The sequence below is a fragment of the Thermostichus sp. OS-CIW-30 genome (genome assembly GCF_054060215.1).
The window spans coordinates 55,566-136,942 of the sequence record NZ_JBSSCZ010000003.1; the positions used below are offsets into that span (position 1 = coordinate 55,566).

Here is an 81,377-nt window from a genome sequence, read left to right on the forward strand (position 1 = left end):
CAGCCACAAGGATCTTGTTGCCCTTGACAACAGCGATACTGGAACCAGCATTAAGCGTAATTGCTAAAGCTTTACCACCACCAGTGGTAGCAGAAGAAAAGTCAAACTTAGAGTCAAGTACAGTGGTACCAGGATCATAACTATCTATAGCTCGAAGAATGGAACCAGGATTTTGATTGATAACAGAAGACAAGTTAAACGTAGAGTTAAGTACAGTGGTATTAGCAGCATTAGCCTTTATAGCTGCAGTGGTACTACCAAGATTATTTAAACCATCTGACTTGAACTCACTGTCGATGATTTTAACGCCCGCGCCTTTTATGAGTACTGCTGTTGTTTGCACATCGAACGTGATCTTATTACCCGAGAGCTTCACATTGGCTGCGTTAACTTTGATACACGTGTTTGTCGCTCCTGGTTTACACCTAATCGTCGCATTGTTGATGGATGCAGTGGACTTGTCGATGACAATACCCTCATTGCCATTGACCTCGATAGAGAAGCCCTCCAACTTCACATTCTCGTTCAGCGTCAACTGCTTCCCGGCGGCAATAGACAGCTTGTAATTCGTCGGACCCACGATGGTGATAGAACCACCGGGCACAGTAGTATTCAGGCTGGTATTCAGATTTTGCGTAACCGGCACCGCCGTTACCACCTGAATCGTTACGTTCTCGCCCTGCTGCAGGCGCGGCACCAGCTCGCTCTGATACGGGTTAGCCCCCGCCTTCAGCACCCCTTCAAAGGTCTTCCACGGCTTTGCCGCCGTCCCTGGGTTGCTGTCGCTGCCGTTCACCGGATCCAGGAAGAAGGTGTTCGGCACCGGAGTCACCGTCACCGGCACATCCACACTCCCCAGCCCCGTCCCGCTGAAGGTGATGTTTTGCGTCTGACCCACCGCCGTCAGCGGCGCCGTGACCTGCACCGGCTGGTTCACGTTGAAGTTGCTGCTGTCAAAGATCAAGATCGGGGGGGAAATGCTCCAACCTGTTGGCCCCGTCACCGTCACCGTCTTGATCCCGCTCGGATCCTGGGCTAGCTTGACGTTGATAGTTTTGACGGAGCTGGCAGTCGCATTGGGAATCGAGGTAGGCGAAACCACAATCAAAGACGCAGGTGTCGGAGTTGGGGTAGGAGCTGGAGTCGGAGTTGGAGCTGGAGTCGGAGTTGGAGCCGGCGGCGGAGGTGGAGGAGGTGGAGGAGGCACAGGCACCACAGAGCTGGCACTGTCTCCGCCACAGCCTGTCAAGATCAGGGGCAGAAGCACCACGGCAGACGCCAAGGTTAGAGAACCAAGTGACTTCAACAGCCACATATGCGTTTTTCCGTTCATTTTTCTCCTCTTAACCAAAAAAGTAGGGTTCGGCTGAACACTTCCCTTAACTTACCCGATCAACCAACCCGAAGCAACTGAGAAGGCTAAGGGCTTGATACTCGGATGGGAGACGCACACACGCCTGTGTCAGCGGTTGCTCTGGTTACTCCGTAAATTATACAGTCAGATCCGCCCAACTTGGCAAGTCTTGCCATTTTTTTTCCAGGTGCAACCCAGGAGCTACAGGGATCCCTGCCAAGTCCAAGTTGAACAGAGAGGATTGCGGAAGAATGACCGGTGGGATCTGCGGCAGTTCTGCCATCGGAGCCGAGGTTCACCCTTCATGCAGACGCTGCGGGCTAACAGCCCTCTTGAGCAGCCAGAACCCTTACCCGGCAAGCTTTCCCGGATCCACCTGCAAAAAACCGGAAGATTTGCCTATTTCCTCACAAAAGGGTGCTTGATCTGGGGCAGAAGGGTGGCAGGATGAGGAGTGGATGTTTTTTCTGGAGACCCAACCAGGATGGCTACCTATAAGGTCACTCTGATCAACGAGGAGCAAGGCTTGAACGTCACCATCGATGTGCCGGACGATGAGTACATTTTGGACGTGGCGGAAGAGCAAGGGATCGAGCTGCCCTATTCCTGCCGCGCCGGTGCCTGTTCGACCTGTGCCGGCAAGCTGGTGAGCGGCACAGTGGATCAAAGCGATCAGTCCTTCCTGGACGATGATCAGATCGAGCAGGGCTATGTGCTGACCTGTGTGGCTTACCCTACTTCCGACTGCACCATCATCACCCACCAAGAAGAAGCCCTTTACTGATCGAGCTTGAATTTCCGTCCTCAACCCCAGCCCCTCTTCCAAAGAGAGAGGGGTTTTTGTTTTGGGTGGCCCAAGGGGGTGTTCGAGCGCTCCGCGCTGCTGAGGCCCTCACCCAGAGGGAGAGGAGCATGCCTCTAACCCCCAAAACCCTGAACTTTGCTGAATTTACTGAGCTTTAGGCGGTTTGGCAAAAGTCATTGAGAGGGATATAGTAGACCAAGTTTCCCCCTGATCCTTGAGTCCACCGCAACGGTTGCCGGGAAGTGAAGGGGGAAAGCGCTCGGGGGGTATTCCTCAGGGCTTTGCGGGATACCGCCTTCCTGCTTGGACTCCGTCCCGCTAACGCGAACAGAGATAGGCAGGATGCGATCGCTTCTTTCCTGAACCATGTTCAGGAGAGTTCAGCGTGAATGTATCAGAATTGGCAGTGGTAGGATTTCCTTATTCTGTAGTGCTTCAGCAACCATGACCCCTGAGCAAGAGCAGTGGCTGATTCAAGCCATCCAGGAGCTAAAAGCCTCCCAGAGAGAATTGCAAGCCTCCCAAAGAGAATTGCAGGCCGCTCAGCAGGAGCTGCGCCTTGTCCAACAAAACCAGCAGGTTTTGATTCAAGAGCTGCGGGAAGGGCAGGCGATGTTGGCGCAGTTCTTTCGCGAGTCAATGGATCGGTTTGATGAGCGCACCCGGGCTATTGAACGGCGCACGGAAGCTGTGGAACGGCGCACAGAAGCACTGGAACGGCGCACCGACCAGATGGCGGAAGAGATGAGGGAGATCCGGCAGGAGATTCGGGATCTGCGCCGCGATTTTTTGGAACGGCGTTAGCTTCCATCCAACCCTGGCCCAAGCGCTCACAGCCCCTTTCCCAGGGAGAAATGCAGGGTGATAGGATTTTTTTATTCTTCTGTAACCCTCGCCGACCATGACCCCTGAGCAAGAGCAGTGGCTGATTCGCGCCATCCAAGAGTTGCAAGCTGCCCAGCAGGAGCTGCGTCTTGTCCAACAAAACCAGCAGGTTTTGATTCAAGAGCTGCGGGAAGGACAGGCGATGCTGGCCCAGTTTTTTCGCGAGTCAATGGATCGGTTTGATGAGCGCACCCGGGCTATTGAACGGCGCACGGAAGCTGTGGAACGGCGCACAGAAGCACTGGAACGGCGCACCGACCAGATGGCGGAAGAGATGAGGGAGATCCGGCAAGAGATTCGGGATCTGCGCCGCGATTTTTTGGAACGGCGTTGACTGCCAACAGACCGAGCGCTCACAGCCCTGCTCCCAGAGGAAGAGAGGGGTTGTGCGAGATGACAAGGCTAGTATGGCAGCAAAGAGACTTTTGGCCGAGACGGTTTATGGCTTTGGCAATGGGATCCGTTTCTGCACCATCAAGAGCTCGCCTGAGTTTGGCGGAATACCTTGCTTATTCGGATGGCAGTGATACCCGCTATGAGCTGGTGGCAGGGGAGTTGGTGCCCATGGCTCTTCCAACCGGGCGGCATGTGCAGATTCAAAACTTTCTCAGCCGAGTTTTCGAGGCAGAGATTGCACGGCAGAAGTTGCCCTGGACAGCGATACAGGGGAGCCCAGGGATCCAGTCTCCGCGGGGCAATCGGTGGGCTACGGTGCGGATCCCGGATGTGGTGGTGCTGCCTCTGGAGCAGTGGCAGGAGATGGGATCCAGAGAGGCGTTGATTCGCCTGGAGGATCCGCCGCCGCTACTGGTGGTGGAGGTAGTCAGTGAGTCCAGCCGGGCAGCAGACTACCGGGCCAAGCAAGCAGAGTATTGCGTTTTGGGGATCGGCGAGTATTGGGTTGTGGATCCCTTGGAGGAGAAGGTGAGCCTGCTGCTGCTTCATGAAGGCTGGTACGATGTGCTGGAGCTGAAGGGATCCGATCCGGTATCCTCAAAGGTCTTTCCCAAGCTGGAGTTGCAGGCGGGGGAGATCTTGGCTGCGGATTCGGGTTATTCTGGTAAAGCTACGGGGAGTTAGCTCAGTTGGTAGAGCGCTGCGATCGCACCGCAGAGGTCAGGGATTCGAGTTCCCTACTCTCCATTGAGGTTTTGGATTTGGATCCCTTGCCCCCGATCCCTCTCCCAGGAGGAGAGAAGAGTTAGTGGTGGTAGGATTTCCTTATTCTGTAGTGTTTCAGTAACCATGACGCCCGAGCAAGAACAGTGGCTGATTCAAGCCATCCAAGAGTTGCAAGCCTCCCAAAGAGAGTTGCAAGCCTCCCAAAGAGAGTTGCAAGCCTCCCAAAGAGAGTTGCAAGCCTCCCAAAGAGAGCTGCAAGCCTCCCAAAAAGAATTGCAAGCTGCCCAGCAGGAGCTGCGTCTTGTCCAGCAAAACCAGCAGGTTTTGATTCAAGAGCTGCGGGAGGGACAGGCGATGCTGGCGCAGTTCTTTCGCGAGTCAATGGATCGGTTTGACGAGCGTACTCGGGCCATCGAACGCCGCACAGAAGCACTGGAACGGCGCACCGACCAGATGGCGGAGGAGATGAGAGAGATCCGGCAAGAGATTCGGGATCTGCGCCGCGATTTTTTGGAACGGCGGTAGCTTGGGCCCAAGCGCTCTGCGTTGCTAGTGTAACCATCCCCGGATCCTTCTCCCAGGAGGAGATTTAGGGTGGTAGGATTTCCTTGTTCTGTAGCGCCTTGGTAACCATGACACCTGAGCAAGAGCAGTGGCTGATTCGGGCCGTCCAGGAGTTGCAAGCTGCCCAGCAAAACCAGCAGGTTTTGATCCAAGAGCTGCGGGAAGGGCAGGCGATGCTGGCGCAGTTTTTCCGCGAGGCGCTGGATCGCTTTGACGAGCGCACCCGAGCCATTGAACGGCGCACCGAGGCTTTGGAACGGCGCACTGACGAGATGGCCCAAGAGATGCGGGAGATGCGGCAGGAGATTCGGGATCTGCGCCGCGACTTTTTGGAACGGCGGTAACTTGGGCCCAAGCGCTCTGCATTGCCGACGCCCTCACCCCCAGCCCCTCTCTCTCAGGGAGAGGGGAAATTGGCGGGATTTTGGGTAGGAAGGGATCCCACCTAGATTAATCTAGAGGAACTTTGTCTGGCCTCACCGGCATTTGCCCTTCCCCACGAGTTTGCCTATGTCTGTCATCCGTGCCCTCCACAGGCAGTTGGTAACCAAAGAGCGCTCTGCCGAAGAGATCGCCCGCGAGTACCTGGAGCGCCTGGCCCAACTGGAGCCGCAGCTCAAGAGCTTTATTACTGTGACCGAGGAACTGGCTCTGCAACAGGCCAGGGCGGTGGACGCCCGCATTCGGGCCGGGGAGGCGATCGGCCCTTTGGCCGGGATCCCGCTTGCCGTGAAAGACAACCTCTGCACCCAAGGGATCCGCACCACCTGCGCTTCCCGGATGCTGGAGGGGTTCATTCCCCCCTATGAATCAACGGTGACGGCGCGGCTGGCGGCTGCGGGCATGGTGACGGTGGGCAAGACCAACCTAGACGAGTTTGCCATGGGCAGCTCCACGGAAAACTCCGCCTTTCAGCGCACCGCCAATCCCTGGGATCTGACGCGGGTGCCAGGGGGATCCTCTGGGGGATCGGCGGCGGCGGTGGCTGCCGACCAAGCGGTGGTGGCCCTGGGCTCAGATACGGGGGGATCCATCCGCCAACCGGCAGCTTTTTGCGGGGTGGTGGGCCTCAAGCCCACCTACGGGCTGGTGTCTCGCTACGGGCTGGTGGCCTTTGCTTCGTCTTTGGATCAGGTGGGGCCGTTTGGGCGCACGGTGGAGGATGTGGCCTTGCTGCTGCAGGGGATCGCCGGCCATGACCCGATGGACTCCACCAGCTTAAAGGTGCGGATCCCGGACTACAGCCAAGCCCTGATCCCTGAGATCAAGGGGTTCAAAATCGGGGTGATCCGCGACTTGCTGGGGGAAGGATGCGGCGAGGAGACCCGCGCTGCCGTGCAAGCGGCCATTCAACATCTGCAGGAACTGGGGGCGGAGATCCTGGAGATCGACTGCCCCAGTTTTCGCTACGGCCTTGCCACCTACTACATCATCGCCCCTTCGGAAGCCTCTGCCAATTTGGCCCGCTACGACGGGGTGAAATACGGCCTGCGGGAACCTGCCGACTCGCTGCTGTCGATGTATGGCAAGACCCGCGCCCACGGCTTTGGGCCAGAAGTCAAGCGGCGCATCATGATCGGCACCTATGCCCTCTCCTCGGGGTACTACGACGCCTACTACCTCAAGGCTCAGAAGGTGCGCACCCTCATCAAGCAGGACTTCCTCAAGGCTTTCGAGAAGGTGGATGTGCTGGTCAGCCCCACCACCCCCACCCCAGCCTTCAAGCTCGGCGAGCGGGAGGATCCCCTCAGCATGTACCTCTGCGACCTGATGACGATCCCGGTGAACCTGGCGGGCTTGCCGGGGCTGAGCCTGCCCTGCGGGTTTGCCGATGGCCTGCCCATTGGCCTGCAAATTGTGGGCAATGCCCTACAGGAGAGCAAGGTGCTGCGGGTGGCCTATGCCTATGAGCAAAGCACCGACTGGCACAAGCGACGGCCGCCGCTGGGGCAGCCCTCAGTTAAAGAGGGCCAGGGATCCGATCCCGGCCAACCTCAAGCCAAGCGCAGATCCGGCAAAAGGAGCAAAAAATCCAAAAGCTGAGGCGGGAAGGGCGGCAACTAGGCCATGCCCATCTGGTTGGCCGCTGAAAAGCGTTCCATAAAGCGCAGGAAGCGATCCCACTCTGCCTCGGTTTCCATGTCGTAGGTCACTTCCAGGGCTTTGAATTCCCCGTTCAGGAACTTGGCCCTGATGTTGCGGGTGGTCAGCTCCCCTTCCTCATCGATCATCCGCATGCCGAGGATGTTTTGCGTATCGGATTTCAGCTCCTCGAAGCGGAAAATCGCGGATCCCCGGTTGCCGGTCTTGGATTTCAGCACCCGCACCTGGGTGGGCACCTCTTGAATGCCGGGGGAGAACTCGATACTGGCCATGATGTCCTAACCAAACCCAAAGATTTAAGCCATTATAACCGGCCCATCCCCGCGCCCTGCTCCAGAAAATCTCTCAGCTCCTGAGCCGCCATCTGCTCCAGGTGATGGCCGGCCTGCCGTTGGGCTTCTGCCACATCGGGGATCCGGTCGCACAGGGCGCCAACCCGAAGGGGAAGAGGCTGGGCTGCCAACCCAGCGCGCGCTGCCGGAGTCACCTGGCCACAGAGGATGAGCAGGGGTTTTTGGGCTTGGATAGCCTGCTCCAGCACGGCCCCCACCACCTTTCCCATCGTGCTTTGTTCGTCGAGGCAGCCCTCTCCGGTGACGACCAGATGGCAGCGGCGGATGCGCTCCGGCAGGGCCAATTGCCGCGCCAAGAGCTGGATCCCGGACTCCAGAGTGGCCTCCAAAAAAGCCACCAGACCTGCTCCTAAGCCGCCTGCGGCTCCGGCCCCTGGGATCCCGGCCACGGCCTGGCCCAAATCTCGCTCCACCACTTGAGCCCACTGCTGCAGCGCCTGCTCCAACTGCTGCACCTGGGAAGGGGTAGCCCCTTTCTGGGGCGCAAAGACGGCGGCGGCTCCCCACGGGCCGGTGAGGGGATTCTGCACATCGCACAGGCCGCGGACCCGTTTCCCCTGCCAGACAGGCTGTTCAGGGGACTCAATGCGCTGCAAACGGGCCAGCTCTCCCCCGCCCCAGCCGATGGGATCCCCAGCTCCATCCAACAGGCGATAGCCTAAGGCCTGCGCCATGCCCGCCCCTCCATCCACGGTGGCGGATCCCCCCAGACCTATCCAGATCTCAGCGATGGGATCGCGGCAGACGGCCCGCAACAGCTCTCCCAGGCCATAAGTGGTGGTGCGGGTGGGATCCCGCCGCTCCGGTGGCACCAAGGTCAGGCCGGCCACCTGGGCCAGCTCCAACAGGGCCAGCTCTCCTGCCACCCCGTACTCCGCCCAGACGGGATCCCCCAGGGGGCCGGTGACCCATAGGCCCTTCTTCTCTCCCCCCAGCGTCGGCAGCAATACCTCTAGGGTGCCCTCTCCCCCATCGGCCAAGGGGAGCCGCTCCACCTCGACTTCCGGCAGCACCTGTTGGATCCCATGGGCTATGTGCTCTGCCGCCGCCGTGGCTGTTAGGGATCCCTTAAAACTATCCGGGCAAACCAAAATCCGCCGCGGTGGGCTGCTGAACTGGGATCCCTTTGCCTGGAAACCCGCATCCAGCATGGAACCTCCTCGGCGGCGCTAAAAGGTGGATTGCAAGCCTAGCCCTCCTCCTCTGCTGGCGAAGGCTGATCCGCGCTGGCAGGCTGGGAGGCACTGCCCAAAGATTGCTCCAGGGCTAGGCGCTGCTCCATGACCCGCAGGAAATAGCCGCCCATCATCGCGCCGGAGAGCATTTTGGCCAAGCTCTCGCGGTTGGTGATGATCTGAACCCCGAATTGATCGGAGGGCAAGCTCCCCACCAAGCTGCGGATGTTGTGGCCCAAGATCTCCAGCACTTCTGGGGAAGAATTGCGGGCAATATCCTGAAAGACGCTGGGATCCTGAGATTGCAGGTATTGCCAGAGCCGGTTGTCGGGGCTCGGAGTTTGCACTGCCTCAAAACCAGGGATGAAGTTCAACGGGCTCGCCATGGAGTAACCAAGCTCCACAAACACAGCAGATGCAATCCCAACCGGGCCGCTCGGCCTGATCCCACAGACCTTTGCCGTTCCCGGAATTTGGGCTATCCCAAAGGTAACACCCCATCCTCACCCCCTCCGGTACGGGATCCCACCCTTCTGCGGCGGCAAATGCCGTACCTAAGTAACGGCCGGGGATCAAGCGCTGGCTTCTGAGGTCTCCTCCTCGGCAACCAAGGCAGCGGGTACCACTGTAACTCCCACAATGCTGTCTTCCGGATCCAGGCGCTGCACCAGCACCCCGGTCGCCTCGCGGGACTGGGTGGGAATAGCCTTGGCCAACTGGCGCATGACAATGCCCCTGGCGGTTACCAACAGGATCTCGTCTTCGGCATTGACGATGCGCAGGGCCGCCAGCTCGTCCGACGCTTGGCGGAACTTGGTGGCGATCACCCCCTTGCCGCCGCGGTTTTGCTGGCGGAAATTGTCGATGGCCGAGCGCTTGCCCCGCCCTTCTTTGGTGATCACCAGCACCCAAGGGTTAGCCAGCTTCTCCCCCTCTCGCTCGGCAGCCATCACCGATTCGGCAGAGATAATATCCATGCTGACGATGTCATCGCCGGCGTTGAGGGTAATGGCCCGCACGCCCCGGGTGGCCCGTCCCAGAGGGCGCAGTTGCTCGTCATCCGCCGGGAAGCGAATGGACATGCCTTGGCGGGTCGCCATGACCACATCATCGCTGGAGCGGGCGCGGCGCACCCAGCGCAGTTCGTCGTTTTCTTCCAGAGAGATGGCAATCAGGCCGTTGGAGCGTACATTGGCAAAGGCGCTGAGGGCCGTTTTTTTGATGTAGCCGCCGCGGGTGAGCATCACCAGATATTCGTCGTCGCTGAACTGGCTCACCGGCACCATGGACGTAACCCGCTCTTCCCGGGTGATCGGCAGCAACTGAACGATGGCGCTGCCGCGGGCGGCGCGGCTCCCCTGGGGGATCTGGTGGGCGGGCAGGGTATAGACTACGCCCCGATTGGTGAAAAAGAGGATGGTGTCGTGGCTGCGACAGGCAAAAAACTGTTCGATGGCATCGTCTTCTTTGATGCGGGCGCCGGCTTTGCCGCGGGTGGCTCGCCCCTGCACCTGGAACTCCTCAAGGCCCATGCGCTTGATATAGCCCTGCTCGGTTAGAAAGATAACCGTCTCCCGATTTTCGATCAGATCATCCGTTCCCAGCTCCCCATCCTCCAAACAGAGGCGGGAACGGCGCGGGCTGGCAAAGCGGGCTTTGAGCTGCTGCAGCTCTTCGCTGATGATCTGCATCACCCGTTCTCGGCGGGCCAGAATATCCCGCAGGTCGGCAATTTGCCTCACCAAGTCTTCGTGCTCGGCCTGAATTTTTTCCGCTTCCAGAGCAGTCAGGCGGCGCAGCTGCATCTGCAGGATCCCGTCGGCTTGGGCTTCACTCAGGCCCAACACCGCCTGCAATTCCTCTCGGGCTGTGGCGGTATCGGCGGCTCCCCGAATGAGTGCAATCACCCGATCCAACTGCCCCAAAGCCAAGAGATAGCCCTGCAGCAGGTGATCCCGCTCTTCGGCTTTTTGCAGCTCGTAGCGGGTGCGCCGCTCGATCACCTCTTCCCGAAAATCCAGAAAAGCCTGCAGCGCGTCCCGCAGGGTCAGGGTGCGCGGCTCGCCGTTGAGGATGGCCAGCATGTTGACCCCGAAGTTGGCCTGCAGGGGGGTTTGCTTGTAGAGGTTGTTGAGCACCACCTGCGGCTGGGCATCCCGCTTTAGCTCGATCACCACCCGCATGCCGCTGCGGTCGCTCTCGTCGCGGATGTCGGCAATGCCTTCCAGTTTTTTCTCGTTGACCAGCTCGGCGATCTTCTCGATCATGGCTGCCTTGTTGGTCTGGTAGGGCAGCTCGGTGATGATGATGGCATCCCGAACCGGTCGGCCCCGCTGCTCTATGGTTTCGACGGTGGCCACTCCGCGCAGGGTGATGGAGCCGCGCCCGGTGGTGTAGGCTTCGCGGATGCCCTCCTGGCCCATGATCAGCGCCCCGGTGGGGAAGTCGGGGGCCGGGATCCACTGCATCAACTCCAGGCTGGTCAGGTTGGGGTTGTGGATGAGGGCAATCAGGCCGTCCACCAATTCGCTCAAGTTGTGGGGCGGGATGTTGGTGGCCATGCCCACGGCGATGCCGGAAGAGCCGTTCAGGAGCAGCTGCGGGATCCGCGCCGGCAGCACCAGGGGTTCTTGCTGGGATCCGTCGTAGTTGCCGACAAAATCGACAGTGTTGGCGTCAATATCTTGGAGCAGGGCTTCTTGGGCAAAGGCAGTCAGCCGACACTCGGTATAGCGCATGGCTGCCGGCGGATCGTTGTCCACAGAGCCGAAGTTGCCATGCCCATCCACCAGCCGCTCCCGCATGGAGAAATCTTGAGCCATGCGCACCAGCGCATCATAGACGGCCTGATCCCCATGGGGATGGTATTTTCCAATTACATCCCCCACCACGCGGGCACACTTGCGGAAGGGGCGATCCGCCGTCAGGCCCAACTCGTGCATAGCGTAGAGAATGCGGCGGTGCACCGGCTTCAGGCCATCCCGCGCATCTGGCAAAGCCCTCCCGACGATCACGCTCATGGCGTATTCCAGGTAGGACTGCGACATCTCCCGCTGCAGGTCGGTGGAGATGATGCGCGCCGTCGATTCGTTGTCGCTCATGGGGTTGGGTTATCGTTGAGGGATCCCAGTCGGCCTTGGCGCAGTGGGTTCATGGAAGTTTATCGAGAAGCCAACCTTGGCCGTGGCAGAGTAAACTACCTGACCCTGACTGCTTCGCAGTACGGGGCGGGCTTTCGGTAGCCCTGCAGTTAGTAAACTAACCACGAGCCTCTGGGCTGGTTTACGGGCAGCCCCAATCGACCGTTACCAGTGCCCTAAACAGCCGTTTCTGGTGTCCGCAGAATTATTGTAGCATTCCTCCCGACACTGACCCTACGGGTACAGTGCGGGGCTCCTGCGCTAGTAAGCTGAAGGTGATTGAATTGAGCAGAAAGCTTTTGTATTCCCAGTCTACCATTCGCCCTTTGTGAAGGCCGGCTGACTTCCAGTAGGAGAGGCTCGGTGGTTCATCGGCGGCCCTCCCTACAGCCTCATGGATCGAGATTTACAGGTGGGCCAAGCGGAGCTGATCATTACCCTGACCGGCATCGACGACACCTTTTCCCAAACCATCCATGCTCGCCACTCCTACTTGGCCGATGAGATTCTCTGGAACCACCGATTTGCCGATATTCTCCACCTGGACAGCAATGGGCATCGCTATGTGGACTACTCTCACTTTCACACCACTCTGCCAGCTTGAGCCCCATGCCTCACTCTGAGTGGGATCCAGATAGGGATCCCTGAGGAAAATCATAGAAGAAAACCTATCATCTAGCGTGATCCCTATAGTAACGTTCAATGATAGGCTGCCCATAGCGTGGAGGGCTTTGGGGCATGCTGAGCCAAGCGAAAGAACAACAGTCCGGCGGCAAGAGATTTCTGGATTGGCACCGACGTCTGAGCCTAGACAACTGGCGCGGGGATCTCTTCGGCGGGCTGACGACAGCGATTGTTTCCTTGCCGATGGCCTTGGCCTTTGGGGTGGCTTCGGGGGCAGGGCCGGTGGCGGGCTTGTACGGAGCAGTGTGTGTGGGCTTTTTTGCGGCTCTGTTTGGGGGTACGCCCACGCTCATCTCCGAACCCACCGGGCCGATGACTGTGATGATGACGGCAGTGGTTGCTAATGTTACAGCCCGCTATCCGGAGCAGGGGCTGGGGCCGGCCTTCACCGTGGTGATGCTGGGGGGCTTATTTCAGATCCTGTTTGGATCCCTGAAACTGGGCAAGTACATCACCCTCATGCCCTACAGCGTTATCTCCGGCTTTATGTCCGGGATCGGCTGGATCATGATTTTGCTGCAGATCCCGCCGCTGCTGGGCCACGCCAGCCAGGGGGGAGTGATTGGGGCGGTGCAGAACCTGCCGACCTACTTGCTCAACCTCAAGATGCCAGAGCTGGGGCTGGGGCTGCTGACGCTTGCTATCCTTTTTGGCTATCCCAAGCCCTGGCGACGGGTGGTGCCGCCGCAGTTGGTGGCTTTGCTCGTGGGCACGCTGGCGGCCAGCTTGTTTATGGCCGATTGGGATTTGCGGCGCATTGGCCCCATCCCCACCGGTTTGCCGCAGTTGCAGTGGCCGCAGTTGCCCTTTGCTTCTCTAGCTAACCTGGTGCTGGATGGGGTGGTGCTGGGGATGCTGGGCTGCATCGACACCCTCTTGACGGCAGTCATTGCCGATAACCTCACCCGCACCCGCCACGACTCCGACCAAGAGCTGATCGGGCAGGGGATCGCCAATATTGTCTCTGGCTTCCTGGGGGGCTTACCGGGAGCCGGCGCCACCATGGGCACAGTGGTGAACATCCAGTCGGGGGGACGTACCCCTCTGGCGGGCGTCACCCGCGCCCTCATTCTGTTGATGGTGGTGCTGTTTGCCGCTCCCCTCACGCAAGGGATCCCAATGGCGGTGCTGGCAGGGATCGCCTTTAAGGTGGGGGTGGATATCCTCGACTGGAGCTTCCTCAAGCGGGCCCACCGCCTTTCCCTCAAAGGGGCAGCCATCATGTACGGAGTGATGTTCATGACGGTGTTTGTGGATCTCATCGCTGCAGTGGGAGTGGGAGTGTTTGTGGCCAACTTGCTCACCATTCAACGCCTCAGCGAGATCCACTCCGAAGAGGTGAAAGCCATTACCGATGCCGATGATGCGGTGGATCTCACTCCCCGTGAGAGGGAATTGCTGCGCCAGGGATGCGGGCAGGTGTTGCTGTTTTACCTGAGCGGGCCGATGATCTTCGGGGTTTCCCAAGCCATTTCCCGCCAACATCAGGCGGTGGCCTCCTGCCAAGCGCTGGTGGTGGATCTATCAGATGTGCCGATGCTGGGAGTTTCGGCGACGCTATCCTTGGAAAATGCCATCCGCGAGGCCCTGGATCGGGGCAAACAGGTGTGGATTGTTGGGGCCAAGGGCCGGATCCGGCAGCGCCTAGAAAGCCTGCATCTGCCACTGTCCCCAGAGCGGTTTGTGGACAGCCGTGAGGTGGCTTTGGCCGAGGCTGTTGCCCAGTTGGGCTTGCCGCTCGAGGCCAGTCCCCTGGTTTGAGTAACCCCAATTGGCCTGAGCCACAAAGCTGCGGGATCCGTTTGCCAGATCTAGGTTAAGTCTGAGTCTATGCAATGGAAGGGTCGGGTCGCCTACTTGGCAACCATGCATCGCAAAGAGCAGGTCATCGGCCCTCTCTTGGCCGAACATTTGGGGATCCAAGTTCAAGTAGTAGCTTTCGACACCGACCAACTGGGCACCTTCTCGCGGGAGCGGCCCCGACCGGGGGATCCCATCCACACTCTGCGCCTGAAGATTGCAAGGGCTTTGCAGGATCATCCTGAAGCTCTGGGCTTGGCCAGCGAGGGATCCTTTGGCCCCCACCCCCAGATCCCTTGGATCCCTTGGAATCAGGAGTGGGTCATGCTCAGGGTTTTTGAACCCGGCGCGGAGCCCTTGGAGCTGGTCGGCTATGCAGAGAGCACCCAAACCAATTTCAGCCATCGCTGGGTGCAGAGCTGGGCAGAAGCGCTGGACTTTGCCCAAAGGGCGGGTTTTCCCCAGCATGCCCTGATTGCCCTCGACCGGCCAGAAAAGCCTCAGGTCATCCACAAAGGAATCCAAGATGAAGAGACCCTGAAGCAGGTGGTGGGGGAGATGCTGGCTCGGCAGGGTGGCCTGCATCTGGAAACCGACATGCGGGCCATGTGCAACCCAACCCGGCTCCAGGTTATCGCAGCCGCCACCCAAAACCTAATCGCCAAAGCCCAAAGCCTGTGCCCGGCCTGCGGCACTCCTGGCTACTGGCGGATCCGCTCGGTCTCTGGACTGCCCTGCGGCCAATGTGGCGCCCCCACCCCCGTGGCCAAGGCTTGGGTATATGGCTGTGCTCGCTGTTCCCACACCCACACCGAGCCTGTGGCAGAGCCCTGGGCGGATCCCGCTCAGTGTGCTTTCTGTAATCCCTAGCCTTGTCTTGAGCCCGACCTCAGGCTCTCCAGAGCCGGCATTGTCATCCCCGCAGAGGAGTTGTAGTCGTTTCAGGTTAGGGTGAGACACCTGGGCTATAGAGAAAAAGCCCTTCGCTGTATGCACTCAACGTTTCAGACGTGGGTGCAGTGTCCTAGTCTGAATCGAAATGACCATAAAGGAAGGTTTGAACCAAAAAAGGGATCCACTGCAGTGGATCCCCTAACCAGCTATGAACCTGCAAAAGAGGTCAACTCATCAGAAGTTGAACACAGCCCGCAGAGCACCTACACCAATGGTTGGGTCGTTGTCCCCAGGTAGAGCACCATTGGGGTTGCTCACAAAGTAGGCCGCCGGGGTAAGGGTGAGGTACTCGTTCACCGGGAAGCTGTAGTAAACATCCACAATGAACGGGCGGGTATCCCAAACTCCTTCGTTTTTGGTGGTCACAATTGGCTGGCCAAAAACCACACCCCCTTGAGCACCCTCAATGAACAGATCTGGGAAGGCGAAGCCAAACAGGAATCCGTTAAAATCTTCATCACCCGGATCGATGGTGCCAGCCGGTACCACATTGGGCAAGTTGTAATCCACATTGCCAGCAGTAAACCAGCCAGATACGATGACGCGGGGGGTAATCTCCCAGTTGGCAGCCACAGAAAAGGCGTTCACCCGTGCAGAGGTGGACACATTGGTTACTCTCAGAGGGCCACGGAAAAGAGCTGTACCGTTGGCCAAGAACTCAGGGCCATCGTTTGCCGTCTGCAGATAGGTACTGGCAAACTGCAGGTAAATCTCTAGATTTTCATTCGGCAGGAAGCCCAGCTCCACCGCGTGGGCGCTATCGCTACCGGTTATACCGCTGTCGCCGAAGCCCTTGCCCAAAGCTTGAGCGTTCCTGGTGCTGTAGCTGTAGGCCAAGCGCAGTTGATCGGAGAGGCGGTAGCGGAAGCCAAACAGAGCTCCACCTGGCACATCCGCCGTGGAGTTGGGAGCATCAGCAAAGTCGGAGAGAGCTTCGAAGGGTGTGCTGTAGTTGAATACATCGAACACACCTGAGCCAACGATACCCGTGTAGATGGTAGCTGCTCGGTTGAAAGCTGGGAATTGGTAGATCAGCTTGGCCAGGGTGAAAGTGCCGCCGCCACGGCCGCCAAACTCAAGGCCGGGATCCCCATCAAAGAACTCAGTCACAGCATCGCGAGCTTGGAGACGAATGCGCAGGCGATCGCGACCCACAAAAGAAGCATCGAAGTTCAAGCGTACCCGATAGGGAAGAGTCATGTTGGCTTGGTTTTGCTCTGCTACTACCCTCCCATCAACAACTCTGTCTTCCGTGAGAGCGCTGCCTACAACAGCGGCGATGACTTGGGCATTCAACTTGGTAACCGGGTTGAAGACCTTCCCTTTCAAATCAGTAACATCGGCTTCCAGGGCATCCACCCGCCCGCGCAGGGCTGCCAGCTCAGCAGCAAATTCCTCTTGCAAGCGCTGCAGAGTGGCCAAGTCTTCCTTGGAGACTTTGTCGGCCAAACCGGCTGCAATCAACTCATTGATGCGATCCAGGCAGGCGTTCATACCAGCGGCAAACTCAAAGCGAGTCATAGCCCGGTTACCGCGGAAGGTGCGGTCGGGGTAGCCGGCAATACAACCGTAGCGCTCCACCAAGGATTGCAGGGCTTGGAAGGCCCAGTCGGTGGGCTGCACATCCGAAAGCTCAGAGATGGAGGTGACCGGCCCGGTAGCTTGGGCATAAGCCACTCCAGGGGTCAGGATCGCTGCTGCGCCCAGGGTGCCGGCCAGCAGCGTTTTCCAGTAGTTCGCGTGTTTCACGGGCATGTTTCTCTCCTTGTTCTTTTCCTCACACCTTTTTGGCTGTAGGGATGTCTTCTAGAGGTAACCAATTGCCTAACTCAAGAACAAGTCTGGCAACTGCGGACTTCGGTGAAGACATGATGTGGAGATTATGATACTGCCGAAGTCCACATCCTCTTGCTGTCCGGTCTGCCCTACAGTTAATGCGGTGTCCCCACATCTGTGGCCAAGACATGGGTATCTGTTCCCGCCATTCTCACACCTACACCGAGCCTGTGGCAAAGACCTGGGCAGATCTCACGCAGTGCGCTTTTTGTAGCCCATGGCCTCGTCTTAAGCTCAACCTCAAGCTCTTCAATGCCAGCATCCTTATCCCCACAGAGGAGTTGATTATTCTTATTTAATGAAGAGATCCACCGTAGTGGATCCCTGCCTGGCAATTTGGCTGTAAGCGTGAGGAGCTAGGAACTAGAAAGTAAACACAGCTCGCAAAGCCCCCACGCCAATGGTTGGGTCGTTGTCTCCGGGTCTGCCGCCATTGGGGTTGCTCACAAAGTAGGCAGCAGGCGTTAGAGTAATGTACTCGTTGACCGGGAAGCTGTAGTAGACGTCCACAACGAAGGGGCGAGTATCCCACACTCCGTCGTTGTCGGCAGTCACAATTGGCTGGCCAAACACAATCCCGCCTTTGGCACCCTCCACGAAGAGGTCGGGGAAAACAAAGCCAAGGAGGAGACCGTTAAAGTCTTCCTCTCCCGGATCAACAGTACCAGCCGGTACCACATTGGGCAGGTTGTAATCCACATTGCCAGCCGTAAACCAGCCAGACAAGGTAATGCGAGGGCTGATCTCCCAGTTGGCTGCGAACGTAAAAGCATTCACCCGTGCAGAGACATCTACCCGAGTTCCTCTTACCGGTCCACGGAAGAGACTTTTACCCGTGGCCAGGAAGGTGGGGCCGTCGTTCGCCTGCTGCAGGTAGGTGGAAGCAAATTGGAGGTAGAACTCCAGACCCTTTGTCGGCAAGAAGCCCAGCTCAACGACGTGGGCGCTATCATCACCTGTCAAGCCACTGTCGCCAAAGCCTCTCCCCAAGGCTTGCCCTCTTCTGGTGCTGTAGGCGTAGGCTAAACGAAACTGGTCACTCAGGCGATAGCGGAAGCCAAATAGGGTTCCGCTGGGCACATCTGCCGTAGATTTGGGAGGATCGGCAAACTTCGACAGGGCATCAAAGGGCGTGCTGTACTGCAGAACGCTCCCCACTCCCGTACCCGTAATGCCCGTGTAGATAGTAGCAGCGCGGTCGAAAGCAGGGAATTGATAAACCAGCTGGGCCAGGGTGAAAGTGCCACCGCCACCACCGCCAAAGCCAAGGCCGGGATCCCCATCAAAGAACTCAGTCACAGCATCGCGAGCTTGGAGACGAATGCGCAGGCGATCGCGACCCACAAAAGAAGCATCGAAGTTCAAGCGTACCCGATAGGGAAGAGTCATGTTGGCTTGGTTTTGCTCTGCTACTACCCTCCCATCAACAACTCTGTCTTCCGTGAGAGCGCTGCCTACAACAGCGGCGATGACTTGGGCATTCAACTTGGTAACCGGGTTGAAGACCTTCCCTTTCAAATCAGTAACATCGGCTTCCAGGGCATCCACCCGCCCGCGCAGGGCTGCCAGCTCAGCAGCAAATTCCTCTTGCAAGCGCTGCAGAGTGGCCAAGTCTTCCTTGGAGACTTTGTCGGCCAAACCGGCTGCAATCAACTCATTGATGCGATCCAGGCAGGCGTTCATACCAGCGGCAAACTCAAAGCGAGTCATAGCCCGGTTACCGCGGAAGGTGCGGTCGGGGTAGCCGGCAATACAACCGTAGCGCTCCACCAAGGATTGCAGGGCTTGGAAGGCCCAGTCGGTGGGCTGCACATCCGAAAGCTCAGAGATGGAGGTGACCGGCCCGGTAGCTTGGGCATAAGCCACTCCAGGGGTCAGGATCGCTGCTGCACCCAGAGTGCCGGCCAGCAGCGTTTTCCAGTAGTTCGCGTGTTTCGCGGGCATGTTTCTCTCCTTGTTCTTTTCCTCACACCTTTTTGGCTGTAGGGATGTCCTCATAGAAGCGACAAACTGCCTACCTCAACAACGAGCCTGGCAATCGCGGACTCTGGGAAGACATGATACAGCCGAAGTCCACATCGTCTACCACTTTACACACTTTCTGCGCGAGACTCAATGCGAGACCCAACTGCGGTAGATGATCGAGGCTCGATATCCACTACTCTACCTCAGGGATCCGGCTCTGGCTAGCGGGTGTATCTCAAACTGAGACAGAGCTCTCAAGCTGCAAGCTCCGGTGGGGATGGGCGGTACCGGACTCGAACCAGTGACATCCTGCTTGTAAGGCAGGCGCTCTACCGCTGAGCTAACCGCCCCTGAAGGATCCCAGTCCACCGAGTTTAGCATTCCCAAGGGACTATTTCCCCATGCCCAGGCTTTGCGCCTTCTGGTACACCTTCCCCTCTGTGAGCAGGGAAGGGGCAATGCAGATCTCCACCTGCTGCATTTCTCGAAGATTGGCAGCCCCCAAGGTGGCCATGCTGGTGCGCAGGGCGCCCAAGAGGTTGTGGGTACCGTCGTCCAGGCGGGCGGGGCCGCGCAAGATTTCTTCCAAGGTGCCGGTGGATCCCACGCGGATGCGGGTGCCGCGGGGCAAGATGGGGCTGGGGGTAGCCATGCCCCAATGAAAGCCGCGACCGGGGGCCTCATAGGCGCGGGCCAGGGGGGATCCGATCATCACTGCATCGGCTCCACAAGCGATGGCCTTGCAAATGTCGCCACCGGTCACCAATCCCCCATCGGCAATCACAGGGACATAGGCGCCGGTTTCCGCCAAAAACTGCTCCCGTGCAGCGGCACAGTCGGCAATCGCTGTAGCCTGCGGCACTCCCACCCCCAACACGCCTCGGGAAGTACAGGCAGCGCCAGGGCCGATCCCCACCAAGACACCGGCAGCTCCGGCCTGCATCAGCTCCAGAGCGACATCGTAGGTAACGCAGTTGCCCACCACAACAGGAATGGACATCGACCGGCAAAATTGGGCCAGATCCAGCAGTTCCATGCCTTCGGGAACCTTGTGGTGAACGGAAACCACCGTGGCCTGGACGAAAAACAGATCCCCCCCGGCTTCAGCCACCAGGGGGCCGTATTGGGCGGCGTGGGCGGGCACACTGCTGGCTGCTGCAATGGCGCCACCGGCCTTGATTTGGCGGATGCGCTCTTGAATCAGATCCGGCTTTACAGGTTCGCTGTAGAGGCGCTGCATCAGAGGCACAAACTCGTCTTTGCCCACCGACGCGATCTGAGCCAAAACCTCATCGGGATCGGCGTAGCGGGTTTGGATGCCATCCAGGTTCAACACCCCGAAGGCCCCCAGCTCCGAGAGCAAAATGGCCATTCGCACATCCACCACGCCGTCCATAGCGCTGGCGATGATGGGGATTTGCCGTTGGATCCCTCCCAGGGTGAAGTGGGTATCCACCAGGCTGGGATCCAGCGTTCGTCTGCCTGGGGCCAGCGCGATTTCATCCAGCCCGTAAGCGCGTCTTGCCTGCCGATTGCGGCCCAGTTGCACGTCCATTTTTCCCCTGTTCTGCGGATCCTTGTTCTTATCATGCCGCCAAGGGGGGATCCAAGGCCAGCGAGAGTCTTGTTCTCTTGGCTGCGATCCCGGAGCGGGTCTCAATCAGCCTCAGAGGTTCGAGGGGGCAAGGGCGTGAAAATGTGCCCTTCTTGCAGGTTGCCGAAACTGCGGCAGCGCTCGGATCCCCAGCGGAACCCGTAGAGGGCGATGTAAGCACACATCAAGGCATCCACTTGATCTTCGTAGTTTTTGAGCCGACGGCTCTTGAGGGATCCCACCTCCACTTGAAGCAGCTCCTCGTGGCCCTGGAGAGCCGGGTCAGCGGCAGCCAGAGAGCGCAGATGATGCTGGTAAAGTTGCCAAGCTTGTTGCCGTTCCGGCCAGGTGCGTCGAGGGCGGGCCTTGTATTTTAGAGTGCGGCTGAGGCCAAAGAGGCTTACCAAGGCGCTGTGGGGGAAGACCTCGGTCACTTGGCGGGTAAGTTTTCCTCGCTCGATGCTGGCCTGCTCCCGAAAGCCATAACTGGCTAGGGCTTGCACCAAGGCTTCCCCTCTCACCTGGCCGTTTTTTTCTAGAAGCCGGCGGTTGGCCGGGTGGGCCCCGGCTGCATAGGCGCGAAACACCCGGTTCAGTTCGGCCTCGGCCCGCCGTTGTCCTGTGAGGTTGGGAACCCGCAAGGGCGCATCCACCGCCACCAAGCAGGGATCTTCGCCCGCCTGAGCTTGAATATAGTCCAGGATCTCCTCATCCGTTTGGAGAATGCGGCTATCGACCAGATGGCCTGTCAAGTTCTGCCTGCCGGGATCCCCGAGCTGGACTCGCAGCGTGGCCAGACCGGAAGGGTTGCGGGGCGACCAAGCCAGATCCAGGCCAATGCAAATCAACTGAGCCACACCGCCTTCCCCTTCTCTTCAAGTTGGACAGAATCAGAGTCGTTATCAAAAAACCAGTTTGAGGCAGTTCCCGATTGCATGGCTCCGGCGCCCTCACCCCCAGACCCTCTCCCAAAGGTAGAGGGGGATCAACGTCACAGACAGTTGCGCTGCTGTTGCATGGGTATTGGGAATGATCCCGCCAGCTTGCCTGTCTTGATAAAAAATAAAAATCCATAAAAAAGGGATCCCACCAGGGGATCCCGAAAGATTCATCCAAGATGCCTGGCCAGGAAGCGAAGTGCCCATGGGCTCTTCGGTGAGCCTCAGGGATCCACCTCGCTGTGGCGGTCAACGGATTAGTAGTCGTAGTCACTCATGCCGCTGCCGCTGCTTGCCGGCGTGTTGGTTTTGGGCTCGGGCTTGTCCACCACGATCGCTTCAGTGGTCAGCACCATCCCCGCAATGGAAGCGGCGTTTTGCAGGGCAGAACGGGTAACCTTGGCCGGGTCTACAATGCCCGCCTCGAACATATCCACGAAGGCGTCGTTCTGGGCATCGTAGCCGGTGTTGAAGGGCTTATCTTTCACCCGCTCCAGCACAATGGAGCCGTTTTGGCCGGCGTTCTCAGCAATGCGGCGCAGCGGAGCGCCCAGAGCGCGGGCGACCAGGTTGGCCCCCACCAGTTCATCGCCGGACAGGTTGGCTTGCGCCCACTCGGTTACCACTGGGATCAGGTGTGCCAAGGTGGTACCGCCGCCGGGAACGATCCCTTCTTCTACCGCCGCTTTGGTGGCGTTGATGGCATCTTCCAGGCGCAACTTGCGGTCTTTCATCTCGGTTTCAGTGGCCGCGCCCACTTTGATCACTGCCACACCGCCGGAGAGCTTGGCCAGGCGCTCTTGCAGTTTTTCTTTGTCGTAGGTGGAGTCGGTTTCCTCAATTTGGCGACGAATTTGCTCGCAACGGGCTTTCACAGCCGCTTCGTTGCCTTCCGCCACGATGGTGGTGTTGTCCTTGGTCACCGTGACGCGACGGGCAGTGCCGAAGGAATCGAGGCGAGCGTTCTCCAGCTTCAGGCCTCGCTCTTCGCTGATCACCTCACCGCCGGTCAGGATGGCGATGTCTTCCAGCATGGCCTTGCGGCGATCCCCGAAGCCAGGGGCTTTTACCGCTACCACGCTCAGCACACCCCGCAGCTTGTTCACCACCAGGGTAGCCAGCGCTTCTTTCTCGATGTCTTCGGCGATGATCAGCAGAGGACGACCGGCGCGGGCCACCTGCTCCAGAACCGGTACCAGGTCTTGCACCAGGGTGATCTTCTTATCGGTGATGAGGATGTAGGGGTTTTCCAGAACCGCTTCCATCCGCTCGGTATCGGTGACGAAGTAAGGGGAGATGTAGCCCTTGTCGAAGCGCATCCCTTCCGTCACTTCCAGCTCGGTGGTCATGGACTTGCCTTCTTCCAGGGAGATCACCCCTTCGCGGCCCACCTTGTCCATGGCCTCGGCAATCATACGGCCCACTTCTTCATCGTTACCGGCGGAAATGGCCGCCACCTGGGCAATGGCTTTGGAATCTTCGACCGGGCGGGCATGTTCGGCGATTTTGTCTACCAAAAACTTCACCGCCTTGTCGATCCCTCGCTTTAGGGCAATCGGGTTGGCGCCGGCAGCCACGTTTTTCAGACCTTCTTTCACCATGGCGTGAGCCAAGACCGTGGCCGTGGTGGTGCCATCCCCAGCCGTGTCATTGGTCTTGGAAGCCGCCTGCCGGATCAAGGAAACGCCTGTGTTCTCAATATGGTCTTCCAGCTCGATTTCTTTGGCAATGGTTACCCCGTCGTTGATGATTTGGGGGGCGCCAAACTTCTTCTCCAGCACGACGTTGCGCCCTTTGGGACCCAGGGTAACGGCTACGGCTTCTGCCAAAATATCCATGCCGTGCTCTAGAGCGCGGCGGGCTTCTTCACTGAAGATGATTGATTTGGCCATAGTCAACCTCTCCGATGCAAATGCAGGTAAGGGTGAAACAGAGTCTCAAGGATTCAATCGTTCGTTGAACTGCTGCTGAATCACTGACCATTACTGAACAATGGCGAGAATGTCCCGCTCGGCCAACAGCACATATTCATCGCTGCCCAGCTTGACTTCGGTTCCGGCATACTTGGAGTAGAGCACTTTGTCGCCGGCTTTCAGTTCCATCGGGATCAGCTTGCCCTCGTCGTTGCGCTTGCCAGGGCCAACAGCAACCACTTCCCCCACCTGGGGCTTTTCCTTGGCAGTGTCCGGCAAGAAGATCCCACCTGCGGTTTTCTCATCTTGCTGAGCGATTTTGACCAGCACGCGGTCGCCCAGCGGCTTCAGGGTAGAGACGTTAAGAGCTACTGCAGCCATGACGAATGTCCTCCGTGATCCTAAAGCACGAAGCTGAAGTTTTCATTTCCATTAGTTCCACTTCCCCGAAGGGAAGCGACTTAGCACTCTCGACTTACGAGTGCTAGTTTATCAGCCAACTTTCTGGCCTGACAATAGCCTTTGTCAGCGGGATCCCGCTTTTGGCGGGTACGGTCGGGGTGCGGATCCCCCTACTTTTGGTGCCGGTGTGGGATCATGGCCTGAGTTGGGCTGGGTTGAGAAGGTGTGGATCCCGTTGTTTCAGGTGGATGCGTTTACGGCAGTGCCTTTTGCAGGTAACCCCGCGGCGGTGTGTTTGCTGCCTCAGGAGCTGCCGCAGGCGCTGATGCAGGCCATTGCCGCAGAGAACAATTTGTCGGAGACGGCTTTTTTACTGCCTCAGGGATCCCAGGGCGAGGTTCCCCACTATGGGCTGCGCTGGTTTACGCCGACGACGGAGGTGGATCTCTGTGGCCACGCCACCTTGGCTGGTGCCCATGTGCTGTTCACCGAGGTGCATCCTGAGGCGGAGAGGGTAGCCTTTTCCACCCGCAGTGGCCTGTTGCAGGTGCGGCGGCAGGGGGATCGCCTGGCCATGGATTTTCCTGCTCGCAGTCCGGAACCTTGGCCAGAAGCCAAAGAGCAAGTAGCAGCAGCTTTAGGAATCCCACCTGTGGAGCTATACCGGGGGGACATGGGGGTAGCGGTGCTGGCTTCGGCGGAACAAGTGCAGCAGGTGCAACCGGATCTGGCCCAGGTTCAAGCACTCCCCGTTCCGGGGTTGATCGTCACAGCCTCTGGGGCGGCTCTGGGGAATGGGCCGGATTTCGTCTGCCGCGTTTTCGCTCCTCGGCTGGGGATCCCGGAGGATCCGGTGACGGGATCCGCCCAGTGTCTTTTGATGCCCTATTGGGCCAAACGCCTGGGTCGCTCTGAGTTACAGGCCCACCAGCTATCCAGCCGCGGCGGGGAGCTCTGGTGTCGCGATCTCGGCTCTCGCGTGGAGATTGCCGGGCAGGCTGTGCAGGTGATCAGAGGAGAGCTGAGGCTACCTTGGAACCCTACCGAACAAAAAACACCCCGGATATGCTTCCGAGGTGCAGGCTAGGAAAGAGCTTGAGCTAGCCGAGGATTTCGGCGGCTTGAATGAGCTCCACCTGCTTTTTCTTCAGCACCAACAGCACCTGGGTAATGGTAATGGCTGCCAGGAAGGCCACCAGCCATTTCACCCGATCCGGGCTTTGCAGCACCAGATCCCGCTCCACCTGGCCAAAGCCGCCCACATTGGGATTGTTGGTGACGGGATCCCCTTCTTTGACGCTGTCGCCAACGGCAACCACCAGCTCCGGCCCAGGTGGCACCACCAGGTTGTGGATCCCACTTTCGCTCTCGAAGCTGAGAACCCGCGTGCCTGGCAGCTCATATTCCGGGGGCACCAGGCTGGCCAATTCAGCCGGCAGATCGCTGATATCGGAGTCGAGGGTGGCAATGTTGACCAGACGCCCCGTGGCTGGGGCGCGGAAGACGTTGTTGTTGCTGAGGCTGCCGTCGGGGTTGAGCTGACCGCGACCCCGGTTGGCCCCAATGTAAACGCGATACTTCATGAAGGCCACCGAGGGATCCTCTTTCGGGTCAGGGGCCACCACCGGGAAGACGATTTCTTGATGCTGCTCGCCCGGCAAAGGCCCGACCAAGAGGATATTGGGCTTCGCGTCGCTGTAGGGGGTGATGTAGGTCTCGGCAGTTTCTTGCCGTTGTTCCTCGGTCATCTCGGCTTCGGTGGCTAAACGGAAGCCCTCCGGCAAGACCACCACCGCGCCCACATTCAACCCACCCTTGCTGCCGTCTGCCAGCACCTGCTGCTTGCTCAGGTCATAAGGGATCCCAACTTTGATGGTGAACACCTGGCCGGGGGTGACGGCCTGGGGCACCTCGGCGCGAGTGGGCATGGCGTTCAGGTGGCAGTTGGCACAGACAATTTTTCCAGTCGCCTCGCGGGGGTTGTCGTAGGCCATCTGGGCATAGTAGGGGTAGGCTGCCGCCGGACGTGCCCCCATCCCCAGCAGCAGCAGCAGCGCGCAGAAGACCAAGCCAATTCGCTTCATAACTCTCAGCTCAGAATGAATTTCCATCACAGGTTTAGGACACAGTCTTGGAACAGCCATCTCGACAATTTGCCCCAAATCGTTCGGCAAAAGCCGGCACAGCCAGCGGGATCCCTTGCCCTTTAGGTTTCCCGGAAATCGGGGCCTTGCCAAGGGCTGAAGCGGACGTTGTCGCCATCCACAGTGGCGCTCACCAGCTCCAGCGAGCGGGGAGCCGGTCCCCGGATCACCTTGCCATTGGCCGCATACTGGGATCCGTGGCAAGGGCACTTAAACAAGTTTTCCCCCACATTCCAGGGCACCACGCAACCGAGGTGGGTACAAACCGCGTTGAGGCCATAGTTGGCCACCGCCCCGTTGTCGATCACGATGTAGGTGGGATCCCCCTTCAAACCTTGGGCCAGCACCCGATCCGTAGCGGCATGGGTGGCCAACAGTTCACTGACGCTGATGGGCTTGCCGAGGGCGTCCTGAGCGATGAGGCCTTCCCCCCCTCCACCGGCAGAGGGCGGAATAAAGTACTTCACCACCGGGTAGAGGGCGCCCACCACCACGACTCCCACAGAGCCGCTGAGCAGGGCATTGAGAAGAACCCGCCGGCTCATGGGGGGCGCTTCAAAGTTGCTAACCGCTTCCGTCATAATGGCAAATGCAGACCTGAGAAGTTTTAACGTTCGTTGACAAGCGACATCATCCTAACCGACCCCTCTGGCCAATATCGTTAAGAAATGCAACGCTGTAAGAGGCCGTGGCCTTCCTTCCCAAGGTGAGCGGCCCACCCAGCGCGATTGGAGCCAGATCCAAGCCAGCCTCAGACAAGTCTGATGAAGGGATCCGACTTTCAAGCTTTGTTGCGCGAGAAGTGGGGCTATTCCTACGACGTGCAGCTGCGGCGTATCCAGCAGAAGGTGGTGCTGCTGGTGATGTGGCGCTATCTGGAGCAGCCCTCCTTCCCCTTGAGCGAGGCCGAGTATTTGGCCCACTTGGAGAACGTGCTGGCCCATTTGCAGGCTTGGGGGGTGTGGGAAGCGGTGCGTCGGGAAATCGAAGCCACCCGTCAGAGACCCCGTATGGGCAAGGCGGTGGCCATTCCTCTGGATTTGCAGAAGGTGGGGGAGCGGGTCTCGGAGTGGTTGCTGTAAGTTCTCCGGGGGAGAAAAAAGTCCAAGCAAACCCAAGCGCCGGATTCTCCGGCTGGGCAAGAAACTCGAATGGGTCTCAGCTCAAACGGCAGACCGGGAGTTTGCCCAACGGCCATGACCTCTCTAGAGGGGACGCGGCTTGCGCACTTGTTCGGTTTCGGGGCGATCCTGCTGAGCTTCGGATTCCAAAAGTTGGCGGAATGCCGGCTCGTCCAGACGGTAGTCCCGCTGCTCGATCAAATCCCGATCGGTTGAGTAAATGGTGTCCGACTCTGGCACAACTTCTTGACGGCGGAAGCGGCGGGCAAAGTTGAGTTTGCGCAGCAGCGCCTCTGTGGGATGCTGCAGATGCTCTCGCCAAAGCTGCCGGACACGATTGCGACGCTCCACCCCCTGGTTGCGGATTTGCAAGGCTAGCCAGCGAACGGCGGGCACCGCCAAAAACAGCGTGCCGTAGAGGAAGAGGAAGCCGATCAACGGGTAGATGAAGGCTAAAAAAGCATTGCTGCCGGCTGCCGCTGCCACCTCTTCCCGTGCCCCATAGAGAATGGCGGCCAGAAAGAAATTGAGAACTCCCAAACCCCCTGCCAGGGTCAGTTGACCAGGCGTGGCCCGGCTGAACACCCAAGGTTTCTCCTGCAACACTTCGGGGATCCTCTTGGGCTCACGCTCTGAGGCGGCCACCTGCAGTTCCGGAAAGCGGTAGACAATGTCCCCGTCCTCGCTGACCTCCGGCTGACCGTCGAACTTGAGCAAAATGGGCAGCATGTAATCTTCGTATTCCAAGGCCGGGGATCCCGGCTCCACATCCAGGTAGGGCAACACCTGTTCCGCTGCGATCACCCCCCCATTGGCACGAATCAGTTGGCCAATGAGGGCATAGCGCTCCTCCTCCAGGTTGGCATTGGGATCCCCGTCCCCAAAGAGGAAGCTGTACACCGCTTCCAGGAAGTTCAGCTCGGATTTTTGCGGCTGGCGGGGGCGCGTCCGACCGGAGTAGCTGCCATAGTAGGGATAGGGATCCCAGAAGGGGTTGCCGATCCAAAGGTTGGGGAAGTAGTAAAACCCTATCCCCCGCGACCGGCTGCGATTGTCCTGCTCGCGGCTGCTGGCCATTTGCAAGGCAATCAACGCCAGGACGATCAAGACAATCGACACCACCAGCAGGATGCCGAAGGAGATGCGCAGCCCATAGAGGAAGCCCCCCCACAGTTTGCGCCGCAGGGCCGCCAGCTGATCCTGCTGCTCCTTGCGCTTGAGAATGCTGCGAAAATCCGGTGGAAAAACGTAGGTAATCTCCCCCTGCCGGGAAACCTGGAGATGCCCCTCCGCCTTTTGGGCCAAATTCAGCAGCTCTTGTTTGGCCTCGTGTAGAGCCAAGCCCGTGCTGGATGCAATATCTCCCAGCGTGACCCGCAGGCCCAACTGCTCCACTGCCTCCATCACCAATGTTTGTGTAGCCACTCTTAACCTCCGCTTTCCGCCCCCATTGTCGAGGAGCCTTTGGGATCCCTGGACGCAGATCCGCTCCCCTGAGCTAGACCTATCGTTTCCTCTACTCCCAGTATCTCCCCACTAACCCAGCAGCGGCGAGGGTTATACCCCCCTCTAGGGCAGCCAAGCCATCACGGCCAGCAGGGTCGAGAGGATCCCGATCAACACCCAGATGAGGGGCTTAGTGTCCAACGGGGGATCCGCTGCCCGGCGGCTGAGGGGATCCCCAGAAGGAGCGCCAGATCTTGGGGAAGGGCCTTTGCGTTGAGAGCGCCCATAGGCCAAGCGGTATTCCGGGGGATCAGTTTCCTCCAGCCGGCTGAGATCGGGAATTTCGCTCAACCACTCCGCCGAACGTCGCAGACGAGGGGCTTGCCAGATGCCCAAGACATAGCGAGCCTGCTGGGCGACTTCTGGATCTGGGTTGCGCAGCAAGGTTTGGGCCAACAGGATGGCCTCCTGCGTTTCGCCAAGGGCCTCTTGGGCCAGGGCCTGCCAGAGCCGTAGCTTACCCGACTGCGGATAGCGGCTTTGGGCCTGCTTAACCTCCTCTAGCGCCTGCCGGTATTGTCCTCGCTCGAACCTCAACTGGATCAGGGCCAAGTGCTGAGACAATTTCAAGTCTTCGGGAAGCGTCATGCTCAGGATCCGCAGGCTAGGTCAGCTTCTGTTCTACCCCAAACCCCACCAGCAACAGCTCCTGCAAAGGCTGACCCTGAGGGGGACGTTGGTAGGTAAGGATCTGCCGCAGGCGCAGGCGCGGATTCAGTAGAGTGATGGTATCTACAGCAACCACACGAGTGTAGGTGGTGGTCATCACCAGTTGCAGGGATCCGGGATCAAACCGGAAAGCCGCCACCATCGGGCGATCTTCCTCATAGGCCCGATCCCGCAGGTAGTCTCCCTGCAGCCCCAAGGGGGTTTCCTGCCGAGGGACGAACAGCATGTTCAGCTCTTGCCCGGCCTCCTCACCCTTTTCGGAAACCGTCTCAAAAGCCAAGTGAAAGCCCAAAAAACCATCCACGTTGTGGTTGGGGTAGTTGTTGTCGGCGAGCACCTTGTGCTTGAGCTCAGGGGTGAGGGTGCGAATGGTGAACTCGGTGCGGGAGCGCTCCACCTCGCCACGGTCTAGGTAATGGTAGGTGCGCTCTGTGCGCCAAGCCCCAATGCAGCAGTTGAAAAAGTGGTGAAATTGCTGGATGGCGTTCATGCGGGCGGGAGCGGACAGAGTCAGAAACCGGCGCTGGAGCCGAGAAGTGGCCCAGAAAACCCTGCCTCTGATCCTAAAACGAATTGAAAACAAACAGGAATCCAAATCCTAATGCCAACGATTGAGATCTGGGTCTGGAGCGGGATCTCCTCCCTCACCCACTTTTGGCCACCGGGATCCCTTGGGTCTGCCCCAACAACTCCAAGGCTCGCTGGAGCTGGATGTCCTCCGGCCCGGCCAAGGTTTCTGCCGTCAGGGGAATGGATCCCTCCGCCACCACCACATCGGGCTGGATCCCCTGGCGATGGATGTCGTGGCCGCTGGGGGTAAGGTACTTGGCCGTGGTCACCGCCAGCCCCGAGCCATCCGCCAGCTCCAGCAGGGATTGAATCAGACCCTTGCCAAAGGTGCGCGTTCCTACCAGTTGGGCTCGCCCACTATCCTGAAGTGCCCCGGCCAACACTTCACTGGCACTGGCGCTGCCCTGATTTACCAAGACCACCAGCGGCGCCTCTGTGAGCACCTCGCCGGTGGCGGGAATGCTGTCTTGAATGCCGTGGCGATCCGTCACCAGCACAATGTCACCCTTGGGGATCCAGAAGCGGGCGATCTCAATGGCCGCCTGCAAGAGTCCCCCCGGATTGTTGCGCAAATCGAGAATGTAGCCCCGCACCCCTTGAGCTTCTGCGGCCCGAATGGCTTGGCGGACTTGAGCGGCAGCATTGCCGTTGAACTGGCTGAGGCGAATGTAGGCCACCGATCCCTGAGGCAGCTCAAAAAAACGGGTGCGCACGGGGTTGATGGTGATCGATTGGCGTACCAGCTCCACCTCCCAAATGCGATCCTGCCGCTTCAGCTTCAAGGTAACCGGCGTGCCACTGCGCCCCCGCATCCGCTCGGCCACTTCGTCCAGACTCAACCCCGCCACCGGCACCCGATCCACCGCCAAAATCTCATCCTGGGGTTGGATCCCGGCCTGCTCGGCAGGAGTGCCCTCCATGGGGGCAATCACCCGCACAGCGCCTTGCTCGTCGATAGCAATCTGCAAGCCGACACCACTCAGCTCGCCGGCTGTAGAGGTCTGCAGGCTGAGGTAGTGCTCTCTGTCCAGAAAGCGGGTAAAGGGATCCCCCAGAGTGGCCAACATCTCCTCGATGGCCTGATAGGTCTGCTTGCGCTCCTTTAAGGGCCGGGAGAGAAACCGTTGCCGCACCTGCCACCAGTTTTGCCCGTTAAACCCCGGATCCACATAGGCCCGATCCACATAGGCCCAAGCCTGCGCCAGCAGTTGCTGCTCTTCTCCCCAGCGGCTGGCCTGCCCTGGACAGGCGCCAATGCCCAAACTCGCCCAGAGCAAACACCCAAGCAAGACAATGCGGATCCCCCACCCTCTCCAGCGGATCCCTGTGTATCTCGGCTTCTGCACAACCATCGATCCCAAAAAACATTAAGAAACATGAACAAAACGCAATATCAAAAGCTCGTCTGGCCTACTGGGATCAAGATCTTGGTTCCCAAGCTGAGCCCGGCGCCAGGATAGTGTTAAAAGATTGTGTTACATTGCTGAGGAGAGTGGGCTTGCCCCGCCCTCGAGATCCAATTTCAAGAATTGCAGGCATTATGAGCAAAGTTTACGACTGGTTGGACGAGCGGCTGGAGATTACGCCTTTCGTCGACGACGCAACGGGAAAATTCATTCCGCCTCACGTTAACATCTTCTACTGCCTCGGCGGGGTGACGCTGGTGTGCTTCTTAATTCAGTTTGCCACCGGCTTCGCCATGACGTTTTACTATCGTCCGACGGTGGCCGAGGCTTTTGAGTCGGTGAACTACATCATGACCCAGGTGAACTTCGGCTGGCTGCTGCGCTCCATCCACCGTTGGAGTGCCTCCATGATGGTGCTGATGATGATCCTACACACCTTCCGGGTTTACCTGACGGGGGGATTCAAGAAGCCCCGCGAGCTGACCTGGGTAACCGGTGTAATCTTGGCGGTGCTGACCGTCTCCTTCGGCGTTACCGGCTACTCCCTGCCCTGGGATCAGGTGGGCTACTGGGCAGTCAAGATCGTCTCCGGTGTGCCCAGTGCCATTCCGGTGGTGGGCGACTTGTTGGTGCAACTGATCCGGGGCGGCGAAGCAGTGGGTCAAGCTACCCTGACTCGTTTCTACAGCTTGCACACTTTCGTGTTACCTTGGCTGACTGCGGTCTTTATGACCATGCACTTTTTGATGATCCGCCGCCAAGGCATTTCTGGGCCTTTGTGAGCAAGGTTTGACTCCCAGCAGTCTTTGACCGTCCCGGCAAATGGGATCTCTAACTGCCCCTTTTTCAGAACTTTTGCCCCTAGATAAGGAGAACTCTCATGGCTGTCTCAAAACAGGTGATAGCGACCGAGGCCATTACCCGCAAGGTTGACCTAGACAATCCCAAAGTTGTAGCCAAGCTGAAGAAAAACATGGGCCACATGACCTATGGTGAGCCCGCTTGGCCCAACGATTTGCTCTTTATGTTTCCGGTGGTGATCCTGGGCACTATTGGAGTGATCGTTGGCCTGTCAGTCATGGATCCGGCAGGTGTAGGGGAGCCGGCGGATCCCTTTGCTACGCCTCTGGAAATTCTGCCGGAATGGTATCTCTACCCCGCCTTCCACATCCTGCGGATTGCTCCCAACAAGCTGTTGGGAATTGCTCTGATGTCTGCCATTCCTGTGGGTCTCTTGTTTGTGCCCTTCATCGAAAACGTCAACAAGTTCCAAAACCCCTTGCGCCGCCCAGTGGCGACAACGGTGTTCCTGATCGGCACCTTGGTCACCCTCTACCTGGGCATAGGTGCCACCTTGCCCTTGGATAAGTGGGTCACCTTGGGCTTGTTCTAGAGGAACATCTGGGACTGCAGCTTGGTGGGTTGCTCGCTCGAGAGTGCAGCAGGTCGGTGGCCGGGCTGCACTTTCTCTTTTGGAGAGCTTTTTGGAGAAGTTGTCTGCAAACCTGTGTGCCAAGGGATGGGCCAGCCCGCCGAAGTGGTAGTATCTCTACGCCCTCGTTTTCAGCTTGACTGCCCATGAGCGCTCCTTCTCCCACTGCTCGAACCTATCGGATCACAGCCCTTGCCGGAGATGGCATCGGCCCCGAAATCATGCGGGTGGGACGAGCCGTTTTGGATGCAGTTGCCCGGCAGATGGGATTTGCTCTCCAGTGGCAAGAGGGCCTAATCGGCGGGGCTGCCTACGACCAGACTGGGGATCCCTTGCCGGCAGAAACCCTGAAAATGGCTCAAGAGAGCGATGCCGTTTATCTGGCTGCTGTCGGCGACTTCAAGTATGACGCTCTGCCTCCTGAGAAACGCCCGGAGCAGGCCTTGTTGGGTTTGAGGGCGGGGCTGGGGCTGTTTGCCAACTTGCGCCCGGTAAAAGTCTTCCCTCAACTGGTGGGGGCTTCCTCCCTGAAGCCAGAGGTGATCTCAGGGATCGACCTGGTGGTAGTGCGGGAGCTGACGGGGGGCATTTACTTCGGCCAACCTAAGGGAATCTTCACGGATGCCCAAGGATCCCGGCGTGGCGTGAACACCATGGTCTACAGCGAAGCTGAGGTGGATCGGATTGCCCGAGTTGCCTTTGAGCTGGCCCGCAAACGCCGGCGCAAGCTCTGCTCGGTGGACAAAGCCAACGTTCTCGAGGTGTCGCAACTGTGGCGGGAGCGGGTCAATGTCATTGCGGCTGAGTACCCGGAGGTGGAACTTTCCCACCTGTACATCGACAATGCCGCCATGCAGTTGGTGCGCTGGCCCAAGCAGTTCGACGTCATCCTCACGGGCAATCTCTTCGGCGATATCCTCTCCGATGAAGCGGCCATGCTGACCGGCTCTATTGGTATGCTGCCCTCTGCCTCTCTGGGATCCTCTGGCCCCGGCCTATACGAGCCGGTACATGGGTCGGCTCCCGACATTGCCGGACAAGACAAAGCCAACCCCATTGCCCAGGTGCTCTCCGGCGCCCTGATGCTCCGCTACTCCCTGGATCAGCCGCAAGCTGCCGACCGCATCGAACAGGCGGTAGAAGCCGTTTTGGCGCAAGGGTACCGCACCCCAGACCTCTACTCTGAGGGAATGACTTTAGTGGGTTGCCAGGAAATGGGGGAAAAGTTGGTGGCAGCCCTGTCCCAGCAGCAGGCGCAATAGCCTTTTTCGGGGCCACAGGCTACAGCCAAGGCAGACGTGCGGCGATTTCCAAGCAATTTCCAATTGTGGGGATCCTTGGAGCTACGCCCAACCGGCTTCGGGGAGAAGGTCGACCTCCTCGGTGGTTTTAATGGCCTCTTCCGGTCGAGGTGTGGCTTCTTGGCAGCGCTCCATGGCTTGAAGAAGCAGGGCTTCCCCTTCCTGCACCGTCTCAATGCGACAGAGGAGAGCACGGAATTGAGAGGCTCCGGCAAAGTCTTTGATGTACCAAGTCATGTGCTTGCGGGCCTGACGGATGCCACGTTCTCCCTTGTACTCCCAGAGACCGCGCAGATGCTCTAAGGCCATTTGAATCCGCTCCAGGGGAGTGGGGGCCGGTCTTTCTTGACCGGTTTTCAGGAAGTGATCGATTTCCCCCACCAGAAAGGGATAGCCCATGGTGCCGCGGGAGCACATCACCCCATCGGCTCCGGTTTCCTCCAAACACTTCACCGCTGCGGCTGTCGAGAAAATATCCCCATTGGCGATGACGGGAATGCGCAGGTGCTGTTTGACGCGGCGGATCCAGTCCCAGCGGGCTTTGCCGTTGAAGCCTTGGGCGCGTGTCCGGGCATGCAAGGTGAGCAGTTGCGCCCCTGCCTCCTGCAGACGGTGGGCAAAATCCAAAATGTTGATCTCCTGATCCGACCAGCCCAGGCGCGTTTTTACGGTTACGGGCACCTCCACCGCTTTGGCCACCGCCTCCACAATTCGCGCTGCCGTGTCGGGATCGCGAAGCAGAGAAGAGCCGCCGCCGTTTTTGGTAATCTTGTTCACCGGGCAGCCCATGTTGATGTCCACCAAGGTCGCCCCTTCGTCCACCGCCATGCGGGCTGCTTCCGCCAGAAAGTCGGGCCGACAATCAAACAGTTGGATGCCAATAGGCTGCTCCCCCTCGCCAACCTCCATGATGCGGGGCAACTGGCGGGCATAGTGCAAGCCAGTCGCACTGACCATTTCCGTGTAGACCAAGCTGTGGGGGGCAAAACGGCGTACCAGCCCTCGAAAGACCTGGTCGGTTACCCCTGACAGTGGCGCCTGAAAGACGCGACTCAAAACCTTCACCCCACCGATATCGAGGGGTGGGGATAGGCGGGCTTGGAGTTCCGGCGAAAGCTGCAGGCCCATCGGGATCCGGAGAAAGCTATCCCTCTTTGTTGACAAAGTAAAGAAGACCCATGATGCGCGCTCGTTTGATCGCGGCGGTGAGCTCCCGCTGTTGTTTGGCAGTCAGGCCGGTGATGCGGCGGGGCAAGATCTTGCCTCGCTCGGTAACAAATTTCTTGAGCAGCTCCACATCGGTGTACCTAATGGGCTCTCCCGGCTTAATGGGAGACAGGCGGCGGCGAGCGTAAACCATAGGTCAGGAGAACGGCGAAACGGCTTGAACTACTTAATCTCTTTGTGGACGGTGTGGCGGTTGCAGTGGGGGCAGAATTTCTTCAGCTCTAAGCGGGCTGTTGTGTTGCGGCGGTTTTTGGTGGTGGTGTAGCGGTTCACGCCTGGAGAGCGCTTGTTGACGTTGGTGCGGCACTCCGTACACTCCAGAGTAATGATGATGCGGGCACCCTTTGCTTTAGCCATGACGGATCCCAAGACGAAGGTAAACGGCAATGAGGAAACTGCAATCCCAGATCCTGAGGCTGGAGATGGGGGTTTACCTCGATAAGCGCGATCACCAATTATCCAACTTTTCCTTGACGGAATCAACCCAAGTTTTCACTTGCTTGCCCGTTTGTTGCCGTAGGCTACGGGCGTTGCGATCCACATCTTTGCTCAGGCGCTGCAACTGCTTGGACAGATCCCGCACGGTGTCATTGCGCTGGGCTTGGCGCAGCAGGTCGCGAGCAGCCGATTTGACGTCGTCAGCAGCGTCCCCCTCTAGGATGTCCTGCAAAAACCGCAAGACTTTTTCATCCAGGTGGTAGCCCCGCTCCGCTTCCACCACTAGGGTACGTCCGGCGCGGTCGTGAATGGTTTGGCGTTTTTCCTTGTCGAAGACGGCAAACAGCCCATCCGCAGCCAGAGGCACCAGCAGGGCCTCCGTGAGCACAAAGAGGGAGAGCACTCCCTCTCGAGCCAGAGAGCGAACCAGGTGCGGCGAGGCTTCGGTCTCGGGATCCAGGGTTTTGATGTTCAGCAGCCATTTGCCGAGGCTTTGGCCCTCAGGGCGGGATTGGAAATAGCCGCGGTTCACCAGCCAGGTAGCGAAGAAGGCGATATAGCCGACCATGTCCACGGCGCTTGCATTGGCCCCTACCAGAGCAGCCAAGCCTTGGGCTAGGTAGGAGATCCCCAGCCCCAGCCCAAAGTCGAGGGCAAAGGCCCCTATCCGTTTACTCCAGGGAGCCAATTTCGGCAGGGGTTCTCCCTCAGCAGCCGTTTGCGGGACTGGCCGCTCGGCTTGAACCGGGGGCAGAGAGGTGGCAGGAGGCAAAGCGCTGAAGGCTCGCCATTCGTTGGCAGTTTGATCCAGTTGTTCGGTTTTGGGCCGCTCTGGAAATGGGGGACGTTCGGGGTAAGGTCTGGGATCCGTCATTGCCGGTTGAGACAGTCAGTTCTACCATTCTAGCGAGGCAAGCCCACACCCACCGGCAGAGGGGACGGGCTGCGACGGGGGATCTCGTAGGTCAGCCGATCGCGGGCCAGCAGGGTATTGGGAAAAATGGCCTGAGCTTCTGCCAGCAGGTCTTCCAAGGTAATGGGGGCCTCTGGGGTGTAGCGGGGGCTGAAGTGGGTGAGGATCAAAGCTTGGGCCTTGGCTTCGGCGGCCACTTGGGCGGCCATGGCGGCGGTGGAATGCTTAGAGCGGCGGGCCAGCTCCAAGTCAGCCTGAGCGTAGGTAGCCTCGTGGATGACCAGATCCGCAGCCCGGGAGAGATCAACAGCATTGCGGCAGAAAATCGTGTCGGTGCAGTAGGAGAATTTGCGGCCCGGAATGGGATCCCCGACATAATCCCGTCCGTGAAAGCAGCGGCCCTGCCAGATGATGGATTGGCCGGCCTTGAGCTGCCCATACAGAGGGCCAAAGGGGATCCCATCGGCCTGGGCTTTGGCCACATTAAAGCTGCCTGGCCGATCCTGTTCCACCACGCGGTAGCCGAAGGCGGGCACCCGGTGATCCAAGGGCGCGCAGAAGACGGAGTATTCCGGCTCTTGCAGGATGAGACCGGTTTCGACGGTGTGAACGCGGAAGCCGTAGGGGATCCGGGTCTCGCTGTAGCGCAACACGGCCTTCAGGTACTCTTCCAGACCTGGTGGGCCGTAGATATCGATGTGCTCAGGGGTGCTGCCCAAGCCACAGGAGGCCAACAGCCCCGGCAGGCCGTAGATGTGATCCCCGTGCATGTGGGTGATGAAAATGCGGCGCAACTGGCTGGGGCGCAGCTCGTCTAGGCGCAGCAACTGGTGCTGGGTGCCCTCGCCACAATCGAACAGCCACCATTCCGACCGCTGGGGAAACTGCACCGCCACCCCAGAGACATTGCGCTGGCGGGTGGGCATGCCGGAGCTGGTGCCCAAAAAGGTGATCCGAATGGCGTTGGGATCTGTCACAGGGGCAAAACCTCAAGGATTGGGATCCCTAGCTTACCAATTGCTCTCGCTGGCCGAGAAAAAACCCTTGATAGGATGGGGAGTAGAACGTACCCTTGAGCCTTCTCGTCATGATCACCCTGACCGATAGCGCCATCCAAGAGTTGAAGCGCCTGCGCAGCAAGTACGAAAAAGAGGGATCCCAGCCCATCCTGCGTCTAGGGGTCAAGCCAAGCGGCTGCTCTGGCCTCTCTTACGTAATGAACTTCGAGTCTCAGGCCAACCCTGACGATCATACCTTCGACTTTGGGGATATCCAGGTGGCAGTGGATCCCTTGAGTATGACCTTGATCAGCGGCACCACCGTCGACTTTTCCGAGGATCTGCTGGGGGGCGGTTTCCGCTTCAGGAACCCCAATGCAATAGCTAGCTGTGGGTGTGGCACCTCCTTTGCCACTGCTGAGACTGCTGCTGTCGTTGGTCACTAAAGTCTCAATCGCTGCCTCCCACCCGCCTTTGGGCGTCAACGGTTGGAGGGCTCTAGGCTGGGCAGCCAAAGGACAAACCAAGTCCATCCCTTCTGGCTGGTGACCCGGATTTGGCCCTGCAGATACTTCACCCACTGCTTCACCAAGGCCAGTCCAAGGCCGCTGCCCGGTTGCGCCCAGGGATCCTCAGAAGGCACACGGTAAAAGCGTTCGAAAAGGTGGGGCAGGTGTTCAGGCTCGATTTGGGCGGTATTGCCGACTCTTAACTCAACCCCACCGGGAAAGGCTTGCACCTCCAAGCGGAGGGTTCCGCCCGGCTGGGTAAACTTGCAGGCATTTTCCAGCAGTTCCTTCAGGATCAGGGTTAGCCGCTGCGGGTAGCTGTAGAGCACTGCCGGGAATGAGGTCAGCTCTGCCATCTCCAGCTTCAGTTGCCGGGCTTGAGCCCGTTCTCGCACCCCGTCGAGCAGGCTTGTGCAAAGGCTGTGGAGATCGATGGCGGCAGCCGCAGAGCTCAACTCTTTGGCTTCTAGGCTCTGCAGATCCAGCAATCTGTTGATTAGCTCAGTTTCAGCCTGACACTCTTCCAAAGCGATGCGGTGGTATTGGCACTGCTTCTCGTTGAGAGGAGTGCGGCCCAACAGTTCCAGGGCCAACTTGATCTTGGTGAGGGGAGTGCGCAGCTCGTGGGAAACGCTGGCCAGAAAGCTATCCTTAAGGCGGCTGAGCTGCTGCAAGTCCTGTACCTGGCAGGCCAGCTGGGCGGTACGTTCCTGCACTTTGGCTTCTAGGGCTTGGTTAAGTTCCCGCAGGTGGCGTTGGGCTTGGCTGGCCTGGATCAGGTGACGGATACGCCGCTTCAAGACCGACCAGCGAATGGGTTTGGAAATGTAATCGCTGGCCCCGGCAGCAAAGGCTTCATCCACGCAGGACTCATCTTCCAGCGCCGTGACGATGAGAATGGGCAGATCCGAGTTTTGAGCATGGAGGCGGCGACAGCACTCAAACCCATCCACATCCGGCATGACCGCATCCAGCAAGACCATATCCACTGGGTGTTGAGCGGCTAGCTGCAGACAGACTTCGCCGCTGCTGGCTTCTAGAACTTGGTAGCCTTCTCGCTCAAGTGCATAGCAAACCACGAGCCGCTGGCTGCGCTCATCGTCCACCACCAACACCAACGGCTTCTTTTCAGGCGAGGGGGATCCCGCCTGGGCCTCAGGAACCGCCGGCGAGCTGGCCGGAGGGTGGGGATTGGGCCTCAGCATAGGCATTGAGAGGAGAGGGAGAAAGGCTCTGCACTCAGGAGGAGAGACTGAGGGTAACTTGCCGATATGCCACCTCCAGCTGCTGCACGGTTTGCTCTATAGTATCCCATTTTACAGAACTGGCTAGCTCGGCATGGGCCAGCTTTTCCAACTGCTGACACAGCTCAGCCAGACGTTTGGCGCCCAGGGTGCTGCTGCTGCCCTTGAGGCGGTGGGCCAGCCGAGCAATGGCTTGGGGATCCCGCTGCTCCAGGGCCTGCCGCAGGGATCCCAATAGAGCTTCGCTGTCCTGCCGGTAGATTTGGACCATCTCCTGCCAGGCTTCTGGAGAGCTGAAGACTGCCCGCATCTGGGCGAGGATAACGGGGTCGAGGGGCGGATCCTCTTCTTGGCTGGCCGGGATGGGAAGGGGAAGGGATCCCTGAAGAACCCGGACTAGGGCGGCTGGCTCCAAGGGTTTGGTTAGATAGCCATCTACCCCAGCAGCTTGGGCAGCAGCACGGCCTTCCGAAAACACATTGGCCGTGAGGACGACAATGCGAGGCTGGCGCTCAGGAGGCAGTTCAGCGCGGATGCGACGGGTGGCCGAAAGACCATCCAGCTCCGGCATTTGCATATCCATCAACACCAGATCGTAGGGTCGCAGGCGCAGAGCTTGGACGGCTTCCAGACCGTTGCCGACTATGTCGGGCCGGTAGCCCAATCGCTCCAGCATGAGGCGAATCACCTTCTGGTTAACCGGGTTATCCTCTGCCACCAGGATCTGAAGCGGGTAGCGGCTGGCCAGGGTCGCGTCCCAAATGGAGGGAGGAGCGGCGGGAGAGGAAGATAAGGAGGAAGGAGCTTTTTCTCCCACAAGCCCCAGCAGCAGCTTCCGCAGTTGGGAGGCTTTGACCGGCTTGGCCAAAGCGGGGAGAGGGTCTGCTGTGGAGATGAAGTTGCGCCCCGTCAGCACTAGCGGTAACAGGCGGGGTTGCGCTGTCTGCAGGTCAGCCGCCAAGGTTAGGCCATCCCGGTCTGGCAGGGTGGCATCCAGAAGGGCCAGGTCAAAAGAATGGGTTCTAGCTGCAGCCTGGGCTTCTGCCGCCAAGGCACAACAGGTTACCTCCATGCCCCAAGCTCTCAGCAGTCGGGCCAACAGCTGCCGTTGGCTGGCGTTATCTTCCACCAGCAAGATCTGCTTACCGGCCAAGCTGGGATCCGGCGCAGCTGTTGCCGATGGCTCCTGGTCTAACCTCTTCAGGGGAATGCGAAGGGGAATGCGAAAGCGAAAAGTGGATCCCTGGCCCGGCTGACTTTCCACCCCGATTGCTCCCCCCATGAGCTGGCAGAGACGCTGGCTGATGGCCAAGCCCAGGCCGGTGCCCCCAAACTGGCGGCTGATGGAGCTATCCACCTGGCTGAAGGGCTTGAAGAGGCGATCCAATTTTTCGGGGGGAATGCCAATGCCTGTATCCCGCACCTGAACGTTGACCCATTGCTTTTCAGGATCCCTCTCCCCGGCCTCGACGGTCACCACCACCTCTCCCTGGGGGGTGAACTTGATGGCGTTGCTGAGCAGATTGGCCAGGATTTGGCGCAGCCGGTTGGGATCCCCTATCAAGGTTGGCGGCAGGTTGGGATCCACCCAGGCCACCAGTTCCAGATCCTTGCTCTGGGCTTGGGCGGCCATCAAATCCAGCAGCTCCTCCACCAACTGCGGCAAGGAAAAGGGTATTTCCTCCAGTTCCAGCTTCTGGGACTCGATCTTGGAGAAATCGAGGATGTCGTTGATTAGGTTCAGCAGCACCTCGCCTCCATAGCGGATGGTCTGTACCCAATCCTGCTGCTGCGGATCCAAGGAGGTGTCCAGGAGTAGACTGGTCATCCCCAAAATGGCGTTGATGGGGGTGCGGATCTCGTGGCTGATGGTGGCCAGGAACTCGCTCTTGGCCCGGCTGGCGGCTTCGGCAGCTTCCTTGGCTGCTTTCATCTGCTCTTCTGCCAGCTTGGCTACGGTGATATCCCGTCCGGCGGCGTAGAACAGGGATCCGGCCAAAGAGGCTCGCCACTCGATGAAACGATAGCTGCCGTCCTGGGTGCGGTAGCGGTTGACAAAGTGATCCAGCCGTTTCTCTTCGACAAGCTGCTGCATGGCCGCCTGTGTGGCGGGGACATCTTCCGGGTGAACCCACTCCAAAAAGGGTCGGCTCTGCAGCTCCTGCAAAGAATAGCCCAGGGTGGTCTCCCAGGCTCGGTTGAGACGGCGAAAGTACCCTTGGGCATCGGCAATGCAAAGCAAATCCAGAGCCACCGAGAAAAACTGCTCCAGCTCCGCTTCTGCCGACTTGCGGGCAGTGATGTCCACCGCGGTAAACACCCAACACGGGATCCCGCGCAAGACAAGGGGCTGCACAAACACGTCTTCCCAGACAACTCGGCCATCCTGCCGCTGCCAGTGCCACTCAAAGCGGGCGGATCCCTGCTGGCGGGCTTGCTCCAAGTAGGACTGCAGCGAGAACTCCCCGCCCCGAAGAGCCCGGCGATAGGGAGACTGCTCGGAAGCGTCGAAGGCCCGCAGCTCCTCCAGGCTGGAGAAGCCATAGGCCGAAATGGCTTGGGAGTTGGCCTCCAGGATCTCGCCGGTCTCGGCATGGCGGATGAGGATGGCCACAGCGGCATTCTCAAACAGCGCCCGGAACTTCTGCTCGCTTTCCTGGACGGCCTGCTGGGATCGCACCCTGTCGGTTACATCGCGGACGATCACCACCACCTCTTGGGGGTTGAGGGGCACAATGCGCACCTCTTCGTGGCGGGTCTCTCCTTGAATCTCAATGCTTTGGTCGTAGCGCTGCCGCGTCTGGGTAGCTATAGCCTGCTGAACAAAGAAAAGCCGCCGCTCGGCCAACTCCGGTGGCAAAAGCTCCTGCAGGGATCGGCCCACGTAGGTGTCGGGTGAGCTATAGGGAACAACCTCGCCCCCCCAGACAAAGCTCAAGCAAATGCCCTGGCTATCCAGGCGGAAGATCAAGTCGGGAATGGCTTCTAGAATGGCTCGCTGCACTTGTTCAGCGGCTTTCAAGGCCAGCTCCGCCTGCTTGGCTTCTGTAATATCCCGCACGATTGCCAGGACTTCCTGGCTGTTGAGAGGGACAATGCGGGCCTCTTCGTAGCGTACCTCCCCTTGAACTTCAATGCTGTACTCGTAGCGCTGTTGGGTTTGGGTGGCCAGGGCTTGCTGAACATAGAAAAGCCGCTGCTCGGCCAGCGCTGGCGGCAGAATCTCCTGGAGGGATCGACCTAAGTGGCGCTCTGCTGGGCAGTCAAGATGGACATCGCCGCCGGAAATAAAACTCAGGCAGATGCCCTGGCGATTCAGGCGAACAATAAGGTCGGGGATGGCTTGGAGAATGGCCCGCTGGGTGGCTTCCATTTCTCTAAGGGCCAACTCCGCCTGTTTCCGCTCGGTGATATCTCGCACCAGGATGTAAACTTTGTCTCTCCCGTGAGCGACAACGCAGGCTCTCCGATAGCAGCGGATCCCCGGCTCAATCTCAACTTCGTACTCTAGGTACTGCGGCGTCTGGCTGACCAAGGCCCCCTCCGCCAGAGATGGATACTGCTCTTTCAGCGAGCCAGTAAACACGTCTTGGGCGCGGCAACCCACGTAAAACTCAGGCGGATGTCGGGTGGGAACGTAAGGGGAAGGCTTGCAATGAAGAATGACTCCCTCGGCGCTGAGCTCAAAAATCAAGTCGGGAATGGCCTCGTAGAGGGCGCGGTAGCGAGACTCGCTTTCCTGTAGAGCCCGCTCCATCTTGACCCGCTCGCTGATGTCGCGGCTGGTGATGAGGATCCCATCGCCCACCGGCACCACTTGGTGATGGATCCAACTGGCCTTCAAGCCCGGCTGCCCCGAAATGGGGAACTCCTCTTCCAGAGGAATGCCGGTTTCCACCACTCGCTTGTATTTCTCAAAAAAGCCCCCCCAGCGGTTGATGGGCAGCAGCTCGCACAGCCGCTGGCCGATGATCTGCCGGCGCTGGAGGGAAATGAGCTCTTCCCCCTTGGCGTTGACATCCACAAAGACAAAGTCGCGGATCTCGCGGGTAACGGGATCCCGCACCGCCTCCAGCAGGTAAATAGCATCCAAGCTGGCTTCCAAGGCTGCCCGAAAACGAGCCTCTGGGCTGGGGGTGCCTCTAGGAGGTTGGAAGGGAAATCTTCGAGAAAGGGATCCCAGGATCCCTCTGAAGACAGAAAGCGGCTGACTTTCCCCCAGGCTGACGCCAAGCAGCAGGAGAGCCAAGAAGAGGGATCCCAGCAGCCAAAAGGCAAGGCCAGAGGGATCCACCAGGCCCACCGTTTTCCCTACCGCCCATAGCTCTCTGTGCATAGAACCCAGAGATTCCTGCCCCCTTTCCACAGTATCCCAGCAAGTCTTTCCAGCTTATCTTGGAGGTCAAAAGGGGAAGCTCAGCTAACTTGCGGAAATGGCCTCTATGCAATGGGCAGGATTCCTCAAGAGTGGCTTTTTGGGGAAATGAGTCTTGGCTCAAAGCTTTGTTTCTGGGTGCAGTAGGGAGAGAGACTCTTTATTGTGAAGATGCTTTATTGTGAAAAATAATTGTGAAGATTCAGCGGGATCCCTTGCGCCAGCGGCAATAGAGTTTTTCCAACTCCACCCAGACCATAACCACGGTGCTAGAGCCCAAGCAGATCAAAAGTTCAGTGCGGGTTAGCTCCTCTGTGCCAAAGAAGCTGCGCAAGAAAGGCACATAGAGCAGAGCCAATTGCAAGAGCAGAGTGGTCAGGACCGCGCCCAGCAGGTAGGGGTTGGAAAAAGGGTTGGTCTCGATGGTGAGCTTCTCGTTGGAGCGCACGGCCAGCGCATGGCCCATCTGGGCGATACACAGGGTGGTGAGGACCATCGTGCGCCAGTGGGGGATGTAGGCTTCCACAATGGCCATCATGAGGATTGTGGAGATGGCAAAAACCACGCCGATGCGCACCATGTAGGCTCCCAGCCCCTGGGCGAAGATGCTCTCTTTGGGGTTGAAGGGGGGGCGCTGCATCACCCCTGGCTCCGCCGGTTCCAAAGCCAAGGCCAGAGCGGGCAGGCCATCGGTCACCAGGTTCATCCACAGGATCTGTAGGGGCGTCAGCGGCACATCCCCCAAGCCCAGGATGGGGGCAGCAGCCACTGTCAGCACCTCACCGATGTTGCTGCCCAAAATGTACTTCACAAAGCGGCGGATGTTGCTGTAAACCACTCGCCCTTCTTCAATGGCTGCCACGATGGTGGCGAAGTTGTCGTCCAGCAGCACCATATCGCTGGCCTCTTTGCTCACATCGGTGCCCGTGATGCCCATGGCAATGCCGATATCCGCTTGGCGCAGGGCAGGGGCGTCGTTGACCCCATCCCCGGTCATGGCCACGAACTCGTTTTGCTTTTGCAAGGCCTGGACAATGCGCAGCTTGTGCTCGGGGGCGACGCGGGCATAGACCCTGACGGTTTGTACCGTTTGCAGCAGCTCCTCGAAACTCAAGCGGGAGAGGGTACGCCCGTCAATCGCCTGATCCTCCGACTCGAGAATGCCCAGCTGGCGGGCAATGGCAACAGCTGTCAGTTGGTGGTCGCCGGTAATCATCAACGTGCGGATCCCGGCTTCTCGGCAGCGGGCCACGGCCTCTCGCGCCTCTGGTCGCGGAGCATCGTGCATCCCCACCAAGCCCAGCCAAACCAGGTTGTGCTCCACCTCTTCCCCGTTGTCCGGGATCCGCTCTAGCCTCTGGGTGGCTACCCCCAGAACCCGGATACCTTGGGCGGCCAGGCGGTTGTTGGTGCCGAGGATGGCTTGGCGATCGGTTTCCGACAGCTCCTGCCAAGTGCCCCCTTTCTGGATGCGATCACACCGCTCTAGCACCAGCTCTGGGGATCCCTTGGTGTAGACGCAGTAGCCGCCGTTTTCTTGGATCACCACGCTCATGCGTTTTCGTTCCGAGCTGAAGGGGAGCTCCTGCACCCGTGGGTAGCGCTCCTGTAAAGAGCCTTTGTGGAGGTTGGCCTTGGCGGCTGCCACCAGCAGGGCGGCCTCGGTGGGATCCCCCAGGATGGACCAGGTGGGCGTTGAAGGGGGGGAAGAAACTGCAGACCGAGGGTTACGCCCGGCAACAGGTTGGAGACTGGCCTGCAACAGGGCATCGTTGCAGAACACCACGGCCCGCAAGATGGCCTGCAGATCCGGGGCGCTCCCGGGATCTATGGGCTGGCCGCCGCAGTAGAAGGATCCCTTGGGAATGTAACCGCTGCCGCTGACGTGGTAATGGCGGTCGGGGGTAACGATGTCGGTCACCACCATTTTGTTTTCCGTGAGGGTGCCGGTTTTGTCGGAGCAGATGGTGGTCACGGATCCCAGGGTCTCCACTGCCGGCAGGCGGCGGATGAGGGCATGGCGGCGCACCATGCGTTGGGTGCCAATGGCCAGGGTGACAGTGATAACCGCGGGCAGCCCCTCTGGTACCACGGCCACGGCCATGCTCAAGGAGGTTTCCAGAAGCGAGGTGAAAGGGGCCATGCTCCCGGCTTGCAGCAGCCCTATCCCCACCACCAAGGCCACCAAAGCCAGGGATCCCGACACCAGCACATTGCCCAGTTGGCTCATGCGCCGCTGCAGGGGAGTGGGCTCGTTTTCCACCGTTTGTAGCAGCTTCGCCACCTTGCCCAGCTCCGTGTTCATGCCGGTGGCAGTAACCAAGAGGATCCCTCGCCCCTGAATCACTTCGGTGCCCATGAAGGCCATGTTGCGCCGTTCCCCCAGCTCGATGTCCGGCGGGAGTACGCAATCTGCCTGTTTGGTTACAGGGGTGGCTTCTCCGGTCAAAGCTGCTTCCCGCACCTGCAGGTTCACGGCCTCGGCCAAGCGCCCATCGGCTGGGATCTGTACCCCGGCTTCCAGCAGCACGCGATCCCCCGGCACCAGTTGGCTGGCTGGAACTTCTTGCCACAGGCCATCCCGCTCCACCCGCACAGTAGGGGAGGCCAGTTTTTTCAGGGCCGCCAGCGCTTTTTCCGCCCGACTTTCTTGCAAATAGCCCAGGCCACCGTTAAGGCCAACGATCAACAAAATGGCCAGGGCATCTTTGGGAAACTCGCCTTCTTGCAAGTCCAAAGTGGCTGAGATCGCCGCTACGGCGATCAGCATCAGCAGCATGATGTTGCGGAATTGATCCAGCAGGACTTGCCAGGAGCTACGGCCAGAAGTGGTGATCAGCTCATTGGGGCCATATTGCCGCTGCCTCTGGATCACCTGCTGAGTGGTGAGGCCACGATCGGGATCGGTCTGCAACTTCTGGATGGCAGCGGCGAGGGTGAGGCTATGCCAGGCAGGAACAGAAGCAAGGGGGGATCCATCCGGTGGGATCATCGCGACCACTCGAGGGTTCTTGCCGCATTTTGACATACTCCCCGCCTTCGAGGGGGAGGATTCTTGTCATCTCCCCAGTTGTTCGGGCCATAGCTCTTCTGGCGCCAGCGGCTGGGATCATCTTCAGAGCGCCAAGCCCACGACGAGGATCGAACTCGTGACCTCCCCCTTACCAAGGGGGTGCTCTACCACTGAGCCACGTGGGCAAAGCCGATGGTGGGCCGAGTTGGATTCGAACCAACGTAGGCGTAAGCCAGCGGATTTACAGTCCGCCCCCTTTAACCCCTCGGGCATCGACCCGTTGACACCGGTCTTTCATCATAGCAGAAGGTGTTGCGTAAGTCAGACACACTCCCACTGTGCCAATTGTCAGCCATCTCAAAACCGAGGAGTCAGAGTCGAAGCGGAACGAGGCAGCCCCAGAGCTGGGTATAAAGGGATCGGGTTAGGGCTGGGCACTTTTCAAGACAAACTGAATAAGGAACTTGATATCGTTTAAGACAGTTTTCTGACTCCTGACCATGATTTCGACCCTCGGCACTCCCACCCATCCAGAGCAGACCCTTTCCCCCAACCAGTCTTTGCGCCCCTTGACCAGCCGTATCAACAGCCGGGGGCACTTGGAAATTGGGGGGTGCGACGTGGTGGAGCTGGTGCGCCAGTTTGGATCCCCTCTCTACATCCTGGACGAATGGACGCTGCGCCGCGCCTGCCAGCTTTACCGCGACACCTGGGCCCGCTGCTACGCCGGGGGATCCCGGGTTTTGTACGCCACGAAAGCCTGGAACTGCCTGGCCATCTGTGCATTGGCGCTGCAAGAAGGGCTGGGGTTGGATGTGGCTTCCGGCGGGGAGCTGTACACAGCCCTGCAGGCGGGGGCCAAAGGTGAAGATCTCTATCTGCACGGCAACGCCAAGTCTCTCGACGAGCTGAACTTGGCCCTGGAGACGGGCTGTACTTTGGTGGTCGATAGCCTGTACGAACTGCAGCAGGTGTCGGCCCTGACCACGCCCGCACGGCCAGCGCGGCTGCTCCTGCGGGTTAACCCTGGTATTGACGTCCACACCCACGAGTACATCCGCACCGGACAAACCGACAGCAAATTCGGCATTGGCCAATGGCAACTGCCGGAGGTGTTTGACTTTTTGGCAGCCCATCCCCAACTGCAGTGCGTTGGGCTCCATGCCCACATTGGGTCACAGATTTTTGATCTACAGGGCCACCGCGACCTGGCGGGGGTGCTGGCCCAGATCTGGCGGCAAGGGCTGGGCAGAGGGTTGCCCCTACAAGAGCTGAATGTGGGTGGGGGCCTGGGGATCCGCTATATCGAATCCGATGATCCCCCCTCCATCCCGGAGTGGGTGGAAACTGTGGCAACGGCGGTGCAACAAGCCTTTGCCCAGTCCGGGATCCCTTTGCCCAAGGTGCTCTGCGAGCCTGGACGATCTGTGATTGGGCCGGCTGCCGTGACCGCCTACACCCTGGGAGGGCAAAAGCGGATCCCTCCCAGTGATGACCTGCCCCAAGGACGCACCTACATCACCATCGACGGTGGTATGTCCGACAACCCCCGCCCGATCACCTATCAAGCCCGCTATACCGCCCTTCTGGCCAACCGACCAGAGGCAGAGGCCACGCAGCGGGTAACGGTGGCCGGCAAGCACTGCGAGTCGGGGGATGTGCTGTTGAAGGATGTGCTTCTGCCCGCCCCAATGGCAGGAGAAGTGTTGGTGGTTTTGGCGACGGGGGCCTACAACTACAGCATGGCTTCCAATTACAATCGCTTCCCTCGGCCAGCCGCGGTGCTGGTCAACGAGGGAGAGGCCCAGTTGATTGTGCGGCGAGAAACTTATGCCGACTTAATCCGTCAAGATGTCTTGCCAGAGCGGTTGCTGCGTTGAAGGGGAAGTTTGCCCATACCCATCTGGTCAGTAGAGGCACAGCCTTTCCTGGCAGCGCCGACCGCAGCCAACGCACCTCATGCGAGAAAGACTGGAAGACAGCCAGGAGGTGAGTGGTAGGCTGGTCTGGGGGCCGCAGTCCAACAGGGGTTCTGAGGTGCAGAACGGCACCAGGCAGAAGGTCCGCAATGAGGGGAGCGTGAACGGGGTTTTTCGCCATGCTGGCGGCCTTATGGGCTTGGCTACAGCAGTTTAACTTTCTCAGCCTCTTGGACTGGGCTCTGGCTGTCTTTCTGTTGGCTTTGGCTCTCTACTACACCCGCGAAAGTCGTGCTGGGGTGCTGGTGAGGGGATTTATAGTGCTGCTGGTGCTGTACCTGGCCACAGCCTCTCTCCCCTTGGTTCACCTGATCTTGGATCGCCTGCTCCTGGGCGCAGCTGTAGCCATGGGCGTGCTCTTTCAACCGGAGTTTCGCCGGCTGCTGGAGCAGTTGGCAAGAGCCATCCGCATGGAGTGGCCGAGCAACGCAGGCGATGACGAGGAGGATCCTGAGGAAGATTTGGTGGAAGAACTGGTGCAAGCAGTGCGAGAACTTTCCCAAAACCGCACAGGAGCGCTGATTGTGATTGAGCCGGAGCAACCAATTGACTCGCGGGTGTTTACCGACAAAGGAGTACCTCTCCAGGCGCGGGTGTCGCGGGAGATCTTGCAGACCATTTTCCAGACTTCAACTTTGTTGCATGATGGGGCTGTGGTCATCCATCGGAATCGCATTCGCGCAGCGGGGGTCATCCTGCCGGTTTCGGAGCGGGCCGCCTCCCGACAGCTGGGCACACGGCACCGCGCTGCGATGGGGATCACAGAGCAGACCAATTGCTTGTGTATTGTGGTCTCAGAAGAAACGGGATCCATTTCCCTGGCGGAGGGTGGGCGCATCGAGCGGCCTCTGACCAGTGCCAAGTTACACGAACTGCTGGTACAGCGGTTGCGCAATCCCCGCGATGCCAAAAAACGAGATGCTCCGCTAAAGGGATTGTGGGCCCACCCCTGGTTTCGCAATGGGCCGCTGCGCTGGTGGGGATCCCTTGCCGATCTGACTAAACTCTTTCGCAAACCTGAGAAAACCCTCCCGAAAGACTGATCCCCATGACCCTTTCTCCTGCCCATCTTCTGCAGTTGCCTGCCGACCTAGATCCGCAGTTGTTGCCCCGCCATGTGGCGGTGGTGATGGATGGCAACGGGCGTTGGGCGCAAAAACGGGGCTTACCCCGCAGTGTTGGGCATCAGCGAGGGGTAGCGGCCCTGAAGGAGCTGCTGCGCTGTTGTGATGACTGGGGGATCCCAGCCCTTACCGCCTATGCCTTCTCCACCGAGAACTGGGGCCGGGCCCGCGAGGAGGTGGATTTTCTCATGACTTTGTTCGAGCAGGTGCTGTGGCAGGAATTGGGGGAAATGGTGCAGCAGGGGGTGCGCATCCAGTTTGCCGGCCAGTTGTCGGCTCTGCCCCACTCTCTGCAGGAAACCATCGTGCATGCGGTGGCCTGCACCCAGCACAACAAGGGCATTTGCCTGACGGTGGCCCTCAACTACGGGGGACGACAGGAGATCCTACAAGCCTGCCGCTCCATTGCCACCTTGGTGCAGCAGGGGCTGCTGCAGCCGGATCAGATTGACGAGGCCCTCTTTTCCCAATTTCTCTACACCACCGGCTTATCGGATCCTGATCTGCTGATCCGTACCAGCGGCGAGATGCGCATCAGCAACTTCCTGCTCTGGCAGATGGCCTACACCGAGCAGTATTTCACCCCCATCCTCTGGCCGGATTTCGACCGAGCCGCTTTTCACCAAGCCTTGCTTAGCTATCAGTCGCGGCAGCGGCGGTTTGGCAGGTGAGGATGATCCCTGGTTGGATATCCGTTGCCAACCGGCAGCTAGCGCAGAAAGCTGGTCACCAACCACATCACCGTAAACGTGATCCCCACCAACAGCGCACCAGGAGCATCGCCACCGGTGAGAGGAAGGGCAATGCCGTAGGCCAACATCAGCCCCAGGCTCAGGCCCGCCAGGGCCAAGAGAAAAGCGCGAATGAAGCGGCGCTCTTTGCGGTACAGGAAATAGATACAAGCCATCAGCCCCAAGGCCAGTTGCAGCGAGGGGTACTCATCGGGAGCCAGGATAACCCAACCCCCCAGCCCACCCAGCAGCGCCGCAGGCCAGAGGGCATCGGCGGTAGAGGGGGTATCCAACCAGCGGCTGACCCAGGGGGGATTTTGGGCAGCAGGGCGAGGCAAACTCAGCTCCGGCTCAGGATGGGCAGCCCGTTGTTCGGCGTAGCGAATGCGATCGGGAACGGCGATTTTGCCCTCTTTGCGCAGGCGCAGGCGCTGCATCAGGATGGCATCGTAGGCTTGCTCCACCCGCTCTTGCTGCTGTTCATCGGCGCCCAAGCTGGCCAGGAGCCGAGCCCGCGCCGATTGAATCTCTTCAAAAGAGGCTTCTTCGCTAATTCCCAACACCTGATACGGACTCATCTCAGCCATAGCGACCAGCCCTGTAACTCTTTATCACCTTAACCCAGCCTGCCCGACCTTCGATCCGGCTACGTGACGGGGATCGACAACGGGGATTGAGTTGCCGCATTCCCCAAGGCTACGGATTTGGAGATGGAGGCAAGCTCCGTTTGTAGACATCGGGCCACATACTCAACCGCAGCGTAGGTGGTGGCTTTGCCAAGGCTAAGGCGAATGGATCCCAGCGCCTCGGCTTCTGAGTGGCCCATGGCCAAGAGGATGCGGCTGGGGATCAGTTGGCCGCTGCTACAGGCGGAGCCGGCGCTAATGGCGATCCCCTGGCGGCTTAGGGCCCTGACCAGCACATTCCCCGGGATCCCTGCGGCGCAGTAGCTGAGGTGGTGGGGCAAGCGCTGCTCCAAACGGACGGGGCCGGTCAGCCGCAAACCGGGCACCTCCGCTAGCAACTGGGCCAAATGCCGTTGCAATTGCCGCAGGCGGGCCGTTTCTTGAGATAGCTCTTGGGCCGCCAAAGCTGCCGCCACTCCCAAGCCGACAATGCCCGGGATCCCTTGGGTGCCAGCCCGCAGCCGCCGTTCTTGCCCGCCCCCCCGCAGCAGCGGTCGCAGCTCCACCCCTGGGCGCACGTACAGCGCCCCCACCCCCTGGGGCCCGTAGAGTTTATGCCCGGAAAGGGAGAGCAGATCCACCGGCAGTTGCGCCAGATCCAGCGGGATCCGCCCCACCGTCTGCACAGCGTCGGTGTGGAAGAGCACCCCCGCCTGGCGACAGATCTGACCCAGCTCTGCAATGGGCTGCAGGGATCCCACCTCATTTTGGCCGTGGACGATGGAGACCAAAACGGTATTGGGTTGCAGCGCCTGGATCAAAGTCTGGGGATCCACCTGGCCGGCGGCGTTCACCAGCAGACGGGTGACCTGCCAGCCTTGGGACTGCAACTGGCGGGCAGCATTCTCCACCGAGGCGTGCTCGACGCTGGAGATGATGAGATGTTGGGGAGTAGAGTAGCGCTGGGCCACCCCAAACAGGGCCAGGTTGTTGGACTCCGTCCCGCCTGAGGTAAACAGCAGCGCCTCCGGCTCACAGTTAAGCAGCTCGGCCACCTGCTGCCGCGCCCGCTCCATGGCCATGGCGGCCCGTTCTCCCCACCCGTGCAAGCTGGAGGGGTTGCCCCAGCTTTCCTGCATCGCCATCTGCATGGCCTCGATCACCTCAGGCCGAGGCGGAGTGGTGGCGCTGTGGTCAAAGTAGAGGGCAGGATCCAAACGCAACATGCCAGCTCGACCAGCCGGGGCTCCGTGTTCCTATCTTAAGATCCTTGGCCAGTGTTGCCCAACGCTGGCAGCAGCTTCCCCTTGTTGAGGCCAAACCCGCTGGAGGCAAATTGAGCCTGCCTACTTGAAAAGACTAGTACGCTGGCGGTGCATCACCACCGATTCCACCAAGCCAATGGCCAGAAAATTGGTCAGTAGAGCCGAGCGGCCATAACTTAGAAAAGGCAAAGGCAAGCCGGTAATCGGGGCCAGGCCGATGGTCATGCTGATGTTCACCACCGCCTGAAAGAGGATCATCGCCAGCACCCCAATGGCAATCAGGGATCCAAAATTGTCCTTGGCCCCTTGGGCAATCCAGATCAGCCGCGCACACAGGATCCAGAACAGGATCAGCACCGTCAGGGTGCCCACAAAGCCCATCTCTTCCCCAATGGCGGAGAAAATAAAATCCGTGTGCTGTTCGGGGATGAAGTCCAGCTGGGTTTGGGTGCCCTGCTGGATACCGCGGCCCCAGAGGCCGCCGGCTCCGATGGCAATGCGGGATTGAATGAGGTGATAGCCGGCTCCCCAGGGCTCTTGCATGGGATCGATAAAAATCTCCAGCCGCCGCCGCTGATAGGGCTTGAGAAGGTGCCAAGCTAGCTGACCCAACTGCCCCGAGAGCAGGTTGATTACCCCAAAAGTTACGGCCCCCGTCCACTGCCAGGGGAGACGCCAAGCAGCCAACCCCGCCATTCCCAGACACCAGAGCAGCCAAACCCAAAGCATCCAGCTCAGCTCTGGGCGAGTGTGTAAGCCATAGAGAATGGCTCCCACCCCCGGCGACAAAAGCAAGAGGATCCAACTGCCCTTGGCTCCGGCCCAGTAGAGCATGACCAGCACAATCACCACAAACACCAGGGCAGTGCCCAGGTTGGGCTGCAGGAAAATCAAGATCCAGGGAGGAGCAATGACGGCAACGGCCACCCAAATCTGGCTGAAGTACTTGATCGGCCAGTGGTGCAGGAGAGCAGCCAGGGTAACAATTACCCCCAGCTTGGCAAACTCAGAAGGCTGCACCTGAAAGCCAGCGATGGAGAGCCAGCGCTCCGCCCCTCCCCCCGCCGTGCCGAAAAAGAGCACTGCAATTAAACCTGCCAAGGTCAGGAAGTAGGTGAACCAGTGCCAGCGCAAAAGCCGCTCATACGGGATCCGGGCTACCATTCCCAAAAACACCAGGCTGATCCCGGCCATGATCAACTGCTGCAGCCAATAGTGGCTGATGGGCCGCTCCCAGACTGCGCTGCGGATGGCAAGAATGCCGATGCCTGTCAAGGCCAGCACCGTGGCCAGCAACATGCCATCGAACTCGCGCCAAGGAGCCAAGATCTGCCGCAGAAGCTTTTTCCACCTAGGCTGAGAAGACACCTTTGGGTCAACGTTGCCCAGCAATAGACCCCATCCTCCAAAGCAAGGCCAGCACCAGTTTGACATGCCCCTTGCCCCACTGGCTCACTCTCGACCCCTCTCCCACTGGGGGAGCTATTCCCAGCTCTGCAGTTGCCCTAGCCAAGCGGAGAGGCGGGATCCCACCTCTTCTCGACGCCTTTCAAGATTGGCTGCCGTCCAAATCAGAAGCAGGCCCAGCAGGATCCCAGTGGCCCAGAGCAGCAGCGCATCAGTTGTTACCAACAGCCATCCCTGCCGCAGGATCCCCAGCCCAAAGGCCAGCGTGCCCACGAAGAGATAGGCTCTTACCCGCAAGGCCAAGCCCAGCAGACCCAAGGCCAAACCCAACCCTACCGGCCAAAAGCCCGTCCACCGTTGCCCGTGAGTTTCCACCAGCACCACCAGCAGCCATGTGCCCAAGGAAACCAGCCGCAGCCAATGCCGCCCCCGCCGTCCGTTGGTTTCCTGTAATCCCGGATCCACCTGGGCCACATAGAGCAGGGATCCCACCAGGGGCAGGGCATAGAACGTCAGGGAAGCCCAATCCTGATGCCAGCCGTAATTCCACAGGATCCAGTTGCTCAAGAACAGGCTGACATAGCCCAGGCGCACTTGGGATCTCCAGATAGCCAGCAGGGCATAGTAGGTTGCCCCCAGCAGCAGATTAAGGGTGTTATTTCCTCCCGCGGTTACCAGAAAAGCGGCCAGGGGCAGCACCAGGGCTGTATTCTGCCAAGGAGCCGCCGGCCAGCCCCACCGTCGCCAGGGCAAGCCGTGGTAAACCAGCCCCAGCCCACAGAGCAGGGATCCGGCCCATCGCGCTATGGATAGCTGCGGCAGCCCCAGGAACACACCGCCCAGCAGAACCCCAGCTCCTTGCCATGCACTGAGGTAACCCCAGACCGTTGGCACCCAATTTTGCTCTGTTGGAGATTCTAGAGTTGAGGTTCTCGCCTGTCCGGCGGCATAGGCCACCAGGCCGGATCCCGTCAGCACCCAGAGGAGCTGTCCCCAACGGCTGAGGCGAGGATCGAAAAGGGCAGACCAGAGGACAAGGCTGGCCAGAGCCCAGTTGGCCAAGGCCATCCAGCGCAACCCAGCTCTTTTAAGCTGCAGGGTCGCCGCCAGCCAAGGGGGACAAAAGCCGTAGCCCCAGGCCAAGCTCAGCCCTAACAGAGCGATCAACACCAACCCATTTGCCAGGGATCCCCCAGTTCGCTGGCTGAGGAAGTAAACCCAGCTCTCGTAGGCGGCCACAGACACGCCCCAAGCGCCCAGGAGCCCTTTCCAGTTGGCAGGACGGAGGTCTTCCCGGCCTTGCTCTTGCGCCCGTTGGACCGCCTGTCGACGCCCCAGGCCCAGCAACACGATGGAGAGACCTAAGCTGCCCAAGCCCGTTACCTCACTCCACTGGGCATGGGATCCCAGCCAGCCCAAGCCGGCATAGATCAGCGGCGCTGTCCCCCAGCAACTCAGAGCCTTGACCCGCTGCAGGAGTTGTCCCCCTGAGGACTCCGTCCCACCAGCGCGATCGGGCCGCTCAAAGAGGAGTTTCTCCGGCCCAATCCAAAAGAGGATCCCCAGGCTCAGATTGATGACGGCAAGCAGAGGGGCAACAGGACGGGATCCCTGCACCACCCACAAGAGGCTGCTGGCCACCAACAGCTCCAAAGCCCAGATCAGCCCATAGGACAGCCCCTCCATTACAGACCATGAGATGGCCGACGAAGCCTCCTGACCGCTGCCGCCAGTTGAGACATCCTCCGCCCTGGAAGGAGACGGGCTTTCGCTCTCCAAGCCAGCAGGATGGACACCGCCGTCGCGATAAAAAGCGGGAGCCACTTCCACCCAAAGCCGCAAAACAATGGCCACCAGGACAGTCCCAGAGGCCAGGGTCAGAGCCACTGGGGAATCCAGGTACTTTCCACCACCGATGCGACCTGCTTCTGGCTGCAATGTCTGCAACGTTAGGGCAAGTAAAAGTACGATCCCCAGCAGAAAGCCAAAGCCATCCAGCACCGGTCGGTAAGCTGCCCGAAGGCGGGGAGAGAGGTAGTGGAACGGAGTCCCTAGGCTGTAGCGACAGCCGCTAGTGCTCCGCACCGCTGTCGCGAACAACAGCAGCACCCCCAAGGCCGTCAGCCATTCTGACTCCGTTAAAGCGGGGAACAGCCGATGGATTCCCACCAGACCGAACCCCCAGCCAAACGTCACTGTCAACAGCACCTCTGCTGGAACAACTGCGTTGGCGGTGTGGAGCTCATGGTCGGCGGAGGGGAAAGAGGCCCACACCCACACCTGAGTGGCCATCAGCAGCAACCCCAAGCCCAGACCCAGAAACTCAACCCCCGGCCTTCCAAAGGTGAGTAACTGGGCCAGCAAAAGGGAGAGAACTGCCGGGAAACGCAAAGACCCGCGCTCCGGGATCCCCTGCCGCCAGGAAAGGGATCCCAATCCCCCTTGCTCTGGGCTCTGCAGCCAGCGGGGCATGAACTCCAGGGGAGGCAGGGCCAATACCTGAGCTGCCGTCAAAACAAGAGGCACCAGCAGCCACAGCCAGCCAAAGGATTGTTCACCCGTCGCAGACAACTCGGGGAGCCGTTGCAGCAAAAACGCCAAGTAGCTGGATCCCACCAACACCGACCCTATGCCATCTGCACTTCGCTGCCACAGCCCCACGGGCAATCCCCAAAAGCGCCCTGACCCACCCAGAGCCACCCGCCCTGCCCATTCCAATAGGCCCACCAGCAGCAGAACCACTCCCCAACTGGACAGGCTAGTGCTCCGCACCGCTGGCGCGAACAAGTCGGGCAAAAGCCAGCGGATCCCGGCCAGCAGTGCCCCCACTCCGTAGGCGTGGGTCAGGAGTACCCAAAGAAAGTTGGGAGTTTCTCCTGATCTGGACTTTTGTTGTAGCCACCAGGCCAGGATCCCGGCGCTCAAAAGCAAGTGCCAAAAGCGAATGGCCGGATAGGGAAGGCTCAAGAGCAGCAGGGATCCCCCTAGCCCCAAAACCAAGCGCTCTGTTGGTTCTACCAGCCTAGAAAAGCCTGTCTCACCGGCTTCTGGACCGCTCCTCTGCCAGCGGGCCGCCAACCCCAGCCACAGCACCTCGTAGGGCAGCAGCGCCAACCCCAGCAAGCCCCAAGGGGAATCAAGGGGCTGAAACCAGTTGGTTACTGTAGCTACAACCTCTTGCTGCCAGCTTGCTGGCCACACCTGCCAAAAAGCCCAGCAAGTTTCCAGGCCCAGCAAGAACAGCAACGTCAAATGCACCCTAAGGACTTCGTCCCGCTGGGGCGACTGGGTGTGTCGGCGCAAGCGCCCGATTAAGACATGGATCCCCAGCAGGCTAATCCCCAGCAACTGCCAGCCGCTGAAAGGGCTCTCCGCCAAGCCAATGGCAGCCAGCAGCCAGCCCACCACCAACAGCACCCAGCTCCCCTCCCACCAGCGGGAGAGCATCCCCTCCTGAGCGCCTTCTGCTACGATGTGCGGGGATCCCTGGGGCCATTCCGCTGCTAGCCAACCCAACAGGGCCACCGCCAACCCCAACTGCGGCACTTGGACATGCCCAGACAGCAGCCCCCGTAGGATTAACAGGGATCCGGCAGCCCCGATTAGCCAGATCTTGGAGCCCCGTAATTCCCGAGACCGGCGGCTCCAGGTGTAAATCACGGTGCTGAGGATCCCCAGATACAGGATCCCCAGGACAAAAGCAGGGCGAAGCTCCTGCGGCCCCAAGCTCCAGAAAGCGTGCAAGCCAGAGAGGGCCAAAAAGTTCACCAAGGTTCCGTAAAAGGCATTGGAAAAGGCATTGGGCTCCACACCGCTGTCGCGAAAGCCGGCACCTGAACCCAGCGAGCGCACCCGACCCTCAGCCGTCAACGGGATCCCCAGCAGCAAGCCCAGCGCCAGGATGCGGATCCCCCAAAGGATCCCCAGCCCATCCAGGGCCCACACGTTCACCGGCACCAGCAGCAGGGCAATAGCCTCCAAGGTTTGACCGGTTAGACGCAGCCCTTCCTGCCGTTGGATCCATCCAGCACCTACCCCAAAAGCCGCCGTATAGGCCAAGAGCACCCCATACTGAGCAGTTGGAGAAAATTGCTCCCAGTGGCTGGCCGCCAGCACCCCCGAGGACACCACCACCAAAAACAGGCCCAGCAGCAACAGCCAAGTCACGCTTAGCTCGGACAGCAAGTTCCGCAGCAAAACAGCCAGTGCCGGGGGAGAGGGGGACAAGGACTCCGTCCGAGTAGCGCGATAGTGCTCCGCACCGCTGGCGCGAACAGGTTGAGGGGCAGCTTGGGGCTCTTCTCCCCCCTCGACCGCAGGTTCCTCAACCCCAGATCCGGCCAGGCGAGCATTTCTTTCTCGCACCATCCCTGGGATCCAAATCAAATCCAGGAGCTGTCCGATCCCCAGCAGCCCAAAAGTAAGCAGCCAGAGCAGCCCCGTGCCCCAGCGGCCCAGATAAAAACGGTGCAAGCCACAAATGCCAAGTAAACCTAAAAGCCACAGCACGTAGGCCGAGCCAAGACGGGCCGGGATCTCGTCGCCAGGGGAAACTGCCCCTGGCCTTGCTTCTCTCTCCTCCGCCTCCAGCCGATACTGCTCCACCAGCAGGCGAAAGTGCTCTGGGGTCAGTAAGCCCAGCTCCAGCCAAGCTCGCAAACCTCGCAACACCTGCTGCCGGGATCCCCGAACGGTGAGCTCCAAAAGGACTTGCTCCGAGGAGGGCGAGCGGTCAGATTGCAGCTCCTCTGCTCCTGGAGGCAAGAGGTGATCCTGGGATCCCATGGCCAGATTCCTTGAGCAAAAGGCTTGGGGCTACTGCTACTCTAAGCCTTGCTCTAGCCGGTTGCCATGCCGTTCTCAAATCCTTCTCCTGCTGCGGCAGAGTGTCAGTTCCTGCTGATGCGACCAGCCCTCTAAACCTCAGTTGGGATCCCTGGAATCTCGCTGCTGTTGGTGACGGGGAGTGTCATCATCTGCCCCAGGCGTGAAACGGTGAGCTCCGCCGCCGGAATGGGCTCCGAGACCTGTCCGCCGCTGAACACCATCACTCGGTCGCTGTACTGCAGGATCTCGTCCAAATCCGCCGAGGCAAAAAGAATAACCGTACCCGCTTGGGTGCGTTCCAGCAATTGCCCCCAGACCCACAGCGCCGACTCAATGTCCAACCCTCGCGTTGGGTGCTCCATCAGCAAAAGACTCAGGGGTGTGGGCAAGAGAGCCAACTGGCTGCGCTGCTGGTTGCCCCCCGAGAGTTGCTCCACCCGGCTGTAGGGGTGACCGCGAATGCTGAAGTGTTCAATGGCCGCTTGGGCCTGCTGACGGGCCAGAGCCCAGTTGATCCAGGGATCCTGCTGCTGGAGGGCAAAATGCTCCTGCAAGGTTAAGCCGGGGATCAGCCCTTCCCGCAGCCGATCCGCCGGAGAAAACCCCACCCCACAGCGCAGATAGTCGCCGTAAGGACGGCCTGTCATCTCCTGCCCCCCCAACAGAATCCGGCCACGCCTGGGCGGCAACAACCCTGCACAGGTGAGCAGGAAAGAGCGTTGCCCACTGCCTTCCAAACCGGCCAACCCAATCACTTCCCCCGGCTGCACCGCCAGATCTGGCAAAGCCAAGGCAAACGGCTCATGCCGCACCACCAGAGAGCGCAACTCCAACAGGGGATCCGCCCTCCTTTGCGGAGAATGGGGCCGAGCCGGGGGTGCCAACTCCCGCCCGAACATCCAATCGATCAACCGCTGTTCCAGCAGGGCAATGTCCTCACCTCTAACAGGCAGCTCCCCCACCACCTCCCCCTGCCGCATCACCGTCACCCGATCGCAAAGGCACTCCACATCGGCCAGCTTGTGGGAGACGAAGATCACCGATTTGCCCTGCTCCGCCAACCTTCTCAGAGCCGCGAACAGAAGATCTTTTTGCGCTGCAGAAATGCCCGTCGTTGGCTCATCCAAAATCAAGGTGTTGATCCCCAGGGAAAGCAACCGCAGCATTTCCAGTTGTTGCCGTTCCCCCACCGTCAAACTGCCGATGGCTCCATCGGGGTTGAGATTAAAACCAAACTCTTCACAGGCTTTCTCGAGACGTCTTCGGCTTTCCCGCAGCCCCAAGCCCAAGCGCCCTCGTTGCCCGGCAATAAAGTTTTCCAGTACCGTCAGAGAAGGAAAATCCAAGGGATCCTGGTGCAACATGCCAATGCCCAGGCGAATGGCTGCTGCAGGGCTGTCGATGCGAACCGGTTGCCCATCAATCCAAATCTCCCCCTGATCACAGCGCAGAAAGCCGCTCAGGATTTTGACCAAGGTACTTTTGCCGGCCCCATTCTCCCCAAGCAGGCCGTGGATCGTGCCCGCCTCCACCCGTAAGGACACATCGCGGTTCGCCTGTACCGCCCCAAAACGCTTGTGGATGTGCAGCAGCTCGACCTTCATTCTGCTCATAGTAACCTGCCTCCCCAGAAAATCCCCAAGAATACAGTTGCTGAGGTTGCAAGTGCTGGTGCTACGATAGCGACAGCTCGCCGTTAGGCGTTGGCTACGGACGAGTTCAGCATCGATCTGTGGTTCGCCCTGCCCCTCTTCTCCGCCCTTCTCCCCTGCCACCCATCTCGGATAGCAACCGCCTCAAAATCTTCTCAGGCAGCGCCAACCCGGCTCTGGCTCAGGAGGTAGCGCGTTACCTGGGCATGGATCTGGGCCCGATGTTGCGCAAGCGCTTTGCCGATGGCGAGCTGTACATCCAAATCCAAGAGTCGATCCGGGGTGCCGATGTCTACTTGGTGCAGCCCACCTGCCGCCCCGTCAACGACCACCTAATGGAACTGCTGGTCATTATTGACGCCTGTCGCCGCGCCTCTGCCCGGCAGATCACCGCTGTCTTGCCCTACTACGGCTACGCTCGCGCCGACCGCAAAACGGCAGGCCGAGAAGCGATCACCGCCAAGCTGGTGGCCAACATGATTACCCAGGCGGGAGCTCATCGCGTGCTGGCTATGGATCTGCACTCGGCCCAGATTCAAGGCTACTTCGACATTCCCCTCGACCATGTCTACGCCCAGCCGGTATTACAGGCTTACCTCAAGGAAAAGGGCTTGCTCGACGAAGACATTGTGGTCGTCTCTCCCGATGTGGGGGGCGTGGCTCGTGCCCGTGCCTTTGCCAAAAAACTCAAGGAAGCCCCTCTGGCAATCATTGACAAGCGCCGCCAAGCCCACAACGATGTGGAAGTCATGAATCTGATTGGGGATGTGCGGGGGAAAACTGCCATCCTTGTGGATGACATGATCGATACCGCAGGCACCATCTCGGAAGGGGCAAAATTGCTGCGCAAGCTGGGAGCCAAAGCGGTTTATGCCTGCGCCATTCATCCTGTTTTTTCTGAGCCGGCCATTCAACGCCTGCGGGGTGGCCTGTTTGAAGAGGTGATCGTCACCAACACCATCCCTATCCCTCCAGAGCAGCACTTTCCCGAGTTAACCGTTCTCTCGGTAGCCAATGTGCTGGGGGAAGCGATCTGGCGCATCCATGAAGATAGCTCCGTCAGCAGCATGTTTCACTAAAGTAAGTTTCAAAGTAAGTTTCTCCAGAGTATCGCTAGAGTAGAGTGGGTGCAGAATGGGTGCGCCTGCTCCTTTTCCCTGTGGAGATCAGCCCAACCAGGCACCCCCGATCTGTCGTGATGGACTGGGTTGAGCCAGCTCCTCGGCCAGGTTTTCCCATGTCACCTCCCATTTCTCGCTCGCCAAGATCCGTTGTGCACGGTTTTGCTTTCCCGCGGACTGCTCCCAGGGAAGGGCAGTCCCTTCAAACCGAACTGGGTACAGCGCTGTACCCGCTGTTGCAATTACTGGGTCAACTGCTGAAAGTGCCCTTGGTCTATCTGGAACTGGATCAGCCGGGATCGGATCCCCACTCGTCTTCAAAAGGGATCCTCTACCGGGATCCGCAAGGGATCCCAGCCGGCGAACCCTTCAACCTCAATGCCAGTCCTGGGGCTGAGCAATGGCCTTTTCATGAATCCTTCCTCTTGCAGACTGAGCAGGGGATCCGGTTGGCCGATCTGCACCTGCTTGACTGCCATCCTCGCCAACTGAGTTCCTTTGAACGGGAACAGATTGACCTCGTTGCCCTCAGCCTGAAGCAAATCCTTCTCCAGGCCCAGGAGCATCGGCAAACCCTCGAGCAGCTCCAATCCCAACTGCAGGACAGCCGCAGCACTGCTGCCCGCTACCAGCAGATCTTCGAGAACGCCGTCGAAGGCATTTTTCAAACCACCCTAGAGGGCAAATATCTGGTTGCCAACCCGGCCTTGGCCCATATTTTCGGCTACGAATCCCCTGAGGATTTGATGCACAACGTCTCCGATATTGGCACCCAAATCTATAGCGATCCGGAGCAACGAGCCGAATTCATCCAGCGCATGCTGAGAGAAGGTCAAGTTGTGAATTTTGAACACCAAGTCTGCTGCAAAGATGGCAGGCTAATTTGGATTTCTTTAAATGCCCGTACCATCTACAACGACCAAGGGGATCCCCTCTATTTTGAAGGATTTGTTACTGACATCACAGCATCCCGTCAACTTAAAGAACGACAACAACAATTGGAAGAAGCCCGCCGAGAGAGCGAGCATCGTTTTCTGCAACTGGCAGAGAATACGCAGCAACTGTTTTGGATCACAACACTCTACAGCAAAGAGCTGATCTACGTCAGCCCAGCCTGCGAAGCCCTTTGGGGCCTTTCCGCCGAAGAGGCTTACGCCAACCCCCAAGCCTGGATGCGCCAGATCCACCCCGACGATCGCTGGTTGTTCCCCACCATCCTCAAAGCCCAATCGGAGGGCAAATCCACCGATGTCGTCTTCCGCATTTATCGCACCGATGGCCGCCTGATTTGGCTGCGGGAACGCACCTTTCCCATCGCCGACAAAGAGGGCAAAATCTATCGGGTGGCAGGGATCGTCGAAGACATCACTGAGTCCAAGCAACTGGAAGCCGAACGGCGTCGTATAGAGCAAGCCTGGCAACAAAGCGCCAACCATTTTCGGCAGATTTTTGAGCTGGCCCCCAATGGAATTGCCCTTGTGGACTTGCAGGGGCGATTTATCCAGGTCAACGATGCCTTTGCCCAGATTGTCGGCTACACCCCCGAAGAATTGAAACATCGGCAACAACTGGACATTCTCCACCCCGAAGATGTCAACCCACTGCTGGGGGCCAATGAGGCTTTGCTGGCAGGGAAGGTCTCTGTCAGCCAGCGCCAGATTCGCTACACCCACCGTTCCGGCCAGGTTGTTCATGTGCTGTTTCAGGCCACCCTGCTCACCGACGAGGAAGGACAGCCCACCCAGTTTCTCAACCAGGTGATCGACATCAGCGCCCGCGTGGAGGCAGAAATTGCCCTCAAAGAAAGTGAAGAACGCTTCCGCCAATCCTTTGAATGGGCCCCCATTGCCAAGGCCATGACCCACGTGGATGGCACCTATTTGCAAATCAACGCCGCTTTTACCGAAACCCTGGGCTACACCCTGGAGGATCTCAAAGGGAAAACCGTCCTCGACATCACCCATCCCGACGACATCGCCACCACTCTGGAAAACAGCAACCGCCTGCTGGCCGGCCAGGTGCATCAGTGCGAACAGGAACAACGCTACATCCACAAGAACGGCCAAATAGTCTATGCCATTCTTCGCATCACCCTGGTGCGCACGGCCCAAGGGGATCCCAGCTACTTTCTAAGCCAGATTTTGGACATTACCGAGCGCAAGCAAGCCGAGGCAGCCCTTCGCCAAAGTGAGCTGAGTTTACGGGGCATCTTCCAGCAGTCAGCCCTGGGCATTTCCATCGTCGATCATCGGGGCCATTACCTAAAAGTGAACCCCGCTCTGGAAGAGATCTTGGGCTATAGCGCTGCCGAACTGACCCACATGAGCTTCTGCGACCTCACCCATCCCGAGGACATTCAGGAAGATTGGCAACTCTTCCAGGAGGTTTTGAACGGCCAACGGGATCGCTACCACCTGGAAAAACGCTACATCCACCGCAGCGGAAAGGTGGTTTGGTGCCGCCTGGCAGTCTCTGCAGTCCGGGATCCCGAGGGCAAAAACCTCTTCATCATCGGCATTTGCGAAGACATTACCGAAGAAAAACGGGCAAAGCTGCAGATCCAAGCTGCCCTTCAGGAAAAAGAAGTCCTGCTGCGGGAGATTCACCACCGCGTCAAAAACAACCTGCAAATCATCTCCAGCCTGCTGCGGCTCCAAGCTGACCAAATCAAAAGCCGCAAGTACGCCCGCGTTTTTAAGGATGCCGGCAGCCGTATTCAAGCCATGTCTTTGATCCACGAAGGTTTGTACCAATCCAACAATCTGGCCGCTGTGGATCTCAAGCAGTACCTACACAATTTGATCTCCAACCTCTTTCACTCTTACGGGGTAAACCCCGAGAGCATTCGCGCCAACATCCGCGCCGAAGGGATCCGCCTCAACCTGGACGATGCGGTCTTGTGTGGCCTGATCATCAACGAGTTGGTGACCAACAGCCTCAAGTATGCCTTCCCGAAGGGCCGCAGCGGGGAGATAGAGATTCATTTCAGCCAAACCCGCAAATATACTCAGTTGCGAGTCTCCGACAATGGCATTGGCTTGCCCCCGAACTTTGACTTCAAGGAAACTCAATCTCTGGGTTTACAACTGGTTGCAACCCTCACCGATCAGCTACAGGGCAAGATACAATTGAGGAGCAAACCGGGTACCACCTTCATCATTACCTTTCCGAGGAGCGAGCCTTGAAGAGAGTTCCACCCCTTGTCAAAGGCAGTATCCTGGTCGTCGAAGACGAGAAGATCATCGCCAAGGACATTGCCAACGTTCTGAAAAAATTTGGCTACGCTGTGCCCGCCATTGCTTCTTCCGGGGAAGAAGCGATCCGAAGGCTGGAAGAGATGCCGGTGGACTTGGTCTTGATGGATATCGTCCTAAAAGGCGATATCGATGGCATAGAAGCCGCCAAGCGGATCACCGAGCGCTTCAACATTCCGGTGGTGCATCTGACGGCCTACGCCGACGAAGACACCCTCTCCCGCGTCAAGGAGACCCGGCCCTTCGGCTACATCATCAAGCCTTTCAAAGAGCGGGAACTCTACACCACCATTGAAATTGCCCTGCACAACCACCGCCAGAGCCTTGAGAACCGCAAGCTGGAAGAGAAAAGAATCGAGGAGCTGCGGCAAAAACTGCAGCAGTTGCAGCAGTTCACGGACGTGAAGGGCACTCTGTTCAAGAAATTCTTGCAGGATCTGAGCGAGCCCCTCTCGAACCTCAGCTTTGCCTTGGGGCTGCTCAAAGATGCCGAGTCGGAGCAGAAGCGGGAGCACTATCTGCAGGTGCTGGAGGATGAGTTTCGCCGTGAGCTGGAGCTGATCCACCAAACCTCTAACCTGGAAAATCTTTTAAACCTGGAAAATGTTGGCCTGTTGAGCCAGTTCAGCCTGCTGCGTCCCCAGGAGCCCAGCCGTAGTCACCGGTTGGAGGAGGAAGCGCCCACCCCTGCAGCCACGGCCCCCCAAGAGTCGGCAGGCTCTGCCCCCACACCCAGCCCCACTGCCGCCACAGCGCCACGGGCACCGCTGCGCCCCCTCAACCAGACTCAGTTGGCGGAACGTTTGGGGGTGGTGGTTTCCGCCATTACCTATTGGAAATTCAAAACCGGGTTTCCGGAGTGGAGCCGCAGCCGGGATCCCGAGGGCATTTCTTGGCGCTATTCCCCCGATTCCAAGCGCTTTTCACCCGTGCCCTAGCTAGCGTTGCACCACTTCCACCCGCACAGGTGCCAGCCCCGAGCGCACCATCCCCAACACCTCTGCCGCCCGCAGGGAAAGGTCGATGATCCGACCGGGGATAAAAGGGCCGCGATCGTTGATGCGCACGACAGCCTGGCGTCCGTTTTTCAGGTTGGTCACCCGTACCTCGGTGCCAAAGGGCAGGGTGGGGTGGGCAGCCGTCATCTCATGGCGGGTTGGGTGCAGGTCATACCAAGAAGCAATGCCCTCTTGCACAGGCCCAACCACGCGGACAGGGGCGGGTTCCTGTTGAGGGGCTGTTTTCGGCTTGGAACCTGCAACAGCGGCTTTGGCGGTCAGAGCAGCCGGTTGAGGCAGGGCCGGAGCTGAAATGGGCGGGGCATCGAGCAGCAGACGGCGGAGACGATTGGCAGCCAAAACAGCCACATCCACCGGGCGCTGGTTGTCGATCAACAGCACTCCATCGTCGATGCGCAGCAATTCCTTGTTGTTGACCTGAATGGTGTAGAGAGGAACACCCAAGCCTTGTTCGGCCAATTCCAAACCTGCCCAACCTAAGGTGATGGTGGTGTCTTTCAGGGATCCCTGGGCCATTTGGTTGAGCTGGGCCACAAGGGCGCTGGCCCGCATCAGCGGTGGTTCTAGCCTAGGGTGCTCGACAAAACTGACAATGGGCAGATCCCGCACATAGACAGTAACCACCTGTTGCCCGTCCATCTGATAGTCGTAGAGGGTGGAGATGGGCTGGCTGGTTTGCTGCCGTTGCTCGCCGATCTTGAGAATGGGTTCTTCTGCTCGACGGGGCAGGATCGCCTGGCGAGATCGGTTCAAGGGATGATCCAAGTTCAGGGTACCCAGTTTGGCAGGGGCAAGACCCTCGTGGCCGGAGATAGGGGTTTGGGGGGTTCTCGGCAGCGTTCTGACTGGGGCTGCGGCAGCAGTGGCGGGTTGGGAAGGGGGAACGAGGTCGGTGGCCGGGGAGGGCAATTGGGAGTCAGATGACAGCTCCGCTGCTCGGGTGCTCAGGGATCCGGTTCGCGTTGAGGCTTGTGCTCGCGGGGCGAAGCTGCCCAACATGCCTGCCGGCAAGCCCAAAGCCGTGACACAGAGACAGCTGACCAAGCCCATTTTGCGGGCGGGATCCAGTCCCTGTCCAAGCTGTTTCCAATTTCGCATGAGGCCGCGCTCCTCTCCAATCTCGTACAACTTCCAGTGCGACGGTTAAAACAGAAGTTAATGTACCATAGGTTTCTGAGTTGACCCGTTTGTACGGTCGGACACAGGAGCTCAAGTCTTGATAGCATAAGGGATTTTGGCATTTTGGACTACCGCTCAGCAGGGGTTGACATCGATCTGGGCCACGCCTTTGTCAGGGGGATCCGCGAGCGCGTTGAACGGATTCAAATTCCGTCCTCAGGTTCTTCAGGAACCTTGGGCGGCATCGGCGGCTTTGCCGGTCTGTTTGAGCTGCCGACGGGGTATCAAGCGCCGGTGTTGGTGGCGGGCACCGATGGGGTGGGGACAAAGCTGGACATTGCCCAGCAGTGGGGTCAGCACCAGGGGGTGGGCGTCGATCTGGTGGCGATGTGTGCCAACGATGTGCTGACGGTGGGGGCCCGGCCGCTGTTTTTCTTGGACTATGTGGCCACCGGCAAGCTGGAGCCGGAAGCCCTGTGGCAGGTGATCGATGGCATCTTGGCGGGCTGCCAGGAAGCGGGCTGCCAACTGCTGGGCGGGGAAACGGCGGAGATGCCGGGGTTTTATCCCTCTGGGAAGTACGACCTGGCCGGGTTTTGTGTGGGAATTGTGGAGAAGGCGGCCATTCTGGATGGGTCGCGGGTACAGCTTGGGGATCGGTTGTTGGCTTTGCCCAGCAGCGGCCTACACAGCAACGGCTACAGCTTGGTGCGGCGGATTGTGGCCGACCGGGGTTGGCGCTGGGATCACCGGCCACCCGGCTGGGATCGGCCTTTGGCGGAAGTATTCCTCACCCCCACCCGCATCTATGTCCAGGCGGTGCAGCGGCTGCAGTCAGCCGGTGTTCCCCTCCACGGCATGGCCCACATCACTGGCGGCGGGATCCCGGAAAACTTGCCCCGCTGTTTGGCCCCCAACCAGGCGGCGCGGCTGCAGCCCCATAGCTGGCCCGTCCCACAGGAGTTTCTCTGGCTCCAAGAACAGGGCCAGGTGGAGACCTTGGAGATGTTCCGCACCTTCAACCTGGGGGTGGGCTATGTGCTGGTGATCCCCCCTGAGGCGGAAAATCAGGTGAGATCCCTGCTCCCCGAAGCCTTCCCCATTGGGGAGGTGGTGGCGGCCTGTCCAGGGGAAAGCCGCGTTCTGGGACTGGAACAGTGGGGATCCCTCACAAGCCCTGCCGACTAGCCAACCGATGGATCCCCACCAAAAGGGGGAAAGGGATCCCAGTTCCCTCGACTCATCCTCGCCGTCGCTATGCTAAGTTGGCATGTGGCCTCAGCGCTGTTGCCCGCCTTCTTGCCCGAGCCTGCTTCCCGACATTTGTCCTCTTTGGGAATAGGGGTAACTCGGCCTTGGACCGTTTGCTAATCGCTGCTGACCCTCTAGGTTAGGAGTTGCTGATGACAGGTTTACCCACTGCTCGTGCAACCGCGGGTGCCATCGAAGTTGAGCATCTGAGCAAAACCTACGGCAGCTTCACTGCCATCCGCGATGTTTCCTTCCAGGTGAACGCCGGCGAGATCATGGGTTTTTTGGGGCCGAACGGAGCCGGCAAGACCACATCCATGCGCATTTTGGCGGGGTATCTGCCTGCCAGCGAGGGGACGGCGCGGGTGGCCGGGTTTGATGTTCACGAAAACTCGATGGCGGTGCGGCAGCGCATTGGCTATCTGCCGGAAAACCCACCCCTCTACCCCGACATGACGGTGGAGGCGTACCTGCACTTTGTGGCCCAGATCAAGCGGGTCAGCGCTGGCGATCGGCCCAGGCGGGTGGACGAGGCGATCCGGCGGTGCAGCCTGGAAGAAAAGCGCCACACCCTCATCCGCAAGCTCTCCAAGGGGTTTAAGCAGCGGGTGGGCATCGCCCAAGCTCTGGTTCACGACCCGCCGGTGATCATCCTGGATGAGCCCACCATTGGGCTGGATCCCAAGCAGATTATCGAGGTGCGCAAGCTCATCAAGAGCCTGGCGGGGGAGCACACCATCATCCTCTCCACCCACATCCTGCCCGAGGTGAGCATGACCTGCGACCGAGTGGTGATCATCAACCGCGGCCAGGTGGCGGCCATTGGCACGCCTGCCGAGCTGACAGCCCAGCTCCAGGATCGGCAGCAGGCAAAGCTGGTGGTGGGGGCAACCGAGGCAATGGCCATCCGGACGGCCCTGCAGCCTTTGCCCCAAGTGGAGGTGGTGAGCCTACAGCCCTTGGCGGCGGATCTCTCCCGCTGGCAGGTGCAGCTCAAGAGCAACGCTGCCGCGGACGGCTGGATCCCGGAGGTGGCCAGGGTGCTGGTGCAGGCAGGGATCGACCTCTACGAGATAGGCCGCCCGCAGGCTTCTTTGGAAGAGATTTTCCTGCAGCTCACTACGCAAGAGGGATCCGAGGGCCTACTGGAGGAAGCGGCATGAACGGAGTGGTTGCCATTTTTCGCAAAGAGCTGCGCGGCTACTTCACCTCCCCCATTGCCTATGTGGTGGCCGCGGTGTTTTGGGGACTGGCGGGGTTTTTCTTCTTTAATATTCTGGTGCGGGTGATCAGCTTTTCTCAGCAGGTGGATCTTTTCGCCCAGTTCGGCCAGGAGAACAATTTCGACGCGGCCACCATCCTGTCGCAGCAGTTTCTCAACCTCTTGGGCACCCTCTCCTTATTTCTATTGCCCATCTTCACCATGAGCTCCTATGCCGAGGAGCGGCGGCGAGGCACGATGGAGCTGCTGGCTACTTCTCCCATCACCAACTTGGAGGTGGCCCTGGGCAAATGGTTGGCGGTCTGGGTGTTTTTCATCACGCTGCTGCTGCCGCCGCTGGTCTACCATGTGCTGGTGCTGAGCAGCGCCAACCCGGCAGTGGACTACCGCCTGACCCTGATGGGTTATGTGGGCCTAACCCTGCTGGCGGGTAGCGTTATGGCCTTGGGGTTGTTTATCTCTTCTCTGACAGACAGCACCCTCATCGCAGCAGTGGCCACCTTTGGCTTGATTTTGTTGCTCTGGGTGATCGACGCGGCAGCCGGCCAGGAGGAAAACTGGATTGCTGCAACGCTGCGGCATGTGTCTTTGCTGCAGCAATATAGCAACTGGGTGCAAGGGATCCTCAGCAGCAGCAGCCTCATTCTTTTCTTGAGCATCATCGTCCTGGGGCTGTTTGCCACGGTGCAATCGGTGGAAAGCCTGCGCTGGCAACAGAGCTGAGGTCAGATGGGAGGAGTGCGGTGTTCGCGGCAGCGGTGCGGAGCATTATGAAGGACTGGCGCGCGTTAAAGGACTGGACAGGGATCCTGGGCATTGGCGTCATCGCCATCGGCCTGGTGGTGGGATCCGCCTTTACCGGTTGGACGGCTGTGCCCCTGAGCATGCTGGCAACAGGTTTGGCCCTGCTGGTGGTTTGGGGCATCACCCACCGGCAGGAGGTGGGGGTCTTCCTCGGTCTGCGTTCCACCCAGACCAACGCCAACATCCTGGTGGCGGTGGCGGCGATGGCCGTCATTCTAGTGCTGGTGAATGTGGTGGCGGTGCGCTACGACCTGCGGCTGGATCTCACCGAGGAGGGCCTGTTTACCCTGTCGCCCCAAACCCGGCAATTGGTGCAGGGATTGGTGCAACCGGTCAAAGTTTGGGTGGTCACCACTGCGCCGGATCCCAACTTGCGGGAACAACTGGAGCGCTATCGCCGCCTCAACCCCAACCGCTTCCAGTTTGAGTTTGTGGATCCTAATCGGGATCCCTTGACCATTCAGCGGCTGCAGGTGACCCAGAACAACACCCTGGTGGTGGAGGCCGGAGAAAGCCGGCAACAACTGCCTCAGCCCCCTGCCCCTGAGCTGGAGAGCAAACTGACCCCCGTCCTGTCCAAAGTGGTCAACCGAGGGGAGTTGCTGGCCTATTTCGTGCAAGGGCACGGGGAAGTGGGGCTGGAAGCGAGGGAAGGTACTCCAACTCTGGCCCAGGCGGCGGCAGCCCTGGGTCAGGAAGGCTATCGGGTAGAGCCCCTCAACTTGGTGCAATCGGGGATCCCAGAAGAGGCGGATGTCCTGGTGCTGGCGGGGCCACAGCGGGCTTTGTTCCCCGGCGAGGTGGAGAAACTGCAGGATTATCTGGCGAAAGGCGGACGGCTGCTGTTGCTGATCGGGCCGCGGGTGGAGGCTGGCCTGGATCCCTTGCTGGAAGAGTGGGGCGTGGTCTTGGGGGATGACATCCTCATTGAGGTGAGCAGCGTCAGCCAACTGTTGGGGACAGGGCCGGCGGTTGCCCTGGTTACTACCTACGGGGATCACCCCATCACCGCCCCCTTGGCGGCCCAGCGGCTAATGACCCTGTTCCCCCTGGCCCGCTCTGTGGAAACCGAAGCCCGCGAAGGGATCCAAGCCACGCCCTTGCTGCGCACCAACCCGCAAAGCTGGGGGGAGACCAGTCCTGACCTGGAAAGTGGCCCCCTGCAATTCGATCCGGATCAGGACAAGCCCGGCCCCCTCACCTTGGGTGTTGCTTTAACCCGCCGTTTGGACGCCGACCAGGCCGACACAGGATCCCCGCAGGAGGCCCGCCTGGTGGTGATCGGCAATGTCAACTTCGCCCTCAACGGCAACTTGCGGCAGCAGGGCAACCGGGATCTCTTCTTGAACACCCTCAACTGGCTGACTGAGCAAACGGAGCAGATCTCCATCCGCCCCAAATCCATCACGGATCGCCGTCTCACCCTGACCGGTCAAAACTTCCGCTGGCTGGTGCTGGGATCGACGGTCCTTTTGCCCTTGGCGGCCCTGGGTTCCGGAGCTGCCCTGTGGTGGCAAAGACGGTAGAGCTGGAGGAAAGCAGGCATGTTCAAGCGAACCACCTGGATTCTCCTGGGTTTGGCGGTGGCCTGTTTGCTGGGCTACTTCCTCTTGGACAACATCCAGCAACTGCGCCAGGAGCAACAGGCGGAGCGAGCGCGGCTGTTCCATTTTGCCACCGATACCATTGCCCGCATTGAAATCCGCCAACAGAAAGAGGGGGAACCCGTTCGCGGCAGCGGTGCGGAGCACTTGGAAATCCTTTTGGAGCGCACTCCGGAAGAAGAGGGATCCCGCTGGCGGATTGTCAGTCCCATTCAGTCAGCGGCGCTGGACTTCCCCATTGAGCAGTTGCTCAACACCTTCTCCCGCCTCACCCCCCAAATCACTCTGGAGGGGGTCACTGACCTGGCCGCTTTTGGCCTGGATCAGCCGCGACACCAAATCGCCCTTTTCCCCAAAGAAGGGGATCCCTACCGCCTAGCCATCGGCAACGACAACTTCGATGGCTCCGGCTTCTACGCCCAGCCCGAAGGGGGACAGGTGGTGCTTCTAAGCAGTGCCCAGAAGGGATCCCTGTTGCCCTCTCTCTTGGCTTTGCGGGACAAGACTTTGCTTCAGTTTGATACAGCCGAGGTGAAAGCCCTGCAAGTGCAGTTGGCAGAGGCGGAGCCGGAAGTTGTTCGCCTGCAGCGGCAAGACGTTCGCGCCAGCGGTGCGGAGCACTTTACTTGGCAGATTGTCCAGCCCCGCGAGCTGCCTGCCGATGAGATCAACGTCAACCGCTTGCTCAATACTCTGGCCCGCCTGCAGGCCGTGGAGTTCCCCGCCGAGACCCAGACGGATCTAGCCCCCTATGGCTTGGAGCAGCCTTCCGCCCGGCTGACGGTAGAGCTGGAGGGCGGCAAAACCCTGAAGGTCGCTTTGGGATCGGAGAAAGATGGCCAGGTGTACGTCATCACCTCTGAGCACCCGGCAGTGGCCACCCTGCTCACCAGCACCGCCGATATTCTCCGCTCCGACTTGGAAGAGCTGCGGGATCACCGCATTGCCCGCCTCAACGCCAACCAAGTGGGCCAAGTCACCTTAGAATCCCAAGGGGAAAAGGTCACCCTCACCCCTCGGCCTTCAGAGAAGGGATCCTTGGAGCTGCGCTGGGAAAACCCGGAGCGACCGGGCCAGCCTGTGGATCTCGGCTCTCTGTTCTCCAGCCTAAATGCTGCCCGCGCCAAGGAGTTTGTGGAACAGGCCGACGCGGAAGCCCAAAGGGTGTTGTCTGAGCCCGACCTACGGCTGACCTTTGAGCCCAAACCCGACGCCGAGCAGGATCCCTTGGCCCTGAGCTTGGCCGCCTCTGGCTTGCGGGCCTATGTGCAAAGCAGCCGCCAGCCGGACATTGCCGTGATCGAGCTGAGCACCTTCAACAGCCTGGAAACCGAAGTGAATCGCCTCTTGGAAGGCCAGCCGGAGAGCAAGGACTCCGCCCCACTCACGCAACCGCCTTCCACCCCCTCGCCCCCGAGTTCCTAGAGCCTTAGCCAGCAGAGGTAGCTGTCTTCTCCTCCGCAGTTTGGGCTTCTTTTTTCAGGGCTTCCCCTTGTATCGTCAACACCGAGCAGGGGGCGCGGTGCAGCACGTAGTTGCTGACGCTGCCCAGAAACAGCTCGCTCAGGCCGGAGTGGCCGCGGCGGCCCACCACCACCAAGTCCGCATCCCAAGAGCGGGCCAGATCGCAGATGACCCGACCGGGGTTGCCGTAGTTGAGGGTGTACTCAGCGCGGATCCCGTGCTCAGCGGCTTTCTCCACCAGCGAGCGCAGGTAGTCCATCTGGTTTTGCTCGAAGATGGCACATTGCTCCCGGTAGGACTGCCACAGCTCGGCGCTGATGGTGGAGCTGTAATCTACCCCCAGGATCATCGGCGGCTCTGGGGCGCCCGGCTCTTCCTGAGACAGAACATGGAGAATCATCATCTGCGCCTGCATGGCCTTGGCCACTTGGACGGCCTTTTGAAATACTCCCTGGCTCAGCTCCGACCGATCCACTGCCACCAAAATCCTGCTGAACATATTGGCTTCCTCCAGATGGCTAACAGCGGGGCACAAGGCAGAAGCAGCGTGACTTCGGGGTTGACCTCTGACCCCTTTTCCCTCGACTCCAAGCTCCCCTCTGCTCTGCCCCACCTATCTGTGTTGTAGAAGATTTGGGCGAGAAAACCCCAGATATCTTGAACGAACTAGGCAGATTGGCAACGAAAGTTCAGAGATCTTGACACCGGTCAGAAGGCATCGCCTTGGGCTGCCCACTCCAACACCGCCTGCAGCGCCTCGGCCTGCTCTTGCCAGACTTGATCGAGGGGAGTGCCCCGCAGGATTTCCAGCGTTAGGGTTGGGATCCGCCGTTCCTGCCCTGCCCAAGTGCCCAGAGAACCAGGGGTAGGGTAGCCAATGTCGGCGGTAATGGGCAAGCCGTTGCAAGCGGCCATCACCTGGGCCAGCTCAAGGGCAGGGCCGTTGTAGTTCACGCAGGGGTGCGCCTGGCAGGAGTGGGCAGAAAGGATAAACTGGGGCTGAATCCGGGCCAAACTCGTCAACAACACTTGCGTTTCGGGCTCGGAGCCTGGGGCCGATCCGGGCGGATAGCGAGCTTCCAAAGAGGCCGGGATCCAATCTTGGGTGGGCAGATTGCGGTTGAGATCCACACCGTTGGCATTGAGCCGTTGCCCCAGGGCACAGCCATCCGGGTTCAAGCGAGGGATTGCCCATAGGGTCGCTTTCCCGGCCAGGGATCCCCATTTCCCAGAAGCCACATAGCGCTCGATCAGGGCATAGCCCTCCACCTCATCCCCATGTACCCCGCCGAGCAGCAGCAAGGAGCGGCTCCCTTGGGTGAGCTGCCAAAGGTGAATAGGACGTCCCTGCACCGAGTAGCCGATGACCTGCAGGGATCCCAAGGGTTCGCCAAGTTTTTGAGACATGGGGGATCCCGACAAATCTCACAACCTCTAGAACGGGATATCGTTGGGATCTGGTGGGGAAGGGACATCCCCTTCAGAGGATTCCCCAGTTGCCGGTTCACCCATCCCCGTCAGAGAGAGGACGCGAGCGGATCCCAGCTGATGGACACGGCGCGCGGTGATCTCGGCCAGCTTTTCCTTGCGCCCATCTCGCTCCACCACATTCATGTGCAGTTGGCCTTCCACTGTGATTTGGTCGCCCACATGGCAGGTGTCCACCACCCTTTTGGCCAGTTCTCCAAAAGAGGAAACGCGCACCCGGTAGGGCGGCTCATCCGGGCGCAAGCTGGGAAAGCCAATCACCAAGGACGCAACAGCTAAGTTATCAAGGGTGTAGCGCAGCTCTGGCTCAGACAGAACCTCGCCCATCAACACAATCGAGTTCATAACGGAGCCATCCAGGGATAAGGGGCAGCTCAGGGCACTTCCATCATGCCCGCAGGCCAGGATGCCGTCAAACCTAGCCGACGCGGAGAGTCATGTGGCGCAGCACACTCTCGTTGATGCGCAGGTTTTTCTCCCAGGCAGCCACCGCATTGGGTTCGGCTTCGTAGTTGAACTGGATGTACAGACCTTCCTTGAACTTTTTCATCTCAAACCCGGCAAAGCGGCGCTTGCCCCTATTGGTAATCTCCACGTGGGTTACTCCGTTCTCTCGCAGGATTGCCTCCTGACTGCTGAGCAGTTGTTCGAGGGGTTCATCTGACAGATCAGGACGCACAATCAGCATCGTTTCGTAAGCGCGGGGCATGGAAGCAAGTTCTCCTTAGAATCCAGTGGTAGAGACGCAGTGGACTATACTAGCTTTTCTTTCCCACAACCGAAAAGGCCGCGGCTCAATCCCCACACCTCCATACTCTGGCCGCAGCGGCAAATGCAGGTGAGGCTGCTCACAAGAGGGGATCCATTGTCCGATACAATAGGGATTGCTTCATTGGCCGCTGGTTGGCCCGGCCAAGACACGCTGAATCGAGAGTTGGGATTCCAAGCATGAGCGCAGACGAAGTTTACAGCCGTGTTCGTAAGATCGTGTCCGATCAACTGGGCGTGGAAGATGACAAAGTGACCCCAGAAGCCAATTTCCAGAACGACCTGGGGGCCGACAGCCTTGATACGGTGGAGCTGGTCATGGCTTTTGAAGAGGAATTCGACCTGGAGATCCCCGATGAAGATGCAGAGGGGATCGCCACCGTGCAAGACGCTGTTAACTACATCCTCTCGAAGAAAGCTGCCTAGTCTGCCCCCAGTTCTGACTCTATACCCCCGGGCTAACACCGGACGATGGCTACCACAGATCCCGCCACTGCTTACAGACCAACCCGCCGCGTTGTGATTACGGGCCTGGGTGCGGTCACCCCTATCGGCAACTCTCCTGCCGAGTTTTGGCAGAGCTTGCTGGCAGGGCGCTCCGGCATTGGGCCGATTACCCATTTCGATGCCTCCCGCCACGACTGCCGTATTGCCGGAGAGGTGAAGGGATTTGATCCCCTCGACTACTTGGATCGCAAGGATGTCAAGCGCACCGACCGCTTTGTGCACCTGGCGATGGCGGCCACCCGGCAAGCCTTGGAGGACGCTGACTTTCGCATCACCGCTCTCAACGCCGAGCAAGTGGGGGTGATCTTGGGCACCGGCATCGGCGGCATCCGCGTCTTGGAAGAGCAGCAGACCATCTATCTGCAGAAAGGGCCGGATCGCTGTAGCCCCTTCATGGTGCCCATGATGATTGCCAATATGGCTGCGGGTCACCTGGCCATTCATTTTGGCGCCAAAGGCCCCAATTCCTGCACAGTTACGGCCTGTGCCTCTGGCTCCAACGCCATTGGCGATGCCTTTCGGCTCATCCAGAGGGGAGAGGTGCAAGCGGCGATTACAGGTGGCACGGAAGCGGCGGTTACCCCTTTGTCCATGGCGGGGTTCAGTGCCATGAAGGCCCTTTCCACCCGCAACGACACCCCGGAGCAAGCCTGTAGGCCCTTTGATCGGGATCGGGATGGCTTTGTCATGGGGGAAGGAGCAGGGATCCTGGTGCTGGAGGAGTTGGAGCACGCCCGCGCCCGCGGGGCCAAGATCTATGCGGAGATAGTCGGCTATGGCCTCACCTGCGATGCCCACCACATGACCAACCCTGCCCCCGGCGGCGAGGGAGCGGCCCGGGCGATGCGGCTGGCCCTCAAGGATGCCGGGCTTCAGCCTGGGGATGTGCAACACATCAATGCCCATGCCACCAGCACCCCTGTAGGGGATATCGCCGAGGTCCAGGCCATCAAGTCGGTCTTTGGCGAGCATGCCCCCCGTTTGGCCATCAGCGCCACCAAGTCCATGACCGGCCACCTGTTGGGGGGAGCGGGCGGCATTGCCACGGTGGCCACAGCTTTGGCCATCCACCACGGCTGGGTTCCTCCCACCCTCAACTTGGACAACCCCGATCCCGAGTGCGAAGGGCTGGATTTTGTACCCCACAAGGGGCGGCAGATGGCTGTCGGGGCCGCTTTGGTCAATGCCTTTGGATTTGGTGGGCACAACGTCACGCTGGCTTTGCGCCGCTACTCTCCCGATTGAAAGGCTTGGCCTATGTCTTCTCCCGAAAGTTCGTCGCCCTCAGTTCGTCAACAAGCCTTGGCCGCTTTGACGGCGGAGCTGGCGCAGCAAGGCCACCCGCCCGAATATGCTCAGCACATGGCGGCGGCGGTTATTTTTCAAGCGGATTTGGATCTGTGTGCAGCTCAATTGGCGCGGGTGCTCAGTTGGCTGAAGCAAAACCATCCTCAGCTCTATCCAGAGGCAGTGCAATTGGTGGACACCACTCGGGAAGAGTTCGAGCGTCGCGTCCAAAATGGATAGACAAGCCATCTGCTTTGATGCAGTTGGGTTGCGGTCGTTAGCAGAGGGTGATGTCCCCCCTATGGGACTGCAAGGGGTGATCTTGAGCTGGAGTGGAGTGGTGGCCGATGACGAGAACTTGCACCTGCAGGCCATCAACCAACTGCTGGTGGAAGAGAACCTGCGCCCCTGGAACCTGTGCTGGCCGAAGTCGGGATCCCCTGGGCAGCGGGAGCTCTATCGGCTGCAATACCTGGGCCGACCGGATCGAGAGCGCCTGCCGGCTCTGTGGGGGGAGCAGGGGCGGGTGCTCAGCCCCAAACAACTGGAAGAGCTGCTGAAACGCAAAGCCCTATACTACCAGCAAGCTTTGCAGGGGCAAAGGGAGCTGCCTCTCATTCCCGGCCTGAGGGAAACTTTGGAGACGCTGGAGCGGCTGCAACTGAAGGTCGGCCTGCTGTGCGGCCAATCGGCAGCCGAGGTGACCGCTTTTCTGGAGCGTTTCCAGTCCTGTTGCCCGGCCCTGATACAGTTGACCGATGTGGGCTCCTATCGAGTGACGGGGGATGATGCAGGCCCAATATTTTCCCCAGGACACTTGCACCGCCTGCTTTTGCAGCGGATGGAATTGCCTGCCCAGGCGTGTTTGAGCATTGAAGCCACCTACTCCGGCATTCAGGCAGCCCGTTCGGCAGGGATCCCAGTCCTGGCGCTGGCTACCTTCTTTCCTCTGCACATGCTGCAGCGGCGGGCCAATTGGGCGGTGGACGGCTACCACCAGGTGGAATGGGAGCGCATCCAGAATTGGTTTGCCGGCGGCCAAGACCGTCCTTCGACCCCAGAAGCAGAGGCCGGTTCCTGCAAGAGATCCCAGGGAGAGCAGCCCCAGCCCTAGGGCAGGATCAGCATGCCATCCCCAAAGGAATAGAAGCGATACCCCTGGTCGACGGCCTCTCGGTAGAGATCCAGCAGCCTTTGCCGCCCGATCAGCGCAGCCACCAGCATCATCAGGCTGGAGCGGGGCAGATGAAAATTGGTGACCAGTCCTTGAATCACCCGCCAGGAGTAGCCGGGGTAGATGAATAGATCGCTTTTCCCCTGCCAAGGCTGCAAGGTGCCAGAGGCTGCCGCGGTTTCCAAAGAGCGCACCACAGTCGTTCCCACCGCGATCACCCGCCCCCCTCGGGCTTGGGCTTTTTGGATGGCTGCCACCGTTTCTGCCGGCACCTTGAGCCACTCGCTGTGGAGACGATGCTCGGTTACCCGCTCCGCTTCCACCGGTCGGAAGGTACCCAGGCCGATGTTCAGGGTGATGTAGGCCGTTTGGATCCCTTTTTGGGCCAGCCGCTCCAGCAGCTCCTGGGTAAAGTGCAGCCCTGCCGTGGGAGCGGCCACCGAGCCGGGGTGTTTGGCCCAGAGGGTTTGGTAGTCTTCAGGGCGAACTTGTCCTGAGCCCGGGGATCCGGAAGCCTTGATGTAGGGAGGAAGCGGGATCCGGCCCACCTGTTCCAGGATTTCCTCAAAAGGTTGCGCCCCTTCCCACTCAAACTGCACCACTCGCCCGCCGGTTTCCGGGTCCAAAGCCAGAACAGTGGCCCTCAGCCCAGAGGGGGATCCCTGCTTGCTCCAAAAACCAATCCGATCCCCCACCTTCACCCGTTTGCCCGGCCTGACCAAAACCCGCCAGCTCCACGCCTGATCCGGCAGAGGTTGCGCAGCGGCAGGGATCCCTTCCAGACAAGGCTCCAGCAGCAACACTTCGACCCGCGCCCCAGAGGGTTCCTTGGCCCCGAACAGGCGGGCCGGGATCACCTTGGTATCGTTGAGAACCAGCAGATCCCCCTCCCGCAGGTAGTCGGGCAGATGGCAGAAGCGGCGATGCTCGTGCCTATCCGGGTACACCACCAGCATCCGCGCCTGATCCCTGGGCTCCACCGGCGTTTGCGCAATCTGGTCTGGAGGGAGAGTGTAATCGTAGGAAGCTGTAAGCAGATCGGGATTGGACTCCCTATCGCCCAAAGGCTCAGCCTCACTGGGGGGAGCGGCAGCAGGCGAAAAAGAGTCAGGCATGGAGATGAATCAAGATGGGGTTCTACGTGGATCCAGCATAGCCAACCGGATCCCGCCAACTCTTTCCCTTTTGAGGGAAGCAGCTAAACCTTGGCCACCACCACCTGCTGCGGCTGATCCTGATACTTGCCAGCGCGGTCGGCGTAGGTCACTTGGCAGGGATCCCCTTCCAGAAAAAGAAGCTGGACCACCCCTTCGTTGGCGTACACACGGCAGTCGGCGCTGGAGGCGTTGGAAAACTCCAGAGTGAGATAGCCCCGCCATCCCGCTTCAGCCGGCGTCAGGTTGGCAATCAGGCCCACCCTGGCATAGGAAGATTTGCCAATGCAGATCACGGTAATGTTATCCGGAACTTGCAGCCGCTCCAAAGACACCCCCAACCCATAGGAGTGGGCCGGGATGATAAAGTAATCCCCCATCTCGTCGTGGTGCAGCTCCACCGCTTCCAGATTCTTGGGGTTAAACCGCTTGGGATCCACCACCGTGCCGGGCACATGGCGAAAGATCTTGAACTCCACCGGCGACAGGCGGATGTCGTAGCCGTAGGAAGACAGCCCGTAACTCAAAACGGGCCGAGATTCAACAGCGCGCACCAGCTCAGGGCAGAACGGCTCGATCATCCCTCGCCGCGCTTGCTCACAGATCCAGCGGTCGTTTTTCAACATGGCTACAGCCGGCTTCCTGGAGAGTGAGGGCACATCTGGTGGACAAGCTCCAGTCTTATTGGGACTCCGCCCCCCTGACGCGACCCGTGTTGCCTAGGTCTTTCGGAGCGGAAACTGTTTGCGCTAGCGGTGCGGAGCAACATGGGCTGCTGTAGGCATAGCACTTGTGCCGTTGAATTGAGGGGGATCCAGAGAACAGGCAACATTCCCATCGGCAGTGCGCAGCCCTGGGCCTGGGGTTCCACGTAGGCGCAACTGCGTGATCAAGTCCGCCCGCTCCAGAAACGAATCCGGCATCTCCGGCCCGGTGATCACCATGTCCATGGAGATGGGGCGTTGGTCGATTAAGCTCAGCACTTCCGCTTCTGGGATCAGGCCCAACTTCACAGCCAAGCTCAGCTCATCCAACACCACCAAGTCATAGCGGCCACTCCTGACAGCCTCCTGGGTAAATTGCCACAGCTCATCCAATGCCACCCGCTCCTCAGGCTCTAGGTGAGGTGTATCGATGCAGCGGTGCAGGCGACAACGAACCCACTCCAAGGATCTGCCCAGGGAGAGACGATTTTCGGGCCCCTGGTTGATCCCACCCTTGAGAAATTGCACGATCAGCACCCGCGTTCCCTGGCCTGCCAAGCGCATCGCCTGAGCCATGACGGGCGTAAACATGCCCCGGCTGGGGTGGGTGTAAAGCTGCAGGGATCCCTGGGGAACCAACTGGGCGGAGAGGGATCCATTCTGCTGAAGGAAAAGCTCGCCGGCAGCAGGGCTGGCTTGAGCCGCAGGCTGTTTGGCGCGGGCTACAGGAGCGGCATCCTTGGAGGAAGGCATAGGATTTGGAGAAGCAGTGCAAACCACGTTCTATCTCGCGAGCAGGCTAGAGAACACGGCCCTAGGTTATAGGGCCTACAAGTGGTGGAGAGCGTCGGCTATGGATTCCATGAAACACCACCTGTGCGTATCCGTCAATGAGTCGGTTCTGCTTCTAGCTGGCATACAAATCATTCCCAATAGAGTAATAGAAAATACAATCCTTGCCCATCCTAGCCTTTTGGCACAAGAGGCAATACCTGAAAAGCTTTGACAGGGGATCTCAATAAAATTTCAGGCCTAGCCCAGAAGCTTGTGTGTGGGGCTATCTCACTTGAGTATAGAGGTGCTCTATAAAAATTTGAGAAAAAGATCAATTTCTTCCAAATAAGATTAGGTTGTGTTGATCTTTCATTTGAGCCAAAAGAGAGCACTGACGGGATAGAGAAAACTCAAGAAGTTCCTGGCCAATTTGTCAAAACGAGAACATAGATGCCGGTACTGCTTTAACTTATGAAAAAAGCATTCGATTAAATGCCTCTCTTTATACAGATGCTTGTCATAATGCCGCTGCGTCTTTCTATTCCTTTTAGGCGGAATAACCGCTTGAGCTTCCCCTATCTTCTCAATCAACTTATCCG

Annotated in this window: 71 protein-coding genes, 4 tRNA genes and 1 pseudogene (1 of these 76 only partly in view); 33 read left to right on the plus strand and 43 right to left on the minus strand. The window is 59.4% G+C overall.

Annotated elements, in window-relative coordinates:
* On the minus strand, positions 1–937 hold the 5' portion of the coding sequence (locus ACVWZF_RS01925) for a hypothetical protein (protein ID WP_457410689.1). 206 nt of this gene lie to the left of the window's left edge; the window shows 937 of its 1,143 coding nt (coding positions 1–937); it begins with the start codon at positions 935–937; the stop codon falls past the left edge of the window.
* Position 938: 1 nt separating this feature from the next.
* Here ACVWZF_RS01925 and ACVWZF_RS01930 point away from each other — a divergent pair, with 1 nt between their 5' ends.
* A complete protein-coding gene (locus ACVWZF_RS01930) occupies positions 939–1,370 on the plus strand; it encodes a hypothetical protein (protein ID WP_457410691.1) in 432 nt (143 codons plus the stop codon).
* 120 nt (positions 1,371–1,490) lie between these two features.
* On the opposite strand, the gene ACVWZF_RS01935 is transcribed toward ACVWZF_RS01930, so the two are convergent.
* A complete protein-coding gene (locus ACVWZF_RS01935; RefSeq protein WP_011430273.1) occupies positions 1,491–1,637 on the minus strand; it encodes a hypothetical protein in 147 nt (48 codons plus the stop codon).
* Between the two features lie 201 nt (positions 1,638–1,838).
* Between ACVWZF_RS01935 and ACVWZF_RS01940 the strand changes: the two genes are divergently transcribed.
* The 8 genes from ACVWZF_RS01940 to gatA all read left to right on the plus strand — a co-directional run bounded on the left by ACVWZF_RS01940 (position 1,839) and on the right by gatA (position 6,773).
* Entirely contained in the window at positions 1,839–2,138 is a 300-nt protein-coding gene (locus ACVWZF_RS01940) for a ferredoxin (RefSeq protein WP_011433206.1), read from the plus strand.
* A gap of 465 nt (positions 2,139–2,603) precedes the next feature.
* Complete coding sequence (locus tag ACVWZF_RS01945; RefSeq protein WP_041436507.1) at positions 2,604–2,963, plus strand: hypothetical protein; 360 nt, start codon at positions 2,604–2,606, stop codon at positions 2,961–2,963.
* A 97-nt stretch (positions 2,964–3,060) separates the two neighbouring features.
* Positions 3,061–3,378 carry a hypothetical protein gene (locus ACVWZF_RS01950; protein ID WP_011433208.1) on the plus strand — a complete coding sequence of 106 codons (318 nt, stop codon included), beginning with the start codon at positions 3,061–3,063 and terminating at the stop codon, positions 3,376–3,378.
* A 59-nt stretch (positions 3,379–3,437) separates the two neighbouring features.
* Positions 3,438–4,124, plus strand: coding sequence for a Uma2 family endonuclease (locus ACVWZF_RS01955; protein ID WP_011433209.1), 687 nt, complete (start codon positions 3,438–3,440; stop codon positions 4,122–4,124).
* Positions 4,115–4,187: transfer RNA gene (locus ACVWZF_RS01960), tRNA-Ala, on the plus strand. Before ACVWZF_RS01955 ends, ACVWZF_RS01960 begins: the two co-directional genes overlap by 10 nt.
* A gap of 102 nt (positions 4,188–4,289) precedes the next feature.
* A complete protein-coding gene (locus ACVWZF_RS01965) occupies positions 4,290–4,691 on the plus strand; it encodes a hypothetical protein (protein ID WP_071818165.1) in 402 nt (133 codons plus the stop codon).
* 107 nt (positions 4,692–4,798) lie between these two features.
* Entirely contained in the window at positions 4,799–5,074 is a 276-nt protein-coding gene (locus tag ACVWZF_RS01970; protein ID WP_011433211.1) for a hypothetical protein, read from the plus strand.
* Positions 5,075–5,240: 166 nt separating this feature from the next.
* Positions 5,241–6,773 (plus strand): Asp-tRNA(Asn)/Glu-tRNA(Gln) amidotransferase subunit GatA, encoded by a 1,533-nt coding sequence (gene gatA, locus ACVWZF_RS01975; RefSeq protein ID WP_457394393.1) that lies wholly within the window; start codon positions 5,241–5,243, stop codon positions 6,771–6,773.
* 17 nt (positions 6,774–6,790) lie between these two features.
* Here gatA and psb28 read toward each other — a convergent pair whose 3' ends face one another.
* From psb28 to gyrA, 4 genes are all read right to left on the minus strand, one after another.
* Complete coding sequence (psb28, locus tag ACVWZF_RS01980; protein WP_414414133.1) at positions 6,791–7,105, minus strand: photosystem II reaction center protein Psb28; 315 nt, start codon at positions 7,103–7,105, stop codon at positions 6,791–6,793.
* Between the two features lie 32 nt (positions 7,106–7,137).
* A complete protein-coding gene (locus ACVWZF_RS01985; RefSeq protein WP_457410692.1) occupies positions 7,138–8,337 on the minus strand; it encodes a glycerate kinase family protein in 1,200 nt (399 codons plus the stop codon).
* 38 nt (positions 8,338–8,375) lie between these two features.
* Positions 8,376–8,747, minus strand: coding sequence for a DUF760 domain-containing protein (locus ACVWZF_RS01990; RefSeq protein WP_011433215.1), 372 nt, complete (start codon positions 8,745–8,747; stop codon positions 8,376–8,378).
* 186 nt (positions 8,748–8,933) lie between these two features.
* Positions 8,934–11,462 (minus strand): DNA gyrase subunit A, encoded by a 2,529-nt coding sequence (gene gyrA, locus ACVWZF_RS01995; protein ID WP_414330543.1) that lies wholly within the window; start codon positions 11,460–11,462, stop codon positions 8,934–8,936.
* Positions 11,463–11,871: 409 nt separating this feature from the next.
* Between gyrA and ACVWZF_RS02000 the strand changes: the two genes are divergently transcribed.
* From ACVWZF_RS02000 to ACVWZF_RS02010, 3 genes are all read left to right on the plus strand, one after another.
* On the plus strand, positions 11,872–12,105 hold the full coding sequence (locus tag ACVWZF_RS02000; protein WP_457387301.1) for a hypothetical protein: 234 nt from the start codon (positions 11,872–11,874) through the stop codon (positions 12,103–12,105).
* A 134-nt stretch (positions 12,106–12,239) separates the two neighbouring features.
* Positions 12,240–13,946 carry a SulP family inorganic anion transporter gene (locus ACVWZF_RS02005; RefSeq protein ID WP_457394400.1) on the plus strand — a complete coding sequence of 569 codons (1,707 nt, stop codon included), beginning with the start codon at positions 12,240–12,242 and terminating at the stop codon, positions 13,944–13,946.
* Positions 13,947–14,015: 69 nt separating this feature from the next.
* Positions 14,016–14,855: a DUF6671 family protein gene (locus ACVWZF_RS02010; protein ID WP_457394403.1), complete on the plus strand. Its 840-nt coding sequence runs from the start codon at positions 14,016–14,018 to the stop codon at positions 14,853–14,855.
* 258 nt (positions 14,856–15,113) lie between these two features.
* Here ACVWZF_RS02010 and ACVWZF_RS02015 read toward each other — a convergent pair whose 3' ends face one another.
* From ACVWZF_RS02015 to groES, 7 genes are all read right to left on the minus strand, one after another.
* Entirely contained in the window at positions 15,114–16,694 is a 1,581-nt protein-coding gene (locus ACVWZF_RS02015; RefSeq protein WP_011433220.1) for an iron uptake porin, read from the minus strand.
* Positions 16,695–17,138: 444 nt separating this feature from the next.
* The gene (locus tag ACVWZF_RS02020; RefSeq protein WP_457410693.1) at positions 17,139–18,719 is read right to left on the minus strand and encodes an iron uptake porin; all 1,581 of its coding nucleotides are present in this window, start codon (positions 18,717–18,719) and stop codon (positions 17,139–17,141) included.
* Positions 18,720–19,018: 299 nt separating this feature from the next.
* Positions 19,019–19,090, minus strand: a tRNA-Val gene (locus ACVWZF_RS02025).
* Positions 19,091–19,131: 41 nt separating this feature from the next.
* On the minus strand, positions 19,132–20,295 hold the full coding sequence (locus tag ACVWZF_RS02030) for a GuaB3 family IMP dehydrogenase-related protein (protein WP_011433222.1): 1,164 nt from the start codon (positions 20,293–20,295) through the stop codon (positions 19,132–19,134).
* Between the two features lie 101 nt (positions 20,296–20,396).
* Positions 20,397–21,191 (minus strand): DUF429 domain-containing protein, encoded by a 795-nt coding sequence (locus ACVWZF_RS02035; protein WP_041436511.1) that lies wholly within the window; start codon positions 21,189–21,191, stop codon positions 20,397–20,399.
* Positions 21,192–21,529: 338 nt separating this feature from the next.
* Positions 21,530–23,164, minus strand: coding sequence for a chaperonin GroEL (gene groL, locus ACVWZF_RS02040; protein WP_011433224.1), 1,635 nt, complete (start codon positions 23,162–23,164; stop codon positions 21,530–21,532).
* Positions 23,165–23,254: 90 nt separating this feature from the next.
* On the minus strand, positions 23,255–23,566 hold the full coding sequence (gene groES / locus ACVWZF_RS02045) for a co-chaperone GroES (RefSeq protein WP_011433225.1): 312 nt from the start codon (positions 23,564–23,566) through the stop codon (positions 23,255–23,257).
* Positions 23,567–23,810: 244 nt separating this feature from the next.
* On the opposite strand from groES, the gene ACVWZF_RS02050 reads away from it, so the two are divergent.
* Positions 23,811–24,674: a PhzF family phenazine biosynthesis protein gene (locus ACVWZF_RS02050; RefSeq protein WP_011433226.1), complete on the plus strand. Its 864-nt coding sequence runs from the start codon at positions 23,811–23,813 to the stop codon at positions 24,672–24,674.
* Between the two features lie 13 nt (positions 24,675–24,687).
* Here the strand turns inward: ACVWZF_RS02050 and ACVWZF_RS02055 are convergent, their stop codons facing one another.
* Both ACVWZF_RS02055 and ACVWZF_RS02060 read right to left on the minus strand, forming a co-directional pair.
* Positions 24,688–25,671: an apocytochrome f gene (locus ACVWZF_RS02055; RefSeq protein ID WP_011433227.1), complete on the minus strand. Its 984-nt coding sequence runs from the start codon at positions 25,669–25,671 to the stop codon at positions 24,688–24,690.
* 122 nt (positions 25,672–25,793) lie between these two features.
* Complete coding sequence (locus ACVWZF_RS02060) at positions 25,794–26,312, minus strand: cytochrome b6-f complex iron-sulfur subunit (protein ID WP_011433228.1); 519 nt, start codon at positions 26,310–26,312, stop codon at positions 25,794–25,796.
* A gap of 183 nt (positions 26,313–26,495) precedes the next feature.
* Between ACVWZF_RS02060 and ACVWZF_RS02065 the strand changes: the two genes are divergently transcribed.
* Positions 26,496–26,813: a DUF3067 family protein gene (locus ACVWZF_RS02065; protein WP_011433229.1), complete on the plus strand. Its 318-nt coding sequence runs from the start codon at positions 26,496–26,498 to the stop codon at positions 26,811–26,813.
* Positions 26,814–26,936: 123 nt separating this feature from the next.
* On the opposite strand, the gene ACVWZF_RS02070 is transcribed toward ACVWZF_RS02065, so the two are convergent.
* The 4 genes from ACVWZF_RS02070 to ACVWZF_RS02085 all read right to left on the minus strand — a co-directional run bounded on the left by ACVWZF_RS02070 (position 26,937) and on the right by ACVWZF_RS02085 (position 30,949).
* Entirely contained in the window at positions 26,937–28,277 is a 1,341-nt protein-coding gene (locus ACVWZF_RS02070) for a hypothetical protein (RefSeq protein ID WP_457394421.1), read from the minus strand.
* A gap of 144 nt (positions 28,278–28,421) precedes the next feature.
* Entirely contained in the window at positions 28,422–28,946 is a 525-nt protein-coding gene (locus tag ACVWZF_RS02075) for a hypothetical protein (protein WP_457410694.1), read from the minus strand.
* Positions 28,947–28,962: 16 nt separating this feature from the next.
* Positions 28,963–29,517, minus strand: a complete 555-nt coding sequence (locus tag ACVWZF_RS02080; RefSeq protein WP_457394381.1) for a phycobiliprotein lyase — start codon at positions 29,515–29,517, stop codon at positions 28,963–28,965.
* Between the two features lie 154 nt (positions 29,518–29,671).
* Positions 29,672–30,949, minus strand: a complete 1,278-nt coding sequence (locus ACVWZF_RS02085) for a S41 family peptidase (protein WP_457410695.1) — start codon at positions 30,947–30,949, stop codon at positions 29,672–29,674.
* A 188-nt stretch (positions 30,950–31,137) separates the two neighbouring features.
* Here ACVWZF_RS02085 and petB point away from each other — a divergent pair, with 188 nt between their 5' ends.
* The 3 genes from petB to leuB all read left to right on the plus strand — a co-directional run bounded on the left by petB (position 31,138) and on the right by leuB (position 33,697).
* The gene (gene petB / locus ACVWZF_RS02090) at positions 31,138–31,785 is read left to right on the plus strand and encodes a cytochrome b6 (protein ID WP_041436518.1); all 648 of its coding nucleotides are present in this window, start codon (positions 31,138–31,140) and stop codon (positions 31,783–31,785) included.
* A 98-nt stretch (positions 31,786–31,883) separates the two neighbouring features.
* Positions 31,884–32,396 (plus strand): cytochrome b6-f complex subunit IV, encoded by a 513-nt coding sequence (gene petD, locus ACVWZF_RS02095; protein WP_011433236.1) that lies wholly within the window; start codon positions 31,884–31,886, stop codon positions 32,394–32,396.
* Between the two features lie 185 nt (positions 32,397–32,581).
* Complete coding sequence (gene leuB, locus ACVWZF_RS02100; RefSeq protein WP_457410697.1) at positions 32,582–33,697, plus strand: 3-isopropylmalate dehydrogenase; 1,116 nt, start codon at positions 32,582–32,584, stop codon at positions 33,695–33,697.
* An 81-nt stretch (positions 33,698–33,778) separates the two neighbouring features.
* Here the strand turns inward: leuB and dusB are convergent, their stop codons facing one another.
* The 5 genes from dusB to ACVWZF_RS02125 form a co-directional block, all read right to left on the minus strand.
* Positions 33,779–34,864, minus strand: coding sequence for a tRNA dihydrouridine synthase DusB (gene dusB, locus ACVWZF_RS02105; RefSeq protein WP_457410699.1), 1,086 nt, complete (start codon positions 34,862–34,864; stop codon positions 33,779–33,781).
* A 16-nt stretch (positions 34,865–34,880) separates the two neighbouring features.
* Entirely contained in the window at positions 34,881–35,096 is a 216-nt protein-coding gene (gene rpsR / locus ACVWZF_RS02110; RefSeq protein ID WP_011433239.1) for a 30S ribosomal protein S18, read from the minus strand.
* A gap of 29 nt (positions 35,097–35,125) precedes the next feature.
* On the minus strand, positions 35,126–35,320 hold the full coding sequence (gene rpmG / locus ACVWZF_RS02115; protein WP_011433240.1) for a 50S ribosomal protein L33: 195 nt from the start codon (positions 35,318–35,320) through the stop codon (positions 35,126–35,128).
* A 91-nt stretch (positions 35,321–35,411) separates the two neighbouring features.
* On the minus strand, positions 35,412–36,275 hold the full coding sequence (locus ACVWZF_RS02120; protein ID WP_238376722.1) for an RDD family protein: 864 nt from the start codon (positions 36,273–36,275) through the stop codon (positions 35,412–35,414).
* A 29-nt stretch (positions 36,276–36,304) separates the two neighbouring features.
* Complete coding sequence (locus tag ACVWZF_RS02125) at positions 36,305–37,291, minus strand: ribonuclease Z (RefSeq protein WP_011433242.1); 987 nt, start codon at positions 37,289–37,291, stop codon at positions 36,305–36,307.
* Positions 37,292–37,401: 110 nt separating this feature from the next.
* Between ACVWZF_RS02125 and ACVWZF_RS02130 the strand changes: the two genes are divergently transcribed.
* Positions 37,402–37,758 (plus strand): HesB/IscA family protein, encoded by a 357-nt coding sequence (locus ACVWZF_RS02130; RefSeq protein WP_011433244.1) that lies wholly within the window; start codon positions 37,402–37,404, stop codon positions 37,756–37,758.
* Positions 37,759–37,793: 35 nt separating this feature from the next.
* Here the strand turns inward: ACVWZF_RS02130 and ACVWZF_RS02135 are convergent, their stop codons facing one another.
* The 5 genes from ACVWZF_RS02135 to ACVWZF_RS02155 all read right to left on the minus strand — a co-directional run bounded on the left by ACVWZF_RS02135 (position 37,794) and on the right by ACVWZF_RS02155 (position 46,732).
* Positions 37,794–39,026 (minus strand): hybrid sensor histidine kinase/response regulator, encoded by a 1,233-nt coding sequence (locus ACVWZF_RS02135; protein ID WP_457410701.1) that lies wholly within the window; start codon positions 39,024–39,026, stop codon positions 37,794–37,796.
* 34 nt (positions 39,027–39,060) lie between these two features.
* The gene (locus ACVWZF_RS02140; RefSeq protein WP_457410702.1) at positions 39,061–43,401 is read right to left on the minus strand and encodes a PAS domain S-box protein; all 4,341 of its coding nucleotides are present in this window, start codon (positions 43,399–43,401) and stop codon (positions 39,061–39,063) included.
* A gap of 241 nt (positions 43,402–43,642) precedes the next feature.
* Entirely contained in the window at positions 43,643–46,432 is a 2,790-nt protein-coding gene (locus tag ACVWZF_RS02145) for a cation-translocating P-type ATPase (RefSeq protein ID WP_011433247.1), read from the minus strand.
* A 134-nt stretch (positions 46,433–46,566) separates the two neighbouring features.
* Positions 46,567–46,638: transfer RNA gene (locus ACVWZF_RS02150), tRNA-Thr, on the minus strand.
* 8 nt (positions 46,639–46,646) lie between these two features.
* A tRNA-Tyr gene (locus ACVWZF_RS02155) sits at positions 46,647–46,732 on the minus strand.
* Between the two features lie 221 nt (positions 46,733–46,953).
* On the opposite strand from ACVWZF_RS02155, the gene lysA reads away from it, so the two are divergent.
* From lysA to ACVWZF_RS02170, 3 genes are all read left to right on the plus strand, one after another.
* A complete protein-coding gene (gene lysA, locus ACVWZF_RS02160) occupies positions 46,954–48,333 on the plus strand; it encodes a diaminopimelate decarboxylase (protein ID WP_011433248.1) in 1,380 nt (459 codons plus the stop codon).
* 218 nt (positions 48,334–48,551) lie between these two features.
* Entirely contained in the window at positions 48,552–49,475 is a 924-nt protein-coding gene (gene cdaA / locus ACVWZF_RS02165; RefSeq protein WP_011433249.1) for a diadenylate cyclase CdaA, read from the plus strand.
* Positions 49,476–49,480: 5 nt separating this feature from the next.
* Positions 49,481–50,227: an isoprenyl transferase gene (locus tag ACVWZF_RS02170; RefSeq protein ID WP_011433250.1), complete on the plus strand. Its 747-nt coding sequence runs from the start codon at positions 49,481–49,483 to the stop codon at positions 50,225–50,227.
* 38 nt (positions 50,228–50,265) lie between these two features.
* Here ACVWZF_RS02170 and ACVWZF_RS02175 read toward each other — a convergent pair whose 3' ends face one another.
* From ACVWZF_RS02175 to ACVWZF_RS02195, 5 genes are all read right to left on the minus strand, one after another.
* Complete coding sequence (locus ACVWZF_RS02175) at positions 50,266–50,874, minus strand: CPP1-like family protein (protein ID WP_041436527.1); 609 nt, start codon at positions 50,872–50,874, stop codon at positions 50,266–50,268.
* A gap of 59 nt (positions 50,875–50,933) precedes the next feature.
* On the minus strand, positions 50,934–52,139 hold the full coding sequence (locus tag ACVWZF_RS02180; RefSeq protein ID WP_041436530.1) for a cysteine desulfurase family protein: 1,206 nt from the start codon (positions 52,137–52,139) through the stop codon (positions 50,934–50,936).
* Positions 52,140–52,259: 120 nt separating this feature from the next.
* Positions 52,260–53,570 (minus strand): rod shape-determining protein RodA, encoded by a 1,311-nt coding sequence (gene rodA / locus ACVWZF_RS02185; protein WP_011433253.1) that lies wholly within the window; start codon positions 53,568–53,570, stop codon positions 52,260–52,262.
* Positions 53,571–53,660: 90 nt separating this feature from the next.
* Entirely contained in the window at positions 53,661–58,370 is a 4,710-nt protein-coding gene (locus ACVWZF_RS02190) for an NINE protein (protein WP_457410704.1), read from the minus strand.
* A 131-nt stretch (positions 58,371–58,501) separates the two neighbouring features.
* Complete coding sequence (locus ACVWZF_RS02195; RefSeq protein WP_011433255.1) at positions 58,502–60,025, minus strand: ABC transporter ATP-binding protein; 1,524 nt, start codon at positions 60,023–60,025, stop codon at positions 58,502–58,504.
* 119 nt (positions 60,026–60,144) lie between these two features.
* On the opposite strand from ACVWZF_RS02195, the gene ACVWZF_RS02200 reads away from it, so the two are divergent.
* From ACVWZF_RS02200 to ACVWZF_RS02210, 3 genes are all read left to right on the plus strand, one after another.
* Positions 60,145–61,143, plus strand: a complete 999-nt coding sequence (locus tag ACVWZF_RS02200) for a ribose-phosphate pyrophosphokinase (RefSeq protein ID WP_011433256.1) — start codon at positions 60,145–60,147, stop codon at positions 61,141–61,143.
* A 158-nt stretch (positions 61,144–61,301) separates the two neighbouring features.
* Complete coding sequence (locus tag ACVWZF_RS02205; protein ID WP_457410706.1) at positions 61,302–64,370, plus strand: PAS domain S-box protein; 3,069 nt, start codon at positions 61,302–61,304, stop codon at positions 64,368–64,370.
* A complete protein-coding gene (locus tag ACVWZF_RS02210) occupies positions 64,367–65,377 on the plus strand; it encodes a response regulator (protein WP_457410708.1) in 1,011 nt (336 codons plus the stop codon). Before ACVWZF_RS02205 ends, ACVWZF_RS02210 begins: the two co-directional genes overlap by 4 nt.
* Here the strand turns inward: ACVWZF_RS02210 and ACVWZF_RS02215 are convergent, their stop codons facing one another.
* The gene (locus ACVWZF_RS02215) at positions 65,378–66,556 is read right to left on the minus strand and encodes a septal ring lytic transglycosylase RlpA family protein (protein WP_457410710.1); all 1,179 of its coding nucleotides are present in this window, start codon (positions 66,554–66,556) and stop codon (positions 65,378–65,380) included. It abuts the gene before it with no gap.
* 144 nt (positions 66,557–66,700) lie between these two features.
* On the opposite strand from ACVWZF_RS02215, the gene purM reads away from it, so the two are divergent.
* From purM to ACVWZF_RS02240, 5 genes are all read left to right on the plus strand, one after another.
* On the plus strand, positions 66,701–67,765 hold the full coding sequence (gene purM / locus ACVWZF_RS02220) for a phosphoribosylformylglycinamidine cyclo-ligase (protein WP_457410712.1): 1,065 nt from the start codon (positions 66,701–66,703) through the stop codon (positions 67,763–67,765).
* A gap of 215 nt (positions 67,766–67,980) precedes the next feature.
* Positions 67,981–68,991, plus strand: a complete 1,011-nt coding sequence (locus ACVWZF_RS02225; RefSeq protein WP_011433261.1) for an ABC transporter ATP-binding protein — start codon at positions 67,981–67,983, stop codon at positions 68,989–68,991.
* Positions 68,988–69,773, plus strand: a complete 786-nt coding sequence (locus ACVWZF_RS02230) for an ABC transporter permease (protein ID WP_011433262.1) — start codon at positions 68,988–68,990, stop codon at positions 69,771–69,773. The genes ACVWZF_RS02225 and ACVWZF_RS02230 overlap by 4 nt, the downstream gene beginning before the upstream one ends.
* 47 nt (positions 69,774–69,820) lie before the next feature.
* Positions 69,821–71,380 (plus strand): GldG family protein, encoded by a 1,560-nt coding sequence (locus ACVWZF_RS02235; protein WP_457410714.1) that lies wholly within the window; start codon positions 69,821–69,823, stop codon positions 71,378–71,380.
* Between the two features lie 18 nt (positions 71,381–71,398).
* Entirely contained in the window at positions 71,399–72,883 is a 1,485-nt protein-coding gene (locus ACVWZF_RS02240; RefSeq protein ID WP_457410716.1) for a DUF4340 domain-containing protein, read from the plus strand.
* Between the two features lie 4 nt (positions 72,884–72,887).
* Here the strand turns inward: ACVWZF_RS02240 and ACVWZF_RS02245 are convergent, their stop codons facing one another.
* The 4 genes from ACVWZF_RS02245 to rpsF form a co-directional block, all read right to left on the minus strand.
* Positions 72,888–73,421, minus strand: coding sequence for a universal stress protein (locus ACVWZF_RS02245; RefSeq protein ID WP_041436534.1), 534 nt, complete (start codon positions 73,419–73,421; stop codon positions 72,888–72,890).
* Positions 73,422–73,630: 209 nt separating this feature from the next.
* Entirely contained in the window at positions 73,631–74,329 is a 699-nt protein-coding gene (locus ACVWZF_RS02250) for a M14 family zinc carboxypeptidase (protein ID WP_041436537.1), read from the minus strand.
* 27 nt (positions 74,330–74,356) lie between these two features.
* Entirely contained in the window at positions 74,357–74,755 is a 399-nt protein-coding gene (locus tag ACVWZF_RS02255) for a single-stranded DNA-binding protein (RefSeq protein ID WP_011433267.1), read from the minus strand.
* Between the two features lie 73 nt (positions 74,756–74,828).
* The gene (gene rpsF / locus ACVWZF_RS02260) at positions 74,829–75,119 is read right to left on the minus strand and encodes a 30S ribosomal protein S6 (protein WP_011433268.1); all 291 of its coding nucleotides are present in this window, start codon (positions 75,117–75,119) and stop codon (positions 74,829–74,831) included.
* A gap of 239 nt (positions 75,120–75,358) precedes the next feature.
* Between rpsF and ACVWZF_RS02265 the strand changes: the two genes are divergently transcribed.
* From ACVWZF_RS02265 to ACVWZF_RS02280, 4 genes are all read left to right on the plus strand, one after another.
* Positions 75,359–75,604 (plus strand): acyl carrier protein, encoded by a 246-nt coding sequence (locus ACVWZF_RS02265; RefSeq protein ID WP_041436540.1) that lies wholly within the window; start codon positions 75,359–75,361, stop codon positions 75,602–75,604.
* 45 nt (positions 75,605–75,649) lie between these two features.
* The gene (gene fabF / locus ACVWZF_RS02270; RefSeq protein ID WP_011433270.1) at positions 75,650–76,930 is read left to right on the plus strand and encodes a beta-ketoacyl-ACP synthase II; all 1,281 of its coding nucleotides are present in this window, start codon (positions 75,650–75,652) and stop codon (positions 76,928–76,930) included.
* Between the two features lie 12 nt (positions 76,931–76,942).
* Positions 76,943–77,212, plus strand: a complete 270-nt coding sequence (locus tag ACVWZF_RS02275; protein ID WP_011433271.1) for a hypothetical protein — start codon at positions 76,943–76,945, stop codon at positions 77,210–77,212.
* Between the two features lie 61 nt (positions 77,213–77,273).
* On the plus strand, positions 77,274–78,086 hold the full coding sequence (locus ACVWZF_RS02280; protein WP_011433272.1) for an HAD family hydrolase: 813 nt from the start codon (positions 77,274–77,276) through the stop codon (positions 78,084–78,086).
* Here the strand turns inward: ACVWZF_RS02280 and queA are convergent.
* From queA to ACVWZF_RS02300, 4 genes and pseudogenes are all read right to left on the minus strand, one after another.
* Positions 78,083–79,261 carry a tRNA preQ1(34) S-adenosylmethionine ribosyltransferase-isomerase QueA gene (queA, locus tag ACVWZF_RS02285; RefSeq protein ID WP_457410719.1) on the minus strand — a complete coding sequence of 393 codons (1,179 nt, stop codon included), beginning with the start codon at positions 79,259–79,261 and terminating at the stop codon, positions 78,083–78,085. The genes ACVWZF_RS02280 and queA overlap by 4 nt on opposite strands.
* 83 nt (positions 79,262–79,344) lie before the next feature.
* Positions 79,345–79,926, minus strand: a complete 582-nt coding sequence (gene dcd / locus ACVWZF_RS02290) for a dCTP deaminase (protein WP_011433274.1) — start codon at positions 79,924–79,926, stop codon at positions 79,345–79,347.
* Between the two features lie 123 nt (positions 79,927–80,049).
* Positions 80,050–80,757, minus strand: coding sequence for a cob(I)yrinic acid a,c-diamide adenosyltransferase (locus ACVWZF_RS02295; protein ID WP_457410721.1), 708 nt, complete (start codon positions 80,755–80,757; stop codon positions 80,050–80,052).
* 390 nt (positions 80,758–81,147) lie between these two features.
* Positions 81,148–81,377, minus strand: a pseudogene (locus tag ACVWZF_RS02300) (IS5-like element ISSoc13 family transposase); the annotation flags it as partial.

What these genes read in the sequence shown, in the direction of transcription:
- ACVWZF_RS02205 (WP_457410706.1), top strand. Translation starts at nt 61,302, where the DNA reads ATGTCACCTCCCATTTCTCGCTCGCCAAGATCCGTTGTGCACGGTTTT.
- psb28 (WP_414414133.1), bottom strand. Translation starts at nt 7,105, where the DNA reads ATGGCCAGTATCGAGTTCTCCCCCGGCATTCAAGAGGTGCCCACCCAG.
- petB (WP_041436518.1), top strand. Translation starts at nt 31,138, where the DNA reads ATGAGCAAAGTTTACGACTGGTTGGACGAGCGGCTGGAGATTACGCCT.
- dusB (WP_457410699.1), bottom strand. Translation starts at nt 34,864, where the DNA reads ATGGGCCTGCAGCTTTCGCCGGAACTCCAAGCCCGCCTATCCCCACCC.
- ACVWZF_RS02180 (WP_041436530.1), bottom strand. Translation starts at nt 52,139, where the DNA reads ATGTTGCGTTTGGATCCTGCCCTCTACTTTGACCACAGCGCCACCACT.
- ACVWZF_RS01935 (WP_011430273.1), bottom strand. Translation starts at nt 1,637, where the DNA reads ATGGCAGAACTGCCGCAGATCCCACCGGTCATTCTTCCGCAATCCTCT.
- ACVWZF_RS01970 (WP_011433211.1), top strand. Translation starts at nt 4,799, where the DNA reads ATGACACCTGAGCAAGAGCAGTGGCTGATTCGGGCCGTCCAGGAGTTG.
- leuB (WP_457410697.1), top strand. Translation starts at nt 32,582, where the DNA reads ATGAGCGCTCCTTCTCCCACTGCTCGAACCTATCGGATCACAGCCCTT.
- ACVWZF_RS02060 (WP_011433228.1), bottom strand. Translation starts at nt 26,312, where the DNA reads ATGACGGAAGCGGTTAGCAACTTTGAAGCGCCCCCCATGAGCCGGCGG.
- ACVWZF_RS01985 (WP_457410692.1), bottom strand. Translation starts at nt 8,337, where the DNA reads ATGCTGGATGCGGGTTTCCAGGCAAAGGGATCCCAGTTCAGCAGCCCA.
- ACVWZF_RS02280 (WP_011433272.1), top strand. Translation starts at nt 77,274, where the DNA reads ATGGGACTGCAAGGGGTGATCTTGAGCTGGAGTGGAGTGGTGGCCGAT.
- ACVWZF_RS02140 (WP_457410702.1), bottom strand. Translation starts at nt 43,401, where the DNA reads ATGCACAGAGAGCTATGGGCGGTAGGGAAAACGGTGGGCCTGGTGGAT.
- cdaA (WP_011433249.1), top strand. Translation starts at nt 48,552, where the DNA reads ATGCTGGCGGCCTTATGGGCTTGGCTACAGCAGTTTAACTTTCTCAGC.
- gatA (WP_457394393.1), top strand. Translation starts at nt 5,241, where the DNA reads ATGTCTGTCATCCGTGCCCTCCACAGGCAGTTGGTAACCAAAGAGCGC.
- queA (WP_457410719.1), bottom strand. Translation starts at nt 79,261, where the DNA reads ATGCCTGACTCTTTTTCGCCTGCTGCCGCTCCCCCCAGTGAGGCTGAG.
- ACVWZF_RS02085 (WP_457410695.1), bottom strand. Translation starts at nt 30,949, where the DNA reads ATGGTTGTGCAGAAGCCGAGATACACAGGGATCCGCTGGAGAGGGTGG.
- ACVWZF_RS01965 (WP_071818165.1), top strand. Translation starts at nt 4,290, where the DNA reads ATGACGCCCGAGCAAGAACAGTGGCTGATTCAAGCCATCCAAGAGTTG.
- ACVWZF_RS02065 (WP_011433229.1), top strand. Translation starts at nt 26,496, where the DNA reads ATGAAGGGATCCGACTTTCAAGCTTTGTTGCGCGAGAAGTGGGGCTAT.
- ACVWZF_RS01945 (WP_041436507.1), top strand. Translation starts at nt 2,604, where the DNA reads ATGACCCCTGAGCAAGAGCAGTGGCTGATTCAAGCCATCCAGGAGCTA.
- ACVWZF_RS02230 (WP_011433262.1), top strand. Translation starts at nt 68,988, where the DNA reads ATGAACGGAGTGGTTGCCATTTTTCGCAAAGAGCTGCGCGGCTACTTC.
- dcd (WP_011433274.1), bottom strand. Translation starts at nt 79,926, where the DNA reads ATGTTGAAAAACGACCGCTGGATCTGTGAGCAAGCGCGGCGAGGGATG.
- rpsF (WP_011433268.1), bottom strand. Translation starts at nt 75,119, where the DNA reads ATGCCCCGCGCTTACGAAACGATGCTGATTGTGCGTCCTGATCTGTCA.
- ACVWZF_RS02080 (WP_457394381.1), bottom strand. Translation starts at nt 29,517, where the DNA reads ATGAACGCCATCCAGCAATTTCACCACTTTTTCAACTGCTGCATTGGG.
- ACVWZF_RS02075 (WP_457410694.1), bottom strand. Translation starts at nt 28,946, where the DNA reads ATGACGCTTCCCGAAGACTTGAAATTGTCTCAGCACTTGGCCCTGATC.
- ACVWZF_RS02055 (WP_011433227.1), bottom strand. Translation starts at nt 25,671, where the DNA reads ATGAAGCGAATTGGCTTGGTCTTCTGCGCGCTGCTGCTGCTGCTGGGG.
- ACVWZF_RS02190 (WP_457410704.1), bottom strand. Translation starts at nt 58,370, where the DNA reads ATGGGATCCCAGGATCACCTCTTGCCTCCAGGAGCAGAGGAGCTGCAA.
- ACVWZF_RS02005 (WP_457394400.1), top strand. Translation starts at nt 12,240, where the DNA reads ATGCTGAGCCAAGCGAAAGAACAACAGTCCGGCGGCAAGAGATTTCTG.
- ACVWZF_RS02120 (WP_238376722.1), bottom strand. Translation starts at nt 36,275, where the DNA reads ATGACGGATCCCAGACCTTACCCCGAACGTCCCCCATTTCCAGAGCGG.
- ACVWZF_RS02170 (WP_011433250.1), top strand. Translation starts at nt 49,481, where the DNA reads ATGACCCTTTCTCCTGCCCATCTTCTGCAGTTGCCTGCCGACCTAGAT.
- ACVWZF_RS02030 (WP_011433222.1), bottom strand. Translation starts at nt 20,295, where the DNA reads ATGGACGTGCAACTGGGCCGCAATCGGCAGGCAAGACGCGCTTACGGG.
- groL (WP_011433224.1), bottom strand. Translation starts at nt 23,164, where the DNA reads ATGGCCAAATCAATCATCTTCAGTGAAGAAGCCCGCCGCGCTCTAGAG.
- ACVWZF_RS01940 (WP_011433206.1), top strand. Translation starts at nt 1,839, where the DNA reads ATGGCTACCTATAAGGTCACTCTGATCAACGAGGAGCAAGGCTTGAAC.
- ACVWZF_RS02275 (WP_011433271.1), top strand. Translation starts at nt 76,943, where the DNA reads ATGTCTTCTCCCGAAAGTTCGTCGCCCTCAGTTCGTCAACAAGCCTTG.
- ACVWZF_RS02265 (WP_041436540.1), top strand. Translation starts at nt 75,359, where the DNA reads ATGAGCGCAGACGAAGTTTACAGCCGTGTTCGTAAGATCGTGTCCGAT.
- rpsR (WP_011433239.1), bottom strand. Translation starts at nt 35,096, where the DNA reads ATGGTTTACGCTCGCCGCCGCCTGTCTCCCATTAAGCCGGGAGAGCCC.
- ACVWZF_RS02195 (WP_011433255.1), bottom strand. Translation starts at nt 60,025, where the DNA reads ATGAGCAGAATGAAGGTCGAGCTGCTGCACATCCACAAGCGTTTTGGG.
- ACVWZF_RS02175 (WP_041436527.1), bottom strand. Translation starts at nt 50,874, where the DNA reads ATGGCTGAGATGAGTCCGTATCAGGTGTTGGGAATTAGCGAAGAAGCC.
- gyrA (WP_414330543.1), bottom strand. Translation starts at nt 11,462, where the DNA reads ATGAGCGACAACGAATCGACGGCGCGCATCATCTCCACCGACCTGCAG.
- ACVWZF_RS02215 (WP_457410710.1), bottom strand. Translation starts at nt 66,556, where the DNA reads ATGCGAAATTGGAAACAGCTTGGACAGGGACTGGATCCCGCCCGCAAA.
- ACVWZF_RS02245 (WP_041436534.1), bottom strand. Translation starts at nt 73,421, where the DNA reads ATGTTCAGCAGGATTTTGGTGGCAGTGGATCGGTCGGAGCTGAGCCAG.
- ACVWZF_RS02250 (WP_041436537.1), bottom strand. Translation starts at nt 74,329, where the DNA reads ATGTCTCAAAAACTTGGCGAACCCTTGGGATCCCTGCAGGTCATCGGC.
- ACVWZF_RS02135 (WP_457410701.1), bottom strand. Translation starts at nt 39,026, where the DNA reads ATGCTGAGGCCCAATCCCCACCCTCCGGCCAGCTCGCCGGCGGTTCCT.
- ACVWZF_RS02295 (WP_457410721.1), bottom strand. Translation starts at nt 80,757, where the DNA reads ATGCCTTCCTCCAAGGATGCCGCTCCTGTAGCCCGCGCCAAACAGCCT.
- ACVWZF_RS01990 (WP_011433215.1), bottom strand. Translation starts at nt 8,747, where the DNA reads ATGGCGAGCCCGTTGAACTTCATCCCTGGTTTTGAGGCAGTGCAAACT.
- ACVWZF_RS02020 (WP_457410693.1), bottom strand. Translation starts at nt 18,719, where the DNA reads ATGCCCGCGAAACACGCGAACTACTGGAAAACGCTGCTGGCCGGCACT.
- lysA (WP_011433248.1), top strand. Translation starts at nt 46,954, where the DNA reads ATGATTTCGACCCTCGGCACTCCCACCCATCCAGAGCAGACCCTTTCC.
- ACVWZF_RS02015 (WP_011433220.1), bottom strand. Translation starts at nt 16,694, where the DNA reads ATGCCCGTGAAACACGCGAACTACTGGAAAACGCTGCTGGCCGGCACC.
- ACVWZF_RS02130 (WP_011433244.1), top strand. Translation starts at nt 37,402, where the DNA reads ATGATCACCCTGACCGATAGCGCCATCCAAGAGTTGAAGCGCCTGCGC.
- ACVWZF_RS01950 (WP_011433208.1), top strand. Translation starts at nt 3,061, where the DNA reads ATGACCCCTGAGCAAGAGCAGTGGCTGATTCGCGCCATCCAAGAGTTG.
- ACVWZF_RS02240 (WP_457410716.1), top strand. Translation starts at nt 71,399, where the DNA reads ATGTTCAAGCGAACCACCTGGATTCTCCTGGGTTTGGCGGTGGCCTGT.
- groES (WP_011433225.1), bottom strand. Translation starts at nt 23,566, where the DNA reads ATGGCTGCAGTAGCTCTTAACGTCTCTACCCTGAAGCCGCTGGGCGAC.
- rpmG (WP_011433240.1), bottom strand. Translation starts at nt 35,320, where the DNA reads ATGGCTAAAGCAAAGGGTGCCCGCATCATCATTACTCTGGAGTGTACG.
- ACVWZF_RS02145 (WP_011433247.1), bottom strand. Translation starts at nt 46,432, where the DNA reads ATGATCCCACCGGATGGATCCCCCCTTGCTTCTGTTCCTGCCTGGCAT.
- ACVWZF_RS02225 (WP_011433261.1), top strand. Translation starts at nt 67,981, where the DNA reads ATGACAGGTTTACCCACTGCTCGTGCAACCGCGGGTGCCATCGAAGTT.
- fabF (WP_011433270.1), top strand. Translation starts at nt 75,650, where the DNA reads ATGGCTACCACAGATCCCGCCACTGCTTACAGACCAACCCGCCGCGTT.
- ACVWZF_RS02255 (WP_011433267.1), bottom strand. Translation starts at nt 74,755, where the DNA reads ATGAACTCGATTGTGTTGATGGGCGAGGTTCTGTCTGAGCCAGAGCTG.
- ACVWZF_RS02010 (WP_457394403.1), top strand. Translation starts at nt 14,016, where the DNA reads ATGCAATGGAAGGGTCGGGTCGCCTACTTGGCAACCATGCATCGCAAA.
- ACVWZF_RS01955 (WP_011433209.1), top strand. Translation starts at nt 3,438, where the DNA reads ATGACAAGGCTAGTATGGCAGCAAAGAGACTTTTGGCCGAGACGGTTT.
- ACVWZF_RS02235 (WP_457410714.1), top strand. Translation starts at nt 69,821, where the DNA reads ATGAAGGACTGGCGCGCGTTAAAGGACTGGACAGGGATCCTGGGCATT.
- petD (WP_011433236.1), top strand. Translation starts at nt 31,884, where the DNA reads ATGGCTGTCTCAAAACAGGTGATAGCGACCGAGGCCATTACCCGCAAG.